The organism is Phytoactinopolyspora alkaliphila, assembly GCF_010550695.1.
Classification (GTDB): domain Bacteria; phylum Actinomycetota; class Actinomycetes; order Jiangellales; family Jiangellaceae; genus Phytoactinopolyspora; species Phytoactinopolyspora alkaliphila.
The window spans coordinates 1-115,343 of sequence record NZ_JAAGOB010000004.1; the positions used below are offsets into that span (position 1 = coordinate 1).

Annotated in this window: 106 protein-coding genes, 1 tRNA gene and 2 pseudogenes (1 of these 109 running past the window's edge); 64 read left to right on the forward strand and 45 right to left on the reverse strand. The window is 67.0% G+C overall.

Going from position 1 to position 115,343, the window contains the following annotated elements:
- Positions 1–164 precede the first annotated feature (164 nt).
- From panD to G1H11_RS08220, 7 genes are all read right to left on the reverse strand, one after another.
- Entirely contained in the window at positions 165–584 is a 420-nt protein-coding gene (gene panD, locus G1H11_RS08190) for an aspartate 1-decarboxylase (protein ID WP_163817952.1), read from the reverse strand.
- A 24-nt stretch (positions 585–608) separates the two neighbouring features.
- Positions 609–2,024 carry a PH domain-containing protein gene (locus tag G1H11_RS08195; RefSeq protein WP_216843566.1) on the reverse strand — a complete coding sequence of 472 codons (1,416 nt, stop codon included), beginning with the start codon at positions 2,022–2,024 and terminating at the stop codon, positions 609–611.
- A complete protein-coding gene (locus tag G1H11_RS26410; RefSeq protein WP_216843567.1) occupies positions 2,021–2,509 on the reverse strand; it encodes a PH domain-containing protein in 489 nt (162 codons plus the stop codon). Before G1H11_RS26410 ends, G1H11_RS08195 begins: the two co-directional genes overlap by 4 nt.
- A 17-nt stretch (positions 2,510–2,526) precedes the next feature.
- Complete coding sequence (locus tag G1H11_RS08205) at positions 2,527–3,126, reverse strand: DUF1684 domain-containing protein (RefSeq protein ID WP_216843568.1); 600 nt, start codon at positions 3,124–3,126, stop codon at positions 2,527–2,529.
- A gap of 53 nt (positions 3,127–3,179) precedes the next feature.
- Positions 3,180–4,157 carry an ABC transporter substrate-binding protein gene (locus G1H11_RS08210; RefSeq protein ID WP_163817955.1) on the reverse strand — a complete coding sequence of 326 codons (978 nt, stop codon included), beginning with the start codon at positions 4,155–4,157 and terminating at the stop codon, positions 3,180–3,182.
- A gap of 166 nt (positions 4,158–4,323) precedes the next feature.
- A complete protein-coding gene (locus tag G1H11_RS08215) occupies positions 4,324–5,022 on the reverse strand; it encodes an ABC transporter permease (RefSeq protein ID WP_216843569.1) in 699 nt (232 codons plus the stop codon).
- A 3-nt stretch (positions 5,023–5,025) separates the two neighbouring features.
- Complete coding sequence (locus tag G1H11_RS08220) at positions 5,026–5,727, reverse strand: ABC transporter permease (protein ID WP_163817957.1); 702 nt, start codon at positions 5,725–5,727, stop codon at positions 5,026–5,028.
- A 24-nt stretch (positions 5,728–5,751) separates the two neighbouring features.
- On the opposite strand from G1H11_RS08220, the gene G1H11_RS08225 reads away from it, so the two are divergent.
- Positions 5,752–6,906: an ABC transporter ATP-binding protein gene (locus G1H11_RS08225; RefSeq protein ID WP_163817959.1), complete on the forward strand. Its 1,155-nt coding sequence runs from the start codon at positions 5,752–5,754 to the stop codon at positions 6,904–6,906.
- A 3-nt stretch (positions 6,907–6,909) separates the two neighbouring features.
- Here the strand turns inward: G1H11_RS08225 and G1H11_RS08230 are convergent, their stop codons facing one another.
- Positions 6,910–7,494: a hypothetical protein gene (locus G1H11_RS08230; RefSeq protein WP_163817961.1), complete on the reverse strand. Its 585-nt coding sequence runs from the start codon at positions 7,492–7,494 to the stop codon at positions 6,910–6,912.
- Positions 7,495–7,725: 231 nt separating this feature from the next.
- On the opposite strand from G1H11_RS08230, the gene G1H11_RS08235 reads away from it, so the two are divergent.
- From G1H11_RS08235 to G1H11_RS08245, 3 genes are all read left to right on the forward strand, one after another.
- Positions 7,726–9,252 carry a UDP-N-acetylglucosamine 1-carboxyvinyltransferase gene (locus G1H11_RS08235; RefSeq protein WP_163817963.1) on the forward strand — a complete coding sequence of 509 codons (1,527 nt, stop codon included), beginning with the start codon at positions 7,726–7,728 and terminating at the stop codon, positions 9,250–9,252.
- 144 nt (positions 9,253–9,396) lie between these two features.
- Positions 9,397–10,896, forward strand: a complete 1,500-nt coding sequence (locus G1H11_RS08240; protein ID WP_163817965.1) for an AlkA N-terminal domain-containing protein — start codon at positions 9,397–9,399, stop codon at positions 10,894–10,896.
- Between the two features lie 49 nt (positions 10,897–10,945).
- The gene (locus G1H11_RS08245) at positions 10,946–11,464 is read left to right on the forward strand and encodes a methylated-DNA--[protein]-cysteine S-methyltransferase (protein WP_163817967.1); all 519 of its coding nucleotides are present in this window, start codon (positions 10,946–10,948) and stop codon (positions 11,462–11,464) included.
- Here G1H11_RS08245 and G1H11_RS08250 read toward each other — a convergent pair.
- Positions 11,438–11,755 (reverse strand): hypothetical protein, encoded by a 318-nt coding sequence (locus tag G1H11_RS08250; protein ID WP_163817969.1) that lies wholly within the window; start codon positions 11,753–11,755, stop codon positions 11,438–11,440. The two genes, G1H11_RS08245 and G1H11_RS08250, sit on opposite strands and share 27 nt — an antisense overlap.
- A gap of 223 nt (positions 11,756–11,978) precedes the next feature.
- Between G1H11_RS08250 and G1H11_RS08255 the strand changes: the two genes are divergently transcribed.
- The gene (locus G1H11_RS08255; protein WP_163817970.1) at positions 11,979–12,497 is read left to right on the forward strand and encodes a mycothiol transferase; all 519 of its coding nucleotides are present in this window, start codon (positions 11,979–11,981) and stop codon (positions 12,495–12,497) included.
- 22 nt (positions 12,498–12,519) lie between these two features.
- Here the strand turns inward: G1H11_RS08255 and G1H11_RS08260 are convergent, their stop codons facing one another.
- Positions 12,520–13,212, reverse strand: coding sequence for an EcsC family protein (locus G1H11_RS08260; protein WP_163817972.1), 693 nt, complete (start codon positions 13,210–13,212; stop codon positions 12,520–12,522).
- 89 nt (positions 13,213–13,301) lie between these two features.
- Between G1H11_RS08260 and aat the strand changes: the two genes are divergently transcribed.
- The 7 genes from aat to araA all read left to right on the forward strand — a co-directional run bounded on the left by aat (position 13,302) and on the right by araA (position 20,943).
- A complete protein-coding gene (gene aat, locus G1H11_RS08265) occupies positions 13,302–14,033 on the forward strand; it encodes a leucyl/phenylalanyl-tRNA--protein transferase (RefSeq protein ID WP_163817974.1) in 732 nt (243 codons plus the stop codon).
- 57 nt (positions 14,034–14,090) lie between these two features.
- Complete coding sequence (locus tag G1H11_RS08270; protein WP_163817976.1) at positions 14,091–14,954, forward strand: DNA-formamidopyrimidine glycosylase family protein; 864 nt, start codon at positions 14,091–14,093, stop codon at positions 14,952–14,954.
- A gap of 57 nt (positions 14,955–15,011) precedes the next feature.
- Positions 15,012–15,797, forward strand: coding sequence for an aldo/keto reductase (locus G1H11_RS08275; RefSeq protein ID WP_163817978.1), 786 nt, complete (start codon positions 15,012–15,014; stop codon positions 15,795–15,797).
- A 112-nt stretch (positions 15,798–15,909) separates the two neighbouring features.
- Positions 15,910–16,962, forward strand: a complete 1,053-nt coding sequence (locus tag G1H11_RS08280) for a LacI family DNA-binding transcriptional regulator (RefSeq protein ID WP_216843570.1) — start codon at positions 15,910–15,912, stop codon at positions 16,960–16,962.
- A gap of 56 nt (positions 16,963–17,018) precedes the next feature.
- Positions 17,019–18,713: a ribulokinase gene (gene araB / locus G1H11_RS08285; protein WP_163817980.1), complete on the forward strand. Its 1,695-nt coding sequence runs from the start codon at positions 17,019–17,021 to the stop codon at positions 18,711–18,713.
- A complete protein-coding gene (locus G1H11_RS08290; RefSeq protein WP_163817982.1) occupies positions 18,710–19,423 on the forward strand; it encodes an L-ribulose-5-phosphate 4-epimerase in 714 nt (237 codons plus the stop codon). Before araB ends, G1H11_RS08290 begins: the two co-directional genes overlap by 4 nt.
- Before the next feature lie 11 nt (positions 19,424–19,434).
- On the forward strand, positions 19,435–20,943 hold the full coding sequence (gene araA, locus G1H11_RS08295) for an L-arabinose isomerase (protein ID WP_163817983.1): 1,509 nt from the start codon (positions 19,435–19,437) through the stop codon (positions 20,941–20,943).
- 135 nt (positions 20,944–21,078) lie between these two features.
- On the opposite strand, the gene G1H11_RS08300 is transcribed toward araA, so the two are convergent.
- The 3 genes from G1H11_RS08300 to G1H11_RS08310 form a co-directional block, all read right to left on the reverse strand.
- On the reverse strand, positions 21,079–22,038 hold the full coding sequence (locus G1H11_RS08300) for a beta-ketoacyl-ACP synthase 3 (protein ID WP_163817985.1): 960 nt from the start codon (positions 22,036–22,038) through the stop codon (positions 21,079–21,081).
- Positions 22,039–22,097: 59 nt separating this feature from the next.
- Positions 22,098–22,499: a pilus assembly protein CpaE gene (locus G1H11_RS08305; protein WP_163817987.1), complete on the reverse strand. Its 402-nt coding sequence runs from the start codon at positions 22,497–22,499 to the stop codon at positions 22,098–22,100.
- A gap of 68 nt (positions 22,500–22,567) precedes the next feature.
- The gene (locus G1H11_RS08310; RefSeq protein WP_163817989.1) at positions 22,568–23,179 is read right to left on the reverse strand and encodes a helix-turn-helix transcriptional regulator; all 612 of its coding nucleotides are present in this window, start codon (positions 23,177–23,179) and stop codon (positions 22,568–22,570) included.
- Positions 23,180–23,318: 139 nt separating this feature from the next.
- Here G1H11_RS08310 and G1H11_RS08315 point away from each other — a divergent pair, with 139 nt between their 5' ends.
- The 4 genes from G1H11_RS08315 to arfA all read left to right on the forward strand — a co-directional run bounded on the left by G1H11_RS08315 (position 23,319) and on the right by arfA (position 27,955).
- Positions 23,319–24,305 carry an ATP-binding cassette domain-containing protein gene (locus G1H11_RS08315; RefSeq protein ID WP_163817991.1) on the forward strand — a complete coding sequence of 329 codons (987 nt, stop codon included), beginning with the start codon at positions 23,319–23,321 and terminating at the stop codon, positions 24,303–24,305.
- The gene (locus G1H11_RS08320) at positions 24,302–25,132 is read left to right on the forward strand and encodes an ABC transporter permease (RefSeq protein ID WP_163817993.1); all 831 of its coding nucleotides are present in this window, start codon (positions 24,302–24,304) and stop codon (positions 25,130–25,132) included. Before G1H11_RS08315 ends, G1H11_RS08320 begins: the two co-directional genes overlap by 4 nt.
- Before the next feature lie 101 nt (positions 25,133–25,233).
- Positions 25,234–26,256 carry a LacI family DNA-binding transcriptional regulator gene (locus G1H11_RS08325; protein ID WP_163817995.1) on the forward strand — a complete coding sequence of 341 codons (1,023 nt, stop codon included), beginning with the start codon at positions 25,234–25,236 and terminating at the stop codon, positions 26,254–26,256.
- Positions 26,257–26,443: 187 nt separating this feature from the next.
- A complete protein-coding gene (gene arfA / locus G1H11_RS08330; RefSeq protein ID WP_163817997.1) occupies positions 26,444–27,955 on the forward strand; it encodes an arabinosylfuranosidase ArfA in 1,512 nt (503 codons plus the stop codon).
- A 19-nt stretch (positions 27,956–27,974) separates the two neighbouring features.
- On the opposite strand, the gene G1H11_RS08335 is transcribed toward arfA, so the two are convergent.
- Complete coding sequence (locus G1H11_RS08335) at positions 27,975–28,790, reverse strand: helix-turn-helix transcriptional regulator (RefSeq protein WP_163817999.1); 816 nt, start codon at positions 28,788–28,790, stop codon at positions 27,975–27,977.
- Between the two features lie 212 nt (positions 28,791–29,002).
- On the opposite strand from G1H11_RS08335, the gene G1H11_RS08340 reads away from it, so the two are divergent.
- Positions 29,003–30,202 (forward strand): ATP-binding protein, encoded by a 1,200-nt coding sequence (locus G1H11_RS08340; protein WP_163818001.1) that lies wholly within the window; start codon positions 29,003–29,005, stop codon positions 30,200–30,202.
- A gap of 77 nt (positions 30,203–30,279) precedes the next feature.
- On the opposite strand, the gene G1H11_RS08345 is transcribed toward G1H11_RS08340, so the two are convergent.
- Positions 30,280–31,515, reverse strand: a complete 1,236-nt coding sequence (locus tag G1H11_RS08345) for a globin domain-containing protein (RefSeq protein WP_163818002.1) — start codon at positions 31,513–31,515, stop codon at positions 30,280–30,282.
- Between the two features lie 934 nt (positions 31,516–32,449).
- Between G1H11_RS08345 and G1H11_RS08350 the strand changes: the two genes are divergently transcribed.
- The gene (locus G1H11_RS08350) at positions 32,450–32,905 is read left to right on the forward strand and encodes an ATP-binding protein (protein ID WP_163818004.1); all 456 of its coding nucleotides are present in this window, start codon (positions 32,450–32,452) and stop codon (positions 32,903–32,905) included.
- Positions 32,906–33,073: 168 nt separating this feature from the next.
- Positions 33,074–34,000 carry a DUF5926 family protein gene (locus G1H11_RS08355; RefSeq protein WP_343074833.1) on the forward strand — a complete coding sequence of 309 codons (927 nt, stop codon included), beginning with the start codon at positions 33,074–33,076 and terminating at the stop codon, positions 33,998–34,000.
- A 105-nt stretch (positions 34,001–34,105) separates the two neighbouring features.
- Here the strand turns inward: G1H11_RS08355 and G1H11_RS08360 are convergent, their stop codons facing one another.
- Positions 34,106–35,365 carry an arginine deiminase gene (locus G1H11_RS08360; protein WP_163818006.1) on the reverse strand — a complete coding sequence of 420 codons (1,260 nt, stop codon included), beginning with the start codon at positions 35,363–35,365 and terminating at the stop codon, positions 34,106–34,108.
- Between the two features lie 67 nt (positions 35,366–35,432).
- Here G1H11_RS08360 and G1H11_RS08365 point away from each other — a divergent pair, with 67 nt between their 5' ends.
- On the forward strand, positions 35,433–36,197 hold the full coding sequence (locus G1H11_RS08365) for a glycosyltransferase family 2 protein (protein WP_216843572.1): 765 nt from the start codon (positions 35,433–35,435) through the stop codon (positions 36,195–36,197).
- Here the strand turns inward: G1H11_RS08365 and G1H11_RS08370 are convergent.
- Both G1H11_RS08370 and G1H11_RS08375 read right to left on the reverse strand, forming a co-directional pair.
- Positions 36,165–38,432 carry a hypothetical protein gene (locus G1H11_RS08370; protein ID WP_163818010.1) on the reverse strand — a complete coding sequence of 756 codons (2,268 nt, stop codon included), beginning with the start codon at positions 38,430–38,432 and terminating at the stop codon, positions 36,165–36,167. The two genes, G1H11_RS08365 and G1H11_RS08370, sit on opposite strands and share 33 nt — an antisense overlap.
- 197 nt (positions 38,433–38,629) lie before the next feature.
- On the reverse strand, positions 38,630–40,489 hold the full coding sequence (locus tag G1H11_RS08375; protein WP_163818012.1) for an acyl-CoA dehydrogenase: 1,860 nt from the start codon (positions 40,487–40,489) through the stop codon (positions 38,630–38,632).
- Between the two features lie 237 nt (positions 40,490–40,726).
- On the opposite strand from G1H11_RS08375, the gene G1H11_RS08380 reads away from it, so the two are divergent.
- Positions 40,727–43,732, forward strand: coding sequence for an AsmA family protein (locus tag G1H11_RS08380; protein ID WP_163818014.1), 3,006 nt, complete (start codon positions 40,727–40,729; stop codon positions 43,730–43,732).
- A gap of 110 nt (positions 43,733–43,842) precedes the next feature.
- Positions 43,843–44,364 (forward strand): META domain-containing protein, encoded by a 522-nt coding sequence (locus tag G1H11_RS08385; protein ID WP_163818016.1) that lies wholly within the window; start codon positions 43,843–43,845, stop codon positions 44,362–44,364.
- A 767-nt stretch (positions 44,365–45,131) separates the two neighbouring features.
- Here the strand turns inward: G1H11_RS08385 and G1H11_RS08390 are convergent.
- Both G1H11_RS08390 and G1H11_RS08395 read right to left on the reverse strand, forming a co-directional pair.
- Positions 45,132–47,687 carry an ABC transporter permease gene (locus tag G1H11_RS08390; protein WP_163818018.1) on the reverse strand — a complete coding sequence of 852 codons (2,556 nt, stop codon included), beginning with the start codon at positions 47,685–47,687 and terminating at the stop codon, positions 45,132–45,134.
- Between the two features lie 24 nt (positions 47,688–47,711).
- Complete coding sequence (locus G1H11_RS08395; RefSeq protein WP_163818020.1) at positions 47,712–48,500, reverse strand: ABC transporter ATP-binding protein; 789 nt, start codon at positions 48,498–48,500, stop codon at positions 47,712–47,714.
- Between the two features lie 166 nt (positions 48,501–48,666).
- Between G1H11_RS08395 and G1H11_RS25180 the strand changes: the two genes are divergently transcribed.
- Positions 48,667–49,272 (forward strand): M15 family metallopeptidase, encoded by a 606-nt coding sequence (locus tag G1H11_RS25180; RefSeq protein WP_216843573.1) that lies wholly within the window; start codon positions 48,667–48,669, stop codon positions 49,270–49,272.
- A 95-nt stretch (positions 49,273–49,367) separates the two neighbouring features.
- Complete coding sequence (locus G1H11_RS08405; protein WP_163818022.1) at positions 49,368–49,931, forward strand: GNAT family N-acetyltransferase; 564 nt, start codon at positions 49,368–49,370, stop codon at positions 49,929–49,931.
- Between the two features lie 12 nt (positions 49,932–49,943).
- On the opposite strand, the gene G1H11_RS08410 is transcribed toward G1H11_RS08405, so the two are convergent.
- The 6 genes from G1H11_RS08410 to G1H11_RS08435 all read right to left on the reverse strand — a co-directional run bounded on the left by G1H11_RS08410 (position 49,944) and on the right by G1H11_RS08435 (position 54,878).
- Positions 49,944–50,306, reverse strand: coding sequence for an MmcQ/YjbR family DNA-binding protein (locus tag G1H11_RS08410; protein WP_163818025.1), 363 nt, complete (start codon positions 50,304–50,306; stop codon positions 49,944–49,946).
- 70 nt (positions 50,307–50,376) lie between these two features.
- Complete coding sequence (locus tag G1H11_RS26975; RefSeq protein WP_163818426.1) at positions 50,377–51,072, reverse strand: response regulator; 696 nt, start codon at positions 51,070–51,072, stop codon at positions 50,377–50,379.
- Positions 51,073–51,116: 44 nt separating this feature from the next.
- Positions 51,117–52,382: a DUF7134 domain-containing protein gene (locus tag G1H11_RS25665; protein WP_163818027.1), complete on the reverse strand. Its 1,266-nt coding sequence runs from the start codon at positions 52,380–52,382 to the stop codon at positions 51,117–51,119.
- 98 nt (positions 52,383–52,480) lie between these two features.
- The gene (locus G1H11_RS08425) at positions 52,481–53,242 is read right to left on the reverse strand and encodes an ABC transporter permease (protein WP_163818029.1); all 762 of its coding nucleotides are present in this window, start codon (positions 53,240–53,242) and stop codon (positions 52,481–52,483) included.
- 41 nt (positions 53,243–53,283) lie between these two features.
- Positions 53,284–54,237 carry an ATP-binding cassette domain-containing protein gene (locus tag G1H11_RS08430; RefSeq protein WP_163818031.1) on the reverse strand — a complete coding sequence of 318 codons (954 nt, stop codon included), beginning with the start codon at positions 54,235–54,237 and terminating at the stop codon, positions 53,284–53,286.
- Positions 54,238–54,284: 47 nt separating this feature from the next.
- Complete coding sequence (locus G1H11_RS08435; RefSeq protein ID WP_163818033.1) at positions 54,285–54,878, reverse strand: NADPH-dependent FMN reductase; 594 nt, start codon at positions 54,876–54,878, stop codon at positions 54,285–54,287.
- Between the two features lie 144 nt (positions 54,879–55,022).
- Between G1H11_RS08435 and G1H11_RS27400 the strand changes: the two are divergent.
- The 4 genes and pseudogenes from G1H11_RS27400 to G1H11_RS08450 all read left to right on the forward strand — a co-directional run.
- Positions 55,023–55,532, forward strand: a pseudogene (locus G1H11_RS27400) (AAA family ATPase); the annotation flags it as partial.
- A gap of 981 nt (positions 55,533–56,513) precedes the next feature.
- Positions 56,514–57,059, forward strand: a pseudogene (locus tag G1H11_RS27405) (ATPase); the annotation flags it as partial.
- Positions 57,060–57,148: 89 nt separating this feature from the next.
- The gene (locus G1H11_RS08445; protein ID WP_425501201.1) at positions 57,149–58,819 is read left to right on the forward strand and encodes an MFS transporter; all 1,671 of its coding nucleotides are present in this window, start codon (positions 57,149–57,151) and stop codon (positions 58,817–58,819) included.
- A gap of 85 nt (positions 58,820–58,904) precedes the next feature.
- A complete protein-coding gene (locus tag G1H11_RS08450; protein ID WP_163818039.1) occupies positions 58,905–60,560 on the forward strand; it encodes an acetolactate synthase large subunit in 1,656 nt (551 codons plus the stop codon).
- Positions 60,561–60,735: 175 nt separating this feature from the next.
- Here the strand turns inward: G1H11_RS08450 and G1H11_RS08455 are convergent, their stop codons facing one another.
- Together G1H11_RS08455 and G1H11_RS08460 are read right to left on the reverse strand one after the other, a co-directional pair.
- Positions 60,736–61,806, reverse strand: coding sequence for an NYN domain-containing protein (locus G1H11_RS08455; protein WP_163818041.1), 1,071 nt, complete (start codon positions 61,804–61,806; stop codon positions 60,736–60,738).
- A gap of 72 nt (positions 61,807–61,878) precedes the next feature.
- A complete protein-coding gene (locus G1H11_RS08460; RefSeq protein ID WP_163818043.1) occupies positions 61,879–62,778 on the reverse strand; it encodes a methyltransferase domain-containing protein in 900 nt (299 codons plus the stop codon).
- Between the two features lie 99 nt (positions 62,779–62,877).
- On the opposite strand from G1H11_RS08460, the gene G1H11_RS08465 reads away from it, so the two are divergent.
- Positions 62,878–63,228, forward strand: a complete 351-nt coding sequence (locus tag G1H11_RS08465) for an MmcQ/YjbR family DNA-binding protein (protein ID WP_163818045.1) — start codon at positions 62,878–62,880, stop codon at positions 63,226–63,228.
- A 98-nt stretch (positions 63,229–63,326) separates the two neighbouring features.
- On the opposite strand, the gene G1H11_RS08470 is transcribed toward G1H11_RS08465, so the two are convergent.
- Entirely contained in the window at positions 63,327–63,725 is a 399-nt protein-coding gene (locus G1H11_RS08470; RefSeq protein WP_174257507.1) for a YybH family protein, read from the reverse strand.
- 148 nt (positions 63,726–63,873) lie between these two features.
- On the opposite strand from G1H11_RS08470, the gene G1H11_RS08475 reads away from it, so the two are divergent.
- Positions 63,874–64,293: a MerR family transcriptional regulator gene (locus G1H11_RS08475; RefSeq protein WP_163818046.1), complete on the forward strand. Its 420-nt coding sequence runs from the start codon at positions 63,874–63,876 to the stop codon at positions 64,291–64,293.
- Positions 64,293–64,640 carry a thioredoxin gene (trxA, locus tag G1H11_RS08480; protein WP_163818048.1) on the forward strand — a complete coding sequence of 116 codons (348 nt, stop codon included), beginning with the start codon at positions 64,293–64,295 and terminating at the stop codon, positions 64,638–64,640. Before G1H11_RS08475 ends, trxA begins: the two co-directional genes overlap by 1 nt.
- 67 nt (positions 64,641–64,707) lie before the next feature.
- Here the strand turns inward: trxA and G1H11_RS08485 are convergent, their stop codons facing one another.
- Positions 64,708–65,541: an alpha/beta fold hydrolase gene (locus G1H11_RS08485; RefSeq protein WP_163818050.1), complete on the reverse strand. Its 834-nt coding sequence runs from the start codon at positions 65,539–65,541 to the stop codon at positions 64,708–64,710.
- A gap of 90 nt (positions 65,542–65,631) precedes the next feature.
- Between G1H11_RS08485 and G1H11_RS08490 the strand changes: the two genes are divergently transcribed.
- A complete protein-coding gene (locus G1H11_RS08490) occupies positions 65,632–66,666 on the forward strand; it encodes a sigma-70 family RNA polymerase sigma factor (protein ID WP_425501202.1) in 1,035 nt (344 codons plus the stop codon).
- 39 nt (positions 66,667–66,705) lie between these two features.
- On the opposite strand, the gene G1H11_RS08495 is transcribed toward G1H11_RS08490, so the two are convergent.
- Positions 66,706–67,227: a pyridoxamine 5'-phosphate oxidase family protein gene (locus G1H11_RS08495; RefSeq protein ID WP_163818053.1), complete on the reverse strand. Its 522-nt coding sequence runs from the start codon at positions 67,225–67,227 to the stop codon at positions 66,706–66,708.
- A 114-nt stretch (positions 67,228–67,341) separates the two neighbouring features.
- Complete coding sequence (locus tag G1H11_RS08500) at positions 67,342–67,989, reverse strand: class I SAM-dependent methyltransferase (RefSeq protein WP_163818055.1); 648 nt, start codon at positions 67,987–67,989, stop codon at positions 67,342–67,344.
- 189 nt (positions 67,990–68,178) lie between these two features.
- On the opposite strand from G1H11_RS08500, the gene G1H11_RS08505 reads away from it, so the two are divergent.
- Complete coding sequence (locus G1H11_RS08505; RefSeq protein WP_163818057.1) at positions 68,179–69,708, forward strand: methionine--tRNA ligase; 1,530 nt, start codon at positions 68,179–68,181, stop codon at positions 69,706–69,708.
- Here G1H11_RS08505 and G1H11_RS27410 read toward each other — a convergent pair.
- Entirely contained in the window at positions 69,602–70,042 is a 441-nt protein-coding gene (locus G1H11_RS27410; RefSeq protein ID WP_163818059.1) for an endonuclease/exonuclease/phosphatase family protein, read from the reverse strand. The two genes, G1H11_RS08505 and G1H11_RS27410, sit on opposite strands and share 107 nt — an antisense overlap.
- Before the next feature lie 227 nt (positions 70,043–70,269).
- Between G1H11_RS27410 and G1H11_RS08515 the strand changes: the two genes are divergently transcribed.
- Together G1H11_RS08515 and G1H11_RS08520 are read left to right on the forward strand one after the other, a co-directional pair.
- Entirely contained in the window at positions 70,270–70,668 is a 399-nt protein-coding gene (locus G1H11_RS08515; protein ID WP_163818061.1) for a VOC family protein, read from the forward strand.
- A 120-nt stretch (positions 70,669–70,788) separates the two neighbouring features.
- On the forward strand, positions 70,789–71,346 hold the full coding sequence (locus G1H11_RS08520; RefSeq protein WP_216843574.1) for a YceI family protein: 558 nt from the start codon (positions 70,789–70,791) through the stop codon (positions 71,344–71,346).
- 54 nt (positions 71,347–71,400) lie between these two features.
- Here G1H11_RS08520 and G1H11_RS08525 read toward each other — a convergent pair whose 3' ends face one another.
- Positions 71,401–71,931, reverse strand: a complete 531-nt coding sequence (locus G1H11_RS08525; protein WP_216843575.1) for a GNAT family N-acetyltransferase — start codon at positions 71,929–71,931, stop codon at positions 71,401–71,403.
- Between the two features lie 170 nt (positions 71,932–72,101).
- Between G1H11_RS08525 and G1H11_RS08530 the strand changes: the two genes are divergently transcribed.
- Both G1H11_RS08530 and G1H11_RS08535 read left to right on the forward strand, forming a co-directional pair.
- Complete coding sequence (locus tag G1H11_RS08530; RefSeq protein ID WP_216843576.1) at positions 72,102–73,775, forward strand: HsdM family class I SAM-dependent methyltransferase; 1,674 nt, start codon at positions 72,102–72,104, stop codon at positions 73,773–73,775.
- A 42-nt stretch (positions 73,776–73,817) separates the two neighbouring features.
- The gene (locus tag G1H11_RS08535) at positions 73,818–74,729 is read left to right on the forward strand and encodes a hypothetical protein (RefSeq protein WP_216843577.1); all 912 of its coding nucleotides are present in this window, start codon (positions 73,818–73,820) and stop codon (positions 74,727–74,729) included.
- 149 nt (positions 74,730–74,878) lie between these two features.
- Here G1H11_RS08535 and G1H11_RS08540 read toward each other — a convergent pair whose 3' ends face one another.
- Positions 74,879–75,682, reverse strand: coding sequence for a VOC family protein (locus tag G1H11_RS08540; protein ID WP_163818069.1), 804 nt, complete (start codon positions 75,680–75,682; stop codon positions 74,879–74,881).
- A gap of 181 nt (positions 75,683–75,863) precedes the next feature.
- On the opposite strand from G1H11_RS08540, the gene G1H11_RS08545 reads away from it, so the two are divergent.
- The 14 genes from G1H11_RS08545 to G1H11_RS08610 all read left to right on the forward strand — a co-directional run bounded on the left by G1H11_RS08545 (position 75,864) and on the right by G1H11_RS08610 (position 91,692).
- Positions 75,864–76,742: an NAD-dependent epimerase/dehydratase family protein gene (locus G1H11_RS08545; RefSeq protein ID WP_163818071.1), complete on the forward strand. Its 879-nt coding sequence runs from the start codon at positions 75,864–75,866 to the stop codon at positions 76,740–76,742.
- Positions 76,742–78,019, forward strand: coding sequence for an enolase C-terminal domain-like protein (locus G1H11_RS08550; protein WP_163818073.1), 1,278 nt, complete (start codon positions 76,742–76,744; stop codon positions 78,017–78,019). The genes G1H11_RS08545 and G1H11_RS08550 overlap by 1 nt, the downstream gene beginning before the upstream one ends.
- Positions 78,020–78,076: 57 nt before the next feature.
- Complete coding sequence (locus G1H11_RS08555) at positions 78,077–78,829, forward strand: SDR family NAD(P)-dependent oxidoreductase (protein WP_163818074.1); 753 nt, start codon at positions 78,077–78,079, stop codon at positions 78,827–78,829.
- Positions 78,826–79,245 (forward strand): heme-binding protein, encoded by a 420-nt coding sequence (locus G1H11_RS08560; RefSeq protein ID WP_163818076.1) that lies wholly within the window; start codon positions 78,826–78,828, stop codon positions 79,243–79,245. The genes G1H11_RS08555 and G1H11_RS08560 overlap by 4 nt, the downstream gene beginning before the upstream one ends.
- Positions 79,242–80,297, forward strand: coding sequence for an enolase C-terminal domain-like protein (locus tag G1H11_RS08565; RefSeq protein ID WP_163818078.1), 1,056 nt, complete (start codon positions 79,242–79,244; stop codon positions 80,295–80,297). The genes G1H11_RS08560 and G1H11_RS08565 overlap by 4 nt, the downstream gene beginning before the upstream one ends.
- 100 nt (positions 80,298–80,397) lie before the next feature.
- Positions 80,398–81,192 (forward strand): IclR family transcriptional regulator domain-containing protein, encoded by a 795-nt coding sequence (locus G1H11_RS08570; protein WP_163818079.1) that lies wholly within the window; start codon positions 80,398–80,400, stop codon positions 81,190–81,192.
- On the forward strand, positions 81,189–82,334 hold the full coding sequence (locus tag G1H11_RS08575; RefSeq protein ID WP_216843578.1) for a zinc-dependent alcohol dehydrogenase: 1,146 nt from the start codon (positions 81,189–81,191) through the stop codon (positions 82,332–82,334). Before G1H11_RS08570 ends, G1H11_RS08575 begins: the two co-directional genes overlap by 4 nt.
- A gap of 65 nt (positions 82,335–82,399) precedes the next feature.
- The gene (locus tag G1H11_RS08580; protein ID WP_163818081.1) at positions 82,400–83,734 is read left to right on the forward strand and encodes an ABC transporter substrate-binding protein; all 1,335 of its coding nucleotides are present in this window, start codon (positions 82,400–82,402) and stop codon (positions 83,732–83,734) included.
- Entirely contained in the window at positions 83,731–84,684 is a 954-nt protein-coding gene (locus G1H11_RS08585; RefSeq protein ID WP_216843579.1) for a carbohydrate ABC transporter permease, read from the forward strand. The genes G1H11_RS08580 and G1H11_RS08585 overlap by 4 nt, the downstream gene beginning before the upstream one ends.
- Positions 84,681–85,511, forward strand: a complete 831-nt coding sequence (locus G1H11_RS08590; protein WP_216843580.1) for a carbohydrate ABC transporter permease — start codon at positions 84,681–84,683, stop codon at positions 85,509–85,511. The genes G1H11_RS08585 and G1H11_RS08590 overlap by 4 nt, the downstream gene beginning before the upstream one ends.
- Entirely contained in the window at positions 85,508–86,620 is a 1,113-nt protein-coding gene (locus tag G1H11_RS08595) for an enolase C-terminal domain-like protein (protein WP_163818083.1), read from the forward strand. The genes G1H11_RS08590 and G1H11_RS08595 overlap by 4 nt, the downstream gene beginning before the upstream one ends.
- Positions 86,617–87,681, forward strand: coding sequence for a Gfo/Idh/MocA family protein (locus tag G1H11_RS08600; protein WP_163818085.1), 1,065 nt, complete (start codon positions 86,617–86,619; stop codon positions 87,679–87,681). Before G1H11_RS08595 ends, G1H11_RS08600 begins: the two co-directional genes overlap by 4 nt.
- A gap of 70 nt (positions 87,682–87,751) precedes the next feature.
- A complete protein-coding gene (locus tag G1H11_RS08605; protein ID WP_163818087.1) occupies positions 87,752–90,829 on the forward strand; it encodes a hypothetical protein in 3,078 nt (1,025 codons plus the stop codon).
- Between the two features lie 50 nt (positions 90,830–90,879).
- Positions 90,880–91,692: an amidohydrolase family protein gene (locus G1H11_RS08610; protein ID WP_343074834.1), complete on the forward strand. Its 813-nt coding sequence runs from the start codon at positions 90,880–90,882 to the stop codon at positions 91,690–91,692.
- Here the strand turns inward: G1H11_RS08610 and G1H11_RS08615 are convergent.
- From G1H11_RS08615 to G1H11_RS08625, 3 genes are all read right to left on the reverse strand, one after another.
- Positions 91,649–92,923 (reverse strand): sigma-70 family RNA polymerase sigma factor, encoded by a 1,275-nt coding sequence (locus G1H11_RS08615; protein ID WP_163818091.1) that lies wholly within the window; start codon positions 92,921–92,923, stop codon positions 91,649–91,651. The genes G1H11_RS08610 and G1H11_RS08615 overlap by 44 nt on opposite strands.
- A 1-nt stretch (position 92,924) precedes the next feature.
- Positions 92,925–93,323 carry a YciI family protein gene (locus G1H11_RS08620; RefSeq protein ID WP_163818093.1) on the reverse strand — a complete coding sequence of 133 codons (399 nt, stop codon included), beginning with the start codon at positions 93,321–93,323 and terminating at the stop codon, positions 92,925–92,927.
- Positions 93,324–93,479: 156 nt separating this feature from the next.
- Positions 93,480–94,877 carry a pyridoxal phosphate-dependent decarboxylase family protein gene (locus tag G1H11_RS08625; protein ID WP_163818096.1) on the reverse strand — a complete coding sequence of 466 codons (1,398 nt, stop codon included), beginning with the start codon at positions 94,875–94,877 and terminating at the stop codon, positions 93,480–93,482.
- Positions 94,878–95,037: 160 nt separating this feature from the next.
- Here G1H11_RS08625 and G1H11_RS08630 point away from each other — a divergent pair, with 160 nt between their 5' ends.
- On the forward strand, positions 95,038–95,298 hold the full coding sequence (locus tag G1H11_RS08630) for a GlsB/YeaQ/YmgE family stress response membrane protein (RefSeq protein WP_163818098.1): 261 nt from the start codon (positions 95,038–95,040) through the stop codon (positions 95,296–95,298).
- Between the two features lie 67 nt (positions 95,299–95,365).
- Here the strand turns inward: G1H11_RS08630 and G1H11_RS08635 are convergent, their stop codons facing one another.
- From G1H11_RS08635 to G1H11_RS08655, 5 genes are all read right to left on the reverse strand, one after another.
- The gene (locus G1H11_RS08635; protein ID WP_163818100.1) at positions 95,366–95,560 is read right to left on the reverse strand and encodes a hypothetical protein; all 195 of its coding nucleotides are present in this window, start codon (positions 95,558–95,560) and stop codon (positions 95,366–95,368) included.
- Between the two features lie 41 nt (positions 95,561–95,601).
- Positions 95,602–95,964 (reverse strand): GNAT family N-acetyltransferase, encoded by a 363-nt coding sequence (locus G1H11_RS25185; RefSeq protein WP_216843581.1) that lies wholly within the window; start codon positions 95,962–95,964, stop codon positions 95,602–95,604.
- Between the two features lie 579 nt (positions 95,965–96,543).
- A tRNA-Gly gene (locus tag G1H11_RS08645) sits at positions 96,544–96,617 on the reverse strand.
- Between the two features lie 267 nt (positions 96,618–96,884).
- Positions 96,885–98,903, reverse strand: coding sequence for a sensor histidine kinase (locus G1H11_RS08650; protein WP_163818102.1), 2,019 nt, complete (start codon positions 98,901–98,903; stop codon positions 96,885–96,887).
- On the reverse strand, positions 98,893–99,624 hold the full coding sequence (locus G1H11_RS08655) for a response regulator transcription factor (protein ID WP_163818104.1): 732 nt from the start codon (positions 99,622–99,624) through the stop codon (positions 98,893–98,895). Before G1H11_RS08655 ends, G1H11_RS08650 begins: the two co-directional genes overlap by 11 nt.
- Before the next feature lie 99 nt (positions 99,625–99,723).
- On the opposite strand from G1H11_RS08655, the gene G1H11_RS08660 reads away from it, so the two are divergent.
- The 12 genes from G1H11_RS08660 to G1H11_RS08715 all read left to right on the forward strand — a co-directional run bounded on the left by G1H11_RS08660 (position 99,724) and on the right by G1H11_RS08715 (position 113,913).
- Positions 99,724–100,773, forward strand: a complete 1,050-nt coding sequence (locus G1H11_RS08660) for a hypothetical protein (RefSeq protein ID WP_163818106.1) — start codon at positions 99,724–99,726, stop codon at positions 100,771–100,773.
- Positions 100,774–100,895: 122 nt separating this feature from the next.
- Positions 100,896–102,014, forward strand: a complete 1,119-nt coding sequence (locus G1H11_RS08665; protein WP_163818107.1) for a hypothetical protein — start codon at positions 100,896–100,898, stop codon at positions 102,012–102,014.
- A gap of 32 nt (positions 102,015–102,046) precedes the next feature.
- On the forward strand, positions 102,047–103,495 hold the full coding sequence (locus G1H11_RS08670; RefSeq protein ID WP_163818109.1) for a peptidoglycan-binding protein: 1,449 nt from the start codon (positions 102,047–102,049) through the stop codon (positions 103,493–103,495).
- Positions 103,479–104,183 (forward strand): ABC transporter ATP-binding protein, encoded by a 705-nt coding sequence (locus tag G1H11_RS08675; RefSeq protein WP_163818111.1) that lies wholly within the window; start codon positions 103,479–103,481, stop codon positions 104,181–104,183. Before G1H11_RS08670 ends, G1H11_RS08675 begins: the two co-directional genes overlap by 17 nt.
- Positions 104,180–105,400 (forward strand): ABC transporter permease, encoded by a 1,221-nt coding sequence (locus G1H11_RS08680; protein ID WP_216843582.1) that lies wholly within the window; start codon positions 104,180–104,182, stop codon positions 105,398–105,400. Before G1H11_RS08675 ends, G1H11_RS08680 begins: the two co-directional genes overlap by 4 nt.
- 368 nt (positions 105,401–105,768) lie before the next feature.
- Positions 105,769–107,064, forward strand: coding sequence for a quaternary amine ABC transporter ATP-binding protein (locus tag G1H11_RS08685; RefSeq protein ID WP_163818432.1), 1,296 nt, complete (start codon positions 105,769–105,771; stop codon positions 107,062–107,064).
- Entirely contained in the window at positions 107,061–108,104 is a 1,044-nt protein-coding gene (locus G1H11_RS26980; protein ID WP_216843583.1) for an ABC transporter permease, read from the forward strand. Before G1H11_RS08685 ends, G1H11_RS26980 begins: the two co-directional genes overlap by 4 nt.
- A gap of 40 nt (positions 108,105–108,144) precedes the next feature.
- A complete protein-coding gene (locus tag G1H11_RS08695; protein ID WP_163818112.1) occupies positions 108,145–109,188 on the forward strand; it encodes a glycine betaine ABC transporter substrate-binding protein in 1,044 nt (347 codons plus the stop codon).
- Between the two features lie 95 nt (positions 109,189–109,283).
- Positions 109,284–109,859, forward strand: a complete 576-nt coding sequence (gene dcd / locus G1H11_RS08700) for a dCTP deaminase (protein ID WP_163818114.1) — start codon at positions 109,284–109,286, stop codon at positions 109,857–109,859.
- Positions 109,860–109,937: 78 nt separating this feature from the next.
- A complete protein-coding gene (locus tag G1H11_RS08705) occupies positions 109,938–112,250 on the forward strand; it encodes a (Fe-S)-binding protein (RefSeq protein WP_163818116.1) in 2,313 nt (770 codons plus the stop codon).
- A 248-nt stretch (positions 112,251–112,498) separates the two neighbouring features.
- Positions 112,499–113,017: a toxin-antitoxin system HicB family antitoxin gene (locus tag G1H11_RS08710; RefSeq protein WP_163818118.1), complete on the forward strand. Its 519-nt coding sequence runs from the start codon at positions 112,499–112,501 to the stop codon at positions 113,015–113,017.
- A gap of 32 nt (positions 113,018–113,049) precedes the next feature.
- Positions 113,050–113,913 (forward strand): DUF4097 family beta strand repeat-containing protein, encoded by an 864-nt coding sequence (locus G1H11_RS08715; protein WP_163818120.1) that lies wholly within the window; start codon positions 113,050–113,052, stop codon positions 113,911–113,913.
- Between the two features lie 323 nt (positions 113,914–114,236).
- Here the strand turns inward: G1H11_RS08715 and G1H11_RS08720 are convergent, their stop codons facing one another.
- Together G1H11_RS08720 and G1H11_RS08725 are read right to left on the reverse strand one after the other, a co-directional pair.
- Positions 114,237–115,304, reverse strand: a complete 1,068-nt coding sequence (locus tag G1H11_RS08720) for a YihY/virulence factor BrkB family protein (RefSeq protein ID WP_163818122.1) — start codon at positions 115,302–115,304, stop codon at positions 114,237–114,239.
- Between the two features lie 17 nt (positions 115,305–115,321).
- A protein-coding gene (locus G1H11_RS08725; protein ID WP_163818124.1) for a DUF3618 domain-containing protein crosses the window boundary here: on the reverse strand, positions 115,322–115,343 show its 3' end. The gene runs 203 nt beyond the window's last position; only the last 22 of its 225 coding nucleotides appear in the window; its start codon lies beyond the right edge, outside the window; it ends in the stop codon at positions 115,322–115,324.

Below are 115,343 nucleotides of genomic sequence, written 5' to 3' on the forward strand. Positions count from 1 at the left end.
AGAAATCGTGCTCCCACCGCGAATCAACCGCCAAAACTCACGCCGCACCTGCACCGGAATCCGCGGACGCCCCATCCTGCAACACCTCCGAAACACAGGGTGTTGCGTTCACCACATGAACCCGAGCATGGTGAAGCACGAGAAAACATAGTTTGCATGATCATTTAGGTGGGGCGCATGGTGCCGGGGATCTGGTCGGCGGCCCCGGGAACCGGCTCGGCGGCATCCGTCCCGGTGGCGACGATGTGGTTGAACTGATCGACGTGGACGACGCGCGGCTCCAGCCGCCGCGCCTCCGCGTCGTCGAACATCCCATAGCTGATCAAAATGACCAGGTCGCCGGGCTGCACCAGCCTGGCCGCGGCACCATTGATGCCGATCACACCCGATCCACGCTCACCAGCGATGGCGTAGGTGGTCAGCCGGGCGCCATTGGTGATGTCGACGATGTCCACCTGCTCCCCAGGGAGCAGGTCCGCCGCATCGAGCAGGTCCTGGTCAACGGTCACGGAGCCGACATAATGTAAGTCAGCTTGCATGACTGTAGCCCGGTGGATCTTGCTTTTCATCATCGTTCGGAACACGTTGGTCACTTTGTCCTTTCGGCCTCACTCGTTCGATGCGTCCTTGTGGACGTCACCGTCGGTGTTACCTTGGGAAACACGCGAGGCGTGCTGCACCATCCATTGTTCCGGAATATCGGTCTTCCGCGCCAACCGGGCACGTTCTGCCTGGTCTTCGACGAACTGGAATGCCTCCTCAGGCGGACGATGCCGGATGATCGCGTTCACCGGACCCGGCGTGGTGTCGACGTACGCGGTGGCGAGCCGCAGCCTCCGTTGAATGGGGCCTTGAGTAACGCGCACACTCTGGGTCTTGGCGTGAGGGACCACCGTGAGCCGCCGGGTGAACCGTCCGTCGCGGACCACCACGATCTTGTCTCCGGCCCCGTAGGCGAGGCGAGACCACTGGATCGGCCGGAGCCACCGGGATCGTTGCGGTGCCGGGTGCAGTTCGACCGACGACGGGTCCACGCCGGCGAGAACCTGCCGCACAATCTCCATCGCCTCGGCGAGCGGCGCGACGGGCAGAAGCGTCGACGTCCTGGTCGCGTTCTCGGCCGACGCGCCGGCGTAACCTGCGACGTCGACGTGCACTTCGGCCCAGCCCCGGGCCCTCCATAGCAACGGTTGCCGGATGAGCACACCCTGGATACGACCTGGAGGAACCGTCTGATGCTGCATGTCCAGGAGGCCTTTGCGAATGCGATATCCGTCCGGCGACTCGGCCAGGGTGAATCCGAAGTTGCGACCCAGTTGTGTCCAGAGTGCGTACCCGGCCGCGAGCAGGCCCGGCAGCATCGGGGCCAGAATGCCCGCCCGCGCTTGCGACGGCACCAGCGCCAGCGCCACCAGCATGGCCGTGATGAGCAGCACACCGAGTACGAAACCGCCCGACAGCAGCGTGGACCACACCAACCGCCGCAGCGGGACCTCCGCGACCATCCGCTCCGGTGCTTCCGGAGTCTCGGCGTCGATGCCCGCCGCACGAGCGAGGAGCTCCGCGCGGAGACGGGTGGCGTCATCCAACGACAGGTACTTCAACGGTGCTTCCGACTTGCTGCCGCCGGCCACCTCCATGCGAAGCTCCGCGACTCCGAGCAACCGCCCGACCAGCGGCCTGTTGACGTCGACAGCCTGCAGCCGATCCATCCGGACTCGACGCGAGCGGCGCATGAGGACACCGGAATCGATACGCAGAGCGTCGCCGTCGAAACCGTACCGCGTGAACCACCATGAAACGGCTCCGGCGATGGTCGCCAGAACGGCGAATCCGAAGCCGAAGGCGAGATAGATGGAGATCGGCGCCGGATTGCGCAGCGCGTTCTGCCCCATGATCACGATCACGCCGGCCAAGTACGCCCAGCCACGCAGGAGCGGCGTGAGCGGATGCAATCTGCGAAAGTGCGACGGCGTGGCTGTCCGCAGCTCGACCGGCGTTTCGTTGTTCACCGGTTCAGTCACAGCCCGGCCGCCTTGGCCTCCCCGAGCGCGGAGAGCCGGTCACGCAACCGCGCTGCCTCCTGCGCCGGCAGGCCCGGGATCCGCGCGTCGCTGGCTGGAGAGGCGGTGTGCATCTGGACCGTCGCGAGCCCGAACTTGCGGTCCAGCGGGCCGGAGTTGACGTCGACGAACTGCATCCGACCGTACGGAACGACGGTGAGCTTGCGGAACATCACCCCGTGAGTGACCAGCAGGTCCTCCTGCCGCTCCGAATATCCCCATGCCCGCCAGATACGGGGGATCAGCCATCCGCCCCAGACGACGCCGACGAGCGCGACCGCCACGGCCACCACAATGCCCCAGACATCCAAGACAAACCACAGGCCGACGGCAAGCAGCGGCGTGACGATCGCCAGGGTCATGGCGAGGACGATGTATCGCACAGTGACGAGTTTGCGCGAGACCGGCTGCCACTTCTCACCGGACGGCGCGAATAGTTCCTCCACGTCATGCGACGCTACCGTCATTCCGGTGCCGATTTCTCCTCATCAGGGAGGAACTCGGTGGCTGAAGCACCTGTGCTGGCCGAGGCAAGCTCCCCCGCGTGTAGTTCCGTATCGAGCCGGTTGCCCGGTGGAGCCAGCGGACACGCCCATGCCGGGTCGTATGCGCAGGACGGGTTGTACGCGAAGTTCAGATCGACGACGAGGTCCCGACGGGGATCGCCACCCAGGTCGGCACCCTTGACCGTATCGATGACGTACCGGCCGCCGCCATAGCTCCGGCGTCCGGACGAACCGTCGCGTAGCGGCAGGAAGAGGCCGCCGCCGTATGAGCCGAGCCACCACACGTCGAGGTCCCCCAACGGAAGCCGCACGCGACCGATCCGGTCGAAGGGCACCACGCCGTCGGTTCCGGTGGTGACGTCGATCCGTAGTGGCGCGACGTCTGGGTCGACGCGGACCTCGAAGCGCAGCGCAGGATCATACGGGGCGTAGCGCAAGCCGGTGAACACGGCCCGGTCCGCCGGTGGGATGGGCGAGGCTGGGTGGCGAGCGAACAGCGTGTCGCGTTCCCGTATCCACGTCGCATGCCCCTGCGCCGGACTCGGCGCTGTACGCACGGCCGCGTACAGCGCCGAAACCCGGCGCCGCCAGTCAAGTACGTCCAGCGGGCTCAGCTGAGGCCCTTCTCTTCCAGGTATGTGCGCGCGACCTCTTCCGCCTGACGCCTCTCCGCATCGACCTGGGCATTCAGCAGTGCGAGGTCTTCAGTGGTCAGCACATCGGAGAGCTGGTTGAGAGCGTCGGCAACAGCCTGGTCCTGGGCGGTTTCCTCATTCAGCACCGGCACCAGATTGTCCGCGAGCTGGAGGTTCTGGTCGTCCTCCAGGAGGACCAGGCCAAGCCCCTCGAGCGTGCCGTCTGTGGTGCCTACCAGACCGAGGTCTGCGTCGCCCTCCGCCACCGCTTGCTTGGTCTGCGGAGAGCTGAACCCGAGCGGAAGGATCTCACTGAACTCGAGGCCGTAAACCTCTTCGAGCCCGGGCTGGCAGAACGGGCGATCCGGGCATTCTTCGACAGCGGCGAACACCAGCGGCTCACCCAGCGCAGCGAGGTCGGACAGCGTGCTCACCCCGTTCTCGGCGGCGAATTCGGCGGAGACCGCAAAGCCGTTCTGGCTGGCCGCGTCAGCAGGCTCGAGGACAACCAGGCCCTCTTCCTCGGCAAGTGGACGCATCGCCTCGACGGTCTCGGCGGCGTCGGTGGTGGCCACCGGCGATTCTTGCGGGGCGTCCGGCCCATTGGCCTGCACGTTGAGATACTCCGCGAACGTCGCCGCGTACTCGGGTACGACGTCGATGTCGCCGCCGATCAGCGCCTCGGCATAGATCTCCCTGTTGGCCGCCTGCTGGATGCTCACGTCATAGCCGGCGTCCTCCAGCAACACCTTGTAGATCTCTTCCATGATGGTCATCTCGGTGAAGTCGGCACCGCCGACCGTGAGCGAACCCGAGCCGGTGGCACCCTCGGCGTCGCCTTCAGTGGTAGCGCCGCCGTCGGCGTCGCTATCTTCGTCGTCGCCGCACGCGGTCAGGAGCAGCGTCATCGCCGCCCCGGTAGCAAGAAGCGCGGCTGCGCGTCGTATGGCCATCTGTGACCAACCTTTCGTCAGTGTTCGCCTTCTGTGTCCCGTGCCGGCTCCGTCGCCGGCACGCGTGTCCGGCGGCCACTGCTGAGGCAGCGCCCGCGCTCAGTACAGTCAACTACGCGGCACCGACAGGATCATCCCGTTCGTGCTCGATCGCGTCGCAGCCGGATCAGATCGCGGCCGCGCGTTCCGTCAGCGGCCGACGCTGGACACGCCGCATCGGGTCGGTCCGGCGCTGCGCGAATTCCATGACAGCCTCGACGAGCAAGGCCAGCACGGCCACAAGAATCGCACCGGCGATCATCTGCGGCCGGTCACCGCGCCCGAATCCGGCCGTGATGATCCGTCCGAGGCCACCACCGGCCACCAGCGCGGCGACGGTGGCCGTGGCGACGATCTGGACGGCCGCCAGCCGGACGCCGTTCATGATCAGTGGCATCGCCAGGGGCAGTTCAACCTTCCAGACCACCTGTCTCGCCCCCATTCCCATTCCGCGAGCGGCATCGACCGCGTCCCGATCCACCTCGCGCATGCCGACATAGGTGTTGGTCAGAACAGGCGGAAGCCCGAAGACCACCAGTGCGATGATGACGGTCCAATCCGACAGCCGCAGGGGCGTCATGAACAGCAGGGCCAACGCGGCGAACGTCGGCACCGCACGGCCGATGTTGCTGACGTTGATCGCGACGGTCCCGCCGCGACCGATGTGGCCGAGCCAGAGACCCACGGGAACGGCGACGCCACAAACGATCAGCAACGACACTCCGGTCAACCACATGTGCTCGGCAAAACGCGCGGGCACACCGGCAGCTCCGCTCCAGTGCGCCGGATCGCCAAGCCATCGGATCGCATCGACGAACTCGTCCACGCCTCAGCTCACCGCCTGCCGCCATGGGGTGGCCAGCCGCTGAACGCCGACCAGCAGAAGATCAGCCACCAAGGCCAACACCACGACAAGCACGGACGCGGTCAGCACTTCTGGTTTGAAGTCGGTGTCCAGCCCACGCTTGATCAACGACCCCAGGCCACCGTGGCCGACAATGATGCCGAGCGTGGTCATCGCCACGGTGGATACCGTCGCCACCCGCAACGCCGCGATGATGGTGGGCATCGCCAGCGGGATCTCCACCTTCGTCAGCAGCCGGAACGGACCGTATCCCATGCCCACAGCCGCCTCCCGGACATCGGCGGGAATGCCGTTCAGCCCGGTCAGCATTCCCCGGACCAGAATCACCAGCGAGTACAGGACGAGACCCACGATCACGGTGGTGGAGCTGAGTCCCGTGATCGGGAACAACAGCGCGAACATCGCCAGCGAGGGTACCGTGTAGAGCACTGTCGAACTACTGAGCACCACGACGGCCAGCCGGGTCCAATGCCGGGCGACCAGGGCCAGAGCGAAGGAGAGAACGAATCCGACCGCTACGGCCGTCACCGTGATCATCACGTGCTGCTGGAGCGCGTCGACGATCTCCCCGGACCGGGTCTGGACATACTCGCCACAGATCCAGTCGTTGCGAACCATGCAGTTCTCGGTAAGGGTGGCACTATGAACGGCCTGGGACAGTCCCATTCTGACGACAGTACCGAACGCTCGATGATCCGTCTCGACGGCGTGTCCAAGCGATACCCGGACGGGACGGTAGCGGTGCACGAGCTCACGATGGACGTCCGGCCAGGCGAGCTGGTGGTACTTGTCGGGCCATCGGGATGCGGCAAGACCACCACCATGAAGATGGTGAACCGGCTCGTGGAGCCCACAGGTGGACGGATATTCGTCGATGGTGTCGACGTCACCCACGCGGACCCGGTGAAGCTCCGGCGCGGCATCGGCTACGTCATCCAGAATGTCGGGCTCTTCCCGCACCGGTCCATCGAAGAGAACATCGCGGTGGTCCCCGAGCTGACCGGGTGGCCGAAAGCGCGCCGCCGGGAGCGCGCCCGAGAACTGATGACTGTGGTGGGCCTGGAGCCGGACACGTACGCGAACCGGTACCCCCACGAGCTCTCCGGCGGGCAACGTCAGCGGGTGGGCGTGGCGCGGGCCTTGGCCGCTGATCCGCCCGTGCTGCTCATGGATGAGCCGTTCAGCGCCGTGGACCCGGTGGTGCGGGCCCAGTTGCAGGACGAGTTCCTGCGCCTGCAAGAGGACGTGCGCAAGACCATTCTGTTCGTGACACATGACATCGAGGAAGCTGTCCGCCTGGGTGACCGGATCGCCGTCTTCGCCCAGGGTGGCAAGCTCGAGCAGTTCGACACTCCCGCCGCGATCCTGGGAGCGCCTGCCACCCCCTTCGTCGCCGACTTCGTCGGATTCGACCGCGGTCTGAAGCAACTGTCCGTCACACCGGTGACCAAGAACGACCTCGAGCACCCGCCCGTCGTCCGAGCCGACCAATCCCTGGCCGACGTCGGTGCCTCGTTGGGCGTGTCGAACTGGGCCGTGGTCCTGGACGCCTCCGGCGGTCTGGCCGGCTGGATCGGGAAGGACATGGTCCCAGGAACAGGAACTGTCGCGGACCGAGCACGCCGCATGGACGCGTGGGTTCAGCTGGACGACTCACTGAAAATCGCCTTCGCGGAGATGCTTCAGTGGAACGCTGGATGGATCGCCGTACTCGACGCCGACGACCGCTACCTGGGCGTCCTGACGCCGTCCACCTTGCACGCCGCCCTACGACGCGCGGTGGAGGCGGAGAGTCAGTCCATCGCACCGAGCGAGGTGGAACTCGTGACCATCACGGACTCCTGAGCGTTACGCGGTGCGTTCTTCGGGCTCGTCACGTGTAACGGACTGAACATCGGCCGCCTCCGGGAGGAGATCGCGGTGCTTGTCCTCCCAGGCGACGAGATCGACCACCGTCGGCGCGTCGGACAGGTCCGGCCACAGGTCGTTCCACTCCGCGCCCTCCGCCCATCGGGCCAGCTGGTCGCTGGGCGTGGAGGCGTTGGGACGGGTGCTGCGGCTGTACGCGACGTCGATCTCGAGCTTGTTCAGCTGGTTACGCATCGACCCGAGCCGCTCCGACGCCGCATCCAGCAGGCCGACCATGTGGTTGGTGAACTGACGGTGCTCGTCGGAGTACCGGGCGTGCGTCTCGGAGTATTCGGCGGCTTGCTCGGCGCGGACGGTGGCGACGTCGACTCGCAACCGGCGCTCGAGGCGGAAGACCGTGACGGCGAGCACCACCGACGCCGTGGCGCCGATTCCAGCGGCGATCATCGGCCAGCTGCCACCGATCACCCACGCGCCCACCGCACAAATGGCGGCCAGCACCGGGGTGACGACGGCCAGCACACGGATTGCGGTCAGGCGGCGGCGGTGACGGACAGAGACCATGCGGCCCACCGTACCCGCATGTACCACTGGGAACGTGCGTCACACGCCGACAAATCCGGCAGAGATCCGGCCGCGCACGACATGCCTGGCTTCCGGCATGGCCGATGTGGCGATTTCAGACGAAGATCAACAAATCTGGCAGAAGACATCCCTGGTCAAGTCCGGTTTGCGGGCACTCTCCCAAGTCCTAGTGGTCAGCGCTAACTCATATGTGAGATAGGGTCTCCCGTCGTGGCAGAAGACTACTTGCGCCGTATCGGCTCTCTCATACGTGACTCCCGGCTCCATCACGGCTGGACCCAGAATCAGCTGGCCCAGCAGCTGGGGACCAGCCAAAGCGCCGTCAATCGGATCGAGCGCGGACACCAGAACCTGAGCCTCGAGATGATCGCCCGGATCGGCGAGGCACTGGACAGTGAGATCGTCACGGTCGGCCAGCCCGAGCCGTCTCACCTCCGAGTCACCGGCGGACAGCAGCTGTCCGGCAGCATCGCGGTCAAATCCAGCAAGAACGCGAGCGTCGCGCTGCTGTGTGCGAGTCTGCTGAACAAGGGACGCACGGTGCTGCGCGGAATCGCACGCATCGAGGAAGTCAACCGGATCATCGAGGTCATCGAGAGCATCGGCATCAGGACCCGCTGGCTGGCCGGTCGCGATCTCGAGATCATGCCTCCCGACCGGCTGGATCTGGACAGCATGAACGTCGACGCGGCCCGTCGAACCCGCAGCGTCATCATGTTCCTCGGACCGTTGCTCCACCGGGAAAGCCAGTTCAAGCTGCCCTACGCCGGCGGCTGCAGCCTCGGCACCCGCACGGTCCAGCCGCACATGGCAGCCCTCCGCCCGTTCGGCCTAGAACTCAAGGCGACGGGCGGCTGGTACCACGCCGACGTCGACCGCGGCACCAGCCCCGACCGTCCTATCGTCCTCATCGAGCGTGGCGACACGGTCACCGAGAACGCGCTGATGGCGGCCGCACGCAACGACGGCGTCACGGTGATCCGCAATGCCAGCTCCAATTACATGGTCCAGGATCTGTGTTTCTTCCTGAGCCGGCTGGGCGTCAAGATCGACGGCATCGGCACCACGACGCTGACCGTGTACGGGATGCCTGACATCGACTGCGACGTGGACTACGCACCCTCCGAGGACCCGATCGAGGCTATGAGCCTGCTGTCGGCAGCCATCGTGACCTCCTCGGAGATCACCATCGAGCGGGCACCTGTGGAGTTCCTCGAGATCGAACTCGCGCTTCTCGAGGAGATGGGCCTGGACTACGACCGGAGCACCGAGTACGTCGCGGCCAACGGCGAGACCAGGCTGGTGGACCTCACGGTCCGGCCGTCGATGCTCAAGGCACCGAACGACAAGATCCATCCGATGCCGTTCCCCGGCTTGAACATCGACAACCTGCCGTTCTTCGCACTGATCGCCGCCACGGCGTCCGGATCCACGCTGATCCACGACTGGGTCTACGAGAACCGGGCGATCTACCTCACCGAACTGACCAGGCTGGGCGGCAACGTCACGCTGCTCGACCCGCACCGGGTCCTCGTGGAGGGCCCGACCCGGTTCTCCGGCACGGAGATCATCTGTCCGCCCGCCCTGCGCCCCGCCGTGGTGGTCCTGCTGGCGATGCTCGCCGCCAAGGGCACATCGGTATTGCGCAACGTCTACGTGATCAACCGCGGCTACGAGGATCTGGCGGCCCGGCTTTCGCTTCTGGGCGCCAAAATCGAGACGTTCCGCGACATTTGACCACTGCGCTCCCTCCCATGATCATTGGCGTTCACCCACCTCATGCGGTAGGCAATCGCCAATGATCATGGGAGGAGGTGGCGGAGGAAGATCCGTGTCTGATTTCCGCTAGTGATTGGCCGCCCGGCGCGTCAGACTGAACGAGTGTTAGACGACGAGCTGTGTTATCGGGCGGTAGGTAGCCGCGACTCCAGGTTCGACGGAATTTTCTACTCGGGCGTCACGTCCACCGGGATCTACTGCCGGCCGAGCTGTCCGGCGCGCACCCCCAAGCGCGAGAACATCCGCTTCTATCGCTCGGCGGCCGAGGCGCAGTCGGCGGGCTTTCGGGCCTGCCGGCGATGCCGGCCTGATACCACGCCGGGGTCACCGGAGTGGAACGTTCGAGCCGACGTGACCGCCCGTGCCATGCGCCTGATCGCCGATGGTGTCGTGGACCGGGAGGGCGTCCACGGACTCGCCGACCGGCTCGGCTACAGCGAACGCCAGCTTCACCGCTCTCTTGTCGACGAAGTCGGCGCAGGCCCCCTGCGACTGGCGCGGTCTCAGCGGAGCCATACGGCCCGCACGCTGTTGGAAACGACGACGCTCCCCATCACCGAGATCGCGTTCGCGGCAGGATTCGCAAGCGTGCGCCAATTCAACGACACGATGCGGGAGGTCTACGGATCCACTCCCACGGCGCTTCGCACGAGAGCGGCGAAGGTCGCCGGCAAGTCTCGCACCGGAGGCCGCGCCGAGGACATCGCGGTGTGCCAAGGACCCGCGGGCACGGTGCAGCTGCGGCTGGCGCACCGCCGCCCCGCCGACATCCTCGGCTTGTTGCAGTTCTTGGCCGTCCGGGCGGTGCCCGGCGTCGAAGAGGTCGTCGGCACCACCTACCGTCGCAGCGTCTCTCTCCCCCACGGCCCTGCCGTCGTGGAGCTGACGCCGGCCACCGGATGGGTGCATGCCGTGATCAGGCTGACCGACCCTCGGGATCTGACCGCGGCCGTGGCCCGCTGCCGCCGGGTCTTCGACTTGGACGCCGATCCGGGTGCCGTCGACGCCGTGCTCGGCTCTGATCCCGCGCTACGCCCGCTCGTCGAAGCGACCCCTGGAACGCTCCTGCCGGGGACGGTGGACGGACACGAGCTGGCCATCCGGGGCGTGCTCGGGCAGCAGGTGTCGGTGGCTGCGGCGCGGACCATCGCCGGTCGTCTCGTCGTCGCGCACGGCAAGCCGCTGGACGCACCGGTCGGCACGGTCACCCATACCTTTCCCCACGTCGACGAGCTCGCCTCCGTCGACCCGGCGACGTTCCCGATGCCGCGCTCCCGGCAACGAACGTTGCACGAGGTCGCGGCTCGGCTGGCCGACGGCCGGGTGCGCCTCGACCCCGGCGCAGACCGGGACGCCGCGGAGCGGGAGTTGCAGGAGATCCCCGGCATCGGGCCCTGGACATCGAGCTACGTTCGCATGCGCGCCCTCGGTGATCCCGACGTCTTCCTGCCGACAGACCTGGGAGTGAAACACGGGATGCAAGCCCTCGGCCTTGAGCCGGCGCCGAATGCGGTCGCCGAGCACAGTCAGCGATGGCGGCCCTGGCGGTCGTATGCGCTCATGCACGTGTGGGCGGCTGCCACCAATGCGTCCGCCACGTGAACGCGGGCTCAGGCGCTCACATCCACATGATCCTCGAAGGAGATTCGACATGACCGTCTACTGGACCGACTTCGCCAGCCCGCTCGGTCGCCTGCGCGTCAGCGCGGACGACGTCGGCCTCACCAGTCTCTACATGGAGGCACAGCGGCACGGCCCGACGTCGCCACATCCATCATGGATACGAGATGACGACCGATTCATCGACGTCCGCCGTCAGCTGGACCTCTACTTCTCCGGTCGCCTGCAGGTCTTCGACGCGCCTCTGAACGCCGCCGGCACCCCTTTCCAGCGTGAGGTCTGGGCAGCGTTGGCCACCATCCCTTACGGGGAGGTGCGCAGCTACCAGCAGATCGCCGAGCACATAGGACGGCCGGGCGCCTCGCGCGCCGTGGGGCTCGCGAACGGGCGTAACCCCATTTCCATCATCGTGCCTTGTCACCGGGTGATCGGCGCCTCCGGCGCCCTCACCGGCTACGGGGGCGGCCTCGAGCGCAAACGCATGCTGCTCGACCTGGAGGGCGGGCTCGCCAGCGAGCCGGAGCTACCAATTCCAGCCGTGGCGCCGTAGCTCGGACTCCAGGATGATCTTGCGCACCGGAGGGTCCGCGTCTGGAATCGGCACGCCGGACATCCGCGCTGCGTCGCACAACAGCCCGTCGTACGCAGAGGTGGCGGCGACGATGTGGAAGCTCCTGGCCCATCGCCGCCCGTCGCGCTCCAGCACGCGGATCTCTTCGGCGACGCTGGCCAGCCGATACTGAAGGGACAGCGTGTCGAAAGGGTCCGGGCCGGACGGGGATTCATCCACGGGTCGCCACAATCGAAGCGCCCGGACCAGCTCGGCGAACAACGGACTCATCTAGGCCTCCCACCGACCAGGATATTCAACTGCGGCCACCCGCATGGTCCTCGTTACCCATAGCGCACCAAAGATGAACGATCCGGACAAGGTCAACCTGACATTTTTCCGCGTGGTCGCGGGTCGGCGACACTGGTTCACACACAACCGGGTACTACGACCACGACACGCGCGGACGCCGAAGGCACCGGCGTGCTGTCGCCGACGAAGGGAGAGACCTGACATGGATGTCGCCGGGCTACTCATCGACGCCTTCGAACGAATCCAGCAAGGGGTGCACCGGTCCGTCGAAGGGCTGGAGCCCATGGAGTTGACCCACCGGGTTGACCGCGATGCCAACACCATCGCGTGGTTGGTCTGGCACCTGACCAGGGTCGAGGACGATCATCTGTCCGAAGTCGCGGACCGGCCACAGGTCTGGACCGAGGACCGATGGGCGGATCGTTTCGGCCTGCCGTTCCCCGCCGACGCCACGGGATACGGCCACGGCTCGGGCGACGTCGCCGCCGTCGAGGTGACAGCGGATCTGCTCCTCGGCTATCACGACGCCGTCCACGCGATGACGACGCGGTATCTGAGCGGCCTCAGCGAGACCGACCTGGATCGCATTGTGGACGAGCGCTGGGACCCCCCGGTCACACTGGGCGTCCGGCTGATCAGCGTGGTGAACGATGCCACGCAGCACGTCGGCCAGGCGGGCTTCGTCCGCGGGATCGTGGAGCGCGTGCGCAGCACCGCCTGACCGCCCAGCGCGACGCGAAACGCTACGTACGCTCGACCATCACATGCGTGCTGAACTGATTGTTGGCATACCGGCCGACGGACCACGTGGAGACCGCGTCGACACCCGCGCTGACAGCGCCGCCCAAAATCGGAACCCGCTTGGCGAACATCAACGTGGCGTGCTTGCCACCCACTCGCGCGGTAAGTTCCTGGCCCACTCGCGCCGCAAGGTGTTCCAGCGATGTCGACTGGACGTCACCTCGGCCAATAGCGACGTCGTGGGGAGTCAGCGAATCGCCCTTGCCGTCCCGGAAGGAACGCGCGGCATCCTTGCCGAGCAGGGTCATCAGCGCGGCTGTACGGACCCGCGGGTCGGAAATGTCATAGCCACGCAGATGGGCGATGGCCGCTGCCATCCGGAGATGAAGGACGGCGATGCCGGCGATGTTGGCAGGGATCGCGACCGGCATGGTGACGACGCCACCGAGATTGGTGACGAAGCCCTGCACTCCGGCCAAGCGGACGTGCTGCTCGATGATGTCTCGGATGGCGCGGTCGACGTCCCGCCGGCGCTCGAGGTGCTTGCGAGCCACCTCACGTGCACCCGGGAATCCCGGGAACCCGTCGATGGCCCGGCCAACGAAATGCTGCGCGCCGCGGGCAGCCACCCCCGGAGCAGCTCGGCGCGCCGCCTGGTTGCCCGCCCACATCGCCATGTTCGACCGTAGACCCATACAACAACCATACGCCGGGCCCAGGACCGTCCAGTACGGTCTTGCGATGCCGACGTGAACCCGGCATACCCTTGACTCCGGTGTCAGACATGTCCGAGCGGAGAGAGGAAGGGCGGGTGCCGGTCGAGCCACCTCCCACCCGGTGGAACATTCCCGCCGTGGAGCCCGACTACGACGATATCGTCGCCGTAGGCGCGGATCTGGAGCCCGGAACACTGCTGGCCGCATATCGCAACGGGCTGTTCCCGATGCCGATCGACCGGGTCTTCTCACGGTCGCCGGCAATCGCGTGGTGGTCGCCCGATCCGCGCGGTGTCCTCCCACTAGGCGGCCTGCGGGTGTCCAGGTCCCTGCGCCAAGCCGCCCACAGATTCCACATCCGCGTCGACACGGCGTTCGACGACGTCGTGGCGGCATGTGCCGACCCCGCCCGGCCGGGGGCATGGATCACCGACGAGATCCGCACCGCGTACGGACGCCTTCATCGGCTCGGCTGGGCGCATTCAGTCGAGGCCTGGACGCCCGACGGGCGACTGGCGGGCGGTTTGTACGGTGTGGCCATCGGGGGCCTGTTCGCCGGCGAGTCGATGTTCCACGCCCGGCAGCGGTGGGGCCGGGATGCGTCCAAGGTGGCGCTGGTGGCGCTGGTGGACATGATGAGGGCCGATGGTGCCGCCGGGAGGCTTCTGGACGTGCAGTGGGGTACGGCGCACCTGGCCAGCCTCGGAGTCGTGGAGATCTCCCGCGAGGAGTATGTGAGCCGGTTGCGGGCGGCCCTGGGGGTGAGCCTTCCTCCGGCACTCACGCGGCCCCGCAGCTGATGGCTCTGGAGATGGGCTCCGAGCCCGCTCGTCGCTGGGACAGGGCATGATAGTGATGTGCCGGAACTACCGGAAGTCGAAGCCCTCGCCGCCTTCCTGCGGGAGAACGCGGCCGGCAAGGTCGTCGCGCGTATCGACGTCGCGACCATCAGCGTCCTCAAGACGTTCGATCCGCCGCTGACCGCGTTCGGCGGCCTGAGCGTCACCTCGATCAGCCGCCACGGCAAGTTCCTCGACCTCGACTGCGATGGCCTGCACCTCGTCGTGCATCTCGCTCGAGCCGGCTGGCTGCGCTGGAGCGATTCGCTCTCTCCGCGGCCCATGAAGCCGGGAAAGGGCCCGCTGGCGCTGCGAGTCCGGTTCGCCGACGGTTCGGGCTTCGACCTCACCGAGGCCGGGACTCGCAAGAAGCTGGCGGTGTACGCCGTACGGGACGTCACGGACGTCCCCGGCATCGCGCGCCTCGGTGTGGACCCACTGTCCGACGAGTTCACACAGGACCGGCTCGCCAGCCTCCTCGCCGCAGCCGGCCGCAGCCAGATCAAGGGTGTGCTGCGCGACCAATCCGTCATCGCGGGCATCGGCAATGCCTACTCCGACGAGGTGCTGCACGCCGCCCGGCTCTCTCCCTTCCACCCGGCTTCCACGCTGACCGAGGAGGAGACGGCCGCGCTGCATGCCGTGATCGTCGGTGAGCTGTCCGCGGCCCTGGAGCGCGCGCACGGGCTGGCGGCTCGCGACCTCAAGGACTCGAAAAGGTCCTCGATGCGAGTGCACGGCAGGGCCGGCGAGACGTGCCCCGTCTGTGGTGACACGGTGCGGGAGGTGTCGTTCGCCGATTCCAGCCTGCAGTACTGCGCCACGTGCCAGACCAGCGGGAAGATCCTGGCGGATCGCAGGATGTCGCGACTGCTGAAGTGAGCGGCACGGCCCGAGCCACGAGGTGTGGGCCGCCGGTCCCCGGGTACGGAGCAGGGCATGACCACGAGCACAGCGATACCCGAAGTCAAACTCACCGACGGACACGACGTGCCCATCCTCGGCTTCGGCACCTGGCAGATGACGGGGGACGTCGCCTACCACGCTGTCCTGGACGCCCTGAAGGCGGGCTACCGTCACCTGGACACGGCCACCGCCTACGACAACGAGGCCCAGGTGGGCCGCGCCTTGCGCGACAGCGGCCTGGCGCGCGAGGACGTGTTCATCACGACCAAGCTGCCCCCTGGCAGGGCCGGAGAGGAACGTGCCACGCTCTCGGCAAGCCTGCGCGAACTCGGCGTCGACTACGTCGACCTGTGGCTTGTCCACTGGCCGCCGGACGGGCAACCGGCTCCCGGAACCTGGGCCGAGTTCATCGCCCTGCGCGACGAGGGTCTTACCCGGTCGATCGGTGTCAGCAACTACAGCACCGGCCACCTCGACCAGCTTGTCGACGCCACGGGCGTGGCTCCGGCGGTCAACCAGATCAAATGGAGTCCGTTGCTGCACGACCCGGCGCGCCTCGCGGAACTTCGTGATCGCGGCGTCGCGGTCGAGGGCTACAGCCCGTTCCGGGCCGGCGACCTTGATGCCTCCGAGCTCGTCGAGATCGCCGAGCGGCACGGGATCACCCCCGCGCAGGTGGTGCTGCGCTGGCATATCCAGCACGAGATCGTCGTCATCCCGAAGAGCCAGGATCCGGATCGGCTCCGGTCCAATCTCGACGTCTTCGGCTTTTCGCTCACCGACGACGAGATGTCCCGCATCGACGGCCTTGCCCGCTGAGCCGGATCCCCTGGCATGGGTTAAGGTCGCTATCGCGTCCGATTTGTCCGTTATCAGCGACCATAAACCCTGGCATGCGCCGGTGAGCAGCGCCTGAGGATACGCTTCAGGAATGACGACCGATGTGACACGCCGCATACCGGTGATGGCCGACGTCGCCAAGGTCGCGGGTGTTTCGCACCAGACCGTTTCGCGGGTGCTCAACGATCATCCCAATGTCCGGCCGGAGACTCGAGACCGCGTCCTCGCGGCGATCGCGCAGCTAGGCTACCGGCGCAACCTCTCCGCTCGGGCCTTGGTGACGCGGCAGACCAACACGCTCGGCGTGGTGGCCTTCGACACCACCCTCTACGGTCCGGCCAGCACACTCTTCGGCATCGAGCAGGCAGCACGCGACGCGGGCTACTTCGTGAGCATCGTGAGCCTGAAGAACATCACTCGGCGCAACCTCGACGAGGCCCTCGACTATCTCGTCGAGCAAGCGGTGGACGGCTTGATCGTCATCGCGCCGCAGCGAAGTGCGGCCGAGGCCCTGGCGGGCTTGCCGCCGACGTTACCGGCCGTTGCCGTGGAAGGAGGCGAGGCAGGAACCCTGCCCGTCGTGGCTGTGAATCAGGCGGAGGGCGCCGTTCTGGCCACACGGCATCTTCTCGACCTCGGCCCCTCCACCGTCTGGCACGTCGCGGGCCCGTCGGACTGGCTCGAGGCGGAGGGCCGCGTGCACGGCTGGCGGCAGACGCTCATCGACGCCGGAGCGCCCGTACCCGAGCTCCTCAGGGGCGATTGGAGCCCGCGCTCCGGTTACGAAGCAGGCAAGCGGCTTGCCGAGGCGGCACGGAGTGCCGCCGGACCACCGATCGAGGCCGTCTTCGTCGCCAACGACCAGATGGCCCTGGGCATGCTGCGGGCGTTCGGCGAAGCGGGCATCCGCGTACCCGGCGACGTGCGCCTGGTGGGGTTCGACGACATCCCAGAGGCGGAGTTCTTCAGCCCGCCGCTCAGCACGGTGCGCCAGGACTTCACCGAGGTAGGCCGTCGAAGTATCGACATGGTGCTTGCCGAGATCCAGGGTGGTGCCCACCGCGGCGACGGCAGGCAGGCGATCGTGCCTCCTGATCTCATTGTCCGGTCCAGCTCAGGTCCGAGCGACGACGGCTCCGGCTGACGCGAACCGGACGTCCTCTACCGCATCGTCGGTGAGTGAGTTATTCTGACCGCATTGTGAACGCTAACAACACTCTCGGAGTCGACGCTCCCGTCGACGACCGCTATACCATCGGCGTGGACTACGGCACGCTCTCCGGGCGCGCCGTCGTCGTGCGCGTGTCCGATGGCGCCGAAATGGGCAGCGCGGTGCACGAGTACCGCCATGCCGTCGTGGACCGCACACTGCCTGGCACCGGTGAGAAACTGCCTCCCGACTGGGCGCTGCAAGTTCCGTCCGACTACGTGGACGTGCTCAAGACCGCCGTTCCACAGGCTGTCGCGGCCGCAGGGATCGATCCTGGCCAGGTGGTCGGTATCGGCACCGATTTCACCGCGTGCACGGTATTGCCCGCGCGAGCGGACGGAACACCGCTGTGCGAGCTGCCCGAATATGCCGACCGCAAGCACGCCTACGTCAAGCTGTGGAAACACCACGCGGCACAGCCACACGCGGACCGCATCAACAAGGTCGCGGCGGAGCGCGGCGAGAGGTGGCTCCCGCGGTACGGGGGGCTGATCTCCTCGGAGTGGGAGTTTGCCAAGGCCCTCCAGGTACTCGAAGAGGACCCGGAGATCTACCAGGCGATGGACCGGTGGCTGGAGGCAGCCGACTGGATCGTCTGGCAGCTCTGCGGCACCTACGTGCGCAACGCGTGCACTGCCGGCTACAAGGGGATCCTGCAAGACGGGTCATATCCCAGCCAGGAGTACCTCCGCGCGCTGAATCCGGACTTCGCGGGCTTCGTCGCCGAGAAGCTGGAGCACCCCATCGGCCAGCTCGGAGAGCGGGCCGGCGTCCTCACTGCCCAAGCCGCTGGTTGGACCGGCTTGCGCGAGGGCATCGCGGTCGCCGTGGGTAACGTCGACGCGCACGTGACGGCCCCGGCGGCCAAGGCCGTGGAGCCGGGCCAGATGGTCGCCATCATGGGTACGTCGACGTGCCACGTCATGAACAGCGACGTCCTGAAAGACGTCCCGGGGATGTGCGGGGTGGTGGACGGAGGGATCGTCGCCGGGCTGTGGGGATACGAGGCCGGCCAGAGCGGCGTGGGTGACATCTTCGCGTGGTTCGCCGATACGAGCGTTCCCTCGGAGTACACCGCTGAGGCGAAGCGGCGCGGCATCTCCATCCACGACTATCTCACCGAGCTGGCGGCCAGGCAGCGCGTCGGCGAACACGGACTGATCGCCCTCGACTGGCACAGTGGCAACCGGTCCGTTCTCGTCAACCACGAGCTCTCCGGCGTGGTGGTCGGGCAGACACTTGGCACGCGACCCGAGGACACCTATCGCGCACTCCTCGAATCGACGGCCTTCGGCACCCGCACCATCATCGAGACCTTCCAGACCTCCGGTGTACCGGTCACCGAACTGGTGGTCGCCGGAGGGCTACTCAAGAACCAGTTCCTGATGCAGCTCTACGCGGACGTGACCGGCCTGCCGCTGAGCACCATCGGCTCCGACCAGGGACCGGCTCTGGGCTCGGCCATCCACGCCGCGGTCGCGGCCGGTGCGTATTCGGATGTCCGGGAGGCTTCGGCAACCATGGGCAAGATCGAACGCGGCGTCTACGTACCGGATCCCAGCCGATCGAAGGCATACGACGCGCTGTTCGCGGAGTACATGAGGCTGCATGACCACTTCGGCCGCGGGGGCGACGACGTCATGCGCCGCCTCCGGGAGATCCGACGGCAGGCGGTGGCGCCGTGAACACGCCAACCGCCACGGAAGCACAGGCTGTCGTCGAACAGGTTCGCCAGGAGGTGTGCGCCCTGCACGCGGAACTGGTGCGCTACGGGCTTGTGGTCTGGACCGCGGGCAACGTCTCCGGCCGCGTGCCCGGCCAGGACCTGTTTGTGATCAAGCCCAGCGGCGTCGGGTACGACGAACTCACTCCCGCGTCCATCGTCGTCTGTGACCTCGACGGCAACCTCGTGGACGGTGAGCTGGCACCGTCCAGCGATACCGCCGCGCACGCGTATGTGTACCGGCATCGGCCCGACGTCGGTGGCGTGGTCCACACCCACTCGACCTACGCGTCGGCCTGGGCGGCGCGCGGGGAGGCGATCCCGTGCGTCCTCACCGCCATGGCCGACGAGTTCGGCGGCGAGATTCCGGTCGGCCCGTTCGCTCTGATCGGTGACGACTCCATCGGCCGTGGCATCGTGGAGACTCTTGAGGGCCACCGTTCGTCCGCCGTACTGATGCGCAGCCACGGCGTCTTCAGCATCGGCAAGAACGCGCGGGCGGCGGTGAAGGCCGCCGTCATGTGTGAGGACGTCGCCCGCACCGTGCACATCGCCCGGCAGCTAGGCGATCCGGTCGCCATTCCCCAGTCCGACGTCGACCGGCTCTACGACCGCTACCAGAACGTCTACGGCCAGGGTGACACCGAACGTCCACACGGCAGCACAGCATGAAGGAGTTCGAGATGAAGCCGGAGCCGGCCCAGCGTGAGGTGTGGTTCCTCACCGGCAGCCAGGGTCTCTATGGGGAGGACACCCTGCGGCAGGTGGCGAGCCAGTCGCAGGAGGTCGCTCGCGCCCTGGAGAGCACCGGAACGATGCCGGTGCGCGTGGTGTGGAAGCCCGTGCTCACCGACTCGGAGGCGATCAGGCGACTGTGCCTGGAAGCCAACTCCTCGGACAGCTGCGTCGGCGTGATCGCCTGGATGCACACGTTCTCCCCTGCCAAGATGTGGATCAACGGGCTGTCGGTCTTGGACGTGCCGCTCGCACACCTGCACACCCAGGCCAACGCCAGTCTCCCGTGGTCCGAGCTCGACATGGACTTCATGAACCTCAACCAGGCCGCGCACGGCGACCGGGAGTTCGGGTACATCCAGACCCGGGTGGGACTAGCTCGCAAGACCGTGGCGGGCCACGTGAGCGATCCCGCCGTCGCTGCCCGCTTGGCGACCTGGGCCCGGGCGGCACTGGGCCTGGCCGAGATCCGCTCGCTGCGCCTCGCCCGGTTCGGCGACAACATGCGCGACGTCGCGGTCACCGAAGGCGACAAGGTCGACGCTCAGATCCGATTCGGCGTGTCGGTCAACACGTACGGCGTGAACGACCTCGTCGACGTGGTCGATCAGATTTCTGATGCCGAGATCGACGCATTGGTTGCGGAGTACGACGACGCCTACGACCTGGTGGCCGATCTGCGCAAGGACGGTGACCGGCACGAGTCGCTGCGCTACGCCGCGCGGATCGAGGCCGGCCTCCGGCAGTTTCTCACCGACGGTGGTTTCCGCGCCTTCACCACCAATTTCGAGGACCTGGGCGGGCTGCGGCAGCTTCCGGGACTCGCCGTCCAGAGGCTGATGGCCGACGGCTACGGGTTCGGCGGCGAAGGCGACTGGAAGACATCCGTGCTCCTGCGGACACTGAAGGCCATGGCCGTGGGCGTTCCCGGCGGCACGTCGTTCATGGAGGACTACACCTACCACTTCGGCCCTGGGCAGCCGAAGGTTCTCGGCGCCCACATGCTGGAGGTCTGCCCGAGCATCGCGGCCGGCATGCCGTCCTGCGAGATCCACCCATTGGGCATCGGGAATCGGGAAGACCCGGTCCGGCTCGTCTTCGATGCCCGGCCCGGCCCGGCCGTGGTCGTCGGGCTCGCGGACGCCGGCGAGCGATTCCGGCTCGTGGCCAACACGATCGACGTCGTAGCCCCGGACGAGCCCCTGCCGAAACTGCCTGTGGCCCGGGCCGTCTGGACGCCGCACCCCGACCTGCCGACCTCCGCGGAAACCTGGATCACCGCGGGTGCGCCGCATCACACCGTGCTGTCCGCGGCGGTCGGCGTGGAAGAGCTCACCGACTTCGCAGACATGGTGTCGACGGAGTTGCTCGTCATCGACCAGAACACCACTCAGCGGCAGTTCGTCAACGAGATGCGCTGGAACCAGGCGTACTACCGGCTCGCCCAGGGCTTCTGACATCGCCACCGGGCGAGAGGGCGGCCCGGTGCCTGAGCTGAGGGGCCGCGAGGAAGGGCGTGCCGCGCAGTGAGCGGGCACGCGAACCCGCCGACGGCAGGAATTCCGTGGACTCGTCGTCGCCCCTGTCACCGCTCACGGTGTCAGCACGACGGTCCCCGCGTAAGAGAACCCACCGCCGAAGCCAAAGAGAAGCGTGGCGCCACCCGAAGGCAAAGCTCCGGCCGCGTGCAGCTTCGACCAGGCCAGCGGGATGCTTGCTGCGGATGTGTTCCCCGACTCGCGGACATCGGTCGCGACCACGGCTCCCGTGAGGCCGAGCTGCTCGGCCAGAGGTTCGATGATTCGCAGATTCGCCTGATGCGGAATGAACACGGCGATGTCTTCGGCCTTCAGGCCCGCGGCGGCGATGGCCTCGCGCGCGTACTGAGCTGCCTCGGTGACTGCCCAGCGGAACACCTTCCGGCCGTCCTGTGCGAACGTCGACGCCGGACGCTCGATCCGAACGGCATCCGCTAAGCCCGGAACGGTACCCCAGATCACCGGCGACACCCCGCCCGCGTCGCTCGCCGTGAGCACCACCGCGCCGGCGCCGTCGCCGACGAGCACGCTGGTCGAGCGGTCAGCCCAGTCGGTGACATCGGACATCCGCTCCGAGCCGATCACCACCGCCGTCCGTGCTCGGCCCGTGGTGATCGCCTGCGCAGCGAGCGCAAAGGCGTGCACGAACCCGGAACACGCCGCGTTCACATCGAAACCCGCGGCGCCGTCAAGCTCCATTGCCTCGATGACCCGTCCCGCCGTGCTCGGCGAACGGTCGAGGTTCGAGCAGGTCGCGACCACCACCAGGCCGACACCGTCCCGGCTGATCCCTGAGTGGCGCAACGCGTCCCGCGCGGCGGCGACCGCCATGTCCACCACGCTCTCGTCACCGGCAAAGCGCCGCGCGACGATCCCGACACGCTTCCTGATCCACTCGTCATTCGTGTCCACGAACTCTGCCAGATCATCGTTGGTCACGACACGTGTGGGCTGATAATGGCCGAGTCCTGCCACCCGAACCGGTAGGGCAAGACCCTCATGAGCCGACTTCACAGAAGTGATTCTCTCTTACGAGATGACTCACGAGGGAGGCAGGCATGAAGGGTGCGCGATCAGCGGCCCGAGGCGAGAAAGAGCAGTGCGCGACCATACGCTTCCTCGGCGCTCTTCGCCTCGCGGGTGACCTTGCGGCCGTCGATGTCGAGGACGACGGTGAATCGACCACCGTCATGGACGAGCTCGCCGAAGGCGCCGCCGAGCCGTTCTCGTAGCTGGCTCTCGGTCGGGAGCCAGAGCGCGGCGTCCTTCTCGACGCTGTCGAGGGCCCACTCGACCGTTCCGTTGAAGCCGATCACACGCCCGGAAGGGAACTCGTGGACATCCGCCACCATGCTGCTGACGACGAAGACCTCGTCGTCCATGTCGCGGTCCATGATGATGAAGTGGTCGCCTTTGCACGGCTCCCAGCGCAGACCGGCGTCACGAAGCTCTCTGGCCAGTTCGACAGAGATCATCCACCCATTGTGCAACGGAGAGTGCACCTGATGCCCGGATCCGCCGGCTGGCAGCGAACTTCCCGCGGCTACGCGAACGGGTTGGGAACGCCGTCGGGGAGCACCTCGACGGAACGTTCACCCTCACCCGCCATCACGTACGCGCCATCCTCGAGCCGCTTGATCAGGCCACGGGTCCACTCGGCGCTGCTGTCGGCGTTGTGCAGCCACAGCCGCATCACCTCACCGATGTGACCCCACTCCTCGGGTGACGCGTGCGGGGTCCAGTACTCCACGACCTCTTTGCGCCACCCCTCAAGCGTAGCCAGGCGCTCCCGCAGTAGGCCGATGGCTTCGTCTCGGCGGAGATCGACGATGAAGCCGACGCCGGCGGTCAGCACGTCGATCTTCTGGTCATGACCCCGCAGTGCTTCGCGCAGCAGTTCCAGGTACTTCGTTTCACCGTCGGGCGTCAGCTCGTACTCGGTGCGAGGCGGCCCGCCCGCGGTGCTCGGCGCGGTCTCGTGGGCCAGGAGGAGTTCTTCTTTCGCCAGCTGCTTGAGGGCGTGGTAGATGGATCCAGGCTTGGCCGACGACCACTCATGGGCGCCCCAGAACTCCAGGTCGTTGCGGACCTGGTAGCCGTGCGCCCGTCCGCGCTGGCGGACAGCACCGAGGACGAGCAGTCGCATCACCGACACTGGGGCCTCCGTTCGCTCGCTCCGGACCAGCGTATCCGTCGGCTATCGGTCACACCGACACCATCTCATCAAGTTTGACTAGTCGGGAATACGCGGCTACTCTCTAGTGCTGGTCAAATTTGACTACTGGAGGTGTGCGGTGCACGTACCGGACGGAACAGCGGCGATCGTCGCCGAAGGACTGACCAAGACCTACGGAGAGAAGGAAGCGCTCAACGGACTCGACCTGACCGTCGCGCGCGGAACAGTGCACGGGATTCTCGGTCCCAACGGTGCAGGCAAGACCACCCTGGTTCGCATTCTCGCCACTCTCCTCCGGCCAACCAGCGGTCACGCTTTCGTGGCCGGTTACGACGTGACGGCCCACGCCGACGAGGTGCGGTACAGAATCGGCCTGCTCGGCCAGCACGCGGCGCTCGACGAAGAGCTGAGCGGGCCGCAGAACCTGCACCTGTTCGGCCGCCTCTATCACCTCGGCAGTCGCGGCGCCGCCAGGCGAGCCGACGAACTGCTGGCTCAATTCGACCTGGCCGATGTGGGGAAGAAGCCGGTCAAGCAGTACAGCGGTGGCATGCGCCGACGGCTGGACCTTGCCGCAAGCCTGATCATGTCGCCCGAGATCCTCTTCCTCGACGAACCCACCTCGGGGTTGGACCCACGCGGGCGAACCGAGGTATGGAACGCCGTTCGCTCGCTCCTCGAAAGCGGCACGACGGTACTCCTGACCACGCAATACCTCGAGGAGGCCGACCAGCTGGCGGATCGGATCTCAATAGTCGACCAGGGACGGATCATCGCCGACGGAACGGCCGGCCAACTCAAGTCGCGACTCGGAGCCGACCGGATCGACGTCGTTCTGCACAGCACCGACGACATCGAGCAAGCGACGACGATCATCTGCCGGGCTACCGGCGCGGACGAGGCGACCCCCGACGCGTACCGCCGGCTGATCAGCGCACCCGTGAAGGATCGAATGTCCGCGCTGTCCGGGGTGGTACGAGCCCTCGAGGACGCGGGCGTGAAGACGGAGGACATCGCCTTGCGGCGGCCGACCCTTGACGAGGTCTTCATCAGCCTCACCGGCGAGCACCACGGCGACCACAACACGCAGGAGGTCCACGCATGACCACACTTCAGCCCTCGACCTTCATCACCGCCGGAGGTCGGATGAAAAGACTGCTCGCCGATTCCTCCGCGATGACCTGGCGCGGCTTCGCCCAATGGGCCCGTACTCCCGGTCAGTTCGCCGTCGGCCTCGCGTTTCCAGTGATGATGCTGGTGATGTTCGCCTACTTCCTGGGCGGCGGCATGGCCGTGGAAGGCGGCGGGAACTACACCGAGTTCCTGGTGCCTGGCATGTTCGCCCTGACCATGGCGTTCGGACTGGAGGGGACGATGACCTCGATCACCCAGGACATCAACAAGGGTGTGCTCGACCGGTTTCGTTCCATGCCGATCGCGCAATCGTCGATGCTCGTCGGGCGAAGCCTGCTCGACATGATCAATTCTGCCGCCAGCTTGGCGGTCATGGTCGGCGCGGGCCTCCTCATGGGCTGGCGCTGGCACGGAACACTGACCGAGGCGTTGGCAGCACTGGGGCTGCTCCTGCTGCTCCGCTTCGCCATGCTGTGGGTGGGTATCTACCTCGGACTGGTAGCCGGCAGGTCGGAGCTCGTGCAGGCGGTGCAGATCCTGACCTGGCCGGTGGTGTTCCTCTCCAACGCGTTCACCTCGCCGGAGACGATGCCGGCCTGGATGGGCACCATCGCCGAGTGGAATCCCATGTCGGCTACCGCGGGAGCGGTCCGAGAGCTGTTCGCCAACCCCGGCTGGACCGTGACCGGCTCATGGGTCACCGACAACGTGGTACTCATGGCCGTGGTGTGGCCGATCGCTCTCATGCTGGTCTTCGCGCCGCTGGCGGTGCGGAAGTTCACGGCGTTGAGCCGGTAGGAGTGCGGAACTCGGGTGCGCCTCTGACGGCCAGGCGTACCCGAGCTTCTGCGATACTGAACATTGGCCAAATGTCCGCGTCACCAGGGAGAACCGGTCGGATGCCTGTCACGATGCGCGAGGTGGCACAGCGCGCGGGCGTCTCTGTCAAGACCGTCTCCAACGTGGTCAACGGCTATCCCTACATCCGTGAAGCGACCCGATCACGGGTGATCGAGGCGATCGACGCGCTCGGCTACCAGATGAACATCTCCGCCCGGAGCCTCCGCGCCAGCCGCACGGGCATCATCGCCCTCGCCGTCCCGGAGCTGCGGATGCCGTACTTCGCCGAACTCTCCGAAGCCGTCATCCGCATCGCCCGGGAGAACGATCTCACCGTCCTGATCGAGCAGACCGGCGCGGAGCGGGAGCGGGAACTGGCTCTCCTCTCCAGCGCACGAGGCCATCTGGTCGATGGCGTGATCTTCAGCCCGCTGGCGCTCGGCGCCGACGACGCGGACCGGCTCAACGTCCCGTTCCCGATGGTCTTACTGGGAGAGCGGATCTTCCGCGGCCCGGTGGACCACGTGTCGATCGACAATGTCGCGGCTTCCCGGGAGGTCGTCCGGCACCTGATCAGCAACGGGCGAAGGAGGATAGCTCTCATCGGAATGATCTCCCATGAGGGCGTGGGCACGGCGGCGTTGCGCTTCCAGGGATACCTCGAGGCATTGGCGGAAGCCGGTCTGGCGCCATCACCCGAGCTCGTGCTTCCCGCCGGTCCGTGGAACCGGTCGGCCGGCGCTGAGGCGACGAACCGACTGCTCGACTCCGGCGTCGAGTTCGACGCCGTGTTCGGCCTCAACGACACGCTCGCTCTCGGTGCGCTCCGGGCCCTGCTCAGCCGCGGGATCCGGGTGCCCAACGACGTCGCGGTGGCCGGCTTCGACGACATCGAGGAGACCAGGTTCAGCACGCCGACGTTGACCACTGTCGACCCAGGCCGCGATCAGATCGCCAGGACCGCCGTCGAGCTCCTCGTTTCGCGGATGAAAGGGCAGAACGATGAGGTACGGCCACGGGAGATCTTCGCCGACTACGCGTTGCATCCCCGCCAATCCACGGGCGAGCCCCTGACGGGATGAAGTGGGACCAGGCGTGCAGAATGTCGGCTCTTGACGGCCGGCAGCGGTCACGGCATGCTTTCTACATCGATGTAGAACATGTAAACCCCAGCGTCGCGACCGCTGCGTGCAGCTGTTGCGTGAGCGCTCACATCGGTATTGACCAGGCACCCGACCAAGCCGTCAGCCGGCCAAGCAGGAGATCCTCATGACCACAGCAACCATCGTCCTCGATCCCGCGTTCCGGGTGGCGCCGGTCAACCGGCGCACCTTCGGAACGTTCGTCGAGCACCTCGGCAGGTGCGTCTACACCGGCATCTTCGAGCCTGGCCATCCGAAGGCCGACGACGACGGGTTCCGGGAGGACGTTCTTGCCCTGGTCCGGGAACTCGGCGTATCCACGGTCCGGTATCCGGGCGGCAACTTCGTCTCCGGCTACCGATGGGAAGACGGCGTCGGGCCACTGGAAAGCCGGCCGCGGCGGCTCGATCTCGCCTGGAAGAGCATCGAGACGAACGAGTTCGGGCTGAACGAGTTCATGCGCTGGACCCGCAAGGCGGGACTCGAGCCGATGATGGCGCTCAACCTCGGCACACGCGGCGTTCAGGAGGCGCTTGACCTCCTCGAATACGCCACGCATCCGTCCGGCACCCACTTGTCCGAGTTGCGCCGGGAACACGGAGAGAAGGACCCGCACGACATCGGACTCTGGTGTCTCGGCAACGAGCTCGACGGACCATGGCAGATCGGGCACAAGACGGCACATGAATACGGTCGCCTGGCGGCCGAGTCGGCGCGCGCCATGAAGATGGTCAAGCCCGACCTGGAACTCGTCGCGTGCGGCAGCTCATCGTCGGGGATGCCGACGTTCGGAAGCTGGGAGGCGGAGGTACTCGAGGAGGCGTTCGAGTACGTCGACCACATCTCCTGCCACGCCTACTACCAGGAGACCGACGGCGACCTGGGTTCTTTCCTCGCCTCCGCGGTCAACATGGACCACTTCATCGGATCAGTGGCCGCTACCGCCGACCATGTCGCGGCCAAACGCAAGAGCGACAAGAGGATCGGCATCTCGTTCGACGAGTGGAACGTCTGGTACCAGAGCCACATGCACGAGGCCGGGCCCCGGGACGAGTGGGAGATCGCTCCCCGGCTCATCGAGGACGAGTACAACGCCGCCGATGCCGTCGTCGTCGGGAGCCTTCTCATCTCCTTGCTCCGCAACACCGACCGGGTGGCCGTCGCCTGCCAGGCACAACTGGTCAACGCCATCGCACCCATCCGCAGTGAGCCCGGTGGGGCGGCCTGGCGGCAGACCATCTTCCATCCGTTCGCACTGACCTCGCGAATGGCTGCCGGGGAGGTGCTGCGCGCCGAGATCACCGCCCCATCGGTCCAGACAGCGAAGTACGGCGAGGTGCCCGCCGTGGACGCCGTCGCCACGTACGACGAGGCCTCGGGCGACGTCGCGGTGTTCATGGTCAACCGGCACACCGGCTCGGACATCACCGTCGAGCTCGACGCCCGAGCGTTCGGCTCCGGCTCCGTCGATGAAGCTGTAGGAATCTACGAGGCGGACGTGTATTCGACCAACACCGAGGCCGAGCCGGAGCGGGTTGTGCCCAAGCCGAACACGTCCGTTCGCCTGGACGGCGGCAAGTTGCGTGCCGTCCTGCCGAAGGCGTCGTGGACGGCCGTCAAGCTCTCGGCGCGGACCTGACCGTTCCCCCGGAGCAGGCTCACACCGGCTGAAGGCGGCCGCCGCCGTGCCGTTGCGCCTCAGGCGCCGGCCGTTCGACCACGCTTTCGGAACCGTGCCACCCCGGCGCCTCGCTGCTGAGCAGCTGCCGAGGTGTACTGGCAGCGATCCTGCGTGTGTCGTGCGACAGGTGTGCCTGGTCGGCATAGCCGGCCAGGTACGCGAGCGAGGCCAGGTCGGCACCGGCGCCATTCGGCGAGGAGGCGAGCGCCATGAACCGCTGCAACCGGAGGATTCCTCGCAACGTGGACGGCGGATATCCGAAGGTGTCCCGGCTGCGGCGCTGCAGCTGGCGATCCGTGGTGCCGACGGCGTCCGCAAGGTCTGCGATGGACCATGAGCGCCGCGCGAGCGCGGCCGTGAGATTCGCGGAGAACGGCTCCGGCTGACCGCGGTCGGCCAGCCAGCGTCCGGCCGCCTCCTCCAGCAGGACCGCCCGGGCGTCCAGGGAGCCCGCCTCGCCAAGCCGTTCAGCCAGCCGGCGAGCCGGCGCGGACCCGATGAGATCCTCCAGCCCCACCCGGCGGTTGAGCAACTGCCTGGCGGAGACTCGGAAGAGACCGGCCGCCACACCCGGGCGCAGCCGGACCCCAGCCGTTTCGGCCCCCGCCGGCAGGCCGAACGACCAAGCCGTCGTCTCTGGACCGCAGACCACGATCCGGCCGTCATTCAGCCACAACACGTCGACACATGCGTCGGGCACCAGGAGATGACGGCCGGTTGGCCGGGCGGTCCAGCGGCATACGAGAGCGGATCGCATGTCCGCCGCGACGGGAACGGGCCGGTACCACATCATGTGCCCACAGTATGGCGGACCACCGACACGGCCGGCCTCACGGAGGCACCACTCGGCGCGCATTGACCAGGCCCGCTATCGGCGAGTCTAGATGGGTCTAGCAGCTTCCCTAGATTGTGCTAGATGCCCCGATCATGCGGCAAAGTAACGACACGATCGCCCCATCTACCGATGTCTAAGGAATCCACTAGATGATGCCATAGTGTTCGATCATGGATCCGGTACGGAACCCCTATGCACCCGGCGCAGGTCAGCGACCGCCCGAACTCGCCGGCCGCGACCGCGAACTGGACCAGTTCGACGTCGTCCTGGAGCGCATCGCCAGGGGTAGGCCAGAACGTTCGCTGGTGCTCACAGGCCTGCGAGGCGTGGGCAAGACCGTCCTCCTGAACGCCCTGCGATCACAGGCCATCAAGCGGCTGTGGGGGACCGGCAAGATCGAGGCGCGGCCCGATCAGTCCATTCGCAGACCCCTCTCCAGCGCCTTGCACATGGCGGTTCGCGAGCTCACTCCGCGCCACCGCGATCCCGACCACATCGAGACGTTCCTGGGCGTCCTCAAGGCCTTCGCGTTGCGCTCGGGCGGGGAGAACACCAAACTGCGGGACCGCTGGCACCCAGGCATCGACGTCCCGGCCGCATCGGGCCGGGCAGACACAGGCGACATCGAGGTCGACCTGGTCGAATTGCTGGTCGACGCGGCCGGCGTGGCGCGTGACGTCGGGTCCGGAATCGCCATCTTCATCGACGAGATGCAGGACATTCCCGCAGCGGACGTCTCGGCTCTGTGCGCCGCGTGCCATGAGCTGTCACAGCAGGCACTGCCCCTCGTCGTGGTCGGAGCGGGACTGCCTCACCTACCGGCGGTCCTGTCCGCGTCCAAGTCCTATTCCGAACGGCTCTTCCGCTACGTGCGGATCGACCGGCTGGATCGTGAGGCTGCTGACTTCGCGTTGGTTGCTCCTGCGGAAGAGGAGGGCGTCACCTACGAACGCACCGCCCTGGACGCCCTGTACGAAGCAACCGACGGTTACCCGTACTTCGTCCAGGCCTACGGCAAGGTGACGTGGGACCACGCACCGACCATTCCGATCACCGAGAACGACGTCCGGGTCGCCGCACCGGACGCCGCTGCCGAGCTTGCCGTCGGCTTCTTCGGCTCACGATACGAACGCGCCACGCCTGCAGAACGGGAGTACCTGCAGGCCATGGCGGCGCTGTCCCGGCTTACCGACGGCACGGTCGCCACCGCCGAGATCGCCGCCCATCTCGGCCGGAAGCCGTCGTCCTTGTCGCCCGCACGCGACTCTCTGATCAAGAAAGGCCTCGTCTACTCGGCCGAGCGCGGAAGCATCGCGTTCACGGTCCCGCACTTCGGCATCTACCTTCGCGAGCACGCGCCGGTCGAGTGAGCCGCTACTCCTCTATAGCCGTCTCTTGCGCAGAGGCTAGATAGGGCTAGAGGCTCACAGACGGGCATATGCTGGACTCACCAGGTGCCGTAATCGTCGCAGACGATCTGCTCCTCCGGAATTTGCTGTTCACGCAATCTGCGAAGCGCAGCCTGAACCATCGAGGAGGGTCCGGCGAGGTAGACGTCGTGATGCCGCCAGTCACCGTAGGCGGAGACGATGTTGCCCATCAGGTCGGGACTGCGGTCTTCCGGCCCTTCTGGTGACACCACCGGGACGACGGTGAGCCTGCGGTACCGCACACCGATGGACTCCAGGTGCGGCAGCGCGTACAGGCTGTCGCGGTCGCGCCCGGCGTAGAACACATGAACGCGACGACCGTCCAGACGCTGCTCGAGCTCCTGCAGGCCGGCCAGGATCGGCGCGATGCCGACACCGCCGGCGATGCACAGCAGGTCCCGCTCAGAACGCGGATTGGCGAGGTCGTAGCCCTGAGGGGCACCCAGCTTCAGGATGTCCCCTGCCTCGGTGCGCCACACCAGCGCGCTACTCACCCAGCCGGCGCCTACCGCGCGCACGTGGAACTCGACCAGGCCGTCGTCACGAGGAGCGGAGGCCATCGAGTACGCGCGCCACATCTTAGGCCGTCGGGAGGAGGAGACATAGCAGTACTGGCCGGGCCGGTAGGGGAAGTCCGTGTGAGGGCGGGCCTGGATGATCGCCAGGTCGTCGAGCAAACGGCGATGGAACACCACTTCGGCGTCCCACCACGAGGGCCACATGACGCTGTCCCGCTCCGCGGCTTCCGTCATGATCATGGCCATGGCGTCGTAGGCGTGGATCCAGGCTTTCTCGTGCCGCTCGGTCCACAGCTCGCCCATCTCCTGCCGGAACGCCAGCACCAGTGCTGTGCCCAGCGGGCCGTAATGCTCGGTGATGACTCCGAACTTGCGGTGGTCGCGCCCTAGCCCTTCCAGATAGGCCACCAGGTCATCGCGGCTCTCCGCGCTACCGACGATGCGGACCAGCGCTCCGACCAGGCGGGATCGCTGGACTTCCATGCTGGCGGGAAAGAGCTCCCGCAGGGTCGGGTGACTGGCGAACAGATTGGAATAGAACCGCTGTGCGAGCTTGTCGAGCTTGCCCTCGGTCATCTCGATGGTCCCGCGCAGGGCCACGGTGTCGAAGCCCATGGGGCTCGCAGGGACCGGCTCCAACCGAGCCGATTGCGCGATCACCGCCGGCTCCGGCGAGGACAGCTGTGTTTCCGGGCCCGACTCGGACGGCTGCGGCGGCTCGGGTGGAAAGGTCAACTCACCTGCCTCAGGTGTGTTTCCAGGTACCGACGAATTCGAGAAGGCCATCAGCGCCCCGGGTGCCTGTCCGTGGCCGACCCCATTGACGGCGGCTCCTGAGTAAGGAAACCGCTCAATACCTTGCCGGTCAGCATCGTTATAAGTCTCGCCCTTGCCGTTGGCCACGGCCGCAGAGTCATTGCCTGCTAGATCCACACCCGGTGCCAGCCCGCCCCCAGCTGGACTCGACGGCACCGGCTCGGTCTCTTCAACCCCCGCCGACGCCGTTGCCACCGCGTCGCGCACATTGCGCGCCACAGTTCCCCGTTTCCCCGTCTCCCGGGAGTGAGTCCACATCGTCATCCTCTCCGCCCCGGTGCTTAACCTAGCGCCCCACACCCCAATTACGTAAGGATCCATCGGTGTTCGCCGGACATATGTAGGCGATGAGGGCATCGCGGGTAGACGTTCGGTGCCTGCAGAGGCGACCCGATTGAACCCGGATCAGCAGGTGGGCGGCCACTTCGAGAGCCGTTGACGGTAACTGAGCGTCACACTGTTTTCGTATGCAACAACCTGATGGGCGTCTCAACATGTGGATAGGACACTCCCGGCGAACTCCCCGATGCGCCTGTCCGCGGACTTTTCACGCGCTCTGCACAGGCACGGGTCGCGCAAGAGTAGCTGCTGGCGGGTGACGCGACGGGGCGCGAGCGCGGCCGAAACCGTTCCCCCGCGACTCCTCCGCGTGGCAAACCGCGCGAAGTGCCCGATCCTGGGGCAGACTAGGACGCTGTGCGTCCACGATGAGAGCAGAGCGTGACTAGAATCACCGACTGTCACCGCGCCACCCGCGGCTGGAGTAGGCATTTTAAGGTTTGACCAGACCACATAACGGGCACCACTGCATTCGGGCACTTATTAGTTGACTCGCGTCGGAGGGAGGTCGGACATGCCGCATACCGTCACCGCGAAACGTCCGCCCACTGACGACGCCCGTATCCTGGAATTGCCAAGCAAGGTGAGCAGCGTTCCGGAGGCCCGTCATACGGTCTCGGACGACCTACGGAATTCCGGCGTGCCTCAGGCAGTGGTCGACAACGTGCTCATGGTGGTGACCGAACTCGTCACCAACGCAGTGCGGCATGCTGAGCCGTTGCGCTTCTCCGATACCCGTCGCGGTGTTCGCCTCCGCTGGATCGTCATCGACCACCATGTCCTGATCGACGTCACCGACGGCGGTGGACCGGACCAGCCGCGCTTGCGGCGTGCGGCCACTGCTGATCCGGAAGGCCGCGGCCTGGCGATCGTCGACGCGCTTGCCAGAGACTGGTCGGTGAGATCGACGAACGGTGAGGTGACGGTGCAAGCAGTCGTGGGGCCATGGGAGCGGCGCGGCGCCGAGTGAGCGTAGTGGCCGGCCGAGGAACGAGACCGTCCGCGCAGCGAACGAGAAGCCAAGCGCGACCAACCAACCCACAGCGGCGCGGCGCCGAGTGAGCGTAGTGGCCGGCCGAGGAGAGACTACCTGTCATGGGTGGTGCGGCGTCTTCGGTGCGGTTAACCGATACCCTCGGTGATTGTGAGTACCAGCGTAGAGATTCCCGTGGTCGGCCCACGCGAGCCCTGCCCGTGCGGTTCCGGCAAGCGTTACAAGATCTGTCATGGCAAGAAGGCCAGGTCAGCGGGCCGCCAGTACGTCGCGCGGCCGTTCCAGGGCCTGCCCGGGGAGTGTGACTGGGTAGCGCTGCGCGAAATCGTCTCGGCCGCCACGGCAACGGTCACGTTGACCGGTGAGCACGCGGAACGTGACGTCGTGGCGGCGACGATCCTCCCCGGCGCGTATGCGGCCATGGTGCGGGAGAGTGGGCAGATCCTGCTCGGTCTGCAGACCGTTGGCGCCACCGGCGATCCCAGCGCCGATCTGGGGCACGCCTTGTCCACCGCTCTGGCGGCCGAGCCCGGTACTCCCGTCGTGGTGGGGCCGCGGCCCGCGGACGCGCCCCGGCTGCAAGATCTCGTCGATCCCGCATCGGCGTTCGACGTGACGGTGCATTCTGGCTTCGATTTCTGGATCGATCCCGAGTCGGAACCCACCGCACAGGATCGATCCCTGCTCGAGACCGCGAACGAGGCTGTGGTCCCCACCGCGCGAATCCCCTCGGCGGAGGCGGCGTATTGGTGCAAGCTGGGTGATCGCGACCAGGTCAGGTGGGTCATGCCCCACGACGAGGAGCCGCTGCTCAACGCCTTGGCGAAGCTCCATGCTCGTGGTGAGGACAGTCTCGGCGATGGCACCAGACTGCTCGGCACGTTTCGTGCCCACGGGTTGCTCACCCCGGTGTGGGACCTGGTCGACGGCACTCAGCCTGAGCAGGTTGAGGAGCCGGTGGCGGAGCTGCGTAAGCGACTCGCCGAGGCCTTGGCCGACGACGCGCCGCTGACCGGCGACGAGCGTCGTGCCCGTGCCGGGCTGGCCAACCGCCAGGTCACGATCCGCTGATCGACAAGGAGAAAGCGTCGTTTCGACCGGAACGTAGAACCCCGGTCACACATGACGGGGGAACATGTGCGACCGGGGCCTGCTCAAGATTACATTCTCCTGGGGTCATACGTCATTTGCCGTAGCAACTTCTTTCGCGGAACCAAGGAAATCCCGTTCTACCGGGCATGACATACAGCGGGGACCGCCGCGGCCGGTGCCGAGCTCGCTCCCGGGTATCGGGAGCACCTCGATTCCGGCCATTTCCAATCGCGTGTTGGTTTCGATGTTGCGTTCGTAGGCGACGGCCAGCCGGGGTCCGATGGCAAGCGTGTTGTTGCCGTCGTCCCATTGCTCCCGTTCAGCTGTGACGGGGTCCAGGCCGGTATCGATGATGCGAAGCTCCGGGATTCCCATGGCTTCGGCAGCCGCCTCGAGAAACGGCGCGGGCGTCCCCACTACCAGCTCGTCGCCGTTCATGCGCAGCGAGATCGCCTCCAGTGTCTCTGCGGCGCTCGGGTACATCACCACAGCATCGGTGTCGACCATGGTGCATACCGTGTCCAGGTGCATGGTGGCCCGGTCCTGTGCGACGGGGACGGCCAGCACCGTAGTGGCGAGTCCCTCGCCGAGCACGTTGCGAGCCAGGCGCTCGGCACCTGCCGGCGTTGTCCGCTCGCCGGTCCCGACTGCGACGACACCCGGGCCCAGAAGAAGCACGTCGCCGCCCTCCAGTCGCTCCAGCCGAGACGAATAGACCGTTCGCACGCCGGCAAAACGCGGGTGATGCTGATAGATCGCCGCGGTAAGGCTGGTCTCTCGCATTCGCGCTTGCATCGCCAAACTGCTGATCGCGACCCGGTCACCCACCCATACGCTCGAATCCCGGGTGAAAACGAGATTCGGTAACGGGTCAATGACGAACTCGCTACGTTTCATCAACGCGTAACCGAGGCCGCGACCTTCAGTGAATTCGTCGTGGGCGAGGCCTGCGACTAGCGTGTGAGCAAGGTCTTCCGGGTGCAATCCCTCAAGATGACTGCGGAGCACATCGCGGAGGGTGTCACCGAGACGAGGGTCGGTGAGAACGGCCTCGATGCATTCAAGTCTGGCGTCGGCGATCGTCAGCGTCTCGCCCAGCAATTCGCTCAAGTACAGGACCTCGACGCCGTGGTCCCGCAAGGTCTGGGCGAAGACGTCGTGCTCTTCCTGCGCCCGGCCCACCCAGGGGATGCCGTCGAACAGCAGAGCGTCGTTGTTCCGGGGGGTCAGCCGCTTCAGCTCGGCCCCCGGGCGGTGAAGCATCACCGTGCGCAGCCGTCCTACCTCGGAATCGGCACCCTTCGCTCCTGGCCCCGCGACTACGGCAGCGATCTGTGTGTTCATCCGCCGACACTATTCGATGACGCTGGCTCCGCGGTGCCAGCGAGACGAGCCCGTTAGAGTGTGTGAGGTGAGTGAGACGTCCGTGTCCGGTGTGGCGGTCATCATCCCGGCATTCAACGAGCAAGACCGAATCGCCGCCACCGTGCGGGCCGCCAGTGGCCTCCCGGGCGCCGACATGGTGATCGTCGTCGACGACGGCTCCACGGACCGCACCTCGGCCGTCGCGTCCGAGGCGGGAGCCACGGTCGTCGGCCATGCCCGGAACCGCGGCAAGGCCGCGGCCATGGAGACCGGCGCGACGGCGGTGACGGCCGTGGAAGGCAGCGAGACCCGCCAGGAGCGCCTTTCCGCACCCCGTGCGCTGCTGTTCATCGATGCCGATCTCGAAGACTCGGCGAGTCGGGTCGCGCCGTTGATCGAACCGGTGGTGTCCGGGGCAGCGGACATGACCATCGCCGTGCTTCCTCCGCAGCGCAGTGCCGGTGGCGGCCGTGGCCTCGTCGTCGATCTGGCGCGCAACGGCATCGAACGAGCCACCGGCTGGACTCCGCGCCAGCCCCTGTCGGGTCAGCGCTGCCTGACCCGCGACGCGTTCGCGGCCGCCCTGCCGCTCGCTCCAGGATGGGGGGTGGAGACCGGCCTCTCCATCGACCTGCTCCGGCAGGGCTACCGGGTACTCGAGGTGGACGTGGATTTGCATCACCGGGTGACCGGCACCGACTGGCGGGCTCAGCTGCACCGTGCCCGGCAATACGCCGGTGTCATGCGCGCGCTCGGCACCCGCGGCGTGCGCCCTTCCTTACCTGCCGGCCTGCGCCGTGGGAACCGCTGAAGACTCCAGCGCGTCGTTCTGGTACTGGTCCCGGCGCGCGGCGGCGACGGCCGAGACCACCAGCGGGATCCCGACGGTCAGCAGCAGGCCCGGAATGATGATTCCCGAGTCATTGGCCGCGAAACCGGCGGCACCGGCGATCAGAGCAGCCCAGACGACGTAGTCCATGATCGGCCAGCGCCGCATCGCGTCCTGGGCTCCACCCACGCCCGGCCTGCGAACCAGCCAGATGATCACGATATAGGCCAGCGGCACGAGCCACGCGTAGAACGGCAGCCTGTCCAGCGTGCCGAGTGACGCGCCGAATTTCCGCCACACCACGGTCAACGCCTCACCGGTGGCCAGATCGTCGAAGAACCCGCCGAAGTGCGTGCGCGAGCCCGCGGGACGCAGCCAGTCCAGCCAAGCGATCAACAGGAAGACGGCGAGAGCGGCGACGCCGGCGCCGGCCAGCTTGACGATGGTGAGGCGGACGCCGAGCACCCCTATCACGAGCACCGCGAAAGCCGGTATGGCCGCCAGGATGCCGCCGACGTCCGCACCGGCCTGCGGCGCACCTACCGCCATGGTGGCGAGCAGTGCGATTCCGGTGACGACTACTCCCGCCGCCCGGCGTGACCACCCGCGGTCGATCAGCCATTGCGCCAGCGCACCGGCCGCGACGATGCAGGCCGCGATAAAGATCGCGAACGGGATGTTGCCCAGGCCGTAGAACCTTCCCGCCACCACGGGCGACAGACCCAGGAGGCTCAGTTGCTGAAGGTTGGACCCGGTGGTGACGTCGGCAGCCATCACGAACGCCGTCACGCCACCGACGATGCCGGCTGGTCCGTACACACGGCGTCGCCACGGTCCGGACAGGGCCACGGTCGTGATGGTCACGCTCAAGGTCAGGATAATCGCCCAGAGCAACAGCGCCGGATGGTTCGATCGGGCCCAGGGAAAGAGATTCGCCAGGTACGACGAGACGGGGAACGACGCGATGCCTATCGCCCCGAAGTGGACGACGCGCAACACCGAACCGCGGATCGCGGGCCGCCTCCACAACAGAAGCAGAGCCGCACCGAAGAACAGCAGCTGGCCGACGCCGAGCAACTGGAAGAACGGGCCTGACTGGGTCCGGTATATCTGCGCAGCCTGATTGGTGCTGAGCAGTTGGTCGACAGTGCTGCCGGCGTCGGCGGGATGAGCACCCGCCACGCGCCACGGCCGCCCCACGGTGCCGGCGGTCGGCTCGTCCAGCCCGGCGTACTCCATCAGCGTCGACGCGAGGTCGGTCAGCTGCACGATCCCGGACCAGCGCGTGGAGGTCGACGTCAGCCAGCGGGCACCGTATTGCGCACCGTCGGACATCGGCCCCGTCGCCACGGCCACCCGCAAGGCTGAGCCGGCCACGTGTGTGGGGTCGTTGTGCAGCGGGATCGCCGTAGGCCCGCTGTCGGATATCCCGGTGACGAGCAGCGCCGTGTTCTCCGGCAACTCCTCGATCAGCATGTGGATCAGCTCGTCCATGCCGCCGGCCACCTGACGCCGTTGCTCCAACGCCGTCTGCCGCGTCGCCTCGTCGCTCCCTGCCCGCGCCGGCGGCGGCAGGGCGCCGAAGTCGATCACGGTGACCGGGCAGCGGCTGATCATGTCGCCGTCCACCTCGCCCGGATTGGGCTGGTAATTCGCAACCCGGCCGTCAGGGTCGGCGAGCGCCAGGGCAGCACCTGGGCCCACGGCCGTGGTGCAGACGCCCACCTCGCCAAGCCGCTCCGCGAGCAGCCCCAAAGTGGCGTTGTAGGCGTGGTTCTCCTGCTCGTCCAGGTAGTCCGACCAGCCGGGAACAGTGGCCACGCCATCCTCGCCGACCTCGGGTATCGGCGAGGGCCGGCAGTAACGGTCCGCCGATCCATCCTGGTCGGAGTCGATGAGGTCGCTGGATCGCCGTCCCGAACTGACAGTCAGCCAGCCGTCCACCGCGCACGTCCGGGAACGGATGGTGCGCACCGTCAGGGAAGCCGCGGCATCCGTGCCGGCCATGGCGTGCAGCGTGGGCATGTCCTCGGGTGTGACGTCCTCCCATGCCAGGCCGGCGACGCCGACCAGGACCACCCCGGGCCTTTCCTGGGACTCGGCTTCGCCGGTGGCGCCCACCGGAGCGGCAACGAGAGGTACGAGCACGGCCGCCAGGACGAGCGCCAGCCAGCTCCGTCCCACCAAGCGCGCGAGGGCGCACGCACCTGGTCGCATGTCGCGCACGAGAGCTGGAACCACGCTCAGATGCTTCCACACCGAGTATCCGGCAGCACGGGCAACCCATGGCACTGACGCCGAGTCGCTACCCGAATGTGACCCGCCATGGTGCCCGGAACCCCTTGCCGCACGATCGTCTACCGTCGTCCAGTCGACAACGCCTCGGCGGCTGCCCAGGTTCCGGGCCCCTGGTCTTAGAAGGCTTCTTCAGCGAGATCCATGAGCGCGTTGTCCGTGCCCTCCACGACGGCCCGCTCAGCGGTCAGCCGGGGAAGCACCTGCCGGGCGAAGAACTGGGCTGCGGCCACTTTGCCCTCGTAGAACGTACGGTCGGCAGGGCGAACCTCGCCGTCGAGCCGCTCCAGCGCCACGGCAGCCTGCCGAAGAAGCAGCCATGCGACAACGACGTCTCCCATGGCGAGAAGCAAACGTGTGGTGTTCTGCCCGACCTTGTAGACGTTGCGCGGATCGCCGCCTTCGGAGGACGGATCCGCGGACATGAGGAAGCCGGTCATGGCTCCGAGCATGCCCTGCGCGTCTTCCAGCGCGGTGGCGAGATGCTCCCGCTCAGCCTTGAGAGTGTCGCCTCCGGCCTCAGCGGAGAGCGTGGCCTGAATCTGCTGCGACAGCCAGCCGATCGCCCGCCCGTTGTCCCGGACAATCTTGCGGAAGAAGAAATCCAGTCCTTGAATGGCAGTGGTGCCCTCATACAGGGTGTCGATCTTCGCGTCGCGAACATACTGCTCGATCGGGTAGTCCTGCAGGAAGCCGGAGCCGCCGAAGGTCTGCAACGACTCCGAGCCGAGGACGATCCATGAGCGCTCCGAACCGTAGCCCTTCACGATGGGCAGCAGCAGGTCGTTGACCCGTTCGGATGTCTCGTCGCGCTCGCCGCGGATCTCGGCCTCCATCACCGCGTCCTGCATAGTGGCGGTGTAGAGCACCAATGCCCGCATACCCTCGGCGTACGCCTTCTGAGTCATCAGCGACCGGCGAACGTCCGGGTGACGCGTGATGGCGACCCGCGGGGCCGTCTTGTCCGAGACCTGTGTGAGGTCGGCACCCTGTACCCGGTCCTTGGCGTATTCGAGAGCGTTGAGATAGCCGGAGGAGAGGGTGGCGATCGCCTTGGTCCCGACCATCATCCGCGCGTACTCGATCACCTGGAACATCTGCGCGATGCCGTCGTGCACCTCACCGAGCAGATACCCCACGGCCGGTTCCGACTCTCCGAAGGTCAGCTCGCATGTGGAGGAGACCTTCAGCCCCATCTTCTTTTCGACGTTGGTGGCGTAGACACCGTTGCGTTCACCGAGCTCGCCGGTCTCCGGGTCGAATCGGACCTTCGGAACGATGAACAAGGACAAGCCCTTGGTCCCCGGGCCGCCCGCACCCTCGACACCCACGGGGCGGGCGAGGACGAGGTGGATGATGTTCTCCGTCATGTCGTGCTCGCCGGAGGTGATGAAGCGCTTGGTGCCTTCGATGTGCCATGTGCCGTCGGGCTGCGGGAACGCGCGAGCCCGCCCGGCACCCACGTCGGATCCCGCATCGGGCTCGGTGAGCACCATGGTGGAGCCCCAGCCCTTGTCGATCATGATCTCCGCGATCCGCTTCTGGGACTCGGTGCCGTTGCGCCATACGATGCTCGCGAACGCCGGTCCGGATGCGTACATCCATGCGGCGGCGTTCGACCCGGTGATCAGTTCGGCGATCGCCCAGTAGATGGAACGAGGCAGCGGCGTGCCGCCGAGTTCCGGCGGCACGGTGAAGCGCCACACCTCGGAGTCGACCAGTGCCTGATAGCTCTTCCGGAACGACTCCGGCACCGTGACCGTGCGCTGTTCCGGGTCATAGACGGGCGGATGGCGATCCGAATCCTCGTAGGACGCCGCGAGTTCCTGCCGGCTCAGCCGGTCGACCTCAGCCAGGATGCTCCGCACCGTGTCGAGGTCAAAGTCCTCGAACGGACCACGCTCCAGCAGCTCGTCGCGGCCCAGCACGTCGAAGAGGGTGAAGTCGATGTCGCGAAGATTGGACTTGTAATGCCCCATTGTTCCTCCGTCAGGCTCCGGGACCCGCTTGGTTACCCGCCAGTAACACCCATGATGCTACCCGTGAGTAACTTTCGCAACCACGCGCATTCGGTCAGCCCGGCTCTTGATCATTGCCCCCGAGGTGGTGAAGTCTCTTGCACAGACAAGTTGCCTCGGCCGGACGTGGGCAATAGCGGGTGGGCTTAGCGGTCACACAGGCCGCTGAGGCCGTCCGATGCACGAGGAGGTCATTGATTGAGGCTCACACCTGCGGAGAAGGCACTTCGCGATGCGCTCGAGCAGGGTGGCGAGGCCGTGCTGGGCAGGGACATCGATCCCCGGGCGATCGCCAGCGCCGACGAGTTCCCCGAGTCCCGCGTCGTCCGTGCCGACGTGCTCGCGGAACTGGTGCGCGACGGCAGCGCAGCGTACGGGGCCGCAGTCCGGCTGACCGGTGCCCGTGTCACAGGCGACATGCTCTTCCGCTACGGCCGCCTGGGCAGGCCGATACGGCTCGACCTGTGCTGGGTGGACGAGACCGTCGGGTTCGCCGAGCTGTTCATGGCCGGGATCGAGCTGACCCGGTGTCATCTGCCTGGCCTGCGGACTGAGTCCGTTGACGTCGAGGGCTCGTTCACCGTGCGCGACTGCCACCTCGGGCCGACGATGCTCGCGGATACCCGTGTGCATCGCTCAATGTCGTTCGAGGACAGCCGTTTCATCACCGCAGAGACACCCTTTCGCGCACACAACTTCAACGTGTGGGGGAACCTCCTCTTCGACCGCGCCCGCATGTTCGCCGGTGGGGAGGACGCCCTGCACACGGAGCGGTTCGCCGTCGGCGGGCGGCTCGGCCTCGCGGGACTGCGGGCCCGAGGCTCCGTGGTCTTCTCCGGAGCCTCGAAGGTGGATGGCAGAGTGGACATGACCAACGCTGTCATCCGCAACGGCGACGGCACGGCCGTCGACGCCCGGCGGCTGACCGCGGCGGGACTCTACGGCGACGGGATGCGATGCACCGGAACGCTCGACCTGCGGCACGCCACCATCACCGGCACCGTCGCCTTCAACGGGGCCGTGCTGGCGTGCCCGAAGGGCTACGCCCTGCATGCCGGCGACGTCGCCGCGGATCGCATCGAACTGGAGAGCGGCGCGCGAGTGCAGGGCGCGGTCTCCCTCCCACGCAGCGTCATCCGGGACACCCTCGCCATGCGCGGGCTCAGCGTCCGTGAGACCGCCGGCCGTGCCGTCGTCGCCAGCGGTGCCCGGATCACCAACCTCGTGGCCGACAACGCCAGCTTCGACGGGCACGTGGCGCTCGACGAGATCGAGGCCACCTACGTACGCCTGGTGGACACGCGCGTCTCGTGCCCGCATGACGCATGGTCGGTCAGCCTCCAGTCCGCGACGGTTCGACGAGAGCTGAACTGTGAGGGGCTGTACAACGAGGGAACACTCAACGCGTATGCAGCCAAGGTGGGCACCGGACTCGTTCTCAGCGGCGCTCGTCTCAACCGGCCCGACGGGCGGGCGTTGAACGCCTCACGTGCTGTGATCGGCGGCAGGATGACCTTCGGCGAGGCATTCCAAGCCGACGGCGACATCGACCTCTCGCACGCCGACATCGGCAAGAGCCTCGCCATGGACGGCGCGCGGGTGGCCGGCAAAGTGCGACTGTTCCGATGCCGGGTGCGAAGCGATGTGCTGTTGCGCAACGCCACAGTGGAGGGCGCGGGCATCGTCATCGACGGTATCGGCCTGCGCGTCGACGGCCGGTTCACCGCACGGAACCTGGTGGCGCGCGGCGGGCTCCGGCTGACGGCGATCTCCACCGACAGCCTGGTGCTCACCGGAGCAAGGCTGATCAACCCGGACGCGAACGCCCTGATCGCCTCCCGCGCAGAGGTCCGTGGAGACCTGGTCGCGGGGAACGACCCGTACTCCTCCAACGCGGGTTCGTTCTGGGCCGAAGGCCGGGTGATCCTTCGCGACGCCACGGTGGGTGGCGATGTGATTCTCGACGGCAGTGTTCTGCGCGCTCCAGGTCACCACGCTCTTGATTGCACGGGCATCAACGTCGGCGGAAAGGTGTCGTTGCACGGCACAGAGGTCGACGGCACGGCGGGGCTGAACCAGGCGCGCGTCCGGCGGCGGATCGTGTCGAACGGAGCCAAGTTCACCGGGAACGGCGTGGAGTCCGCGGACGGGCCGGTGGTCCTGAGCGCGCTGCGGACCATCTCCGGCGACCTCGTGATCGAGGGCGGAAGCTTTCGCGGAGCGGTACGTCTCACGGGGGCGACGTTCGACTCCGGCGTCCGGATCAACGGCGCGAGCATTACGGCCGGCAGCGGCGTCGCCCTCGTAGCGGCCGAGCTCACGTGCGGCGTCCTCCGGCTGTCCGAGCTCGACGTTCAGGGTGCCGTCGTCCTGGCGCGCAGCCGGGTCAGCGGTGATCTGATCTGCGAGGCGATGTCGGTGACCAGCGAAAGCCGACCCGTCGTGACCACCCGGGAAGCGGAGATCGCTCGTCGGCTCTCCTTGGACGGCCTCGTCGTCCGTCGTCCCCGGGTGATGTCAGGCTCCATGGATCTCGATCTCTCGGCGATACGGGCGGGATCAGTCGATCTTCCACAGGGCGAGTGCTCGGTCGACCTGCGCGACGCCGCGGTGCGCACCCTGGTGCTCGATCCCACCGACACCACCACGGTGTTGCTCTCCGGACTGACGTTCGACGATCCCGGCGGCGCGAGCGTGGAGACCGCACTGGCGTGGCTTCGGCGCGATCCGACCGGCTATCAGCACCAGGCATACGAACAGCTCGCCGCCCATTACAGGCGGATCGGCGACGACGCGGCTGCCCGGACGGTGCTGCTGGCCAGGCACCGTCACCGCCGCGACCTGCTGGGGCGCTCGTCGTTCGGCCACCTGCTCATGAAGGCCTGGGGATACATTCAGGACGCCATGGTCGGGTACGGCTACCGGCCAGGGCTGGCGGCTCTGTGGTTCGCGGGGCTGCTCGCGTTCGGCACGGTGTACTTCGCGGGCAAGACGCTGGACCCGATCGATGTGAACCGGCAGCCGACATTCACCTCGTTCGGGTATTCGCTGGACCTTCTCGTTCCGGTGCTGCGACTCGAGCAAGCGGCATCGTTCGACCCTCGGGGCCTCGACCTGTGGGTGGCATACGGGCTGATCTTCATGGGCGCCGTACTCGTCACCACGATCGGCGCGGCCGTCACCCGGATCCTCGGACGTCGATGACACCGTAGGACCGAGTGAGCGGGACCGCATCTCAGGCACGGCCGGCAGACTCGATACAGTGAGGTGTGATCTTGATGGAACGCCACGGCGCGTCGGTACGTCTCATCGACATGAGACGACTTGGACAATTTGTCACGGTATTGGCGAGCGCCACGGTGCTGGCCGCGTGCGGGAACGGTGGCGACGACACCACCGCGGTTCCCGACGATGGCGACCCCGGGTCGCAGACCGAGGGCATGCCACTCGCCGGCACCTACTGGGGTCTGGACGAACTCTCGGCCGACGATTCCACGACCGAGATACCCGACGACGTCGGCGCGTACCTCCTGCTCGAGGACGGTGCCGTGGGCGGCAACACCGGCTGCAACACGTTCGGTGGAAACGCGGAGATCAACGAGGACGACGGCACTGTCGAGTTCTCCGAGGTCTTCTCGACGATGCGCGCCTGCAGCGGTGCGCAAGGAGAGTCGGACTCCGCGATGATGGCCGTCCTGCAGGGCACGGTCATGGTCGAGATCGACGGTGAATCGCTGACACTCACCAACGCCCAAGGCGACTCGCTCCAGCTGAGCGTCACCGAGGAGCCGCCAGCCGACGACGTGCCGGCCGGCGACTCGGAGGACGACGAGTAGCTCGAAACGTGGACGGTGACCCTCTGTCCACAGATTCTGTCCACAGCATTGTGGGTATGCGGGGATGTGACCAGGATCGCCTGTGGATGATCCTGTGGACATCGCGAGCTGGTGAGAATCTTCTCGCGAACCCCTTGCGCTCGGCGCTGGCTGAGGACTAGACATGCTCCAACGTCCTCACGGGAGACGGAATCTCGAAGCCGGGGCAACCCGGCGGAGGGCCCGCCCACGTGCGGACTGGTCGACCGGACAACGGCGGGCCGACTTCGCGGGAGACCGCGAGGCCACATCCGATGTGTGGGTGCCCGTTCGGACCGGAGGGCCGGCCGTGATGCGCCGCGACGCGGGAAACCACGTCAATCGGCGTAGCCGCAGACATCGGCTGCGGCGTCGAGGTACCCGGTCCCCGGGTGCCCCGGCTGGCGGCCAACAGAAGGCCCCTCGGACCGCTGTTCCGAGGGGCCTTCGCCATGTCTATCCTAGGCTGGCCCCAGCTTCGAACTCCGACACGCAGGGCAAACGCGATCATGCAGTCGGGCACTCCCACCGCCCCAACAGCCGGCGGTGTGGAACATGGTCGTCCGGCATCCAGGCGCCCCAACAGCCGGGGGTGTGGGACGTGGTCGTCCGGCATCCAGGCGCCCCAACAGCCGGGGGTGTGGGACGTGGTCGTCCGGCACTCTAAGAGCTTCCTGTGGGCATGCTTCACCGCCCACAGGACGCGACGCCGGACGACTACGTCCCGCACCCCCTCCGGCGCGGCGCCTCTATTCAGCGGCGAGGGCGGCGACCGGCGCGGCCTTGGCCGCACGACGACCGGGTAGCACGCTGGCGACCAATCCGGCCAGGACGGCGACGAGCAGGATCACGCCGAGACGCGGCCATGGCACTGTCAGCGTGGTATCCCACACGGTGCCGAGCGTGGTCAGAGTCCCCAACCAGCCGTAGACCGCACCCAGAGCGATCCCGACGAGCGCGCCCACTCCCGCCACGATCATGCCTTCGATGGCGAGCATGGAACGCAGCTGGCGCCGGGTGAGGCCGAGGGCTCGCATGGTCGCCGATTCCCGTGTTCGTTCGATGACCGAGAGCGACAGGGTATTGCTGACGCCGATCAGGGCGATGAGCACGGCGACCGCGAGAAGCGCAGTGACCACGGCGAGCATCGTGTCGAGCACCCGCGAGATCTCGGAACGTTCGGCGGCTGCGCCCAGGACGGGCACCGCGGTATCCGTCGAAGCCACCTGGCTGATGGAATTCTGGATCTCCCGGATCACGGTCTCCGGATCCGCGCTCGGGTCCAGCGCCATCCACAGCCGGTTGAGCTCCGCGTCCGGCGCGAGGCTCATCAGGTCGTCGCCGGTGACGATGACCGCGTACTCGGGGAACCTCGCCACCTGGACGTCAAACTCGGCGGACCGGCCGTTCACGGCGAGCGTCATGGTGCCTCCGTCCTCCACACCGAGTTCCGAGACCAAGGTCTCCGGCACGACGGCGGTACCGGGAGCCAGTGCCGCAAGCTCCTCTTCGGCTCGGACGACGCCGCGCGCGGCGCCTGGATCCACACCGAGAACACTCACGACGAGTCCGGTGGCGTGAGGCGTGGCGACCTCGGCGTGGGCGCCGTGAAGCGGCACCGCCGTCGAGATGCCAGCGACCGTGGTTGCGGCGTCCACGACCTGGGGCTGAAGTGGTGTGGGCACTGCCATGCCCGGCTCGGAGACACCGAAGGGCTCGTCGCCCACGCTCACGTCCACGGCATACCGCTCGTCGAGCTCGTCGTCGAGCGTCGCCTGTGCCGATGCCGCGCCGACGGACATCATGGCGACCAGCGTCACACCGATCAGCAGGGCCGCTGCCGTGGACGCCGTGCGACGCGGATGACGCATCGCGTTGACGGCGGCGATCCGCGCCGGCACTCCACCCTGCCGGGCGAGCACCCGCCCGACCGCGGCGACGACCGGTGGGATGATTACCACCGCTCCGACGATCACTCCGAGGAAGGACACCGCGCCACCGGCCATGCCGACGATCAGGCCGGCCGAGACGTCGCCGCCGTAGGTGGTGAACACCACGCCCACGGCCAGCAGCGCTCCGCCGGCCAGCAGTAGGCCGGCGGTGACGAGCATGCGCCTGGCGGATGCCCGAGAACGGCAGGCCGGCGGGACGCTGGGACGCAACGCGGCGAGTGGCGCCACCTGAGTGGCGGCACGCGCAGGGGAGAGCGCCGCGAGGATGGTCACGAGGGTCCCGACCACCAGCGGGATGATCGCCGCGAACATCGGCACGGGCACACCCGTGGGCAACCACGTGACGTCGAAGACCCGGCCCAGGATGGCCAGTGTCGCTTGTGCCAGCGAGATTCCGGTGGCGATGCCGAGGACGGATGCACCGATACCGAGCGTGGCCGCCTCTGCCAGGACTCCCCGGCGTACCTGTTTGCGCGTCGCTCCGACGCAACGCAGCAAGGCGAGTTGACGAGTCCGCTGAGCGACCAGCACGGCGAAAGTGTTCGATATGACCATTCCGGCGGCGAACATCGCCACCGCACCAAAGCCCATGAGCACTGCGGCGAGGAGATAGGTGTCCGCGGTGAAGTCGGCGGTCACGGCTTCCGCATACTCGTCCGCGGTCCTGACGACGCTACCGTTCTCCCGCAGCAGCGGCTCCAGGGACCGGCGCAGTTCTCCCGCGGAAGTGCCCGGCTCCGCGACCGCCATCAGCAGGTGATACGTCGGTTCGGCGTCATCGGGGATGCCTGACCACCGGTTCAGGTCACCCTGCTCGGCGAAGACCCCCGGCAGGTCCGCGTCGAACGCGGCGCCAGGATCGGGGAAGATGCCGGAGACGGTGACGGTCTCCGTCTGGCGCTCCCACGTGTCGTCCGAGGTCCAGACATCCACCTCGATGTCGAGCGTGGATCCTGCGCGCGCATCGAGACGCTCGGCGATCGGCTCGGAGATGACGATCTCCCCCGGGCCGTCGGGATACGTGCCGTCGGCAAGCTGCAGGCGGAGCTCGGACGTCTGCGGAGTGGGCGCCGCCATCTGATAGTCCGACTGCCCGCCGGCGTTGAGGACGACGCTGGCCCGGTATCGTCCGTCGGCGCCCGCCACGCCGGAGGTGGCGCGGACCTGCTCCAGAACGTCCGGGGTGAGTATGCCCTGGGTGGCGATGACATCCGCGTTCGGATAGGCGGTCAGGATGGCGTTGTACGCCGTGCGCTCGATCAAGCTGGTGCTCAGCAAGGTGGCCGTCACGAACGCGGTGGCGATCACGATGGCCACGCCCGCGGCGACCAGCCGGCCGACGTTTGCGCGCATCTGGGTCAGGGTGGCTCGTAGCATCTAGAGCTCAGCTCCCCGGAGCCGGTCGAGAGCGGCGACGACGCGTTCGGGCGTCGGCTCGTCGATGTCCCCGGCGAGCCGGCCATCGGCGAGCATGACCACCCGTTGCGCGTACGACGCGGCTACCGGGTCGTGCGTCACCATCACGATCGTCTGTTCCAGCTCTCGGGCGCCGCGGCGCAGGATGTCGAGAACCTGGGCGCCGGCACGGGAGTCGAGGTTGCCCGTGGGCTCGTCGGCGAAGACGACGTCCGGCTTGGTGACGAGAGCACGCGCGATCGCGACTCGCTGCTGCTGGCCGCCGGACATCTCGGCCGGGCGGTGCGCCAGCCGGTCCGCCACGCCGAGGGTCGTGACCAGTTCGTCCAGCCATGCTCGTTCGACCTTGCGGCCGGCGAGGTCCATCGGCAGTTCGATGTTCTGCTGGGCGGTCAACGCGGGCAGAAGATTGAAGGACTGGAAGACGAAGCCGACGCGATCCCGGCGCAGGAGGGTGAGCTCGTGGTCGCTGAGGCCGGTCAGCTCAGTGGTGCCGAGCCAGACCCGTCCGGCCGTGATCGTGTCCAGCCCGGCCAGGCAATGCATGAGCGTGGACTTCCCGGAACCCGACGGACCCATGATGGCGCTGAACTTCCCCGCTTCGAACGCGATGTCGACCTCATCGAGCGCCCGGACCGCGGTGTCACCGGCGCCGTAGACCTTGGTGAGTCCAGCCGCTGTGATGGCGTGTTGGCGGCTGCCGGTCCCCGGCTCACCGGCCGCCTGGTCCGGCGTCGCTGATATGAACATGAATGCCTCCTGTTGTCATGTGCAAAGACGACGGTAGGCGGGTGCGGCCCGCCGCTCGTCAGTGCTGAGGCTGGTCTTCGCCTCAGCCTGCGGCCGTATGCCGGGACGAGTGGATCACCCTGCGGGCTGACGCCGACGACCACGCTCAGCACCGAGGCTGTACCGCATGTCTACAACCCCGCATGTCACTACTCGGCGCGGCCTGCTCGGACTCCTCGGAGCCGCCTTGCTCGGCGGTACCGGGGCCGCGGTCCTGGCCGGAAACCGTGGAGACCCCCTGGGTTTGCCGGAGTTCAGCCGAGACCCGGCCGGCGGGCCCGAGCCCCACGGTGACGAGCCCAGCGCCGGACGGCCCGGCGATCCGCACGTCATCGACCCCTCGCTGGATGAGGGTCCCGAGCCGGGCGATCTCACCACCGAGATGGCGGAGCGAGTCGACCAGGCAATCCGCGCGGCAGCGGAGGCAGGGCTGAGCCTGACCGTCACGTCGGGCTGGCGCAGCCACGACTACCAGCAAGGACTCTTCGACGAGGCCGTGCATCGGCACGGTTCGGCGGAGGTCGCCCGGCAATGGGTGCTACCGCCCGACGAGTCCATGCACGTTCGAGGGCTCGCCGTCGACGTCGGCCCCGAGGACGCGGCGGCATGGCTCGCCGAGCACGGCTGGCGGTTCGGGTTATGCCAGCGCTACGCCAACGAGCCGTGGCATTTCGAGCCCACCACCGCGCCCGGGGGCGCCTGCCCGGATCTCGAGGCCGACGCCGGCGGCTAGCACACGTGATCCTGGCCAGCCAGTGGCGCGCCGGGCGCGGACCACCTCGTAGTAAATGCCTTGCGGCCGTGGGACGGCACTGTTAAGCACGTACCGTGATCAACGCCGAGGCCATCGCGAACAAACCCACTCTGACCGGCGAGCGGATCAGACTCGTCCCGCTAGGACCCCGGCACGTCGACGCGACGTTCGAGGCGCTCCAGGACCCGGAGGGCCTGCGGCTGACCGGGACCCATCAGACCTTTACCTACGAACAGATCGAGCGCTGGTGCGCCAGCCGGGAGGAGCAGCCGGATCGGCTGGACATGGTGATCGAGCTCAACGACACCGGCGCGTACGCGGGCGAGCTCAGCGTGAACGAGTTCGACCTGGACAACGAGTCCGCAGGGTTCCGCATCGCCCTCGTCAGCGGCTTCCAGGGGCAAGGTATCGGACCCGAGGCGACCCGGCTGATCCTCGGCTACGTCTTCGACGTGGTGGGCCTGCATCGCGTGCAACTGGAGGTGTTCTCCTTCAACGAGCGAGCCCGGCGTTCCTACGAGAAGTGCGGCTTCGTCGTGGAGGGACGCCTTCGGGATGCGCTGTTCTGGCACGGCGAGCGACACGACACCATCGTCATGGGCATACTGCGCTCCGAGTTCAGCAGCCTTCACGGGTGAGCCAATCGCAAATCACGCCTCGTCCAGCCGGGCGATCAGTGTCTTCGGGGCGACGGCGCGGTACGCGTCGGTGACCAGTTCGGAGACCTCCTCCCAATCGACCGGCACATCGAGCCACACACCGAGCCAGCCGCGATGCCCGACGTACGGCGGCCTGAAGTAGCGCGACGGCTCCGCGGCGACGAGCGATTCCTGCACGCCGGGCTCGGCCGCGCACCAGAAGCCCAGCCGATCATCGTGATGGTGGTCGGCGTACATGACGAACGTCTTCTTCCCGCGGATGAACCAGGTCGGTTCACCGTGACTCAGGCGCTCGGTGGTCTCCGGCAGCGCCAGGCACAGGCGCCGCAGTCGTTCCAGCGGATCGGCTGTCATTCACAGCATTCTGCCAAGGCATCCGTTCCGGCCCAATCCTTTCGCTGGCCGGCCCCGCCACGCGTGCGGCTCAATGGTTGTCGTTGGGCTTCACCAAGCCGGTCTGATAGGCCACGACGACGGCCTGGACCCGGTCACGGGAGTTGAGCTTGGCCAGGATGCGGCCCACATGCGTCTTCACGGTGGCCTCGGAGACGACGAACCGGGCGGCGATCTCACTGTTGGACAGCCCGTACGCCATCTGCACCAGGACCTCGCGCTCGCGGTCGGTCAGCGCGTCGAGCGCGTCCGCGCCGGCGTCGGGTTCTTCCTCGCGCAGCAACGGTGCCACGTGGTCGAGCAACCGCCGAGTGGTGCTGGGGGCGATCACCGCGTCACCCCTGAAGATGGTCCGGACAGCGGCGAGGAGCTCTTCCGGTGGAGCGTCCTTGAGCAAGAATCCGCTGGCTCCGGCCTTGATCGCGGCCAGCGCGTACTCGTCCAGGTCGAATGTCGTCAGCACGATCACCTTGGGTGCGGGCGCGTAGCGCGGATCGCCGAGCAGGCGGCGGGTCGTCTCGATCCCGTCGAGCCGCGGCATCCGCACATCCATGAGCACCACGTCGCACCGGGTCACGCTCAGCTTCTCCAGTGCCTCCGCGCCGTTGTCCGCCTCCGCGGCGAGCTCGAGATCAGGCTGCGAGTTGATCACCATGCCGAGTCCGGCACGTACCAGCCGCTGATCGTCGACGAGGACGACTCGGATCGGATGCTGGGCGTCTGGTATGCGGCTCGACTCGGCGTCCGGCGAGTCGGCTGTCCATGGTCCGGTCACCGCTGCATTGTCTCCCGGGCGACGTACGGAAGGTGTGCCCGCACCGCGAAACCCCCACCCGGAACCGGCCCCGCGCTGAGCCTGCCACCGTAGAGCGTGGCCCGTTCGGTCATGCCGGGGATGCCGTGCCCGGTCGTGCCAGGTTCCGGGCGCAACGCGCTGTCGGCAGCGGCACCTCGGCCGTCGTCGGTGACGGCGATCATCAGGCCGGCTGGAGTCCAGTCCATTCGGACGTCGGCTGATACATCCGGGCCAGCGTGCTTGAGCACGTTGGTCAGCGCCTCCTGGACGATGCGGAACGCGGCCAGTTCCACCCCCGAGGGAACGGGCCGTGGGACGCCCGTGGTGGTGAAGCGCACGTTCAGCCCACTCTCGCGTACCCCGTGGATGAGATCGTCCAGATCCGCGAGGCTCGGCGTAGGTGATCGGGTACCGGCGTCGTCGGTGCGCAAGACGCCCAGCAGGCGCCGCATGTCGGTCAAGGCGGCACGCCCGGTCTGCGAAATGGTCTCACAAGCGCGGACGGCGGCGTTCGGGTCGTCCGCGGCGGCGTACCTGCCTCCGTCGGCCTGAGCGATCACGATCGACAAAGAATGCGCCACCACGTCGTGCATTTCCCGGGCGATCCGCGCTCGCTCGTCCGCCGCTGCCAATCGAGCCTCCTGTTCACGCTCCGCTTCCAGCCTGCGCGCGCGTTCCCGCAAGCCTTCCAGCTGCTGACGCCTGACCCGCTGAAGATCTCCCAGGGCCCACGCCGCCAGAACGAGGGCGACGATGCCGACGGTCACGAGCCCAGCCGAGAAAAGGTCGATGTAGACGTAACGGGCCGCCGCCATCGGAGCGCCCAGCAGCCCGAGTGCCAGGCCACCGCGGCTGGCCCATCGCGGCCCGTAGGCGGCGAGGGCGTGCAGGGCGATGAGCACGCCGACCTGCGCGGCCTGAATCGGGAGCGCGAGGAACCACTGCATCAGCGCGGTGGCAGCGACGATACCGCCGCTCCACACCGGGCGCACCCGGCGCAACGCCAGGGGTAGCGTCAGCCCGGCCGAGATCAGCGGCAGTCCCACGGAATCGAGGACCTGGTTGACCCCCATCCCGATCTGCCAGAGCCCGTTGTAGCCGGAGTAGGTCCAACCGAGCGGATCGAAGAACACCGGCCACCCGAAGAGGCCGAAGACCAGGAACAGCGCGACGGCGAACACGGAGTCCACCAGCAGCGGGTTCTCCCGCAGCCAGAGGTAGAACCGATCTCGGCGTCGCACAGCCAACGACCCTACGCTCTGGACATGCGGGCTCACGTCATCCTGCGGACTGACTCACGCGTCCGCCGTCCACTCACGGGCGGACCGCGAGGCGCCTCCTAGAGACTCAGCCGCCTCATCGCACGGGTGCCGACGACGGCTCCGACGGCGGCGACGACGCCCGCCACGAGGAAACCGAGGATGATCGAGGAATGACCGAACTCGCCGGCGAACAGCGTCCGCTGCGCCTCGACCACGTGCGCCAGGGGATTGACCCGGGAGATCGCGTGCAGCCATCCAGGCGCCAGATCCATGGGTAGCAGCGCTCCGGACGTGACGATGATCGGTGTGTAGAAGATGGCGATGACGCCCCAGAACGCGTACGCGTTCTTGAGCACCAGGCCCACGGCGAGCGACGCGATGCCCAGCGCGGCCGCCAGCACGGCAAGCTGCACGACCGCGACGAGCATGCCGTCCAGGTGCACCTGCAACCCGAACGGAACCGTCACGGCCACCACGACGACGCTCTGCACGACGACGATCGCCATCACCCTGAGTACCCGCCCCATGAGCAAGGCAAAGCGGCTGACCGGCGTCACAAGCATGCGCTCCATCGAACCCGCCTGCCGCTCCTCCTGGAGGCCTGATCCGATGAAGGCGGCCGTGGTGAAAACCATCAGCACGAGCATGCCGGGCACGAACCATTGGATCGTGTCGGTGTCCGGCAGGCCGGGAACATCACCGAGTCCGGCTACCAGCGGCGCGAAGAGCACCAGCAGGAGCAACGGGTCGGCCAGCGCCTCGATGTAGGGCCACGGCGTCCGTACCTTGGATCGAAGCTCGCGCTCGAAGACCGGTGCAATGGATGTGAGCAAAGCCATGTTCGTTCCTCTCGCTACGTTCGTTCGTCTCCGCCTGGCGATCAGTCGTCGTCGCGCAGGCTGCGGCCGGTCAGAGTGAGAAAGACATCGTCGAGGGTGGGCCGTTTCACCTGCGCGCTGCGCAATGTGATCCCGGCTGAATCCAGTGCCCGCACGACGTCGGGCAGCACGGCGTCACCGTTCTCGACCCGGAAGCTCAAGCGGCTGTCGCCCGCTTCCACATCGTGGGCAGTGGGGACGCGGCTCGCCACGTCCCTGGCGGCACCGCTGTCGTCGTTCTCGGCCAGTGCCACCGTGACGAGGTCACCCGACACCTTCGACTTGAGTTGGTCCGGCGTTCCGTCGGCGATGATCCGGCCGTTGTCGATGACGACCACCCGTTCGGCCACCGCGTCCGCTTCGTCCAGGTAATGCGTGGTGAGAACGATCGTCACCTCGTCGTCCCGGTGCAGCCGCCGGATGTGCTCGAGGAGGTTGGCGCGGCTGTGCGGATCGAGTCCCGCGGACGGCTCGTCCAAGAAGACGAGGCGGGGACGGTGGATGAGCCCCATCGCGACGTCGAGCCTGCGGCGCTGGCCACCGGAGAGCCGAGCGACGTCCCTGTCTGCCTGCTCGGAAAGGTCGAGCCGATCGAGCAGCTCTGCCGCCCGCGCGCGGGCCGTCGTCCGGTCCAATCCATGGAACCTGCCCTGGATGGTCAGCTCCTCGTTCATCCGCAGACCGTCGAGGGAGCCGTTACCCTGCCCGATGTGGCCGATCCGGCGCCTTACCTCTACCGGATCACGGACGACGTCGAAGCCCGCCACCTCGGCCGTCCCGGCGCTGGGCGGCAGTAGCGTCGTCAGCATCCTCAGCGTCGTGCTCTTGCCGGCCCCGTTGGGGCCGAGGAAGGCGACCAGCTCTCCCGGCTGCACGTCGACGTCGATGCCACGCACGGCTTCGACGGTTTCTTTCTTCAAGGTGAAGCGGCGAGTCAGATTCTGGGTGCGGATCATGATCATCTCCTGGGTGTGTGCTGGACTGTCGGTGTCGATTCACGAGGTCAAGCGACGTACGGCCGCGCGGCGTGTGCTTCGCGGAGCGCTTCGGCCCACCAGGTGAGCTGGCGAAGCATCCGCCGTACCGCCACATCGGTACGCTCGCCGTCCCGCGGGCGGCCGTCGTGGAGGGTGCCGTCTGCCAGGTCGAAACTGACCACGTCGGGGACAGTGACCACGTGGAGTGCCGCGAACACCAGCCGGAGCTGTTCGACGGCGCGCGTGCCGTGCCCGCCGGTTCCGTAGGCAACGAAGCCCACGGGTTTGGCGAACCATTCGTCACAGCCCACGTCGATGGCCTGCTTGAGCGACGCCGGGTAGCCGTGGTTGTACTCCGGGGTCACCAGCACGAACGCCTCAGCGCGGTCGATCGTGGCGGTGAGCTCCCGCATGGGTAGTGTCGGACGCCGCGGAAGTCGTCGTGGAAGGTCGTACCGGGCCAGGTCGACGAGGTCGACGGTGAGCCGCTCATCCTGGGCGGCGCGCCCAGCAAACCACCGGGCGATCGACTCACCGGTTCTGCCCTCCCGGGTGCTACCCACGATGACTGCAGTGCGCAGCGGAATCCGTGCGGTCGGTGACGATGTTGTACCGGTCATAGTCCGGTTGCGTGTGTTCGCGGCCATGGTGACCTCCGGTAACGTGTGCTCTCGTCTAGGAGGCGCTGGTTGGCGTCTAGCGGCCGCTAGACGCGGTCGAGCAGGCGAGCCGAGGCGGAGACGACGGCTCTGGAGGCGTAGGCAGTGGCACCAGCACTTGTCGGCCGTGAGCATCCGGCTGCGGTGATCCGTGCGGAGGTCCAGCGGACCCGGACAGGGCACGGCGGGCTGCTTCTGGTCACCGGCGAGCCGGGAGTCGGGAAGACAGCGCTGATCGCCGAGATGCTGCGCCAAGCCGCCGCGGATGGCTCACTCGTGGCGGGTGGCGCGTGCTGGGACCGGCAGGGCGCACCCGGGTACTGGCCCTGGGTTCAAGTGATCCGGGCGCTGGAGCGTCAGCTGGACCCACAGACCTGGGCCGACGCGACGTCAGCAGCCGGGCCCGGCCTGACGTACCTGCTCGGGGACTTCACCGAGCCGCCCCCGATGAGCGACCTCGACGAGGCGGCGTTCCGGCTCTGTGACGCGGTCACGACCGTGCTGGTCACCGTGGCCCGCAGCCACCCGCTGGTGATCGCGCTCGAAGACCTGCACTGGGCCGACGTGTCCTCGCTACGGATGCTCGATTTCGTGGTTCGCCACGTGTTGTTCCACCCGGTGTTGCTCGTGGGCACGTACCGCGACGTCGAGATCGAAGCGCCGGACCACCCGTTGCGGGAGTATCTGCGCCCGCTGGAGCTCAAGGCGACCACGGTGACCCTCACCGGGCTGGAGCTCCTCGACGTCGCCACACTGGTCGAGCAGGTCACCGGCCTGCAGCCGGAGGACGATCTCGTCGCCGAGATCCACCGCCGTACCGGCGGCAACCCGTTGTTCGTCGAACAGCTGGCCCGCCTGTGGCAGATCGGGAGTTCGCTGGACGTCGCGCCGCCCGGCATCAAGGACGCGGTTGACCGGCATCTGTCCTACCTACCGAAGGCGATCGTCTCCGTCCTCGCCGACGCAGCCATGATCGGGCCGGAGTTTCACCGGAAGACACTCGCAGCTGTCGCCGGCCTTCCAGCGGCGGAGGTGCATCAGCGGTTACAGCAGGCGGCGCTGGCGCGGCTGGTGACGCAGCACGATGCCGGTCGCTTCACGTTCACCCACGACCTCGTCAGAGAGGTTCTGTACAGCTCGCTCGCCCCGGACGAGCGCCGACGCCGCCACGCTGCGGTGGTCCAGGCCGTCAAGGATCGCCCGCTGGAGGGCGTAGCGGCACGCCTCGCCCACCACGGATACCAGGCGGTGCCCGACGTCCCGGTCGGCGAAGTCACCGATTACCTTCTCCAGGCAGCGCATGAGGCCGCATGCCGGCTGGCGTCGGAAGAGGCGGCGACGCACTTCAGGCGGGCGCTGGAGCTCTTGCCGGACGACGACCACCGACGCCCCCGCATCATGCTCAGTGTCGCGGACCAGTACCGGCGCGCTCTCCGGTTCGACGACGCCCGGCACGTCTACGAGGAGGTGGGTGATCTGGCGCGGCGCATCGGGGACGACGATCTCGCCGCACACGCCGACGCCGGGCTTGCCGAACTGACCGGCTTGTCCGCGCAAGAGCACAATCGGCGAGGGGAGAACGGCGATGCTGGCTCAACCGCTGTGTTCCGCCGTGACGGTGCTGTCTGGACGCTCGCATACGCCGGCCACACGGTCCATGTGCCCGACGCGAAAGGACTTCACGATCTCCATGCCCTCCTCAGCCGTCCCGGAGCTGACATCCCGGCCGTCGAACTTGTGAGCCGGGGCGGCGACGACGAGATCCGCGTCGCGCACTCGCTCGGGGGTGATCCGGTGCTCGACGAGACAGCCAAGGCCCATTACCGCCAGCGCCTGGGTGTCCTCGACCAGGAGATCGACCGGGCACTGTCCCGGCACGACGACGCCAACGCCGCAGAACTCGACCGCGAGCGCTCGGCGCTCCTCGGCGAACTGCGCCGGGCGGCCGGACTAGGTGGGCGCGATCGCAGGCTGGGTGACGAAGCAGAGCGATCACGCAAGACTGTCACGGCCCGGATCCGGGACTCCCTCCGGCGACTCGACGCGTCGCACCCCGAACTAGCCGGACACCTGCGAACCGCGGTATCCACCGGCACGGCGTGCCGCTACCAGCCACCTGCAGACATCTACTGGGAACTATGATGCAGGTCACGGTGACTTGACCTTAACTTTAGTTGAGCTCATACGGTCCTTCCAGAAGACTTCGCCACTCCAAAGCATGAGGCGACGACATCACTGAGAGGATCGAGATGACCACCACTGCTCCGCCCCGAGCGGGCTCGCGGGAATGGATCGGGCTGGCCGTCCTGGCCCTGCCCGCCATGCTCGTCGTCATGGACCTCACGGTCTTGCACCTTGCCGTACCGCACCTCAGCGCGGACCTCCAGCCCAGCAGCACGCAACTGCTGTGGATCACCGACATCTACGGCTTCCTGATCGCCGGCTTCCTCATCACCATGGGCAGCCTCGGGGACCGCATCGGGCGACGACGGCTGCTGTTCATGGGCGGCGCCGCCTTCGCCGTCGCCTCCGTGCTGGCCGCATACTCCACGAGCCCGGAGATGCTCATCGCCACCCGGGCCTTGCTCGGTATCGCGGGGGCGACGCTGATGCCCTCCACCCTGTCCTTGATCCGCAACATGTTCCTCGACTCGCGGCAGCGCACCACCGCGATCTCGATCTGGGCGATGAGCTTCATGGTGGGCGGTTCAATCGGCCCGCTCGTCGGCGGCGCACTGCTGGAGAACTTCTGGTGGGGGTCGGTCTTCCTGGTCGGCGTGCCCGTGATGGTGCTGCTCCTTGTGGTGGGTCCCTTCCTGTTGCCGGAGTACCGCAGTACGAACACCGCGCGTCTCGACCTCGTCAGCGCGCTCCTGTTGCTGGCCACCGCGCTGCCGGTCATCTACGGCATCAAGGAACTCGCCAAGGACGGCTGGAGCCCCGTTCCGGTGGCGGCGATCGTCGCGGGCGTGGCGGCCGGCGTCGTCTTCCTCCGCCGCCAGCGCACCCTGGACGATCCGCTGATCGACGTGAAGCTCTTCCGGAACCCCGCGTTCAGCGTCTCCCTCGCCGCCATGACCGCCGCCACGTTCGTCATGATGGGCCTGAACCTGTTCATCATGCAGTACCTCCAGCTGGTTCACGGGCTTTCGCCGTGGCGGACCGGGCTGTGGGTGCTGCCGATGACGGCGGCCGGCATCATCGGCATGATGCTGGCGCCCACGCTCGTGCGCTGGATCCGGCCGGCGTTCCTGATCTCTGCCGGGCTCTTCATCGGCGCAGTCGGTATCGCGTTGTTCGTCCAGGTGGAAGAAGGGAGCGGCATCGCGCCGCTGATCGTCGGCGCGGCCATCATGGCCGGAGGATTCTCACCTGCTGCCGCGCTCGGCATCGACCTCGTGATCGGTGCCGCACCACCGGACAGCGCCGGAGCGGCGTCCGCCGTCTCCGAGACCAGCCAGGAGTTCGGCGGCGCACTCGGGTTGGCGATCCTGGGCAGCATCGGTACCGCCGTGTACCGCAACCAGCTCGCCGACGTCCCCGCGGGCACACCGGGACCTGCGGCCGACGCGGCCCGGGACACACTTGCCGGTGCCTTGGTCACGGCAGAGAACCTGCCGGCAGAGGTCGCTGTCCCGCTGGTGAACGCAGCCCAGGCCGCCTTCACGCAGGGCCTGCACATGACCGCCATCACCGGGTCGGCACTGGTCGCCATCGCCGCATCGTTCGCCGCGATCCTGCTGCGTCACATTCGCCCGTACGCGGGACACAGCGAAGAGGTCGCGTCCGCGGCGGAGCACGTCGCGTCCGCTGCCCCTGCGCTTCCGGACACGCCTGTCCTGGAAGTCGACGTCATACCCGCCCCTAGCCGGACGGGGGATACGGTGGCGGAGAGAAGCTGACCGGCAGCATCCGGCGGGGACTCGCGCCGTCCCCGCCGGATGCGCGCAGACCATGTCCATCACTCGCGAGGAGCGATCCACAACCATGACGGAGACCCGGACCGCCGCCGAACTGATCGTGCGCTGCCTCGAGAATGAAGGCGTCAGCGTCGTGTTCGGCCTGCCCGGCGAGGAGAACATCCACCTGACCCGCGCCCTGGACCGGTCGTCGATACGCTACGTGCTGACCAGGCATGAACAGGCGGCATCGTTCATGGCCGAGATGTACGGCCGGGTCACCGGCTCGGCCGGCGTCGTTTCGGCGACCCTGGGACCGGGCGCGATCAACCTGCAACTGGGAGTCGCCGATGCGATGACCAACAGCACCCCCGTCGTGGCTCTGTCCGCGCAGGTGGGACATGATCGCAATTACAAAGAATCACACCAGTTCGTCGACCTCGTGCGGCTGTTCGAACCGATCACGAAGTGGGCTCGCAGCGTGCCCAGCCCAGACGCTGTCCCGGAGATGATCCGCAAGGCGTTCAAGACCGCGGAGACGGAGCGGCCGGGTGCGGTCTATCTGGCGGTGCCGGAGGATGTCGAAGACGCCATCGCCGCTGCCGAGCTGCGGCCGCTGCCCCGCAACATCGTCCGTCCGGAGGCGCCGTCGCCCACCCAGGTGAGCCGGGCCGCGGACCTGATCAGAGAGGCCAGCAAGCCGATCGTGCTCGCCGGGCACGGCGCGGCTCGCGGCCAGGCGTCCGACGCCCTGGTGACCTTCGCCGCGGATCTCGGCGTGCCTGTGGCCACCACCTTCCACGGCAAGGGCGTCTTCCCGGACGATCATCCCCGCTCCGTCGGGACCATCGGGTTCATGGCCCGCGACTACGCCAACTTCGGTTTCGAGAGCGCGGACCTCATTCTCGCGGTCGGGTACGAGCTGCAGGAGTTCGACCCGGTGCGGATCAACCCGAACGGTGACAAGCGGATCATCCACCTCCACCGCTTCCCCGCGGAGGTCGACGCCCACTACTCCGTCGACGTCGGGATCATCGCCGACATCAGTGCCTCCCTGAACGCCCTGCGCTACGAGCTGGCCGACCACAGCTGCCCGGATCCCGGCCCGACACCGTCCAGCACCCTGCTGGCCGAAGAGTTGGAGCACGGCCGCCAGGATGACCGGTTCCCGCTCTCGCCTCAGCGCGTTGTGGCCGACACCAGGTCGGCTCTCGGGCGCGACGACATCACGCTGGTGGACACGGGCGCGGTCAAGATGTGGATGGCGCGGCTCTATCCCACCTACGCCGCAAACACCTGCCTGATCTCCAACGGGCTGTCGACCATGGGGTTCGCCCTGCCCGGAGCGCTGGCCGTGGCCATCGCCAAACCCGAGTCGCGGGTGCTGGCCGTCGTCGGCGATGGCGCGTGGCTGATGCACTCCCAGGAGATCGAGACCGCCGTTCGGGAGGAAATCCCGCTCACGGTCTTGATCTGGGAGGACAACGGCTACGGGCTGATCGAATGGAAGATGCAGATGGAGCTCGGAGAACACAGCCAAACCGCGTTCACCAACCCGGATGTGGTCACCTACGCGGCGAGCTTCGGGGCGAAGGGTTACCAGATCAAGGCCGCCGACGAACTCCTGCCGACGCTGCGGGCCGCGCTCGACGACGACGGCGTCTCCATCGTGAACTGCCCGGTCGACTACCGCGAGAACCTCCGCCTCATCCAGCGCCTCGGCGAGCTCGACGCGGCCCTGTGAATCGATCCATCGCCCCACGGGCTACTTCCGAATGATCATGTAAACCATGTTTTTTCTCGTGCTTCACCATGGCTGCAGGCATGGTGAAGCACGAGAACGCATGGTTTACATGATCATTCGGAAGAGGAGGGCGGGCGGCGCGCGCCACACGTGGACCAGCTAGCGGAAGGCCGGTTCAGGCGCTCGGAACGGCCAGCATGTAATCGTCGGCGTCGGAATCCCAGGCCAACTGGACGAAGCCCCTGGTTGCGGCCGCCTTGCAGAACTGCAGGAAACCGCCGTAGCCGAGCTTCTTCTCGCTGAAACCCGGCTGGGTCTTGCGAAGCTGGTTCTTCAGGCCGGACAGCGCTACGGGGCCGTCGGACAGGTCGGCAACCGTGTCCCGGAGCAGCGCGAACGCTTCCTCACGATCACCGAGTTCGGGCAGCGAGACCTCGGGGTCGCCCTTCGCTGGCCCGTCGGTCAGCTCCAGTACACGACGATCGGCGAGATGCCGGAGGAGTTCGCCGAACGCGCGGAACCCGTAGTCTGCTTCGTTGAACGTTGGGTCTTTGCGTAGCAAAGTCCGCTTCAGCACCGACGCGTTGACCTGCCCACTCGAGCTGCGCTGCAAGCCGGCCACCGTCTGCGCCACCCGGACGGCCAGCTCGTCCACGTCGCCGGATCCGCTCTCGGCTGCCGGCTCGGGCTCTGGCGGAGCCTGCGCCGGTTCCGGAACGGGCTCCAGGGTCCGGCGCTTGGTCTGCCCACGCGTGGTAGGCGCCGGGACCTCGAGGCCCTCCAGCCGGTCGTAGTACAGGAACTCGTCGCAGGCGGGCGGCAGTAGCTTGGAGGTGGACTGCTCGACTCCCACACCGATGACCCGCTTGTTGAGCTCACGCAGTTTGTGGACCAGCGGCGTGAAATCGCTGTCTCCCGTACAGATGACGAACGTCGAAATGTAGTCACGCTCGAACGCCATCTCCACGGCGTCGACCACCATCTTGATGTCCGCGGCGTTCTTGCGTGAGGCGCCCATCTTCTGCGGAATCTCGATCAGTTCCACGTGCGAGCGGGTAAGCAGCCGACGGTCTTCGTCGAAATAGGACCAGTCGGCGTAAGCGCGGCGGACAACCACGCGACCACGTTCGGCGAGAGCGTCGGCGATGGGAAGGAAATCGAACCTCATCCCTCCTAGATGCTCACGCGCCCCGAGCGCGAGGTTCTCGTAGTCGAGGAATACGGCGAGACGTTCTTCGTGGTCCACGGCAGTCAGCGTACGCCCCGAGTCAGTGCGTGATCACGTTCCTTGGATAAGTCAGCCGTGCGCTCATTCAAGTCAGGCAAACTGATCGAGTTGGAAGTGCCAGACGACCACCGAAGGCGAACCCGCGCCAGCGGCCTCGGCCGCTTCCGGCACGAGGTCGGTCAGGCACCACGGCCACTCGTGCCACGGCCCGATCTCGGTGGCTCGCGGAGCCGCTGGCGGCACTCCTGCCGACTGGACCTGAGGCTCCTCCTCACAGGCGCGCACGTGCAGTCCGGACGGCAGCGCGGCCCGGAGGTAATCCCCGGTGCGGTGGCGATAGGTGGCAATGCGCCCCCTCTCGCCGCGCGGTCCGAGCACCCTCGGCACCGAGCCACGGAAAACCCGCTCGTGGTGAACGTCGGAGATCACCAGGTGGCCGCCAGGGCGCAGAACGCGTGCGAACTCCGCCATCACCGGCTCCAGGTCACGCACGTGCACCAACGCTAGAGCACACACGACCACGTCCACCTCATCGTCGGCCAAGGGCAGCCGCTGCAGATCGCCGAGCTTGAACTGAGCCTCTGGGACGCGCTCTCGTGCCCGTTCCAGCATGTCGGGCGAACTGTCCACACCGATCACCTGGTGACCCGTCGCCGTGAGGTACTCGGCGAATCTGCCAGTCCCGCACGCCGCGTCGAGAGCGACGCCGTCCGGCAGTCGATCCAGGATCGGAAACACCAGGGGCTCATCGATGTCGAACAGGCCGTTGCGAGGCTCGTCGTAGGTCCGTGACCACACCTGATACCCGTCGACCGGGTGGACACGGTCCACCATGAGTCCGTCCCCGGCCAGCTTCTCGTCGTCGAGCAATTCCCGAACCTCGGCAATGCGTGCCTCGATGAAGTCGCGGTCGAACTCTCCTAGGTGCGCGCGCAGCAACGCTATGCCTTCGAGTCCGAGCACATACGCCAACGGCCGCTCATAGATCACTATGCGACGGTAATCGGCCGTTCAGCCGTCGAGCCAGTGAATTATCACCTCGGCAGCCCTGTGCCGCTCGCTGTCGGCGGCACCTGGTTCGATATGTCCATGTCCGTGCCGATCACCTCGTTTCTCCAGATCATCGACCGCCTGCCCGAGGTGGCGGCGGTCCCCTCGGCGAACTACACCACCTTCAAGGTGCAGGGAAGGACGTTCGGCTACCTGTGGGAAGAGACCAGCACGGTCGGCTTGAAGCAGACACTGGCCGAACAGCGAGCGCTGGTGGCTGAGCGGCCCGAGGTGTTCGAGATCCAGTTCACAACGCCCCAGTACGGCTGGGTGGTGGTGTACCTGGACGGCATCGAACTCGACGAGTTGGTGGAGCTGACATACGAGGCGTGGCGGCTGACGGCCAGCGACACCCTGGTCGAGGCCTATGGAGATCGGCTTCCGGGATAGCACCCGCCTTCGGTTGCGGATCAGATGGCCTAGCACAGCGGTATCCGCCGGTTCGGTCATCTGATCATGAAGTGTCCACAAGCTGTGCCGATTCGCCGTCAGCCCTTGTCCGGGAACGAGTGGTGCTCGTGCACCACCACCCATCGATCGTCCTCCTTGCGCAGCCCGATGGTCAGGCGTAGCCGGTTGTCCGGATCACGCTGCAGTTCCTCTTCGGTGCCGCACCGCAGCAGGGCGTAGGCGAACGCGACGTCGTCCCCCGCGACCACGTCGAGCGAGACGATGTCGAACGTGGCTCCACTGCGTTGCCACGTGAAGAACGGTGGCCACGTCTGCTGATAGGCGCCGATACCGCGCACCCCGTCCTCCGGCGGGGGGACGTCAAACATCACGATGTCGTCCGAATGATCGGCCAGAACGACATCCATATCGCCGCCGTGCACCGCCGCGGCCCAGCGCTGGATCAGGTTACGGATGCGTGCTTCGTCGTCGTGCATGATCATCCCTTCAAAACGGTCGCAATCGCATGGTGAATCTCGTACCAAGACAGACCACTGGCGGGCGGAGAAATCATCGCCGCGCCAGTGACACACCCTCGGCACGATGCTTGCCTTGACGTGAGCGGCAAGGTTTATCGTCAATCCCATGCGAATCGGTGACCTCGCCAAACGAGCCGGAACCACCACGCGGGCGCTGCGTTTCTACGAGTCCCGGGGGTTGATCACGGCGCATCGCTCGGCGAACGGCTACCGCGAATACAACGACGACGACTTCCGGCTCGTCAAGGAGATCCAGACACTGCAGGGCATCGGGTTCAGCCTGGACGACACCCGGCCGTTCGTCGACTGCCTGCGATCCGGTCACGAAACCGGCGACTCCTGCGCCGATTCGATCGAGACCTATCAGCGCAAGCTGGCGGAGGTGAACTCGTGCCTCGACCGGCTGACCTCAGTGCGAGACAGCCTGCTGGAGAAGCTGGCCGAGGCCCTGTCGCGGCATCCGAGTCCGTGCGAGATGACGCCGCGGGACAGCAGCGCATCCGAGACCGAGTACCAGGAGTTCTGATGTCCCCCACAACGGCGCCCGGCGACGTGCTCGTCGTCACGGACGAGACCTTCGCCCCTGAGGTACTCGCACACGAGCTTCCAGTCCTCGTGGACTTCTGGGCCGAGTGGTGCCCGCCCTGCCATGCGATCGCTCCGATGCTCACCGAGATAGCCCGTGAACGCGCGGGTTCGCTGGCCATCCGCAAGCTCAACACCGACGAGAACCCCGTCGTCGCCTCGACATATCGCGTCATGTCGTTGCCGACGCTGATGCTCTTCCGCGACGGCGAGCCGGTCCAGGCGCTCGTCGGTGCACGACCGAAGGCACGCTTGCTGGCAGAGCTGGACGCAGCGTTGCGCCAATAGCACCCTACCCATGATCATTGGCGATCTTGTACATGATCAAGTAGGCGATCGCCGATGATCACGGGGATTAGCCTCCGGACAGGACGTCGCGCAGCCGGGTGACGAACCGGTCCGGGTCACCCGCGAAGCCGATGTGGTCGCCGGGGAACATGGTCGGTTCGATACCGAGTTCCGACGCAAGCGCCCGCGACGTACGGTCGCAGAGCTGGTCGGTCGATTCCTCGCCGATGCCGACGATGATCCGGGTCGACGCGGCTCGCAGCGCGGCGATCTCCGGTCGCCAAAGGGTCGTGGGCCGCAGCATGTGCGCGTTCTGGAAATTGGTGTCGGCGAGTGCCTGTGGGTCCGGCTCGCCGGCGAACATCATCTCGAACACCTCCTCGGGCATGTGGATGTTCGCGTTGGCCATGAACTTCCGCCACGAGCCCACGTGGTCGCCGGCGAACCAGGCGGAGATGATCTCCTCCGTTCCGGCGTGCCGTTCTTCGCGATCTTCGAGCAGTTCGATCAGCGGAGGCTCGTGGGCGACGACGGTGTGCGCAAGATCGGGCCGAGCTTGTACCAGCGCCAGCGCGCTGACGGCACCTCCGCTGGATCCAAGAACCACGGCCGGCCCGAGATCGAGGTGCGAGATGAGCCGGGCGAGGTCATCGGCACGCATTTCGGGAGTCGAGTCCTGGTCCGGATCGGCCACCGAGCTGCGGTTGATCCCCCGGGGGTCGGTGGTGAGAACCGTGTGGTCGGTGGCGAGCAGGTCCGCGAGCGGGGCGAAGGACGCGGCGTCCATCGGCGCGCCGACCAGTACCGCGAGGGGACCTTGACCACGTACCTCGTAATGCAGGCGCGCGCCAGGGACCTCGAGGGTCGCGGCCGAGACGGGGACGGTCGTCGTGTTATCCATGGGAGCCTCCTGAAAGGGCTGGTATGAACTGGTCACAGCAGAGACTCCCGCCGTGGGGCAGAATCGTCGGTCGTGAGCGAAAGAAGTTCCGTGCCGTTGGTCGCCGAGCCGGGTGACGACGCCCGCGACGATCTGGACCGGGCGCGCAGCGGTGACGACGACGCCTTCCGCCGTCTCGTGGAGCCGTTACGCGGACAGCTCCACGCGCATTGCTACCGGATGCTCGGCTCCACTCACGATGCCGACGACGCACTACAGGATGCCCTGGTGAGAGCATGGCGGGGGCTAGCCCGCTTCGAAGGCCGGAGTTCGTTCCGGTCGTGGCTGTACACCGTGGCCACCCGGACATGCTTGGACAGCGTCGAACGCCGTGGAAAACGAGCGTTGCCAGTGGACCTGGGCCCGTCCACGGACCACGCCGTGGTCGGAGACGCCCCGCTCAGCGAGGTCGCCTGGCTTGGCCCTTACCGCGATTCCGGTCTCAGCGACGGGCTGCTCGGTCCCGGAGCGCGCTACGAACAGCGCGAAGCCGTCGAGCTGGCGTTCGTCGCTGCCCTGCAGCACCTCCCCGGCAACCAACGCGCAGCACTCCTCCTCTTCGACGTCCTCGGGTTCTCCGCCGCGGAGATCGCGGCGATCATGGACACCACGACGACGTCGGTGAACTCCGCGCTCGCCCGCGCCCGCAAGGTCGTCGCCGCGAAGGCACCGTCGGTCACGCAGCAGCAGACGCTCAGGAAGATCGACGACGCTCGCATCCGCGAGGTGGTCCACGGGTTCTGCACCGCGCTGGAACGTGGCGACACCGACGCCCTCGTCGCCTTGCTCACCCAGGACGTGACCTGGTCGATGCCGCCGATGCCGCACTGGTACCGCGGCTTGCCGGCCGTCACCGATTTCGCCGTGCGCGTACCGCTGACGGGGTGCGGGTCCTGGCGGCATCTCGTCACCAGCGCCAACGCCCAGCCCGCGGTGGGCTGTTACCTGTGGAACGACGACGCAGGGGCACATCAGGCGTGGTCGATCAACGTGCTGGCGCTACGCGGCGACCGGATCGCCGAGATCACCTCGTTCGTCGGCGCTGAGCATTTCCGAGTCTTCGAGCTCCCGGACTCATTGCCTTGACTTCAAGGGTGATCCCCGGCCGTCCGGCGTGCCCAAAGGCTAATGCCGCCCGAACCGCCACCGGGTCTGGCTGTAAGGCGCCTTACCGAAGCCGAAGGCTGTGGATGGCGTCACCGCGAAGACCCACGCCTCACCATGGCCGGAGGCATGGCGGAACGCACCATCGCTGACGTCGAAGCGCCACTCCTCGCCGTACTTGTCCACCCAGGCCTCGGCCAGACGATGCAGGTTCGAGGTGTCGGTGACTCGCCGGGCCTTGCCCTCCACCACCAGATCGAGGCCTTCACGTCGCGTGTTGGTGCCTGTGGTCAGCACGACATTCGGATTGTCCATCAGGTTCTTGCACTTGCGTTCCTCAGGACCCGTGCAGAAGTGCAGTGCCGCATCGACCCATACGGTCATCAGGGGCGTCACGTGGGGCCGGCCGTCCGGGCGAACCGTCGTGATCCAGGAGAGCTCGGCGTCCGAGAGCGCTTTGCTTGCCTGCGCCCACTGCGTGGGCTCTGCGTTGTCGTCGCTGTAGCTGGGATGAAGGTCGGTCAGGGGTTGGGGCGTGCTCATGTCGGTGGTGTCCTTTCTATATGCATTCTCCCCTGTACGGACCAGGGCGCTCACCGGAATTCATCGGAGCATCGCGGGTTTCACCGCCGGACTTGTGGTGCCGCTCGAACGCGATCATTCGGTCCGGGAGAAGACCGCGAGGTGATCGATCCTGGTGTGTTCTATGTGGATGCGACGCAGTCCGGCGTGCTCGATAGCTGCCAAGATCGCGGCTTCCGAGTGGATGTAGAACCGCCAGTCACTGCGGCGCAATCGTGGATAGATGTTCTGGATCGGCGCCCACGCCCGCAGCCACCAGGTTTCTCGCGGGTAGCTCAGGACCAGGTGCTTGCGTGCCCGGTCGGCAGCCGCGGAGAGCAGGCGTCCGGCATCTGCGTAACAGCACACGACCGAGTGCAGCACCACGACGTCGGCGGGCTGTGCCAGCTCGGGTCGCTGGGCGAAGTCGCCTGTCAGGCGGACGCTGCGGCCTGCGAGACCGGCCTGGCGCAACAATCTGCCGGCCGCCGCCTCATAGGAGACTGACAGCTCCACGCTCATGGCTCTGGCCATTCCGGCACGCAGCAGTTCGACCTGAAGGTCCCCGATGCCGCCGCCGATCTCCAGGACGGACTCGCCGCCGAACGTCCCGTCGTTGAACAGCTCGACCGTGCGCCGCGGCGCCCACGTCAGGCCGGACTTCCGGTAGCGAGCGGCATCCCGCTCGGCCTGACCGGAGGAGAAGATCAGGTCGTAGCCCTGAGGCTCACAGCACCCGGCCACCGAGACATCATGACACGGCGACGGACATCCCAGCGTGCGATGATACGTACATGAACCGGCGCCACGGCCGAATGATGAGCCCTCATGAGGGGCTCTTCGGCGTGCGCTGATCCGTCACGACAAGTCCCTGCGCTGCGGGGACCTGACGTTGATCTGCCTCCGCTGGCACAGGGCGGAAGGCAGTACAGCATGGCGACCAATCAGAACGTCTACATCACCACATCCATCCCCTACGTCAACGCCGAGCCTCACCTCGGCCACGCGCTGGAGTTCGTGCAGGCCGATGTGCTCGCCCGGCATCAGCGATCACGAGGACTACTGGTGCGGTTCCTCACCGGCACCGACGACAACGCGCTGAAGAACGTCACCGCCGCCCGTTCGGCCGGGGTCGACGTACGGGAGTTCGTGGACGCGAACGCCCGACGGTTTCTCGGCCTGCAAGAACCGCTGTCGCTCTCGTTCGACGACGTCATCCGGACCAGCGCCGATCTGCGGCATCGGATCGGTGTGGAGCGCCTGTGGGAGCAGTGCGCACGCCAAGGGGACTTCTACCGCCGGCACTACGAGGGGTTGTACTGCGGCGGATGCGAGCAGTTCTACCGGCAGGAGGATCTGCCAGAAGGCCTGTGCCCAGAGCATCGCGTCACCCCGGAACCGGTGGTGGAGGAGAACTGGTTCTTCCGCCTCTCTCGGTATGCCGAACCACTCCTGGAGACAGTGACCTCGGGTCAGGTCCGGATCGAGCCGGCGACTCGGCGCAATGAGGTGCTCGCGTTCATCCGCGCTGGATTAGAGGACTTCAGTGTGTCGCGACCGGCGGCACGCGCGAACGGGTGGGGGATTCCCGTGCCCGGCGATCCGGGCCACATCATCTATGTGTGGTGGGACGCCCTCGCCAACTACATCACCGCACTCGGCTACGGCGGCCCCGATCAGCGCGCGTACCAGGACTGGTGGGTGGACTCCGCCGCCCGCATCCACGTCATCGGCAAGGGGATCACGCGCTTCCACGCCGTGTACTGGCTCGCACTCCTTCTCAGTGCGGGACAACCGCTACCCACCACGATTCACGTCCACGAGTACCTCACCGTCGACGGCGCCAAACTCTCCAAAAGCACGGGCAATGCGATCTCGCCCGAGGACCTGGTGCGACGCTTCGGCACGGATGCGGTGCGCTGGTGGCTGCTCCGGGAGGTTGCCCGTCTCGGTGACACCGACTTCACCGTCGAGCGTCTCGTCGCATGTGCCAATCGCAATCTGGCGAACGGCATCGGAAACCTGCAGAACCGAACACTTGCCCTGGTCCACAAGTTCCGCGCCGGCCGGATCATCAACCCCAGCCGGGTGAACTCCCTCGGATCGGACCTGGTCACGGCATACCAAACCCTTCCGCACGTCATCGACGACGCTCTGACACGCTTCGACTTCCGCGCCGCGACCGAGGGCATCTCGTCCGTCGTCGACACCGGCAATCGGCTCGTCGAAGCCGCCCGTCCCTGGGAGTTGGCGCGCCGGGAGAAGGCCGGGGACCTCGGTGCTTCCCGTGATCTTGATGACGTGCTGGGCGTTCTCGTGGACGCGTGCCGAGTCGTGGCCCACGAATCACGGCCGTTCATCCCGAACGGCGCAGCGGCTCTCCTCGAGCAGCTATCTTCGGGGGACGGCCAGGTCTCGCCGCCCACGCCGGTCTTCCCCCGATGGCACGGGACCACACACTGATGCCTGTGCCATGCTGCTGCGGTGGATGCTCGTGCCGAGGCGGCGGCCCCGCCCACGGCAAATTCTCGGCCCGAGGCGTAGCGCGGAGATCAAGCTCGTCCACCGCGCCGAGTGGCCAGCGACTGGCGAGTGCGGTACCTACCCCGTCACGGGACCTGACACTGTGCCACGCCACCGCATACGCAGGCGGTAGGAACTCCGTCGATGCCACCTCCTGCAGAGCAAGCATGTCCGGAGCAAGCCGCTCGAACTCGGACGCCAGCACGTCTCGGCGCCGCTCCCAATCGGCGTGGGCTGGGGACAACACATTGGCGGTCATCACACGCATGCCCATACCCGCAGTTTTCCCTTCCGCGGCCGTACATCACGGCGTGATCATCCGGTCGATTCCGAGGCGGCATTCCCGGCTCGCTGGTCCCGCAGCGGACACCCGATGAGGTGATTCTCAATCATGCCGGGGCCATGACGAGATTTGCCGGGACGGATACCGATGAGTCTGCGGGTCGCCGCTTGTCAGTACGGGCAGGAGGCGAGGAATGCCTCGCACAGAGAGGGGACACCATGAAGACGTTCATCAACCTTCCCGTGAAGGATCTGGGAAAGACGGTCGAGTTCTTCACCTCCGTCGGATTCGCCTTCGATCCTCGTTTCACCGACGGGAACGCGACCTGCATGATCATCAGCGACGACTCGTACGCGATGCTGCTCGTCGAGCCGATGTTCCAGAACTTCACCCAGAAGGACGTCGTCGACACGGCCAGGAGCCGCGAGGTGATCATCGGTCTCTCGGCTGACAGCAAGCAGCACGTCGACGACTTGACCCAGAAGGCGATCGCAGCCGGTGCCACGGAGCTGGGTGAACCGCAGGACGACGGGTTCATGTACATGCGTGGCTTCAGTGACCTCGACGGTCACCAGTGGTCTTTCATCTTCATGGACATGTCGGCCGTTCCTGGGTAGCCCAACGCTCCCGACGAGCAGAGCCGGTCACGACGACGGCCCGCCCCTCCCCCTGGCACACCGTGGATGTCCGACTCCGGCGTGCCAGGGCGAGGAGGGGAGGGCGAGTACGCTGATCACGTGGCTCTCAGCGACGGCACCTACCTGATCGGCCCAGCGTCGGGCCGGCTCATGGTGAAGACCAGCCGCACCGGCCTGGGTGCGCGAGCCGGTCATGATCTGACACTGGACGCGGCCGGCTGGACCGGAAGCGTGGTCGTAGACATGGCCGACCCGGCTCGATCGTCGGTGCGCGTCGATGTCGATGCCGACACGCTGGAGGTGCGCGAAGCCACCGGTGGCGTCAAGTCACTCTCCAGCTCCGATCGTGCCGAGATCAAGCGGAACATCCGAACCAAGATTCTCCGCACGGACAAACACCCGAGGATCACCTTCCAGTCCACTCACGTGCAGGGTTCACCGGAGGCGTTCACCGTGGACGGCGAACTCACCATCGTGGGCGTCACGAGACCGGTCACTCTTCGCGGCGGCATCGACGGGTACCGTGTCCAGGCCGAGACGACGGTCACCCAGACGGCCTGGGGAATCAAGCCGTACTCGGCTCTCCTCGGGGCACTGAAGCTGGCCGACGACGTCGTGATTCAGGCCGAGGCCGAACTCACGCCGCCGTCGCTCTGAGCCACCCGGCTGACGTACCAGGGTCCCCGGCTCCGCGACGCGAGTCCGACGGTGTCACCAAACGTCGCCCGGACGCCAGTCGCAGGTGAGGGCCTTGTCCAGGATCAGCTGCGGGCTTGTCGGCGTCGGCCAGACGAGGACGGCGTCGTCATCGTCGGGGGTGCGCTCGACACCGCTCGATGTCATCACCCAGGTGGGTCCTTGCCAGGGTTGCCAGCCGCGTCGTTGGTAGAAGCCCTCGATTCCGGAGCCGTCGGACAGCGCGCCGAGCTCGTATGCCGCTCCGATAAGCCGTTCTGCCCTGCTCATGACCGAGGAGGCGTAGCCGTTGCGCCGTCGGTCCGCCTGTACGGCAAGGCCCTCCACGTACCCGGTGCGCATCGACCGGCCCTGATGGACGAGACGGCGCTGGACCACCGCGACATGGGCAACCACGTCATCGCCCTCGCTGACCCATACATGCATGCCACCGAGGGTGTTGTCCCAGTCTTCGTCGCTGAACTCGCCACGGAAGGCGTCGTCGAGCAGCTTGCGGAAGGCCGCCACGTGGTCGGGAGACAAATCAGCCGTATGTGCTTGTTCCACATGCGTCACGTCCCAGAGTTTTGCACAGCACGTCCGCCCGCGCGATGCCGAGCGCCCGTCGCCGAAGACAGCCGACGTTGTCGGTGGCTCATGACAGGCTCGTCAGGACTTTCACGGCACACCGTGACCGCTCCGCTCCGCTCCGGGAGGCATGCGAGAAGATGGCCCACGTGACGGTTCCCGAGCTGCGCGGCGACGATACCGCTGACCTGCGCAAGGCCCGTGGAGCGTTTTTCACGCCGCCCGCGTTGTGCGACTACGTCGTCAATTGGGCCGTCAGGTCACCCACGGATCTCGTGCTCGAGCCCTCATGCGGCGAGGCCGCCTTCCTCGGCTCGGCCGGAGACCGCCTGGCTCTTCTCGGCGCATCCGGGTCACCGGCGCCTGGCGCGTTACACGGCGTGGAGTTGCATCCGGACAGCGCCGCCCACGCCCTGGCCGTGCTCAAGTCCACCGGGCATGAAGCTCAGGTCGAGGTCGCGGACTTCTTCACCGTCCGGCCGCGGCCCGTCTACGACGCCGTTGTCGGGAATCCGCCGTACGTGAGATATCAGGGATTCAGCGGCGACAATCGCAGCCGGGCACAGGAAGCCGCGTTGCGGGCCGGTGTCGCCCTCACCGGGCTGGCGTCGTCGTGGGCGGCGTTCGTCGTGCATTCCGCCATGTTCCTCAGGCCTGGCGGCCGGCTGGGTCTCGTCCTCCCCGCTGAGCTGCTCACTGTCAACTACGCAGCTGAGGTCCGGCGGTTCCTCATGCAGCGGTTCCGCACGGTCCGTCTGGTCCTCTTCACCGAGAGAGTGTTCCCCGGTGTGCTGGAGGAGGTGGTGCTCCTGCTCGCGGACGGCTTCGACGAAGGTCCCACGGACCACTGCGAGCTCTTCCAGGCCGCGAACGTCGCTGATCTTCCCCAGGCTGTGGGACGGCTGTGGCGACCGGCCAGTCCGGAGAGCAAGTGGACGGCGTCGCTGCTCTCACCGGAGGCGATCTCCGCGGTCGAGAAGCTCACCCAACACCGTGGCATCAGCGTCCTCCAGGCGTGGGGCGAGACCACGCTCGGCATGGTGACCGGCAACAATCGATACTTCACCATGTCGCCCGCGGCCGCGGAACGGCATCAGATCGACGCGACGGAACTGCTTCCCATCTCGCCTCCAGGGTCTCGCCATCTCCGTGGGCTGGTCTTCTCCCGGCAGGCGTGGAAAGATCTCGGAGCCGAGGGCCGCCCCACGCACCTGTTCCGCCCATCGGGTGAGCCGTCACCGCAGGCGGCGCGATACATCGCGTCGGGTGAGGCGGTCGATGTCCACGAGGCCTACAAGTGCAGAGTGCGCAAGCCGTGGTGGCGCGTACCGCTGGTGAAACCGGCTGATCTGCTGCTCACGTACATGAACGCGGACACGCCCCGGTTGACCACCAACCGCGCCCGTGTTCACCACCTGAACTCTGTGCACGGCGTCTATCTGCGGCCCGGCCTGTCTCGGGCGACCACAGACCTTCTTCCCATCGCGTCGCTCAACTCGATGACCCTGCTGGGCGCCGAGACCGTGGGCCGGGCGTACGGCGGGGGAATGCTGAAGATCGAGCCGAAGGAAGCGGACAAGCTCCCGGTGCCTGGTCCGGAGGTGCTGGAGAACGCCCGCGCAGATCTGGTCGCCGTCCGCACCAGAATCGCGCATGCCCTGCGCTCCGGGCAGGTCACCGACGCTGCGAGAATCGTCGACGATGTGCTGCTCGTCAGGCATCTGGGCCTCAGCGGCACCGAGGTCGACGCTCTACGGGAAGCGCACGCCCACCTGCATGCCCGGCGGGTGGCGCGTGGGGCGGGTCCGCGGCAGTCCCACTGACTGGGCACGGCCGCGAAAGTCCACGACGGGAGAGGCATCGGCATGGCGAGCAAGGACGACGTCTTCGATTCTTTCGAGCGCGTCATCAGGGAGCGGCCGGTGGTCAATCCCTGGCACGAGATCTCGCCCCGCGATCGGGCCTACCAGCCCGACTATCACCTGCTCGCCACGGTCCTCGGCATCCCTCTCAGCGAGAAACGTGGATCGGAATCGGGACGGCTGGCCAAAGGCATTGACGCCTGGGTGGCACATGAGCTGCGCCGCGCCGGGTTCCCCGCCGACGAGGTCTGGCCCCGCCTGACGAAGCCGCGGGTGCTGCCTCGCGAGATCGGTATCTTCCTCGACCGGCTGCCCAAATCCATGCGCGACGACGTCTACGAGCAGGTGCTCAAGAACAAGACGGTCGCCCCGTCCGAAGCACGAGTGCTCGGCCGCGCCTACGTCAAACAGGTCGACGTCCTCGTGTCGCAATGGTCCCGCGGTCCCGAGCTGCTGGTCTCCACGAAGTCCATGGTGTCCTCGTTCCGGAACAACCTGCCCAACCGGTTCGAGGAATCCTACGGTGACGCCAAGAACCTGCGCGGACGCTACCCGCTCGTCTCCATGGGCTTCCTCTTCGTTCTACGCTCCACCATCCTCGACGACGCCGGAGCGTGGGAGAAGGCCGTCGACATGCTCCGCAAGCTCCAGGGTGAGACCGATGCCTACGATGCCACCTGCGTCGTACTGGCGGAGTGGGACGACGACGACTTCCAGGGCGTCCGCATCCGGACCGATGACGTGCCCGAAGACCTCTCCGCTGACCGTTTCCTCCGCACCCTCATCGAGGCGGTCCTCGACCGGACGCCAGTTGAGATGCACGTCGAGGTCCGTGAGCGTCGTGAGCACCGTGAACTGCCGCTGGAGGAGTCCGACACGGGGGCACTGATCTCGTTACGAGACATCGGCGGCTGATCCCACCGCCACGGCCGCGAGCTGGCACTCGCCACCCACACCGCCTGTTGCGTCCTGCAAGGCGAGGGTTCCGCACCTCACCCTGCAGGACGTTGCGTTGTGGCTGCAGGACGCAATGTTCACGTCCTGCCAAACTGTTCCCTCCGTGCCTAGTCGAGTGGTTTCATGAACGACCAGAGGTGGCCCTCCAGGTCACGAGCGCTGTACTCGCGGTATCCGTACGGCTGATCGGCGGGCTCTTGCACCACGTTCGCGCCCTCATGCAGGGCGTGACGGTAGTGGGCGTCGACGTCGTCAACCATCACAGCCACGCAAGCAGTCGCGGTGCCTACCGACTTGGGCGAGCCAAGCCCCCAATCATCCTGCTCCTGATGGAGCCAGATGACACCGTCACCCGCCTGCAACTCGGCGTGCACAGCCCGGCCCTCATCATTGCGGTCGACGCGGCCAGGTCCCAGGCCGAACACCCGGACCAGCCAGTCGTGTGCCGCCCCGATGTCCTCGTACACCAACAGCATGATCCGTCCCTGAACAGCAGTGTCGAGCATGGTCATCTCCTCAACGGTGGTGAGCAGGTTGTCGGTCAGCCGCCCGTCCCCACTGCCTATCGAGCCCAATAGACCAGCGAGGCGGGAGCGAAGCCGGCCGATCGCCTCGTGCCGGCGGTCGAGTTCACCGAGGTGCGCTGCCATCGCGGCGCGCAGATTCCAGGCCGGCTCCTCGAGCGCCCGGCCGATCTCTACAAGTGGCAGGCCCAACCGTCGCAGCACGCATATCCGGTACAGCCGGGCCACGTCGGCGTCGTCGTAGAGCCGGTGACCGGCATAGGTACGCGCCGAGGGGACCAGCAAGCCGATCTCCTCGTAGTAGTGCAGCGTGCGGACGGTTAGCCCGGTCGCCGCTGCCAGCTCGCCTACCCTGCGACCGCTCCGGCGTCCCTGATCCGTTGCCATGAACTCGACCGTACGGCCTCACGTAGCGTGAGGTGCAAGGTTGTAGCCGCACCGCCGCTTGCGTCCTGGAAGACGAGGCCTCCACGCCACACCCTGCAGGACGAAGCGCCCCCGCACGATGAGGTAGGCTCTCGTCCGTTCAATAACCAGGACAGTTGTTCCATATTTTGAACGGACTGGGATGAAACGGTGTCTCCTCACCGGCGCGGCCGGGCGCATCGGCCGTGCCGTGCTCCGCGCGCTAGCCGATGACGGTGTGCCCACCACGGCGCTGATCCTCGACGACGCGCCTGACCTCTCCGCGGATCGGACGATCGTCGGCGACGCTGCCGACCCCCGGGTGGTCACCGAGGCACTGCGCGGGTTCGGCCCCGGCGACGTGGTGGTCCACCTCGCGGCTCGCCCCTCGCCACTCGGCGCCCTGGGGGTCGACGTCTTCGCCGGGAACGCCCGCGCCACGTACTCCGTGCTCGAGACCGCGGCGATCCACGGCGTGCGGCGCGCGGTGATCGCGAGCAGCATGTCTATCTATGGGTTCGCCTGGTCCGACGAGCCACCTGCGCCGGCATATCTCCCGGTGGACGAGGAGATGCCGTTCCGGATCGCCGACCCGTACGCCCTGTCCAAACAGGCAGACGAGAACACAGCGCGGATGATGCACCGGCAGTACGGACTCAATGTGGTGGCCCTTCGCTTCCCCTTGACCACCGACAGCGAAGCCCTGCACGCAAGAGTCCAGCGGTTCACCCGCGACCCAGCATCGGGCGCACGTGAGCTCTGGTCATACCTTCACGTCGACGACGCCGCCCGAGCTGTCCTGCTCGCTGCCAGGGCCGAGCTCACCGGAGTACACCCGCTGGCGCTCGCGGCACAAGACACGCTCGCCCCGTATCCGACCGCCGAATTGGTCCGCCAGCATCTCCCCGGCGTGCGGCTTCGGAAGGACCTGCCGGCACGGAGCAGCCCGATCGACACCCAACGAGCTCACGATCTGCTGGGCTTCGCGCCATCGTTCACAGCCAGCGTTCCACCGCTCACCGACAGACCACAGGAGACCTGATGGCCACAGCCGACGTACCGCCCGACGCTCCGATCTCCGAGCAACCGTGGCCGCATCGTGACGGTCTGCGGATCACCGGCATATCCGCGGTGGTCACCGCGCCCGAGGGACACCCGTTCGTCGTCGTCCGGGTGGACACGTCCGACGACGGACTCTACGGCCTCGGGTGTGCCACCTTCACCCAGCGCTACACCGCCGTGGTGTCCGTCCTCGAGGAGTACATCGCCCCGATGATCACCGGCCGGCATCCCGGTGACATCGACGATCTCACCCGGATGATCCACTTGTCCTCGTACTGGCGTAACGGCCCGGTCCTGAACAGTGCTTTGTCCGGAATCGATCAAGCGCTCTGGGACATCGCCGGTAAACGAGCCGGCATGCCCGTACACGACCTGCTGGGCGGCCGGCAGCGAGCGGCGGCCACGACCTACCAGCACGCCACGGCCGCGACCGTCGAGCAGACCATCGACAAGGCCCGGGAGCTGATCAGCGGCGGAGCGACCCACGTCCGGTTGCAAACGGGTGGCCGCGGCATCGGGCACTACGGGGCACCCGGTGCGCGCGGGGCGCATCCGAACTCACCGTATCCCGACGGCTGGGATGTCCACGAGTACCTGACGGCCGTACCCGCACTGTTCGACCGGGCTCGTTCCGAGCTCGGCGACGAGGTCAACCTGATGCACGACGTGCATTCGCGGCTGACCGTCAAACAGGCCGTGATGCTGGCGCGGAGGCTGGAACAATACCGGCTGTTCATGCTGGAAGACCCGATCGCCCCGGAGCACTACGACCGTCTCCCGGAGCTACGCGCGTCCTCACCGCTACCCATCGCCGTAGGGGAGCAGCTCTCGTCGGTGACTGACGCCGCGCGGCTCGTCGTCGGCGGAGGCGTGGACCTTCTCCGCCTGCACGTCTCGACGATCGGTGGACTGAGCCCGGCTCGCCGGTTGATGGCGCTGTGCGAGCTGCTCGGTGTCCAGACTGCGTGGCACGGTCCCGCCGACGTATCACCCGTGGGTGTCGCCGCCAACACCGCGCTGTCCGTGACCACCTCCGCGTTCGGCATCCAGGAAGGGCACGCCTTTCCTGACGTCGTGCACGAGATCTTCCCCGGAACGCTACGCATCCGCGATGGGCTGATCTTTCCGAACGACGCGCCGGGTTGGGGCATCGATGTCAACCTCGGCGAAGCCGCGAAGTATCCGCCGACTCGTCACCGGCACGACCGCTGGGCATCCCGGGTCCGACGCCCCGACGGCGGGCTGGAAGCACCATGACCCCGGCACGAAAGCCCGGCGTGACCGACCGTCCCACTATCGATCGAAGGATCTGAGATGACCATGGACACCGTCGCATTGATCACCGGCGCCGCGGGAGACATCGGCCGTGCGGTGGCGCGCAGACTCGCCGAACGGGGCCTCCGGCTGATTCTTACCGACCTGTCGGCCAGCAGCCTGTCCGACGTCGAAGCCGGTCTCAAGGACACCGGCGCCGACGTCCTGGCCCGGGCCGTGGACGTTACCGACGAGGACGCTGTGGCCTCGCTCGTCCGGGAGGCGCGCGAGTTCGGCCCGATCACTTCGGTGTTCAACAACGCCGGCATACCCGGAGCCTCCTTTCCCATCGCCGAGCACCCCCTCGACGACGTGCGCAAGACGTTCGACGTCAACTTCTTCGGCCTGTTCCACGTCATGAAGCACGCGCTTCCGCACCTGGCCGAGCACGACGACGCGTGGCTGCTCAACGTTTCCTCCGAGGCAGGACTCAAGGCCAACGAGCGTCGCGGGGCCTACTCCGCCAGCAAGGCGGCCGCCATCCAGATCACCCGTGCCGCCGCCCTGGAGTACGGTCGGCACGGCGTGCGGGTGAACGTGCTGTGCCCGGGACCGATCGAGGGTGACCTGATGCGCCGCAGCGAGGGTTCGATGCCGGATCCGCAGGAGCTGCGCGACCGGCTGATCGCGAGCTCCGCGGTGCTGCGCTACGGCGAGCCCGACGAGGTCGCCAATTACGCGTCGTATCTGCTGACCGAGGCTCCCGGGTACCTGACCGGCGCCACCCTGACGATCGACGGCTGTCGCCGATGAGAACCATCGCCGACCTTGAGCTTGCCGACGCCGAACGCGCGGCCGAGGCAGCGGCTGCGGAAGCGCGCGAACGCGGGATCTCCATCACCGTCTGTGTCACGGACCGGGGTGGCATCCCGATCACCGTGCGTCGCATGGACGGAGCCAAGCCGTCCGGGGTCGAGCTCGCCGGTGCGAAGGCCTTCACAGCAGCTATCCACCATCGGCCCACCAGCGCGATCGCGCACGTTGCCGGGCCAGGGCAACCTGGTTTCGGAGTCTTCGCCCAGTTCGGCGGACGCTTCTCGGTGCTTCCCGGAGGTGTGCCGGTCGAGGTGGACGGTGTGGTCGTCGGCGCGGTCGGTGTGAGCGGCGCCGACGACGTGGGCGACATCGCCTGCGCCGAGGCCGCGGTGACGGCACTGGTAGCGGCGTGAACGAGCGCTGGCGCTGCGCCGACGACGTGATCGACCGGATCGAGGTGGGCAGCATCCGCAAGCCCGCCTCTCCGCTCAACGCACGGCGTTGGGGACCGTTCGAGTACGCCTCATCTGTGGAGATACACACCGCTGGCGGGCTGCGTTCGCGAATCACCGGCCGCGCGCACGTCGGCCTCACCGACGCCGTGCTGGGTGAGCAGATCAGGTGGGCGGCGTCGACGGTGACCGGGAGGCCGCTCACCGAGCACGCCGCCATCTGGGACACGCTGCATACGGCGGTGATGCGTCAGTACATCTCGGTCTTCGCTCTGAGCGTGCTCGACGTTGCACTGTGGGACCTGCGAGCGCAGTCGCTGGGCCTACCGGTCGCCGCGCTGCTGGATCCCGGCCACGATGGCTCGGTCCAGGCCTACGCAAGCCTGCCGATCGTGGCCGAGCCACCTGAGGTGCGCCCGGCGGTCCGTCGCCTTGCCGACGCCGGCTTCGTTGGCGTGAAGGTCCATACCGCCGGAGATCTCGCCCATGACACCGCAGTGCTGAGGTGTGCCAGCGACGAGCTGGCCGGCGGCGGCTTCCTCGCCTATGACGCGGCCGGAGGTCTCTGCCGGGACGAGGCCGCCGGCATGGCAGGACTCCTCCAGGAACTCGCAGCGCAGTGGTTCGAGGAACCTTTCCGTCAGCTCGATATCGCCGCGCACGAATGGCTGAGGGACCGCACCTCGGTCCCGCTGGCCGGCGTGGAGACCGTTCCGGGCGGGCCCGAGCTTGTCCGGCTGGCCCTTGGAACGGGCGCGTTCGATCTCGTGTGCGTGGACAGTTACTGGAAGGGTGGGATCACCGGCGCATCCGCGACGGTTCGCACCGCGACCGAGATGGGGCGCGGCGTGGTGATGCACCACGGCGCGAGCCCGGAGATGGACCTCGCCAACATCCACGTGGCGACGGGCCTCGCCTGCGGACCGGTCGAGCTCATGCCGGCCACGAGTCCAGAGACGGCCGGCGTTGTCACCCCGCCAATCAGCGTGGGAATCGGCCTGGCCGCTGACTGAAACGACGCACGTCACCCACCCCTGGACGGAATCGCCATTCGGTAGTAACTTCAAGTTCAACACACGGAATTTATGTTCAACATATTGAACAGGTGGAAGAGTGAACGATCTGACAGGCGAACCGCGGCGGAACGGAGCACCCGCGGTGACGCGCGCCCTCCGCGTGCTGGAACTGCTGGCTGATGCCGGTGGCAGTCTCAAGCTGACCGAAGTGGCGGAACGGCTGGAGCTGCCCAAGTCCACGGCTCATCACGTCCTCGCGGCCCTGATCGACTTCGGCTGGGTGGAACGTGACCCGCACACCCTCGAGGTCACCCTGGGGTTGCGCGCCTGGGAGGTGGGCCAGGCGTATCAGCGTGCGCAGTCGATGAGCCAGCGCGCCCGCCCGTTCATGGACGCCGTCCGGGATCAGCTGGGCGAGACGATCCGGCTCGGCATCCGCTCCGGTCGGGACAACGTCTGCATCGCCAAGAGCGAGGGCGGCAAGCATCTCGTCTTCGACCAGCGGGTCGGTGCCCGGCTTCCCGCACACGCCACCGGCCTGGGCAAGGCTCTGCTCAGCGGCCTCGACGACCGTCAGCTGGCCGAACTCTACGCGGGCTTCGAGTTCGAGCCGTTCACCGAGAACACGATCACCTCTTTGGCCGACTTGCAGGCCGAATCCGTCGCCATCCGGGAACGCGGATGGGCGCAGGACAACGGCGAATACATCCTGGGAATCCGCTGTGTCGCGGTGCCGATCCTCTCGCGCAGCGGCCAGGTCGTCGCGGCGATGTCGGTCAGCGGATCGGCGGGCCGACTCGACGACGCCCGCTGCGACAAGGCGCTCCACGCCCTGCACGAAGCCGCCGGGCTCCTGTCCGAGCGCCTCGGCGACGACACGGACCGCACATGACAGCACCGATGACGGGCACCACCGCGCGCTCCGATCTCGCCCACATGCGGGTTCTGGTCATGGAGGACATCGGCCTCATGGCGGTCGACCACCGGCCGGCGCCCGAGCCCGGACCGGGACAGGCGCTCGTCGCCGTCACGGCCACCGGAATCTGCGGATCCGACCTGCACGGCTACACCGGCGAGAACGGCCGGCGGGTCCCCGGTCAGGTCATGGGTCACGAAACCGTCGGTCACGTGGTGCGCTACCACGCGGAGCCGCCGCCGGGCGCGCCGCCGCCAGGCACCCCCGTGACGGTCAACCCGCTCATGGCATGCGGCACCTGTGCGCAATGCTCTGCCGGCACGCTGCACCTGTGCGCCCACCGCCGGGTGATCGGCGTCGATCCGTCGTTCAGCGCCGCATTCGCGGACCTCATGGTGGTGCCCGCGGTGAACCTGGTGCCCTGGAACCCCGTCGCACCGCTGATGCACGGCGCCCTGGTGGAGCCGCTGGCCGTCGGCATGCACGCGGCCAGCCGCGGAGGCGTCACCGAGGGTGACGTGGTGCTCGTCATCGGCGCCGGCCCCATCGGGCAGGCCGCCGTCATCGCCGCACAGCGTCTGGGCGCGGCTTCGGTCCTGGTCAGTGAACCCATGGCCAGCAGGCGCGACATCGCGCGGGAGCTGGGTGCGCAGCCCTATGACCCCACCGAGGACGATGTCGTCACGGCCACTCGCGACCACACCGGCGGCGTCGGCGCGCCGGTCGTGATCGACGCCGTCGGTAGCTCCCGGACACTCGCCAGCGGTATCGACGCGACCGCGCGTGGCGGCCGATGTGTCCTCGTCGGCATGGGCGCCCCGAGGATCGACATCGCCGCGTTCGGGCTGTCCACCGAGGAACGCGCGCTGATCGGAGCCTTCTGCTACACGCACGACGAGTTCGCCGGCACAGCGGAATGGGCAGGTCGCCACGCCGGCGTTCTCAGCCCGCTCATCTCCCGCAGCGTAGACCTGCTCCAGGCACCGGAGCAGTTCCGGAACCTCGCGTCGGGACAGGACGACGCTTCCAAGATCATCATCACCTTCGCCGGTACCCCCGATCCACCCCGCGGCAGCTCCGACGTTCCCGAGCGTGAGACCGGCGCACCACACCGATAGGCCACCGGCCCGTTCGGCCACCATCCACATCCCGAGTCATCGATGCCCTCGAGGAGACCCGTCCCATGAACAGAGCACCTGGCACCCACAACGGCGCGACGATGTCCCGCGCGCAGTTCCTCCGGCTCGGCGGCCTCACCGCCGCCGGTGTGGCCGCACCCGGCTTCCTGAGCGGATGCTCGGCCTTCACCGGGCAGAGTTCCGAACCAGGGGACGACGCCACGGCCAGCGGCCGCCTGACGATGATGATCAGTCCGGAGCAGACTACCGGCCTGGAGGAGATATTCGACGCCTTCGAGTCCGAAACCGGTATTACGCTCGAACGTGGCAGCGCGCCCGTCGACAGTCTCAACGAGCAGCTACGCATCCAGATCACCTCGGGCACCGCCAAGGACATGTTCCGCAGCGCGCCAGGTGGAAGCGTTCCCTCGGCGCAGCTGGTCCTGGGCCGGGAAGGCTCACTGCGCGATCTGTCCGACCAGCCGTGGGCGGGCGACGTCCCCGACGCTTTCGGGCCTCTGCTCAAGGATGGTGACGCGCTGTACGGTTTTCCGATCAGCCGCGCGGCCATCGTCATCGTGTACAACAAGGCCGTCTTCAGCGACCTGGGCGCAGAACCCCCCACCACCTGGAGCGAATTCCTGGCCGTGGGCGACGAGCTGAAAGCCGCCGACATCACGCCCATCACGTTCGGGCTGGGCAACATCGCCTATATCCAGTTCATGCCGTACGCCCTGGTCTGCTCCTTGGTCAACCGCGTGACGCCGGACATCGACGAGCAGCTGGCGGCCGGCACGGCGACGTTCTCGGACACGCCGGGCTGGCGCGAGGCGCTGGAGAAGTTCAAGCTCCTCATCGACGAGTACACCGACGCCTCGCCGCTCGGCATCCCGAATGACCAGGCCATGCAGGCCGTGGCCCGGGGAGATGCGGGCATGATCCCGATCATCTCCTCGAACTTCCCGATCATCGAGGAGTTCGTCGACAACGCGGAGGAGGAGCTGGGCGCCTTCGTCATGCCGGCCACGGACAACCCCGACGACACGTGGGTCCCGTCGTCGCCGGACAGTCTCTCGGTCAACGCCGACGCGGCGAACCCGGAGGCAGCCCTGCAGCTGCTGGAGTTCCTGGCCCGCCCGGAGCACGTGACGTCGTACAACGAGCGAACGCAGTCCTTCCCGGGTTTGGTCGGCAACGAGGTGATCGAGACCATCATCGGCCGGGCGGTGGCCCCGTATCTCGACGCGCAGCGCGCCGCTCCGTACGCCAACCACCCGTGGCCGAACGGCGAGGTCCAGCAGACCTTCATGCAGACCGGTCAGCAGTACGTCGAAGGCTCGGTCTCCCTCGATGAGCTGTTGGGAGCGATGGACGACGCCTACGCGAAAGGCTCGGAGTGACCGCCACCGTCTCCAGCGGGACCGCGGCGGCCCGCGGCGCGGGCTTCGGCCTGCGCCGCGGCAACAGCGCCGGCGGCCGGCGACGCCGAGTCACGGCCGTGTCGCTGTGGTTCGTCGTTCCCGCACTGGTCATCTACGGACTCGTGGTGATCTACCCCAGCATCTCGGGTGCCGTCTATGCCTTCACCGACTGGCGCGGCGGGTCATCGGCGTCGTTCGTCGGGCTGCGTAACTTCCGCGAGCTCCTGTCCGACCCCAAGACCGCCGGCGCGCTTCGCAACACGATGCTGCTGACCGTGGTCGGCACGGTGGTACAGACGGTTCTCGGACTCCTGCTCGCCCTGGCGCTCAACTCGGCGATCAAGAGCCGTAATCTCCTGCGCACGCTGTTCTTCGCCCCCGCCTTGCTGCCGCCGGTCGTCATCGCGGTGCTGTGGCAGTACCTCTACACGCCGGGCGGCGTGATCGACAGGGTGCTGGACACGTTCGGCCTGGGCGCGCTGTCGCAGAACTGGCTGGGCAACTCCTCGGTCGCCCTGTGGTCGGTCCTCGCCGTGATCGTCTGGCAGAACGTCGGCCTCACCATGGTCATCTATCTGGCGGGACTACAGGGCATTCCCGACGAGCTGTACGAGGCCGCGTCGATCGACGGCGCCGGCACGATGGCCTCGTTCTGGAACGTCACCCGGCCGATGCTGGCGCCCGCTACCACCATCGCCGTCGCCCTCATCATGATCAGCAATCTCAAGCTCTTCGACCAGGTCTTCGTCATGACCGGTGGCGGGCCTGGCTACGCCACCGAGACATTGTCTCTGGTCATGTACAAGGAGGCCTTCGTGCTGGGGCACTACGGATACGGTGCCGCCGTGGCGCTCGTGCTCACCATGCTCGTCGCCGCCCTTGTGTTCGTCCAGGTGACGATCACGCGCCGATTCGAGGTGGAACAGTGAGACGCTCCGCCTACTCCGCACGCACCGGACTGACCGAACTGGTCATGATCACCGCCGCCGTGGCGTTCGTCTTCCCGGTGTACATCCTGGTGAACATCTCGCTGAAGAATCCCAGCGAGATCAGCGAGACACCCATCGGGCTGCCGTCGACCCTCTACACGGACAACTACAACCGGGCCTGGGAAGCCGCCTCGCTCGGTCAGGCGCTGATCAACAGCACCGTCATCACCACGCTCAGCCTGCTGTTGCTGGTGATCCTCGGGTCGATGGCGGCGTACGGGCTGGTCCGCGGCACCCGGCGGATCAACGGCATCCTGCTCATGCTGTTCCTACTCGGCATCATGATCCCGCTGCAGCTGGGCATGGTTCCGCTGTACGAGTTCATGCGGGACCTGGGGTTGCTCCAGACCTACACGTCGCTCATCGTCTTTCACACCGGAACGTTGCTGCCGGTGACTATCTTCCTGTACAGCGGATTCATCCGGGCACAGTCGGCCAGCTACGAGGAGGCCGCCCGGATGGACGGCGCGTCAAGCATGCAGGCGTTCTGGAAGATCGTGTTCCCGCTGCTGCGCCCCATCACCGGCACGGTCATCATCATCAACGCCATCCATGTCTGGAACGACTTCCTGACGCCGCTGCTGTACCTCGGCGGCTCGCAGTTCCAGACGCTGCCGGTCGCGATCTTCGCCTTCCAGGGCGAGTACGCCACGTCGTGGGGGCTGATCTTCGCCGGCCTGGTGGTGGCGATCCTCCCGATCCTGATCATCTACTTCCTGCTGCAGAAATACATCATCCAGGGGTTCGCGAGCGGGGTGAAGGGGTGACAGCCCTCATCACGTCCGTGGAGACGCTCGTCGCCCCGTTCTCCACCTCCGCCTGGCTGGACCAGCAGCGGATCTCCACGCCGATGGGCTGGTTCCCGCGCCACGCCGATCGGCGCTCCAGCTGGCGGGGGCCGGGCGCGGACCTGGTCTGGGTCATGATCAGCACCGACGACCCGGCCGTCTTCGGCATCGGGCAGACGCGAGGCGGCCGGGTCACCGAGGCCCTGATCACCGAACACCTCCGCCACCTGCTCGTGGGCCAGGACGCGCTGGAGATCACCTGGCGGACCGAGGAGCTCGCCCGCGCCGCGATGCCGTACGCCGACGGGGGTGTCAGCGCGATGGGCGTCGCCGCCTGCGAGCTCGCCTTGTGGGACCTGTCGGCCCGCGCCGCGGAGATGCCGCTCTTCCGCCTGCTAGGCGGCCGTGACGCCGCATTGCCGTACTACCTGACCTGCGCCGATCCGGACATGGTGAGTGATCTCGACGACGAGCTGCTGGTCGGCGCAGCATTGGTCAAAGTCCCGATGGCCTACGGCCCGGCGTACGGCCGCACGGGTCTCCGGCAGAACCTGGACAGGATCGAGACGCTGCGGTCGAAGCTTCCTGATCACGTCGAGATCGGCGTCGACTGCTTCATGTCGTGGAACGTCGGCTATGCGACCCGGTTCGCGGTGCAGGCGGAGCGGGCCGATCTCGGCCTGGCCTGGATCGAGGAGCCGCTGCCGCGCCTTGATCTCAGCGGCCATGCCGAGCTTCGCCAGCGGATCGCACCGGTGCGGGTCGCCGGAGGAGAACACGCCTTCGGCCTGGCCGACGGCCTGCGGCTGCTTGAGAGCCGAGCCCTCGACGTTCTCCAGGCCGACGTCACCTGGTGCGGCGGCCTTGCCACGGCCCGCACCCTCGCGGCTGTGGCTTCCCAGGCGGGGGTCGTGTTCGCTCCCCACCTGTCCGGCGCACATCCGTGGGCGCTCCACCTGCTCGCGGCCTGTGGACCCGAGGTGCTCGCCGAGGTTCTGGTAGGTGTCGGCGCACCGGCAGCTGCTCCGCGGCCGGACACCTCACCGGGGGTCGGGCTGGACCCGGCGGACCTGGGATTCCGGCAATGAGCCCATCGGTGCGGGTCGCCGTCGTCGGCGCGGGATGGTGGTCGAGCAGCCACCATCTGCCGGCCCTCGTCGCTCACCCCGGGGCGGAGCTCGTCGGGGTCGCCGACAGCGACAGTGCCCGTGCCGCCCGAGTAGCCGCGAGCTACGGTGTGCCGGCCTTCTCCTCCCTGGACGACGTCGTCGCCGCAGGCAGGGCCGAAGCGGCGGTCATCGCCACTCCGCACGCGACGCACCACGCCCTGACCAGGCAGGCACTCACCCAGGGGCTGCATGTCCTGGTCGAGAAGCCGCTAGCGCTGACCTCAGGCGACGCGTTCGACCTGATGCGTCTCGCGGAGTCCCGGAGAAGACACCTCTCCGTCGGCTACACCCATCAGTACGAGGACGTGGCCGATGCCGTGCGGGCCGCGGTCCACGCCGATATCGGCGAGCTCGTTCAGGTAACGGTCGAGTACTCGTCACGAGCCGGCAGGCTGTTCGCGGCCGCCGAAGCCGGCGCCGCGTCTACCACCGTTGACGTCCCGCCGGGACAGCCGCACCCGGAGGCCTACTCCGCGGCCAACGGGGGCGGACAGGCTCACACACAGCTCACGCACGCGTTGGGCATGCTCTGCTGGACCACTGGCCGCGAGCTCTCCGACGTGGCCGCCTTCACCGATCACCGCGGGTTCGAGGTCGACGTCTCCGACGTCGCGGCGTTCACCCTGTCCGGCGGCGCGACCGGGGTGGCCGTCGCCACCGGAGCCACACCCGCGGGCGTGCCGGTCCGCCAGCACATCCGCTATGCCGGCACCGAGGGCACCGTGTCCCACGACCTGTTCCGCACCGAAGCACATGTCCATCGGACCGACGGCGCCACCCGCGCTGTCCGGCACGACCAGCATCAGGCGCCGTACCGAGCAGGCGAGCCGGCGCGCGCCTTCATCGATCTGGTGCACGGAGACGGCCCCAACCGTGGGCCCGCGCGCCCGGCGGCCGCGGCCGTCGCCGCTGTCGAAGCGATCCTCGAATCCGCCCGGCGTGGCACACCGGTCCGCGTCGCCCAGCTCCCACCACTCTGACCTCTATGGATGTCCCGTCCGTGCGGACGTTTCCCCGATCGTCCGTCCACCACGAAGGGTTGAATCGACGATGACCACCCTGTCAAGCGCTCGACGAGCGGCAATCGTTCTCACTGCCGGCGCCATGGCCGTGACCGGCCTGACCGCCGCGACCGCGGCCGCAGATCAGACTCCAGCTCAGCTCCCGGCTGTCGCGCAGTTCGATCCGCACTCGGTGCGCCTGACCGACTTCACCGGGCCGGAGCAGACGATCGCGCCGTACCTGGCCCTGGTCGCGCACGTCGCGAACGGCGTCGTGGACGATGATCCCGAGCTGTACGGCTTCATCGACTGCGCGTGCTGGCGAGTAGGCGTCGACGCCCCAACGAATGCCAGGGTCCAGGAGAACGCGCTGACCATGGCGTACTTCTATTCGATGGACCGGCCGTGGAACCCGTACTACGGCGACGACGCGCTCCGGCTCCGGCTGGAAGCAGCACTGACGTACTGGATGTCACTGCAGAGCCCCGAGGGAGCCTTCCCCGAACTGCCCCATGACACCCGGTCCAGGCCCGGGACCGCCTTCTCCCTCGATTTCCTCGGCCGAACACTCCTGGACGTGCTCGACCAGGGCCCCGGTATCGACCCCGACGTCCGGGCCGATGTGGAACAGTCGATCCGACGGGCGGCGGAGTGGTTCCTGACCGATGAGACCCAGGTCTGGAGCGAGTACGGCGAGATCTTCTCGAACCAGGTGGCCGCGGGGCTGACGGCGATCAGCGGGCTGATCCACCGGCTCGACGACCCGGAGCTCACGGCGCTGTTCCGTACCCGAGTCGACTACCTGGCCGAGCGGATGCAGAGCCCGGCCGGTCACTATTACGAAGAGGCTGTTGGGCACCGGTATTCGGTCCAGGTCATGAGCAAGGACCTCGGGCACTGGGCGGATCCGGAGACGCAGCCGGTGATCGATGTGATGCAGGAGCGCTACCTCGACTGGCTGCAGTATCAGGCCCTGCCCGAGCCGGACGGATCCGGATTCTTCATCAACACCGCGCTCGATGCCCGGCACTCCCGCTGGAACTACGAGGAGGTCATGGCGATAGGCGCGGGGCATTCGTGGAGCGCCCGCCTGGCCGCCGCGCGGGCGTTCGGAGACTCCGCCGAGAACGTCGCGCAGGCTCGAGACCAGTGGCGCGCCGGAGGCTGGGCAACGTCCGTGGCTCCGGTGGTTGAGCAGCGCCGGACCCGGGTGGACCCGGTGCTGATCCGCGATGTCTTCGCCGACGAGCACTATCCGACCGCTGCGGAGAAAGCTGCCGCGACCGCGGCTTTGCGGCCGATGTCCGAGGACGGGTTCACCCACCACGCCACGTCCGGGAAGGTCGATCTGACGTTCCTCCACGCCCAGCGTGGCGGCCTGTTGGTTGGCATGGCGTGGGGACCGCAGCCGAACTTTCCGCCCGGACGGCCTTCTCAACGCACCGACTGGGACTATCCCCGGCACGGCCGGCAGTATCTGTGGCACCAGGACACCGGCATGGTGATTCAGTCGCACAACGCTGTCCGCGCCGGCGGGCCGAGCGTGACCGGCATCGACGACGAGCTGGTGTGGTCCACCATCGTCCCTGGCAGCGGCCTCGTGGACGCGTATCTCGATCACGACGTCTCGTTCAGCCAGGACGGCGACCACGTGGCCGCCCCCGAGGACACCGCGACCGGATCCGTGTCCGCCACCTCCCGCCGCCATGACGGCGGCGAGGGCCCCGTGGTCACCACCACCGTGGACGACGACGGACTCACCGTCGCGGTGCGCTCAGCCGGTCGTTTCATCGAGCGGCTCCCCTTGGCCCTGCGACACGGTGACACCATGGCGTGGCTGGACGAGGATGGCGTTCCCCAGGTCACCACCACGACGGCGGACGAGGCGACCGGGCTGTTGATCGGGCGAGGCGCGCAAGCCATCGAAGTTCGCTGGGACAGGCCGCGGCAGGCAACCGTCCGACCCACATCGGTGGTCTTCCCGCAGACGCCCGCGCTCGGCACGGACCCGGACGTGGTCGGCACGCTTCACCTTCTCGACATCACCGGGGTTGATGAGCTGACCTACCGGGTCGGCGTCGTCGACGACGCCTGCCTGAACTCGGATCTTTCACCCACGGTGGTGATCGGCGGTATCGACAGCAAGGTCGAGAACCGCGATCGAGGCGACGGCTGCACGGTGCTCGACCTGATCGCGGCCGGCGATCCCTGGCCGGGCCACGGCACTTTCGTCCGCCATGTCGACGCGGTGACCCGGGAGCTTCGGTCGGCGGATGTTCTCAGCGCCCGCGAGGCGGCGGCGGTCCGAGCCGCCGCTGCCGCTTCGGCCATCGGCGACGATCGCGCCGCCATTCAGCTTGACGCTACGGAAGTACTCGCGGGCAGCGTCGTCACCGGCACAGTGTCCGGCGACGGCATTGACTGGGCCAGGATCGCCGGCCCGTGCGTGGATGGCGGTCAGGTCGAGGTGCCCGGAGCAGGTTCGATAGAACTCCTCGTCGCCGAGACAACGCTCGTCGGGCCGTGCGAACTGAGCTTGACCACACGCTTCACCGACGGCGGATCTGAGCTCGACGAAGCAACTGTCGACATCGTCCCCGATGCCGAAGGCGTGGTCTTCCGGGACAGCTTCAGCGGCGACGCCGCAGGGGCGTGGCAGGTATTCGACGGGAACTGGTCGATCGACACCGGCGCCTACGTCCAGACGGACGCATCCCTCACCGGCAAACGCACCGGTGTACGGGATCTTGGATTCACCGACGGATTCATCGAGTTCGACGTCGAGATCGTGGACGCCGCCGGTGACCCGACCAACTGGGCAGGTGTCCAGCTGCGCACCACGCGGTTCGGTGACAACTTCACCGACTCGGGCTACATGGTGTTCATGCGGCAGACCGGTGAGGTGTTCGTCTACAAGGCCGGTGCCGGAACCATTGCGCGCGGTGACGTGCCCGCCAGCGTGCCGAGCCGGATCCGGGTCGAGGCCCAGGGTCCTGAGCTGACGATCCTCGCCGACGGCGAGCACGTGGTAACTGCCACCGATGACGAGTTCACCAGCGGTTCGGTGCATCTAGTGACCGGGCGTACCCATTCGCGGTTCGACAACGTCGTCGTCGGCCAGAAGTGATCATCGACGGCCACTGCCACTCGTGGCGACGCTGGCCCTACGACCCGGGAGTGCCCGATCCGGACACCCGCGGGTCGGTGGAGACGCTGCTGGACGAGCTGGACCGGCACCAGGTGGAGCGCGCCCTGGTGATCTGTGCCCGGATCGGTGCCACAGCCGGTCCGGAATGCCGCAACGACGACAACAACGACTACGTCGCGGCGGCCGTCCGCCGGCATCCAGATCGCCTGGTGATGGCGGCCGATGTGGACAGCCGCTGGCTCCCGGAGCATCACACGAGCGGCGCAGCCGCACGGCTTCGGGAGACCGCCACGCGGTATGGCATCTCCGCGTTCACCCACTACGTGGGCGATGAGGACGACGGATGGTTGACCACCGACGATGGCACGGAGTTCTTCGCCGCGGCGGCCGATCTCGGCCTGATCGCCTCGCTCGCGGTCACACCGTCCTGGTTCGGCGCGGTAGGCCACATCGCCCGGCTCCTTCCGGGCCTGCCGATCTTGTTGCACCATTCCGGGCTGGTCCGGCTGTGGTCGTCGTCGTTCGAGGACGACATCCGCACGCTCCTCGAGTTGGCAGAGGCACCGAACGTGTTCGTCAAGGTTCCGGGGTTCCATTACCTGAGCCGGCCGTCGTTCGAGTATCCGTTCCCCGAGGCGTGCACGCGGGTGCTCCGGCCGCTGGCCGACACGTTCGGGGCACACCGGCTGATCTGGGGATCGGACTTCCCCGTTGCGCAGTCACACCTCACGTACCGGCAGTCGTTGGCGCTGGTCCAGGACCACACCCCATTCTGGACCGATGCCGAACGGTCACAGGTCATGGGTGCGACGCTGGAGGGTCTTCTCGCGCGTCGTCTCTGAGCTGGGCGGCACGCAACGTGAGATAGCGCTGCTCGGGAATGCTCGCCGTTCGCGTCGCGGCCCGCTGGTATGCCTGCTGAGCTGCCGTGAGCTCGCCCGCAAGTTCGAGCAGGTGTCCGCGGACCGCGTCCAGGCGGTGGGTCTGCGCGAGCCGGTCGTCCGCCTCCAGAGTGCCGAGCACGGTCAGTCCAGCTCTCGCGCCGTGCACCATGGCGACGGCCACGGCGCGGTTGAGCGCGACCACCGGTCCCGGCGCCACCCTGTCGAGAACGTCGTACAGGGCGAGTATCTGCGGCCAGTCGGTCTCGTCGGCGCTCGGAGCCTCGTCGTGTACGGCATTGATCGCCGCCTGCAGCTGATAGGGGCCGACCGGAGCCGAGCCGAGGGTCCGAGTGAGCAGCCCGATGCCCTCAGCGATCCGGGCCTGGTCCCACAGATCACGACGTTGCTCGGCCAAGGGGATCAGTGAGCCGTGCTGGTCCGTACGCGCCGCCCGGCGGGCGTCGGTGAGAAGCATCAACGCCAGGAGTCCGGCCACCTCCGCCTCGTCGGGCCGCAGCCGGAGCAGCATGCGGGTGAGCCGGATGGCCTCGGCGGTGAGATCGGTACGCTGCAGGTCAGCGCCCGCGCTGGCGGTGTAGCCCTCGTTGAACACCAGGTACAAGGTATGCACGACCGAGGCCAGGCGTGCTGGCCATTCGTCCTCCGCCGGGGCGCTGAAGGTGGCGCCCGAGGCCTTGATGCGCTGCTTGGCCCGGCTGATGCGCTGTCCCATCGTCGTCTCCGGCACGAAGAACGCGTTGGCGATCTCGGCCGTGGTCAGACCGCCGACGGCTCGCAACGTCAAGGCGATCGCCGAGGCCGGGGGCAGCACCGGGTGGCAGCACATCAACAGGACGGTGAGCGTGTCGTCGTCGGGTTCGCCCTCGTCAGCGGCACGAGCGAGATGCGCGTCAGGCAGTGCCTTCGCGGCGACCAGGTCCTCGCGTCGTCGCCGTGCCTGCTCGCTGCGGAAGTGATCGACCATCCGACGCGACGCCACCCGGATCAGCCATCCCCGGGCATCGTCGGGCACCCCCTCGCCCGGCCACTGCGTCGCGGCCGCGATCAGCGCCTCCTGTACGGCGTCCTCCGACGCGTCGAAGTCGCCGTAGCGGCGCGTCACAGCGCCCAAGACCCGCGGTGCGAGGTCGCGCAGCAGGTCCTCGATCGTGGTGGCGGAAGAGTGCACGTCACACGTCGACGTTTGGTGCCTGCATGATCTGGCGCACCTCGATTGGGATGTTGACGGGCGCGCCGTCCTTGCCGGGAGCCGCCGATGCGCGTGCGGCGATCTCGACTGCTCTCTCAGGGGTGTCGCAGTCGACGACCCAGTACCCGGCGAGAAACTCCTTCGTCTCCGGGAACGGTCCGTCCGTGACGACCGGCGCGCCTCCGGCGCCGGCTCGCACCACGATTGCCTGCTCCGGGCCGGCCAGCCCCTGCGCGTCCACCAGCTCACCGGACCGGGTGAGCTCCTCGTTGAATGTGCCCATGAAATCGATGTGCGCCTTGAACTCCTCAGCGCTCAGGGAGTTGACCCACTCTTGCGATTCCGCCTGGCTGCCCTGCATCAGCAACATGTACTTCATGGCTGTACTCCTTCTGCTCGGGACGGCGCCCCGGTGGCGCCTCCACAGGTACATCGGAGCACGACCGGAGTTCTCGACGTCCCACGCACACAAGGCTAGGACCGCGTCAGCTCACCCGCGAACAGCCGCAGCCATGTGGCGCTTCAGATCCTCGGTTTACCGGGATCTTTCCCGATCAGCGTCACGTTCCTGTGCGACTATGCGCAGGATGGCGTCGGCGGAGCGGTCGATGTCGTCGTCGGTCGTCGACCAGTTCGACACCGAGATGCGGATGAGCCGCCGACCCCGCCACGTCGTCCCACCCAGCCAGCACGTCCCTTCCTGCTGGACGGCACCGACAACTCGATCGGTGAACTCGTCGTCGCCGACGCTGACCAGAACCTGGTTCAGCACCACGTCGTTGACGATCTCGACGCCCCCGGATGCCAGCCGACCGGCGAAACGGCGAGCCAACCGGCACGTCCGCTCGACCAGGCCGGCAGCGCCCTGCCGGCCGAGCTCCCGAAGTGCCGCCCACACCGCGAACCCGCGGGCCCGCCGGGACGACTCGAGCGCGAAGTCCGACAATCCCGGTGCTCCCCCCGACCCCACCAGGTACGACGCCGTATACGAAACCGCCGCCGCGTGCACTTCGGGCCGGGAGCAGAATACGAATCCGCTGTCGTACGGCACGTTGAGCCACTTGTGCCCATCGCAACCCCACGAGTCCGCGAGCTCGACGCCGCTTACCAGATGAGCAGTCCGGGGGCTCGCTGCCGCCCACAGCCCGAACGCGCCGTCCACGTGGGCCCATCCGCCATGTCGATGGACGATCTCACACGCGCGGCGGAGGTCGTCGCACGCGCCCGTGTTCACGTTGCCTGCCTGAAGGCAGACGATCGACGGGCCGTGTCCCGCGCTCAGCACGCGCTCGAGGTCGGCGAGATCGATCGCTCCGTGGTCGTCGGCGGCGACCTTCTCGATCGCCCCGGTTCCGAAGCCGAGCAGCCGTAGCGACCGATCGATCGTCGCATGTCGCTCCACACCCGCCACGATCCGGACCGGCGGCGCACCAACCAGTCCGTCCCTCTCCACGTCCCACCCGAGCTCGGCGTAGGCGTGATGCCGCGCCGCGGCCAGACCCACGGTGTTCGCGGCCTGAGCTCCCGTCACGAATCCGACCGAAGCCGAGGCAGGTATGCCGAGCAGGTCCTTCAGCCATTCACCGGCCACCTCCTCCGCGGCCGCCGCCGCAGGGGACAGAGTGGCGTTGAAGGCCACCTGGTCCCAGCCGAGCGCCACCATGTCCGCGGCGGTCGCCGCGGGAAGCGATCCACCGATGACGAACCCGAAGAACCGCGGGCCGGCCGTCGCGACAAGTCCGTCCGACGCGGCCAGGGTGAGCTCGTCGATCACCTCGTCCGGGGGTGTCGGGGCGTCCGGTAGCGCCACGCCGAACCGTCGCCGCAGGGTCAGCGGATCCACCGGAACGGCCACCGCCTGGTTCGCCAAGCTGGCCCGATAGTGCACGGCGTGGTCGGCCGCGCGCCGGAGAAGGTCATACGTCTCATTCATCACTCTGACGTTACGCCTGTACGCGCACGCGTAGAGTCGTGATCGTGGCTACGCGGCCGGGCCGTGAGCGGGTCGGTGACAGTCGCCGTGAGATGGGTAGAGGCAGAAGGCGGTCCCTGCGCGAAGCGGTGGACCGGCACAGAGATGGGAGTGAATCTTCATGATCGGATTTCTCGTCGCCGGACTGATCATTGGCGCGCTCGCGCGGCTGATCAAGCGCGGGAAGCAGGACCTCGGTATCGTCGCCACGCTTCTGCTCGGACTCGTCGGCTCGGTGATCGGCGGTACCGTGGCGAACCTCCTGGGGACGGGCGACATCTTCGAGCTGAACTTCCTGGGCTTCGTCGTGGCCGTCGTCGCCGCCGTATTACTGATCGGCGTCGCCGAAGGGATGTCGAATCGGCAGGGCAGCAAGAGCTGACGCGCGTACCGTCGTCATCGAACGGGACCGGCACCGCTGACCCGCAGCGCGGGAGTCAGCCACGGGGTCAATCGCCTGCATCCCAGAAGAACTGCAACTCCGTACCCTCATGGGGATCGCCATCCGGTGTCGCGTCCTGCGCCGTCGTCATATTCAGGTTCTCGATGCGGAGATATCGATCTTCCAGATAGACGTCGACCACCACAGGGACGTCGTCGGGCAGCCCGTCGAGGTATCGTCGCAGCGCGCCTACGGTCAGCATGAGATCAGCCTCCAAAATCGCCGCCGACGCGCGCTCCGTACTCAGCCCTGGAACATGTGCCGACACGCGTCGACACCGTCGACCACGACATCGACCTTAGTCACGTGTGCCCAGCGCGCGCGGCTCAAGCGAAGCCGATCCGAGGTCAGCACCTCTGATCCTCTCGCGTCGCGCGAGATGCCGTCGCTCTCGTACCCCAGCTTGCGGGATACCGCCTGGGAGGCGTGATTGTCCTGGAAGACCTCCGTCCGGGCGGCTTCGGCCCCTAGATGATCGAACGCCAGGGTGAGCAAGCCCAACCGAGCCTCGGTTCCAAGCCCCTGTCCATGGTGCGCGGTTCCCAGCCACGACGTGGTCGTCACCTCACGCACCACTGGGAAGTCCTTGGCTCTCAGGGTCACCATGCCGAGAGGTTCGCCGGATGTCGCGAAGACGCCCAACCCAAGGCTCCAGTTGTCGACCCCCATGTAGAAAGCGCCTCCCAGTACGATTGCAGCAGAATGCGCATCCGGTCTTCCGCGGTGCCATCGGTCCAGGGTGTGAGAAAAGGGCGCTCGGACGGGCGGTGTATCCCACGCCCGACCAACTCCGCGAGTGGAGCGAGGTCCGCCTCGCGCGGCAGACGGCGGCGTATTGCTGGACGACGAAATCGCCTCCATCAGACTGCCGCCAGAAGAACTTCACCGCTTTGAGTTCTGCACGCACGCTGAGGCGCGTGAGCGCCTCCCAGTACACCTCTGGCGCCGGATAGCCTTAGCGATCCGCGCGCGCCACAGCGGCTCTGCGATTTACCTCGAAGACGGCTATCAGCTCAGTTGATGCCTTGCGCACAGGCCAGCGCTTCGTGGCGTTGACGATCGGCGGGCTCTTGAAGCGGCGGTGGCTGAGGGCCAGGTGGCAGTTACCGAGGAGGCGCTAGTGACACTCGTTGTGTCGCCGCCGGAGGACCGGCACAATACCGCTTCTGAGCTGGGGTTTCTTGGTGGAGCGGGTGACGGGAATCGAACCCGCACTGTCAGCTTGGGAAGCTGAAGTTCTACCATTGAACTACACCCGCGTGACGCTGTTGAACAGCGCCGGGATGAATGTTACCTGCTTTCGTCCGCGCGGGACACCTCCGTCACCCAGTGATCGGGATGCCCGGCGATCAGATGACTGAACGCGCCCTATCGGACCGGTTGCGCATCTGATCGTTCGCTGTCCGCATTGTGAGACGTCATCGGATGACATAACCGTGCCGATCCGCCCGGTGGGCACACCTGATCGCTCTCGCAAAGAAGATCAGGTGCATGAACGACGATCAGGTGACGAACTCGCCACCAGCTCAGTCCGCCGGCGTCGGCACGACCGCCGGGAGCCGGATTGTGAACACCGATCCCTCGCCCTCGGCACTGCTGACATCGACGCTTCCCAGGTGCGCCTCCACCAGGTGCTTGGTGATGGCCAAACCGAGTCCGCTGCCACCGGTCTCCCGACTCCGGGATTCCTCGACTCGGTAGAAGCGGTCGAACAGGCGCGGCAGATGCTCACTTGGAATGCCAGGGCCGTCGTCGGCAACAGAAAGAGCAACCGACTCCCCGTCGGAACGGACCGAGACGGTCACCGTGCCGCACTCGGGAGTGAACCGGATGGCGTTGGAGACAAGGTTGCCGAGCGCCTGGCGCAGTCGGCCTGGGTCCACTGACACGATTGTGGACGCCGGAGCGTCGTCACCATCCGCGTCGAGATCGGCAACCAAGACCACACCCGCGTCATCGGCGCTGGCGCGGTGTGCCGCGACGGATTGGCGGACCAGGTCTACCGCGTCTCGCGGCTCGGGGTGGATGCGCAGCTTCCCGGCGTCGGCCAGCGCCAGATCCTGCAGATCGTCGATCAGCCGCTGCAGCAGCGCGGACTCCTCGAGGAGCGACGTCACCAGGCCGGAGTCGAGAGGGACGACGCCGTCCTGGGCAGCTTCCAGGTACCCGCGGACGTTGGCCAAGGGGGTGCGCAGCTCGTGCGCCACGTCACTGACCATGGCGCGGCGCTGAGTCTCGTTGGTCTCCAACGACTCGGCCATCGCATTGAACGCACTGGCCAGCTGGGACACCTCGTCCCGGCCTGCGGCCGCGACGCGCACCCCGTGTTCTCCCGCTCCCATCCTGCCGGCGGCCGCGGTCAACGCACGGATCGGACGGGCCAGCCGGCGGCCGGCGAGCACGGTGACACCGGTGGCAGCGATCAAGACCGCCGCCCCAGCCAATACCGTCCGCCACCAGCCATCACCGAAGAACGGATCAAACCGGCCGGCATCGCCGGAATAGAGCAGTGCGGGCTCCGCGACAAAATCCTCCATCGTCTCGGTCCAGGCCGATTGCTCGCACTCGCCCCAATGGCCCCACCCCGGCTCGTCGAGCGATGACGTACTGCCGTCGGTTCCTGGTTCTGGCACCACCCGCTTAAGCCCAGCTTCCACCTCCACCACCACATAAGGGATGTCGTTGCCCTCCAGGCATTCCTTGAACGAGCGGATCTCTTGCTCGTTGAACTTCAACGCCGCTTCACTGGCTTCGAACAACCCACCAGACAGGCACGGGTGCGCCGCTTCGCCACCACCGACGTACATCGAGTTCAGGCCATAGATGAGATCCCCCGAGTAGTCGTCGGGGATCGCCACGCCGTCGAGGAGTCGCTCCGCATAGGCCTCCCCGACGATCATCACCTCACCCGTCGGAGTGACCACCAGCTCGTCTTCGGTACCGAGCTCGTCACGCAGACAATTCTGGGCTTCCACCGCCAGGGAGACTCGGGCCTGGGCCTCCTCGGTTTCGAGCCGCCAGACCGGCGAAATGCCCGACGGCGCGAAGGAGGAGACCAGGACCTGCCCTGCTGCGGAGCGAGTCGCAGCCGACGCCTCCCACTTCTCCATGACGGTGGTGTCCAAATTCTCCGCCACGAAGCTGTCTCCCTGGTAGCCCACCACTGTCGTTTCCAGCCCCCGGAGCTGGTCAGAGAGCGCATCGATCTCCGCCGTGGGATTCGAGGACAGTGCCGGAGCAGGGTGGCCCGCTATGGCCGCGGAATCCGCCAGGACCTCGCCTTCCAGGGTGGTCAGCGCCACCCGGCGGTCGGTGCGTTCAGCCAGGTCGGCGACGAGTGCCTCGACACCGTCCCAGGAGTCGTGCCGGGTCGCGTACGCATTCAGTTCCTGGAAAATGAACGTGTCGGCTTCCAGCGTGCGCTCAAACTCGCCACGGAAACGTTCGCTGGCGTCCCGGTTGATCAGCCATGCCGTGGCGGCGATGGCGAACACAGCCACAGCGAGCGAGAGGCCCAGCAGCCGCAGCAGGAGACTATGTCGCATCGGCAGCCCTCGACGCGACAGCCGCCGACGGTTTGGCTCGCTCCGTCATCTTGTAGCCGACCCCATAGACGGTCAGCAGATATGCCGGCGCCGTAGGATCGGCTTCGATCTTGCGCCGCAGGTTCATCACATGGACGTCCACGGTGCGTTCCAGCACATAATGGTCGAAACCGAACGCCTGCTCCAGTAGGTACTGCCGGCTGAAGACGCGCCCGGGCGATGCTGCCAGGCAGGCCAGGATCTTGAATTCCGCGGGCGTCACGTCCACCCGGTTTCCGGCCAGCCGCACCTCGTGACGCACCGGATCCACCTCGAGCTCTCCGATCCGGTGGACGTCGTCGTCCAGCGACGCCTGCCGGGAACTCCGGCGCAGCACCGTCCGGACCCGGGCCACGAGCTCGCGTGGACTGTACGGCTTGGTGATGTAGTCGTCGGCGCCGAGGTCCAGCCCGAGGAGGAGGTCGTCCTCGGTGGACCGAGCGGTCAGCATAATGATCGGGACGTCCGCCTCGGTGCGCAGGATCCGGCACACATCCAGCCCGTCGACACGAGGCATCATGACGTCGAGGATCACAAGATCGGGGGAGCGCCGCCGGGCCTCGTCGAGTGCCACCCTGCCATCGGGCGCGACGATGACCGCATGCCCCTCTCGTTCGAGGTAGCGGCGGACGAGGTCGGCTTGCTTGTGGTCGTCCTCGGCCACCAGGATTCGGGCTGCCATGCCCGCCAGTGTTCCAGGATCCGGTCAAGATCCTGTGAAGAGTGACTACCTGACCGCGCTTTCATAGGTATTTCACAGCTTCACGGCAGTGTCTGCGGCATGAGAAACACACACCAGCGCACAGCATGGTTCCTTGGTGCCGCCGCACTCGTCCTCACAGCAGGCTGCTCGGCGAGCGGCTCAGGCACCGACACCGACGACGGGCACAATGCCACGGGCCCGCTTGCCGAATTCATGCCCCACTCCCCGGCGACCACCGGACTCGGCGGGCATGGTTTCCGCCTCACCGATGAACCTCCGGAGCACTCCGACCACGAGATCCTCCATCAACGCCGGATCGAGGAATTGGTCGCCGAATGCATGCGAGACGCAGGCTTCGAGTACGTGCCGGAGTCTCTGGAGAACGACGACACCGGCCTACCAGCCTTCGACGAGGCATACGCGCTGGAACCTGGCGAGTTCGCCGAGCAGTACGGCTACGGCCTCACCACCATCACCTTCACCGGAGCAGCCAACGAACCCGAGCAGGACGGCCCCAACGACGACATCCGGGATGCCCTCAGCGAGTCGGCGCGTAAGGCGTACGACGCCGCCCTCTGGGGCGAACAAAATGAGGACTCCGGTATCCGTGACAGCACCGGTTGTTACGACCAGGCGCATGCGAAAGCCGGCGACGACGGGCCGACCCTGGACGAGATCAGTGTCGAGTTCGACCCACTCTTCGAAGACGTCGACGCGCTCTTCGACCGGGTTCGTCGCGATCCACGCGTGTCCGCGGCGGTCGGTGACTGGCAGGAGTGCATGGCCGACCACGGCTTTCCGGGCTTCGACGAACTGGACCAGCCGTACTGGTCAGTGCACCAGCAAGCGTCCGAGGTGAGCGTGCCGGAGGACGAATTGCCAGCGACAGCCGGCGAGGACGGTGGCGTCATCATCGAGGGCGACGCCCGCTTCGTGATCGACCCCCAGGACCTGGCGCGGCTGAAGGAGTACGAAACCGAGCTGGCCACCGCCGACTTCCGCTGCCGGGACGAGCATGAGCACACCTACCGTGACGTTGCCCTGGAGCTTGAGGAAGAGTTCGTCGATGCTCACCGAAGCGAGCTCGAGCGCTATCGCGAGATCGTCGCCGGGCAGGGCGACGTCTGATGATCTGCCGCCCACAAGCCCGTTCCGCATGGCCCGACCCGAGAGATGAAGATCCAGTGAGGAGCATGGAGCTGACCGCTTCTTCACAAGATCTTCACAGCCCAACCGCCATCCTCGGCGATGTGAGAAGACAACACATCCATCAGGCACTCTGGTTCGTTCTCGGCGCTGGCGGGCTGTTGCTCGCCGGCTGCTCCGGCGCACCAGACGAGTCGACATCGGAAAACACCACAGGACAGAGCTCGGGTGACCAGCAGAGCCCGCTCGCCGAGTACGTGGGGGACACCATCTCCCAGGGGTTCAGGGGAGGAGGCGTGCTGGTCGCAGTCGGCCGTGGCGAAGAAGCGGACTCCGACACAGAACGGCAGAAGTTCCGGCAAGTGCAGGAACTGGTCGCCGAGTGCATGAGAGACGAGGGGTTCGATTACGTACCCGAGACTCTGGAGGACCTCGAAGCGACCACGGCCGACTTCAACGACGCCTTCGCCCTGGAACCTGAGGAATTCGCGCACACGTACGGCTACGGCATCACAACTCTGAGGGGGAGCAAGAGCGACGACGAGACCCCTGACCCCAACCAGGCGATCCGCGACGGCCTGTCGGACTCGGCCAAGGACGCCTACGACCAGGCACTCTGGGGAGATCTGACGGCCATGCTGAACGCGGAGGGCGCCGGCGACGTCATCGGCGAGCCCGGCGAGCTGGAGAGCTTGGACCACGGATGCCATGGCCGCGCGAGCGAAGAAGTCTACGACATGGAGGGCGGCTCCGTCGTCAGTTCCGACGACGGCGAGTTCAATGGCCTCTTCGACGACATCTTCGCTCTGCAGGAAAGGATCCGGCGTGACTCGAGGGTCGTCGCCGCCACCGAGGAATGGCAGCACTGCATGGCCGACGCCGGACATCCTGACTTAGAGACCCCAGACGATCCGGTGAGCTCGGTCCTCAATCGTCTCGACCAGCTCCAGTCATCCGATGACGACACCGATGAGCAATCATCCAGTTCCGTCACCGCGGGGGAGTTTCCAAGCGAAACTTCCGACATCGATCCAGAGGCGCTGCGCAAGCTGCAGGAATACGAGATCGACCTGGCCACGGCCGATTACTCCTGCCAGCAAGAACACTATGAGGAGGTCTACCGTGACGTCGCGTTCGACATGGAGCGGGAGTTCGTCGACGCCAACCAGGCCGAGCTCGAGCGGTACCGTGACTGGGCGGCCGAGTCCGGCGGCAACGGCTGATGCGATCCCGCAGTCGTACTCTCCTGACCGTCGTGGGCATCGCGGTAGCGGCGCTGGCCTCCGGCGTCTTCGCCGGTACGCGGATCACCTCACCGGAGGAGGCCGCGGCACGAACGGCCCCGCCCGAAGCGTCTGACGTCACGGTTCCGGTCGAGCGTCGCGTGCTGGAGAGCGCCGTGATCGCCCGCGGGGACGCGTCGTACACAGGCGCGGTGGACGTCGAGCTCCAGTTCCCCGGCCTGGAGACCACTCCGGTCGTCACCGGCCAGGTCCCCAAGGTCGGAGACAAGGTCGGCCGCGGCGACGTGATCCTGGAGATCATCGGTCGCCCGGTTATCGCGCTCGGCGGCGACATCCCCATGTACCGGACGCTGCGGCCGGGAATGAGCGGCCCGGACGTGAAACAGCTGGAGAAGGCGCTGGACAAGCTTGGACTCGATCCCGGCACCGTCGACGACGTGTACACGAACACCACGGGCAACGCCGTGGCGTCGTTGTTCGAAGACGCGGGATACGAACCGCCGGCGCCGGACCCGGAGATCCAAGCGGCGTTGGACGCGGCCGACGACGCGGTCCGCAGCGCCGAGGACGACGTGGCCAACGCCGAAGCCATGCTGGCGAGTGCCTCCGCCGGACCGGGAAACGCGGAGAAGATTGCCGCACAGAACGACGTCGACCAAGCGGCCCGAGCGCTGCAGCAGGCGAAGGAGGACGGCGACCGCCCAGCCGTCGCCGACGCCGAAGCGCAACTCAAGCTGGCCAAGGCGAATCAAGAAGACCTGCTCAAGGGCCCAGACACGTCGGGTGAAAGAGCCGCCCTCAACGCCGCACGCAAGCGGCTCGCGGACGCGCAAAGTGACCGGGACGCCGCGGCGGCGGAGGCCGGCACTCCGCTCCCGGCGTCGGAAGTCGTCTTCGTCCCGAGTCTCCCGCGCCGCGTCGATGCGGTGAACGTCAAGCGTGGCCAGGAGGCCGATGGCGCGGTCATGTCCATCAGCGGTGCCGACATGGTGGTGACGGCGAACGTTGACGCCGCCGCCCGTGAGCTCCTCGCCGAAGACATGGAGGCCGTTCTAGAGCTGCCGAACGGCGATGAAGTGACGGCGCCGATCACCGAGATCCGAGAAGCTTCCGACGACGAGTCCACGTACGACGTCGTCCTCACGCCTGAAGACCTGAGCACGGAACAGGTCGATGCTCTGCGATCGGCCAACATCAGACTGACCATCCCGGTGGCGAACACCGACGGGGAGGTCCTCGCCGTGCCGCTCGCAGCGCTGACCGCGGGGCCGAGCGGCGAAGCTCGCGTCGAGGTTCAGCGCCCGGCCGGTGACGACGGCGTCGCCACCGAGCTGGTGGAGGTGGAGGTCGGTCTCACCGCCAACGGCTACGCCGAGATCGAACCGGTCGACGGTTCCGTGGACGAGGGCGATCTGGTGGTCGTCGGGCGAGAGGCGCCGGCCGATGACAACGACGAGTGACGCGTCGCCGTCGCCGCCTGTGGTGGAGATGGTCGGAGTAGGGCGGTCCTTTCCCGGCCCGCCGCAGGTGCACGCCGTCAGGGACGTCGACCTGGCCATCGACCGGGGCGAGTATCTGTCCATCGTGGGGCCGTCCGGATCCGGCAAGTCCACATTGCTACACCTGCTCGGACTACTGGACCGGCCGACTCACGGCACCTACCGGCTGGACGGCGTGGACGTGAGCGAACTCTCCGAGGCACACCGCGCGGAACTGCGTGGAGAACGCATCGGCTTTGTCTTCCAGGCGTTTCACCTGCTTCCACACCGAAGCGTCCTGGAGAACGTCGGCCTCTCCATGCTGTACCAGCGCGTGCCGAGACGGGAACGGGTACAGCGGTCCCGCGACGCCCTGGAACGCGTAGGGCTGGCGCATCGGGTCGACTTCGACCCGGGAACGTTGTCCGGCGGTGAACGCCAGCGCGTCGCCATCGCCCGGGCACTTGTCGGCGAGCCAAGCCTGTTGCTGGCCGACGAGCCGACCGGGAACCTCGACTCCGACAACGTCGAGGCTGTGCTCGACCTGTTCGACAAGTTGCACACCGAGGGGATCACCGTGGCGGTCATCACCCACGACGACCATGTGAGCGCACGCGCGGGCCGGCGGGTGCGCATCACCGACGGAACGCTGAGTGAGGCCGCGGTATGAAGATGAGACGAAGGCTGACGCTTCGCGACCTGGTCGATGAGGCACTCTCCGGCGTCGCTGCGCGACCATCCCGGCTTGCCCTGACCACGCTCGGAACGGTGATCGGCGTCGCGGCGCTGGTATCGACGATCGGCCTGGGGCAGACGGCGTCCGGGCAGATCTCGGACCGGTTCGACGCCACCAGCGCCACCCGCGTCGTCGTCGAAGCCGGAGAACGAGACAGCCCGGACGGCGCCGTTCAGGCGACCGAGCTTCCATGGGACGCCGCGGACCGGGTGGCCCGCCTCTCCGGGGTGGCATCCGCCGGGACGTTCGCCCGGGTGGCTGTGGGCGGCGCGAATGTCCGGGGCGTGCCTATCAACGACCCGAGTGGCTCCATCGACCACGACATCCCGGTCACCGCGGTGACAGAGGGTTTGTTCGACGCGGTCAACGGCGTCCTCTCTACCGGCCGGTTCTTCGACTCCGGACACGACGAACGCGGCAACGCGGTGGTGGTGCTGGGGAGGTACGCGGCAGAACGCCTGGGTATCAATCGCGTGGACGCACAGCCGTCCATATTCATTGGTGACCGGCCGTTCACCGTCGTCGGGATCCTCGATACCGTGTCCCACCGCTCCGAACTCCTCGACTCGGCCATCCTTCCCATGGGGACCGCGGAGTCGCTGTACGGCCTGCAAGCGCCGGCGGCCGTGGAGATCCGCACCGAGCTCGGCGCCGCCCAGTTGATCGGGTCGCAGGCGGCGCTCGCGGTCGCGCCCAACAGCCCAGAGCTGCTCAGCGTGGAGGTGCCGCCTCGCCCGGGTTCGCTGCGCGACGACGTCTCGACCGACATCAACGCGCTCTTCCTGGCGCTCGGTGGACTGGCGCTTCTGGTCGGCGGGCTCGGTATCGCGAACATCACACTGCTCTCGGTGATGGAACGGATCTCCGAGATCGGGCTGCGCCGATCCGTCGGAGCCAGCAGCAAGCACATCGCCGGACAGTTCATCGTGGAGAGCGTGGTGATCGGCTTTCTCGGTGGGCTCATCGGAGCAGCGGCGGGTGTCCTGGCCACCGTCGGCGTATCCGTTGTGCAGGACTGGACGCCCCTGCTGGACTACCGGCTGGCGGTACTGGCGCCTTTCCTCGGCGCGGCGATCGGACTGCTGGCCGGTACCTATCCGGCCTGGCGCGCGTCCACCATCGAACCCATTACGGCATTACGTACGAATTGAGGACAATGTGGGACAGCTCACCCAAGGGCGTCCGCAGAGTGAGACGATGGGTTGCGATCGCGTCTCGATCAGCCCACGTTGCGGTCCGCCGGGTCACCCAGGAGATGCGCGAGAGTAGACCGTTCGTATAGCGTTAGCCACTGGACCAGGACGAAGGCGGGGTTCGCCCGGACTGGTCAGATGAAGGCGTTTGAGTCAGTCATCGCCTGGTCGGTGCCATCAGTGGCGCCGTTTGCTCGCTTTCGAGCGCAGGTCAGAACCCCGTCTGACGTCGAGTTGTCGCGTGGCTCACTGGCGGCCCCTGGGCGCCTACAGCCCGCCCGGTACCACCGGTGCGTCGCGTGGCCGACAAAGCGAGAGGTGAAGTATTGGCCGCGGTACGCGCGGAAGGGCTCTACAAGGTGTTCGGCCGAAGGGCTGACGTCGCAGTACGCCAGCTCAAGGAGGGCGCGAGCCGCGACGACGTCGCGAAGCTCGGCGCCACCGCCGCAGTCATCGACGCCAGCTTCGAGGTGCAGCCCGGCGAGATCTTCGTCGTCATGGGCCTCTCCGGCTCGGGAAAGTCCACGCTCATCCGCATGCTCAACGGCCTGTGGGAGGCGACAGACGGGCACGTGTACATCGACGGCATGGACATCGCGAACATCAGCGACGCCCGGCTCCGTCAGGTGCGGAAAGAGAAGATCAGCATGGTCTTCCAGCACTTCGCCCTGCTTCCTCACCGGACGGTCGTCCAGAATGCGGCGTACGCACTAGACATCCAGGGTGTCGACAAAGAGGAAAGGCTCACTCGGGCGCAGGAGGCACTGGAGCTCGTCGGCCTCAGGGGCTGGGAGGACAAGTATCCGTCGCAGCTCTCCGGCGGCATGAAGCAGCGGGTCGGGCTGGCCCGCGCGCTCGCGGCCGGCAGCGACATCATGCTGATGGACGAGGCGTTCTCCGCGCTCGACCCGCTGATCCGGCGTGAGATGCAAGATCAGCTCGTCCAGCTCCAGAGCTCGCTGAACAAGACCATCATCTTCATCACCCACGACCTCAACGAGGCCATGCGCCTGGGCGACCGGATCGCCGTGATGCGCGACGGCCGGATCGTCCAGATCGGCACCGCGGAAGAGGTCTTGAACGACCCCGCCAACGACTACGTCGCCCAGTTCGTGGCTGACGTCGACCGGACCCGGGTCCTCACCGCTGCCAACGTCATGGAGCCGGCGCAGTACGTCGTCAATGCCGAGGCGGGTCCACGAGAGGCCCAGCACACCATGCGTGAGCGGCAGGCCAGCGCGGCGTTCGCCGTCGGCCGCCGCGATCGGAAACTGCACGGCGTGGTCCACGACAAGGATGTCGTCAACGCTGTCAAACGGGGCGACCAGTCGATTGCAGCAATCATCGACCCGAACGTCGGCTCGGTGCACCAGGACACCTACCTGGCCGATCTGTTCGCGCCGTCGGCCGAGTCGCCGCTTCCGCTTGCCGTCATCGACGATGAGAAGCGGCTGGTGGGAGTCGTTCCGAGGGTGACATTGCTCTCCGCGATGGCGAGCTTCGTGGAAGTCATCCACACCGGCGAACACCCGCCGGTGAACACAGGCTCACCGGAGGATGCAGAGAACGAACCCACACCGGACGAGGTCGTCGTGGTGCCGCCGCGGGGGGGAACAGCGTGATTCGCGCCGAGAGTTTCGATCCGCTCGATCCACGGATCGAGGTTGGCAAGTGGGTCGACAGCACCTTCGATTGGCTGACGGACACTTTCGAGCCTGTGCTGAACTTCATCAGCGATGGCTTGTCCACCGGCTACGACTCGTTGAGTTCCGCACTGCGAGATCCGTCGCTGGCCATGATGATTGTGCTGTTCGCTTTGCTGGGATGGCTTGCATGCTCCCAGCTCGACAACCTGCGGTCGCTGCCAGCGGCTGGGCGGGGAGCGATCGTGGTGGTGGCCGGCGCGGTTGGCGCAGGTGCCCACGTGCTCACCACCGATCTGGAAGCGCCGTTCCTGGGCATGATCGCCGCCTTCGCACTGCTCGGCTGGTTTGTGCGCTCCTGGTTGTTCGGGCTCTTCACTGTCGTCGCCTTCTATCTCGTCGCGGCGATGGGTCAGTGGGACCGCGCCATGCAGACGCTGTCGCTGGTACTCATTGCGGCGGCCATCGCGACGATACTGGCGATACCACTGGGCGTTTGGGCCGCGAAGTCACCGACCGTGAGCCAAGTCGTGCGGCCGGTGCTCGACTTCATGCAGACCATGCCTGCAATGGTGTACTTGATCCCGACCCTCATCGCGTTCGGCATCGGCGTTGTTCCTGGGATGATCTCCACTGTCATCTTTGCGATGCCGCCGGGCGTGCGTTTCACCGAACTTGCCATACGCCAGGTCGACTCGGAGGTGGTGGAAGCCGGGCAAGCCTTCGGCTCTCCGCCCTTCCGAATCCTGCGGCAGATTCAACTGCCGCTGGCGCTTCCAACGATCATGGCCGGCATCAATCAGGTGATCATGCTCGCCCTGTCAATGGTCGTTCTGGCCGCAATGGTGGGCGCTTCCGGCCTAGGGCTGGAGGTCGTGGCGGGACTCCAGGGCCTCCAGGTGCCCAGAGGCGTCGAGGCCGGGTTGGCGGTCGTGGTCCTGGCTATTTACCTCGACCGAGTTGTCGCTGCGCTCGCGGACCGCGCACCTGTGGTGCGAGCCAGCCGAGTTCGGGACTAGACCCGAGCTGCTTGTGTCAACACACCGAAGGAGAAAGTTCATGCGCACATCTAGATTCACCGCGGTCATAGCAAGCCTGCTGGCTGGCGGGCTGCTCCTCGCCGCGTGCGGCGACGACGACAATGGCGGTGACGATCCTGTCACCGAAGAGACCAGTGACGAGAACGGTGCTGCGGATCCGGACACGGAGATGGCCGAAGCGATGATGATCGGCGACGTCGACACCGGCTCCTGTGAACCTGCCTCCGAGGCAGCACCGATTCCGGATCCGGAAGGCACCGGCGAAGACGAGACCGATATCAACATCGGTGTCTTCAGTGGGTGGGACGAGAACTACGTGGTCTACGAGCTGGTCAAGGCGGCCCTGGAAGAGCAGGGCTACACGGTCACCGAACTGGAGGCCGAAGCCGGCGCCGTCTACACCGGCGTCGCCCAGGGCGATCTGGACGTCTTGCTGGATGGCTGGCTGCCTGGAACCCACGCGAACTACGTTGACGAGTTCGGCGACCAGATGGAGGACCTCGGCTGCTGGTTCAACGAGGGATTCCTCACCATCGCGGTCAATGCGGATTCTCCGGCACAGTCGCTGGCGGAGCTCGCTGACCACCAGGACGAGTACGGCGGCAGGATCGTCGGGATCGAGCCCGGGGCCGGGCTCACCACCACCACGCAGGAAGAGGTCATCCCGACCTACGGACTGGAGGACTGGGACTTCCCAACCTCGTCCAGCGGCGCGATGCTCGCCGAGCTGGAGTCCGCCACCGACGCCGGCGAGAACATCGCGGTCACCCTCTGGCACCCGCACTGGGCGTATGCCGCGTACGACATTCGTGACCTCGAGGACCCCGAAGGCACACTGGGTGAGGCCGAGCGTCTCTACAGCTTGGGCCGCACCGGGTTCCACGAGGACTACCCGAATGTGACGCAGCTGCTGAAGAACCTCCACCTCACCAACGAGCAGCTTCTGGAGATCGAAGACATCATGGTCGTCCAGAACAACCGTGAGGACAACGCGGGTTCGATAGCCGAGTGGCTCGACGCCAACCCGGACTTCCTGGAGAACTGGCGCCAGGGCGCGCTCTGAGGCCCTACTGACCACGTCAGCTCCTTCGTTCCCCCGTCACGCCAGTTGGTGTGGCGGGGGAACTCGTCTATCCAGCCTTCGGGTATCGTCCGAGCATGCTGCTTTCCGATCGCGATATCCGAGGCGCTGTCGATTCCAAGCGGGTGATTCTGGAGCCGTATGACCCGGACATGGTGCAGCCCTCGAGCATCGACGTCCGGCTCGATCGCTACTTCCGGGTGTTCGAGAATCATCGCTACCCGCACATTGACCCGGCCGAGGAGCAGCCCGATCTGACCCGTGTAGTCGAGCCGAGCGAGGGTGAGGCGTTCATCCTCCATCCCGGTGAGTTCGTGCTCGCCTCGACGTTCGAGATCGTGACCCTGGGCGACGACGTCGCGGCCCGCTTGGAAGGCAAGTCGTCGCTGGGGCGGTTGGGTCTGCTCACACATTCCACCGCGGGTTTCATCGACCCCGGGTTCAATGGTCATGTGACACTGGAGCTGTCTAACGTCGCCACACTACCGATGAAGCTGTGGCCCGGCATGAAGATAGGCCAGCTGTGCTTCTTCTCGCTGAGCAGCCCGTCCGAGGAACCCTACGGATCCGGTCGGCACGGCTCCCGCTACCAGGGTCAGCGAGGTCCGACGCCCAGCCGCTCCTATTTGAATTTCCACCGCACCGAGACATAAGTTACTTGCCAGTAAGGTAATTTCGGGCCTCGAACGGCCGCGATAGTCGCCGGGACTCGGTCAGAAGGGACTGGCACCATGCAGTACGTCGCCGCTGCCGTAGCGCTGGGTGTCACGGCACTCGGGCTGGTAGTCCTCACCGACGCCATCGTGCGTATCGTGCGTGTCATCCGGCTGGGGCAACCTGACCGCACGCGTAAGGATCATCCAAGGCAGCGCGCCGCGACGCTGCTACGCGAGTTCCTCGCGCACAATCGCATGCTGAAGCGACCGGTCGTCGCCGTGGCTCACTGGTTCGTCATGATCGGCTTCTTCCTGCTGGTCTTTACGCTCATCACCGCCTACGGTCAGCTCTTCGACGCTCGCTGGGCCGTACCCTTGATCGGGCACTGGCATCCTTATGAGTGGCTGATGGAGCTGATCGCCTCACTGACGTTGGTCAGCATCCTCACGCTCGCTGTCATCCGCCAGGTTTCTCATCCGCGCAGCAAGGGCCGCGGCTCGCGCTTCTTCGGCTCGACGTTCTGGCAGGCGTACTACGTCGAGTTCACCATCGCCACGATTGCCACCACCATTCTTCTCATCCGGGCGCTGGAGTATCGCCTCATCGGCGACGCGTCGCTCTTCCCGCTGACTTCTTACGTCGGCGAGCTGTTCTCCGGCATGGCCACCGCCGATGTCGAGGCCGCAGTGCACGTGGTGGCCGCGGTCAAGATCGTCGTCTCGTGGCTGTTCTTCACCGTCATCTCCTGGCATTTGGCCATGGGCGTGGCCTGGCATCGCGGACTGGCGTTCTTCAACATCTATTTCAAGCGCAACGCCGACGGCGCGGTGGCTCTGGGCGCGGCGAAGCCGCTGACTGTCAAGGGCGAGCCCGTCGACTTCGAAAACATCGATGACCTGGACGAGGACGCCTCGCTGGGTGTCGGCAAGGTCGAGGATTTCTCCTGGAAGGGCTTGCTCGACTTCTCCACGTGTACGGAATGCGGCCGGTGCCAGTCGCAGTGTCCAGCGTGGCACACAGACAAGCCGTTGTCGCCGAAGTTGCTCGTCATGCAGCTGCGTGACCACGCCCACGCCAAGGCGCCCTACCTGCTGGCCGGAGGCGGCAAGGACATGATGGGCGAGGAGCAGGCCATGCCCGAGCAGCTCGCGGGTGTTCCCGCCGAAGCATTGGCCGAAGCGGATCGGGCGCTGGTCGGGCCCACCGAGGGTGACCCGGCGTTGCCCACCGGTGGCGCCGTGATCGACCCGGACGTCTTGTGGTCCTGCACCATGTGTGGCGCCTGTGTCGAGCAATGCCCCGTCGACATCGAGCACGTCGATCACATCCTCGACCTGCGCCGCTACCAGACGCTCATCGAGACCGAGTTCCCCAGCGAGCTAAACGGGTTGTTCAAGAACCTGGAGAAGTCCGGAAACCCCTGGGGCATGAGCGCCTCGAAGCGGATGGAGTGGGCCAAGGATCTCCCGTTCGAGATCAAGCAGGTCGGCGTCGACGTCGAGTCGCTCGACGAAGTGGACTGGCTGTTCTGGATCGGCTGTGCAGGGGCGTTCGAAGACCGGGCGAAGAAGACGACGCAGGCCGTGGCGGAGCTTCTGCACACCGCCGGGGTGTCCTTCGCCGTGCTGGGTGACGGCGAGACCTGTACGGGCGACCCCGCTCGTCGTTCCGGCAACGAATTTCTCTACCAGCAGCTCGCCCTGCAGAACGTCGAGGTGCTGCGGGAGACCAAGGCCGTTCGCGTCGTCTCCACGTGCGCGCATTGCTTCAACACACTCAAGAACGAGTACGAGCAGCTGGGTCTGACCCTCGAGGTGGTCCATCACACGCAGCTGCTCAACCGCCTCGTCCGTGAAGGACGGCTGACCCCGGTCGCGCCGCCGGAAAGTGAAGTCGCTGGTCGCGCCGTGACGTACCACGACCCCTGCTACCTCGGCCGGCACAACCAGGTCTACGAACCGCCTCGTGAGCTCGTCGGCGCCCTTCCTGGCGTGGAGTACCGGGAGATGCCGCGAAGCGGTTCCACGTCGTTCTGCTGTGGCGCCGGTGGCGCACGAATGTGGATGGAAGAGCGGATCGGCAAGCGGATCAACAACGACCGCACCCAAGAGGCCCTCGCCACGCTGGCCGGTCCCGGCGCGCTCAACGGATCGCATGCCGACGGCTCGGCTTCGCCCGGCACTGACGCCGCGCCGGCAGGCGGCGGCTCAATCGCGGTGGGCTGTCCGTTCTGCCGCGTGATGCTCTCCGACGGCCTGACACAGGCGCAGTCCGACGGCCAGGGCGAGAACGTGGACGTCGTCGACGTCGCGCAGCTGTTGCTGGCTGGGGTTCGCCGTGGCAACCAGCCACATACCGTCGACCAGGTAAGCCCCGCCGAGAACTGAGCCGTCGCCCACGACGCGCCGCGGCCTCACGTGACATCACCCTGACATCACTCACGACCCGCTACTTCAACACCCCTTTCCCAACCCCCTGGCATAGGTTGTGGTGGTTATTGTGCCCGATTTGTCCATTTTCAATGACCATAACCCCTGCCAGGGGTTGGGAATGTAGGGCTGCGGGTGGCCCGGAGGGGCACAGTGAGGCCAGGGTGGCGCTTGACGTGGCGTCGTAATGGTGTCAGGATGGCGTCATGGAACTCACGCCGTACGTCACTTCCTTACGCACCGCGTTGAACGCTGCGGCTGATGCTGCCGCGGCCGACGTGCGGGAAGCCGCTGACCGGTTGTCCTACGCCGTCGAACCATCTCTCCGGCTCACTCTGATCGAGGCGTTCGGAGATGCTGCTGCCGAGATCACCACGCAGCTCGAGGGTGTGTCCGTGGATGTCCGGATGCGCGGTGGGAACCCCGAGTTCGTCGCGAGCGACGAGCGGATGGACGCCCACTACGCCATGCCTGAGCCACCGGCGCCACCCGCGCCGCCGCCTCCGCCCGAACCCGACGAGGGCACATCCCGGATCTCTTTGCGACTGCCGGAAAGCCTCAAGGCACGAGTGGAGGAGGCAGCTGCGGCCGAAGGCCTCTCAGTGAACGGCTGGCTCATCCGCGCGATCAGCCAGACCCTTGACGGCGCACACACTGGCATCCAGATCGGCCCACAAGGTGTGAACGTCAATCTCGGTCGCCGGATCACCGGCTGGGCGCGCTGAGTCCACTCGACCCTGACTATCAAGGAGTCATTGTGAATGCCACCACCTACCCCCTCTCCTTTCCCGTGGATGGGCCGCTGAGTCTCTCGGTCCGCACCCGTGCGGGCAGCATCCGGGTCACAGCGGCCGACGTCGCCGAAGCCGTCGTCGATCTTCAGCCCGCCAAAGCCGGCGACACCGACGCGCTCGAGGTGATCGAACGCGCCCAGGTCGAGCATCACTCCGGCGCCCTGCGAGTCGAGGTCTCTCGCGGTTCGATCGGGCCCAGCCTCCTTCGTGACCCCGCGATCAAGGCGATCATCACCGTTCCGTTGACAAGCTCCGTCGAGGTCAGGACCGGCTCGGCCGACGTACACCTCGGTGGCGGGCTCGGAAGCGTCAACGTCAAAACAGGATCCGGCACCATCGTCGCCGAGCAGTGCGACGACGTCGCGCTCAAGACCGGAAGCGGCAACATCCACGCTTCAGAGGTCAAGGGGGTGGAGGCCCATTCGGGATCCGGGGATCTCGTCGTCGAGCATGCCACCGGTGCACTCGACCTCGACACAGCTTCCGGCAACTCGAGAATCGACCACATACACGGCCGAGGAGTAGTCCGAACCGCTTCCGGCGACATCGAGATCGGCACGGTCGAGGCCGTCGTGAGGGTCAAGACGGCCTCCGGCGACGTCCGAATCCGGCGCATGGTCGAAGGCGAGATCGACGCCAAAACCGCCTCCGGCGACATCACCATCGGCATAGCCACCGGCACCGCCGCGAAGCTGGACTGTTCCTCCGCAAGCGGGCGGGTGCGCTCCGATCTCGACCCCACCGACGCTCCGTCCGACACGGATCTGGTGGCGGCCATCGCTGCCCGCTCCGCCAGCGGCTCTATCACCCTGACTCGCGCTCACTAGTGTCCTGCGGTGCAGGGACACTGGGCACCATCCACCAGGAGAATGCCATGTCTGTCCATCCTGAGCAGTATGTTCCTCACATTCAGCTGCACACCACCCACTTGCGAGAGGAGGCGGCGACCGCCCGGTATGCCGCCCCTGGTGCTCGCGAACGTCGCGACCGCAGAAGGACCAAGCGACGTGCGCGCCTCCTCGACACGACAGCGCTGATGCTCGCTACGGTGTCCGGGTGGTTCGGCCACCGGGCGAGTTCGATGCACGCACGGGCCAAGCTTTATCGAGCCGGGCTCCTATGATCGCCGTCCTCGGCTACTCGTCGTCGGCTACTCGTCGTCGTCGGGCGGTCGGCCGCGGTGCGCTCGCAGCTCGCGCGCGTCGCGGCGGTCGGCTTCGGCCTTCTCAGCGGCCTTGTCGCTCTTGCGAGTGTCCCGGGGTGGTAGCTGGATGGACTCCTCGGCGGCGATCCCCGCTTGCAGCTGGCGGCCACGCTCCAGCTCGGCGTCGAACTCCGCACCGAACAGCAGAGCCAGGTTGGTCAACCACAGCCACAGCAGAAAGACGACCACGCCCGCCAGCGAGCCGTACGTCCGGTCGTAGTTGCCGAAGTTCGCCACGTAGAACGCCAGGCCGACCGACGCAAGCACCCACACCACAAACGCGATGAAGGCTCCCGGACTGATCCAGCGGAACTTGGGTTGCTGGACGTTCGGCGTCGCGAAATACAGGATGGCGATCACCAGCAAGACCACGGCGATGACCACCGGCCACTTGGCAATGTCCCAGATCAGGACGGCCGTGTCTCCCAAGCCGATCACGTCACCGATGGACTGCGCAACGGGACCCGTCACCACCAGCATGATGGCGGCCGCGGCAAGCAGCACCAGAATGATGATAGTGACCAGAAGCATCATCGGCCGCAGCTTCCAGAACGGCCGGCCTTCGTCTACCTCGTAGACGCGATTCATCGCCCGGGAGAACGCGTTCACATAGCTTGAAGCCGCCCACAGCGCACCAGCCAGACCTAACACGAGCGCCAATCCCGCGGCAGACACCTGGGTCAGTTGCTCGATCGGTCCACGAACGTCGGCGGCGAGCTCCGCGGGTGCCAGATCGTCCATGATGTCCAGCAGCGCATCGCGCGTCTCGTCCTCCTGGCCGATCAACGCGGGTATGGACACCAGCGCCACCAGCGCCGGGAAGAGGGCCAGCACGCTGTAGTAGGTTAGGGCAGCCGCGAGATCAGTGCACTGGTCCTTGGAGAACTCGCGCACGGCCTTCTTGGCGACGAACATCTTCGACGGACGTGTGAGATCAGTGGGCTTGTCCGGCTTGTCCTGCTCTTCGGGTTCGGGCGTCGCCGGCGTCCTGCCCGCCCTGGCGTCCTTAGCCATGACCGCTGCGAACCCCCTCAGGCCCGGCGTCTGCGAATG

Bases quoted from the DNA above. Each gene is read 5' to 3' on its own strand.
- G1H11_RS08660 (WP_163818106.1), top strand. From the start codon at position 99,724: ATGAGAAACACACACCAGCGCACAGCATGGTTCCTTGGTGCCGCCGCA.
- G1H11_RS08550 (WP_163818073.1), top strand. From the start codon at position 76,742: ATGGCCACAGCCGACGTACCGCCCGACGCTCCGATCTCCGAGCAACCG.
- G1H11_RS08580 (WP_163818081.1), top strand. From the start codon at position 82,400: ATGAACAGAGCACCTGGCACCCACAACGGCGCGACGATGTCCCGCGCG.
- G1H11_RS08410 (WP_163818025.1), bottom strand. From the start codon at position 50,306: ATGACAGCCGATCCGCTGGAACGACTGCGGCGCCTGTGCCTGGCGCTG.
- G1H11_RS08350 (WP_163818004.1), top strand. From the start codon at position 32,450: ATGCCGCATACCGTCACCGCGAAACGTCCGCCCACTGACGACGCCCGT.
- G1H11_RS08335 (WP_163817999.1), bottom strand. From the start codon at position 28,790: ATGATGTGGTACCGGCCCGTTCCCGTCGCGGCGGACATGCGATCCGCT.
- G1H11_RS08450 (WP_163818039.1), top strand. From the start codon at position 58,905: ATGACGGAGACCCGGACCGCCGCCGAACTGATCGTGCGCTGCCTCGAG.
- G1H11_RS08625 (WP_163818096.1), bottom strand. From the start codon at position 94,877: ATGAATGAGACGTATGACCTTCTCCGGCGCGCGGCCGACCACGCCGTG.
- G1H11_RS08630 (WP_163818098.1), top strand. From the start codon at position 95,038: ATGATCGGATTTCTCGTCGCCGGACTGATCATTGGCGCGCTCGCGCGG.
- araA (WP_163817983.1), top strand. From the start codon at position 19,435: ATGAAGCCGGAGCCGGCCCAGCGTGAGGTGTGGTTCCTCACCGGCAGC.
- G1H11_RS08465 (WP_163818045.1), top strand. From the start codon at position 62,878: ATGTCCGTGCCGATCACCTCGTTTCTCCAGATCATCGACCGCCTGCCC.
- G1H11_RS08620 (WP_163818093.1), bottom strand. From the start codon at position 93,323: ATGAAGTACATGTTGCTGATGCAGGGCAGCCAGGCGGAATCGCAAGAG.
- G1H11_RS08655 (WP_163818104.1), bottom strand. From the start codon at position 99,624: ATGGCAGCCCGAATCCTGGTGGCCGAGGACGACCACAAGCAAGCCGAC.
- G1H11_RS08435 (WP_163818033.1), bottom strand. From the start codon at position 54,878: ATGACCGGTACAACATCGTCACCGACCGCACGGATTCCGCTGCGCACT.
- G1H11_RS08225 (WP_163817959.1), top strand. From the start codon at position 5,752: ATGATCCGTCTCGACGGCGTGTCCAAGCGATACCCGGACGGGACGGTA.
- G1H11_RS08540 (WP_163818069.1), bottom strand. From the start codon at position 75,682: ATGGCAACGGATCAGGGACGCCGGAGCGGTCGCAGGGTAGGCGAGCTG.
- G1H11_RS08275 (WP_163817978.1), top strand. From the start codon at position 15,012: ATGACCACGAGCACAGCGATACCCGAAGTCAAACTCACCGACGGACAC.
- G1H11_RS08600 (WP_163818085.1), top strand. From the start codon at position 86,617: ATGAGCCCATCGGTGCGGGTCGCCGTCGTCGGCGCGGGATGGTGGTCG.
- G1H11_RS08680 (WP_216843582.1), top strand. From the start codon at position 104,180: ATGAAGATGAGACGAAGGCTGACGCTTCGCGACCTGGTCGATGAGGCA.
- dcd (WP_163818114.1), top strand. From the start codon at position 109,284: ATGCTGCTTTCCGATCGCGATATCCGAGGCGCTGTCGATTCCAAGCGG.
- G1H11_RS08695 (WP_163818112.1), top strand. From the start codon at position 108,145: ATGCGCACATCTAGATTCACCGCGGTCATAGCAAGCCTGCTGGCTGGC.
- G1H11_RS08605 (WP_163818087.1), top strand. From the start codon at position 87,752: ATGACCACCCTGTCAAGCGCTCGACGAGCGGCAATCGTTCTCACTGCC.
- G1H11_RS08220 (WP_163817957.1), bottom strand. From the start codon at position 5,727: ATGGGACTGTCCCAGGCCGTTCATAGTGCCACCCTTACCGAGAACTGC.
- G1H11_RS08495 (WP_163818053.1), bottom strand. From the start codon at position 67,227: ATGAGCACGCCCCAACCCCTGACCGACCTTCATCCCAGCTACAGCGAC.
- G1H11_RS08230 (WP_163817961.1), bottom strand. From the start codon at position 7,494: ATGGTCTCTGTCCGTCACCGCCGCCGCCTGACCGCAATCCGTGTGCTG.
- G1H11_RS08650 (WP_163818102.1), bottom strand. From the start codon at position 98,903: ATGCGACATAGTCTCCTGCTGCGGCTGCTGGGCCTCTCGCTCGCTGTG.
- arfA (WP_163817997.1), top strand. From the start codon at position 26,444: ATGACCACAGCAACCATCGTCCTCGATCCCGCGTTCCGGGTGGCGCCG.
- G1H11_RS08535 (WP_216843577.1), top strand. From the start codon at position 73,818: ATGGCGAGCAAGGACGACGTCTTCGATTCTTTCGAGCGCGTCATCAGG.
- G1H11_RS08710 (WP_163818118.1), top strand. From the start codon at position 112,499: ATGGAACTCACGCCGTACGTCACTTCCTTACGCACCGCGTTGAACGCT.
- G1H11_RS08250 (WP_163817969.1), bottom strand. From the start codon at position 11,755: ATGAGTCCGTTGTTCGCCGAGCTGGTCCGGGCGCTTCGATTGTGGCGA.
- G1H11_RS08385 (WP_163818016.1), top strand. From the start codon at position 43,843: ATGAGACGACTTGGACAATTTGTCACGGTATTGGCGAGCGCCACGGTG.
- G1H11_RS08305 (WP_163817987.1), bottom strand. From the start codon at position 22,499: ATGATCTCTGTCGAACTGGCCAGAGAGCTTCGTGACGCCGGTCTGCGC.
- G1H11_RS08720 (WP_163818122.1), bottom strand. From the start codon at position 115,304: ATGGCTAAGGACGCCAGGGCGGGCAGGACGCCGGCGACGCCCGAACCC.
- G1H11_RS08390 (WP_163818018.1), bottom strand. From the start codon at position 47,687: ATGCGCGCAAACGTCGGCCGGCTGGTCGCCGCGGGCGTGGCCATCGTG.
- G1H11_RS08395 (WP_163818020.1), bottom strand. From the start codon at position 48,500: ATGTTCATATCAGCGACGCCGGACCAGGCGGCCGGTGAGCCGGGGACC.
- G1H11_RS27410 (WP_163818059.1), bottom strand. From the start codon at position 70,042: ATGGGCATGCGTGTGATGACCGCCAATGTGTTGTCCCCAGCCCACGCC.
- G1H11_RS08255 (WP_163817970.1), top strand. From the start codon at position 11,979: ATGGATGTCGCCGGGCTACTCATCGACGCCTTCGAACGAATCCAGCAA.
- G1H11_RS08705 (WP_163818116.1), top strand. From the start codon at position 109,938: ATGCAGTACGTCGCCGCTGCCGTAGCGCTGGGTGTCACGGCACTCGGG.
- G1H11_RS08210 (WP_163817955.1), bottom strand. From the start codon at position 4,157: ATGGCCATACGACGCGCAGCCGCGCTTCTTGCTACCGGGGCGGCGATG.
- G1H11_RS08430 (WP_163818031.1), bottom strand. From the start codon at position 54,237: ATGATCCGCACCCAGAATCTGACTCGCCGCTTCACCTTGAAGAAAGAA.
- G1H11_RS08485 (WP_163818050.1), bottom strand. From the start codon at position 65,541: ATGGATAACACGACGACCGTCCCCGTCTCGGCCGCGACCCTCGAGGTC.
- G1H11_RS08505 (WP_163818057.1), top strand. From the start codon at position 68,179: ATGGCGACCAATCAGAACGTCTACATCACCACATCCATCCCCTACGTC.
- G1H11_RS08245 (WP_163817967.1), top strand. From the start codon at position 10,946: ATGACCGTCTACTGGACCGACTTCGCCAGCCCGCTCGGTCGCCTGCGC.
- G1H11_RS25185 (WP_216843581.1), bottom strand. From the start codon at position 95,964: ATGGTGACCCTGAGAGCCAAGGACTTCCCAGTGGTGCGTGAGGTGACG.
- aat (WP_163817974.1), top strand. From the start codon at position 13,302: ATGTCCGAGCGGAGAGAGGAAGGGCGGGTGCCGGTCGAGCCACCTCCC.
- G1H11_RS08545 (WP_163818071.1), top strand. From the start codon at position 75,864: ATGAAACGGTGTCTCCTCACCGGCGCGGCCGGGCGCATCGGCCGTGCC.
- G1H11_RS08560 (WP_163818076.1), top strand. From the start codon at position 78,826: ATGAGAACCATCGCCGACCTTGAGCTTGCCGACGCCGAACGCGCGGCC.
- G1H11_RS25180 (WP_216843573.1), top strand. From the start codon at position 48,667: ATGTCTACAACCCCGCATGTCACTACTCGGCGCGGCCTGCTCGGACTC.
- G1H11_RS08575 (WP_216843578.1), top strand. From the start codon at position 81,189: ATGACAGCACCGATGACGGGCACCACCGCGCGCTCCGATCTCGCCCAC.
- G1H11_RS08470 (WP_174257507.1), bottom strand. From the start codon at position 63,725: ATGCACGACGACGAAGCACGCATCCGTAACCTGATCCAGCGCTGGGCC.
- G1H11_RS08370 (WP_163818010.1), bottom strand. From the start codon at position 38,432: ATGCGACCAGGTGCGTGCGCCCTCGCGCGCTTGGTGGGACGGAGCTGG.
- G1H11_RS08320 (WP_163817993.1), top strand. From the start codon at position 24,302: ATGACCACACTTCAGCCCTCGACCTTCATCACCGCCGGAGGTCGGATG.
- G1H11_RS08340 (WP_163818001.1), top strand. From the start codon at position 29,003: ATGGATCCGGTACGGAACCCCTATGCACCCGGCGCAGGTCAGCGACCG.
- G1H11_RS08375 (WP_163818012.1), bottom strand. From the start codon at position 40,489: ATGGGGCATTACAAGTCCAATCTTCGCGACATCGACTTCACCCTCTTC.
- G1H11_RS08555 (WP_163818074.1), top strand. From the start codon at position 78,077: ATGACCATGGACACCGTCGCATTGATCACCGGCGCCGCGGGAGACATC.
- G1H11_RS08425 (WP_163818029.1), bottom strand. From the start codon at position 53,242: ATGGCTTTGCTCACATCCATTGCACCGGTCTTCGAGCGCGAGCTTCGA.
- G1H11_RS08675 (WP_163818111.1), top strand. From the start codon at position 103,479: ATGACAACGACGAGTGACGCGTCGCCGTCGCCGCCTGTGGTGGAGATG.
- G1H11_RS08280 (WP_216843570.1), top strand. From the start codon at position 15,910: ATGACGACCGATGTGACACGCCGCATACCGGTGATGGCCGACGTCGCC.
- G1H11_RS08635 (WP_163818100.1), bottom strand. From the start codon at position 95,560: ATGCTGACCGTAGGCGCGCTGCGACGATACCTCGACGGGCTGCCCGAC.
- G1H11_RS08360 (WP_163818006.1), bottom strand. From the start codon at position 35,365: ATGAACACACAGATCGCTGCCGTAGTCGCGGGGCCAGGAGCGAAGGGT.
- trxA (WP_163818048.1), top strand. From the start codon at position 64,293: ATGTCCCCCACAACGGCGCCCGGCGACGTGCTCGTCGTCACGGACGAG.
- G1H11_RS08515 (WP_163818061.1), top strand. From the start codon at position 70,270: ATGAAGACGTTCATCAACCTTCCCGTGAAGGATCTGGGAAAGACGGTC.
- G1H11_RS08260 (WP_163817972.1), bottom strand. From the start codon at position 13,212: ATGGGTCTACGGTCGAACATGGCGATGTGGGCGGGCAACCAGGCGGCG.
- G1H11_RS08325 (WP_163817995.1), top strand. From the start codon at position 25,234: ATGCCTGTCACGATGCGCGAGGTGGCACAGCGCGCGGGCGTCTCTGTC.
- G1H11_RS08475 (WP_163818046.1), top strand. From the start codon at position 63,874: ATGCGAATCGGTGACCTCGCCAAACGAGCCGGAACCACCACGCGGGCG.